This window comes from Limnobaculum xujianqingii (assembly GCF_013394855.1).
Taxonomy (GTDB): domain Bacteria; phylum Pseudomonadota; class Gammaproteobacteria; order Enterobacterales; family Enterobacteriaceae; genus Limnobaculum; species Limnobaculum xujianqingii.
Window position 1 is genome coordinate 1,441,026 of record NZ_JABMLK010000002.1, and the last position, 115,343, is coordinate 1,556,368.

The following is a 115,343-nucleotide window of genomic DNA, read 5'->3' on the forward strand; positions in this document are numbered from 1 at the left end:
TAAAGAGACTAAAGGCAAACGTCGTCTGGTAATCACTCCGATGGATGGCAGCGAGCCATACGAAGAGATGATTCCTAAGTGGCGTCAGCTGAACGTGTTTGAAGGCGAACTGGTAGAACGCGGTGACGTTGTTTCTGATGGTCCTGAGTCTCCACATGACATCCTGCGTCTGCGTGGTGTACATGAAGTGACTCGTTACATCGTTAACGAAGTTCAGGAAGTTTACCGCTTACAGGGCGTTAAGATTAACGATAAACACATCGAAGTTATCGTTCGTCAGATGCTGCGTAAAGGTACTATCGTTCATCCGGGTAACACAGAGTTCCTGGAAGGCGAGCAAGCAGAATACTCTCGCATCAAGATTGCTAACCGCACTCTTGAAGCTGACGGTAAACTGGCTGCAACCTTTGCTCGTGACCTGTTAGGTATCACCAAAGCATCGTTGGCAACAGAGTCCTTCATCTCTGCGGCATCGTTCCAGGAAACAACGCGCGTGCTGACAGAAGCTGCCGTTGCTGGTAAGCGTGATGAGTTACGCGGTCTGAAAGAGAACGTTATCGTTGGTCGCCTGATTCCGGCGGGTACCGGTTATGCTTATCATCAGGATCGTGCGCGTCGCCGTCATGTTGAAGACGTTGCTGCACCTCAGGTTAGCGCAGAAGAAGCAACAGCCAACCTGGCTGAGCTACTGAATGCTGGTCTGGGTAGTGATGACGAATAATCAGCCCAATTAGCTGAGTAAAAAACCGCCCTTTGGGGCGGTTTTTTTATGCCTGATACCTGACGGTTTTTCCCGCCGGCAGTGAGAAAGGACTGAGGCATAACGAATAAAAGTTCTTATACGAAATGCCTCAGTATTACTGATGCAGAGCCGGGGGGAAATCAGTGGCCCTGATAAAGGCGTTAACAACCTTTACCCGGTGACTATATGTAATTTATTTTTCTCCTGTTATCACCGCAGGTTGATGTTGTGCAACATAGCGAAAATAATTTACGGTCATTTTGCTGTTTTCATTAACTTTGCGATCTATATTCCCGAAATATGCCCCAGATACCGATCCCAGTCTTTCCAGACCGGCTGTAACCCTTTCGCTATCAGCGCTTCGGCTACCCGCTGTGGAGAACGATTATCATGGGGTGAAAACTGTTCCAGCTCCGGCTTATTATCAGCATAACCACCGGGCTGAGTTTTTGAACCAGCGCTCACGCTATTAATCGCCAGAGGCACAACATGATCACGAAAGTGCGGTGATTCGCGGGTCGACAGAGAAAGCTCTACTTCCGGAGCAAACAGACGAAAAGCACAAATAAGCTGAACTAACTGAGCATCATCCATAAGCGATGCGGGTTCAGTTCCACCGGCACAAGGGCGAAGACAAGGAAAAGAGATAGAGTAACGACTTTGCCAGTAGCGCTTTTGTAGAAAATTCAGATGTTCAGCCAGATAGTAACTATCAGTACGCCAGTCGGCAGAAAGGCCGATTAACGTACCTAATCCAATTTTGTCTATGCCTGCATCCCCCAGCCTTTCTGGTGTTGCAAGCCGCCAGAAGAAGTCCTGTTTATTACCTCTCAGATGATGGAGTTGATAGGTGGGTCCATGATAGGTTTCCTGATAAACCATTACGGCATCCAGCCCTAACGTTTTTAGTTCAGCATACTCTTCAGTTTTTAGCGGTTGTACTTCCATCATGAGTGAGCTGAATTTTTGCCGAATATCAGGAAGATGATGGCGAAAGTAATCCATACCGACTTTTCCCTGATGCTCTCCGGTAACCAACAACAGATGTTTGTAACCCATGGCATTTAGCGCATGGCATTCCAGTGCAATCTCATCCTCATTTAATGTTTTACGCTTGATGCGATTGCTCATTGAAAAACCACAATAGCTACAGTCATTAGCGCAGAGGTTGGAAAGATACAGAGGGGCATAGAAGCTTACCGTATTGCCAAAACGCTGACGGGTAAGGCTCTGTGCTTCTTGTGCCATCTCTTCCAGATAAGGTAGCGCTGCCGGGGAAATCAGCGCCATAAAATCATTTAGTGTGCGCTGTTGATTGCCGAGTGCCTGTTCAACGTCTCTTGATGTTTTTCCGTACAAACTAAGGGAAATATCATCCCAGCCCAAATTTTGCCAGTGGTGACGAAATTCTGTTTTCATTTCACCTCCACCGCTTTGGACTTGAGAAAGTCGGTTAACGGGCTGGAAGCGGATGCATGACCATTATGGCGTATCGCCCCTAATCCGGCCTGTCTGGCTAAATGGCCAGCCTCAACTGCCAGTTTAAAAGCTTGCGCCATGTTTACCGGATCGTTGGCTACGGCAATGGCGGTATTAACCAATACTGCATCCGCTCCCATTTCCATCGCCTGAGCGGCGTGGCTTGGGCTGCCGATTCCTGCATCCACCACCACCGGAACACCAGACTGTTCAATAATGATTTTTAAAAACTCTTTGGTGACCAAACCTAAATTGGAACCAATGGGTGCACCTAATGGCATCACTGCGGCACAGCCAACATCTTCCAGGCGTTTACACAACACCGGATCGGCACCGCAATAGGGCAGTACAATGAATCCTTGTTTAACCAATTCCTCTGCTGCTTTTAGGGTTTCAATCGGGTCAGGCAGTAGATAGCGCGCGTCAGGGTGAATTTCCAGCTTAAGCCAATTAGTTTCCAGCGCTTCTCTGGCTAACTGAGCCGCAAAAATAGCCTCAGCGGCGGTTTTTGCTCCGGAGGTATTCGGCAACAGCCTGATGCCATGCTGCTGTAGTGGTGCCAAAATAGCATCACTGTTGCTATGAATATCGACCCGTTTCATTGCCATGGTAGCCAGTTCTGAGCCTGAAGCCGCAATAGCCTGCATCATCATATTTGAAGACGAAAACTTTCCGGTACCCACAAACAAACGTGAGGTAAATATTGTCTCTGCAATGGTTAACATATCAACCTCCTGCAATGGCTTGAAAAAGTAAAATCTCGTCGCCATCATGAAGTAAATGGCTATCCCACTGAGTTCGCGGGCATATTTGTTGATTAACGGCTACTGCCATACCCACCGTGGATTTATTTAACTGTTGGAGCAGAACTGACAGAGTAACTGGGGTTTCCACGCTAACCGGTGATTCATTCACCCTAATTTGCATATTGACCTCCACATACCTGACAGCCCGGATCGCGATGCAAGCGTAAAGTAGTCCACTGATGTTGTTTGCCATCAAATAGTTGCAGTTTGCCTTCCAACGCTGAACTTCCTCCAGCCAGCAGTTTTATTGCTTCCAGTGCCTGTAATGAGCCAATTGTTCCAACCATTGGACCAAGTACTCCGGCGGTACGGCAGTTACGTTCGGGTTCTTGTTGTTCAGGATAGAGGCAGGCATAACAGCCATGATCGAACGGGGGTTTGATAACCATTAGCTGCCCGCTAAAACTGACTGCACTGCCGCTGACCAGTGGAATACTATGTTGAATACAGGCGGCATTAACTGCATGACGGGTTGCCATGTTATCGCAGCAGTCCAGTACCAGATCGACCTGGGATAAGATTTGATTCAGATTCTCGCCGGTAAGTCTCCGGGTCAGAACTTGATAACGAATTTGTGGATTCAGCGCCTGTAACTGCTCTTTTGCCAGTTCGGCTTTAGAACGTTCAATATCCTGAGTACGGAACAGTATTTGACGCTGTAAATTAGTCAGATGAACCTTGTCGTCATCCGCCAATAATATGTTGCCTACGCCAGCTGCCGCCAGATAGAGCGATACCGGAGAGCCAAGCCCGCCCAGCCCCACGATCAATACTGTAGATTGTCTGAGTTTGATTTGCCCTTCCGGTCCTATATCCTCCAGCAGTAATTGACGGCTATAGCGCAAAAACTCGCTGTCGTTCAGCATAATTAACGCTCCTCGTGTTCGATTAATCGGAGCAGTTCTGCGGTGGCCTGACGCCAGTCCTGAGCTTTCGTTATTGCACTCACCACGGCGATGCTACCAACTCCGCAAGCCAATACTTCAGGTACCCGGTCGATACTGATACCGCCAATAGCAACGGTAGGATAATCAGGGATAGTGGCCACATGACGTTTTAGTTCAACTAATCCCTGTGGAGCCGAAGGCATGTCTTTGGTTTGGGTTGGAAAAATATGACCCAAGGCAATATAAGAAGGGCGAACAGCAACGGCTAGCGCCAGCTCCTGGTCATCATGGGTAGAAACGCCCAGACGCAGGCCCGCCTGATGAATGGCTCTGAGATCGGCTGTGAGTAAATCTTCTTGGCCAAGATGGACCCCATAAGCCTGATGTTTGACCGCCAGTCGCCAGTAATCATTGATAAACAGGCGTGCATTAAAGCGTTTTCCCAGCTCAATTGCCTGTTGAATAATATCTTCCACTTCGATGTCAGGCTGATCCTTAATACGTAACTGAATGGTGGTGACGCCTGCATTGAGCAAACGTTCAATCCAGCTCAGAGTATCAACTACCGGATAGAGCCCCAGCTTTTTCTCTGTAGGAGGAAATGGGATGTCGGGTAATGCTGAAAGATGGTTTAGAGCGGTATCAGCCATGAGAGTTTTCCTCCGTTATTGCGGTATCTGAGGCGGCAGGGTGATAAAGTTCGCTACCCTGAGCGCGAAAATTTTCTGACATTTCGTTCATTCCACTGGTTTTTACCAACAGCAGATTTTGTTGCGCCTGATCTTTGGCGAAATCCCTCACTTCCTGAGAAATTTTCATTGAACAGAACTTTGGTCCACACATTGAACAGAAGTGGGCAACTTTGCCGGAAGCCTGAGGTAATGTCTCATCGTGATAGGCTCGTGCGGTTTCCGGGTCGAGGGCCAGATTGAACTGATCTTCCCAACGGAATTCAAAGCGGGCTTTTGACATGGCGTTATCACGAATTTGTGCGCCAGGGTGTCCTTTCGCCAGATCGGCAGCATGAGCAGCTATTTTGTAGGTAATCAGTCCTTGCTTTACATCGTCTTTATTTGGCAGGCCAAGATGCTCTTTGGGAGTGACATAACAAAGCATGGCGCAGCCGAACCAACCAATCAGGGCGGCACCAATACCAGAGGTAAAATGGTCGTATCCCGGGGCGATATCGGTGGTCAGCGGGCCTAAGGTATAAAAAGGTGCTTCATGACAGTGTTCCAGCTCAAGGGTCATATTCTGGCGGATCATATGCATAGGAATATGGCCCGGGCCTTCAATCATCACCTGAACATCATACTCCCAGGCAATTTTAGTCAGTTCACCCAGCGTTTTCAGTTCTGCAAACTGGGCTTCATCGTTAGCATCCTGAATCGAGCCGGGGCGCAGGCCATCGCCCAGCGAAAGTGCAACATCATACTGGCTGCATAATTCACAAATTTCGCGAAAGTGTTGATAGAGAAAGTTCTCCTGATGATGGGAAAGGCACCATTTCGCCATGATGGAACCGCCTCGTGAGACAATACCCGTCAGACGATTGGCGGTCATTGGTACGTAACGTAGTAGTACTCCGGCGTGAATAGTGAAGTAATCAACCCCTTGTTCAGCCTGTTCGACCAGCGTATCTTTAAATACTTCCCAACTGAGGTTTTCAGCAACGCCGTTTACTTTTTCCAGCGCCTGATAAATAGGAACAGTGCCGATGGGTACCGGACTATTGCGGATAATCCATTCGCGGGTTTCATGGATATAACGACCGGTGGAGAGGTCCATCACCGTATCCGCTCCCCAGCGAGTAGACCAAACCAGCTTTTCTACTTCTTCTTCAATAGAAGAGGTCAACGCAGAATTACCGATATTGGCATTTACTTTCACCAGAAAGTTTCGGCCGATGATCATCGGTTCTGATTCCGGATGATTGATATTCAGAGGAATAATAGCCCGACCAGCCGCCACCTCATCACGGACAAATTCGGGGGTGATGTTGTCCGGCAATACCGCGCCAAAATTTTGTCCGGGATGCTGCTGCTTTAATACATCGGTACGAATGCCCTCCCGTCCCATATTTTCGCGAATGGCAATAAATTCCATTTCCGGCGTTACCATACCCGCTCTGGCATAGTGCAACTGGGTAACTCGTTTACCGGGTTTCGCTTTGCGAGGGGCGGGAAGGTGAGTGTAACGCAAGTGGTCTAAACCCTCGTCCGCCAGTCTCTTTTGGGTAAAGTGCGAACTAACCTGAGGTAATGGCTCAGTATCACCACGCTGTTCGATCCAGTTTTTTCGCAGCGCCGGTAACCCTTGTCGCACATCCAGCGTTGCCTGAGGGTCGCCATAAGGGCCAGAAGTATCGTAAACCGGAATCGGTTCATTATCCTGATATTCAGGCACCTCTTTGCTACCACCGATCAGCGTTGGCGATAACTGAATTTCACGCATAGGAACACGTAAATCTGTTTGTGAACCTTGCAGATAGATACGTTTTGAGTCGGGAAAGGCATTTCCCTGTAGCTGGTCAATAAATTGCTGCGCCTGAGCGCGTTGGGTTCTTCGGTTAGACATAGCAAACTCCTAATAAAATTAAGGATTGCTTGTCCGGAGTTCGGAGAGGGAGTAACGATAAAGCAGAAAAGGCGTTAAACAGTTTCAGTTTATCTGGAAGAAATTACTCTTGTTCCCTTCGCGGGTATTAGCCCGATCAGGTTCCGCGGATCCCGAATTAACGGTCTCAGCCTGTGTCACCAGGGTGGTACTAGGCACTCCGACAAGATTAATCACCAAAAACGGTGATGCAACACAGTATAAGTAAGCTAACAAAAACCACAAGTTTGTTTTTTGCGCCGGGTTTATACTTTAATGGTGCCAGTGAATGGCACCACGTTTAGTGATTATTTTGATGCAGCAGAAGAGTGATGGCTCAGCCAGCTGTTAGTGGCTTCCTGAATTAGTTTATCTTCCAGGGAGAAGCGTCTTTCCAGCAATTCGCCAACAGTTGAAAGATCTTCATGCAGTTGTAATATGGTGTCTTCGTTGATGCCCTTTTCGACATAATTATCGTAAAACGCCATAATCTTTTGAGTGTTCTCTTCTAATCTCGGGTAGGCTTTTTGGCCAATCAGCAGATTGGGGCTACTGGCACCTTCTTCCTGAATAATGACTTTGTCATAAATATGAAAATGACAAGAGGAGAGGTAGTCCACCAAATGGTGTCCAAAATCGATTAGGGCTTTTTCATCGAGAGGGATATTTTTTTCTTTGTTTGGCTTAATACCAACAAGACGGTAATAAGTAACCAGTAAGTTTTTACGTGATTCTAACCACTGATCAATCAGTTTAATTTTGCCGCCCACGCGCTCGGCTAAGCTTTCAAGTTGGTTTAGCATAGTGTTTCCAGAGTGATGGCTGTTAGTAAAATAGCAAGTTAAAGTAATGTAAATCTATTGTTGTCAGATTTCCAGTAAATTAAGAGGTTGAGCGAAACGGCTATGGAGCAACAACTACAAGGTAATGAATCAGGCTGGTGGTTATTGAGCCACGCCGGGAAGTTATGGCTGCCAAAAGGTGAGGTGCCTTATGGTAGTGCCAACGATTTTGGTTTGTCGGGAGAAAAGGCACATCGAATTGGCGAGTGGCAAAGTGAGTCAGTCTGGCTGGTGTGTAAAGAGCGCTCAAGAGAAATGGCTTCAGTTCGACAATTGCTAAATGAAGATAGAGGTTTGTTTCAGCTGGCAGGCAGAGCTGTTCAGTTAGAGGGGTTCTATCGGGCTCACCAGTTCTGTGGTTACTGCGGTCATCCAATGTATGTCAGCGAGCGCGAGTGGGCCTGTTTATGTGATAACTGTCGTCAACGCTACTATCCTCAAATAGCACCTTGTATTATTGTTGCGATACGCCGTGAAGACCGAATTTTGCTGGCGCAGCATAACCGCCATCGGGGTGGGATCTACACTGCACTGGCGGGTTTTGTCGAGGTAGGTGAAACGCTGGAACAAGCAGTAGCCAGAGAAGTGCAAGAAGAGAGTAATTTGCAGGTGACAAATCTGCGTTATATCTCTTCTCAACCCTGGCCATTTCCACACTCTCTGATGGTGGCTTATTTAGCTGATTATGCGAGTGGAGAGCTGAAAATCGATACTTCAGAATTACTGGATGCCGACTGGTTTCGTTATGACAATCTTCCTCAACTTCCGCCTCCTGGTACAGTAGCGCGTCGATTAATTGAAGATACCATCGCAATATGTCGATCTGAGCATGATTATTAGCATTTTGCCGACCAGTATATTGGGCAGATATAGTAATATGCCCTCTTTATATTGGAAGAGCTTGTTGCATGCTACAATGCGCGCAATACCAGAAGGATAAAAATAATGAATCAATTAAAAAACGATCGCTATCTGCGTGCGTTATTACGCCAACCTGTTGATGTAACTCCTGTCTGGATGATGCGTCAGGCAGGTCGTTATTTGCCTGAATATAAGGCAACCAGAGCAGAGGCCGGTGACTTTATGTCACTGTGTAAAAATGCTGAACTGGCTTGTGAAGTCACGTTACAGCCACTGCGTCGTTATGCGCTGGATGCGGCCATTTTGTTCTCCGATATTTTAACTATTCCTGATGCTATGGGATTGGGGCTTTACTTTGAAGCTGGTGAAGGTCCTCGTTTTGAACGTCCTATTACCTGCAAGGCGGATGTCGATAATCTACCGATTCCCGATCCGGAACAAGAATTAGCCTATGTGATGAACGCGGTGCGTACTATTCGTCGCAATCTGAAGGGCGAGGTTCCTCTCATTGGTTTTTCTGGCAGTCCCTGGACTCTGGCAACCTATATGGTTGAAGGTGGCAGCAGCAAAGCATTTACTAAAATCAAAAAGATGATGTATGCCGATGGACCCGTATTGCACAAGCTACTGGATAAGATTGCCGACAGCGTCATTTTATATCTGAATGCTCAGATTAAAGCGGGTGCTCAGTCAGTAATGATTTTTGATACCTGGGGGGGCGTATTAACCGGGCGCGATTATCTGGAGTTCTCACTGGCTTATATGCACAAAATCGTTGCTGGCTTGATTCGAGAAAATGAAGGCCGCAAAGTACCAGTAACATTGTTTACTAAAGGTGGCGGTCAATGGTTAGAAGCCATGGCGGCTACCGGTTGTGATGCGCTTGGTCTGGACTGGACTACCGATATTGCCGATGCCCGTAAGCGGGTGGGCGATCGCGTGGCGCTACAGGGAAATATGGATCCTTCTATGTTGTATGCTCCTCCAGCCAGAATTGAGCAGGAAGTAGCAACAATTCTTTCCGGATTTGGCCATGGTAACGGCCACGTATTTAATCTGGGCCATGGCATTCATCAGGATGTTCCACCTGAACATGCTGGTGCCTTTGTCGAAGCGGTTCATAAACTGTCTCGCGCCTATCATGATTGATACCGCTTCTTTGCGGGCAGAACAGTCGAAAAAAGCCCGGTTGATTGTTAAAGACGATCGGCTGGGTTTTACTGAGCCTGACTGGATAGCCGGTGCAGACGTTGGTTTTGAACAGGATGGAACTATAACCCGGGCTGCGATAGCTATTTTGAGCTATCCCGGGTTGGAATTGGTGGAATATCAGATTGCCCGAGTGCCAACAAATATTCCCTATATTCCCGGATTACTCTCTTTTCGCGAATGTCCTGCTTTACTGGCCGCATGGCAAAAGCTCACCATTAAGCCTCAGAACCGGGTGATTTGGCCGAACTGACTGATAAGAATGAATTTCTTGGTTGGGTATGGAATAGTAAAGCGCGTTGCAAGCCGCTGTATATTTCTGTTGGGCATCGAATTAGCCCGGATAGTGCACTGGTATGGGTAAAACGTTGTATGCGCGGCTATCGCCTGCCGGAACCAACCCGTTGGGCTGATGCTATAGCTTCAAGGCGTCCTGCGTTTTTACGCTGGTTGGCTGAACATCCAGAAAAAAGTATTGATTAAGCTACGGCTATTATAATTTGGGTATTTTCCCATCATATTGAATATTAATGAGATTTATTAATGCTACGTAACCCGATTCACAAACGTATGGAAAAGCTGACCGGCTGGCAGCACTACACTTTTATGGCCTGCTTATGTGAGCGTATGTATCCAAATTATCAGGCGTTTTGCCACCAGACCGGGTTTGCAGAGCCTCAAGTATATCGCCGTATTCTGGATTTGATTTGGGAAACGCTGGTGGTGAAGGGCGCGAAAGTAAATTTTGATAGCCAACTGGAGAAGCTGGAAGATATCATTCCAGATGCAGAACAATTTGATATGTATGGTGTTTATCCGGCCATTGATGCCTGTGTTGCACTGAGTGAGGTATTACACTCTCATTTAAGTGGTGAAACATTAGAACATGCTATAGCGGTGAGTGAGTTGTCAGTTCGTACGGTAGCGATGCTGGAAATGACGGAAGCTAATCGCGAAATGACCGACGATGAGCTAAAAGCCTTGCCACTCATTGAGCATGAATTTGATGTTCAGTGGGAAATATATCGCTTGCTGGTTGAATGCGAAGAGCGTGATATTGAGCTGATAAAAGGGCTAAGAGCGGACCTGAAAGAGGCCGCAACCAGCAATATTGGTATAAATTTAACACAATAGATGATAAAACGTGATTCAGAGCTTAAATAATAGCATGTTAAGGCTTCACAGCCGCCCTCTATTGGTCTACATTTGTCTTGCCTTTGAAAGGTGGCTATCGAGACGCTCAGGCTAAGGGTTTAGAAATTTTCTTTTCCCGCCCGTATTCGATACATTGCATGCCATAAAACACATTGTAAGGATAATTTATGAACAAGACTCAACTGATTGACGTAATTGCAGACAAGGCTGGTATTACTAAAGCTCAGGCCAAAGCGGCTCTGGAATCAACCTTAGGCGCAATTACTGAGTCTCTGAAAGATGGTGACCCAGTACAACTGGTTGGTTTTGGTACATTTAAAGTGAATCATCGTAATGCCCGTACTGGTCGTAACCCACAGACTGGTAAAGAAATCAAAATTGCTGCAGCTAATGTTCCAGCATTTGTTTCTGGCAAAGCGCTGAAAGAAGCTGTTAAGAAGTAATTAACAGCCACTTAATGAGATAAAAAAAGGGGCGGATTGGCCCCTTTTATTATATTCAGACCATGATAAAACGATTGATTGTTATAAGTAGTCTGATTCTTGTGGGATGCAGTACTTCACCAAAAGATCCTACCCTAAGTGCCTCTGGCTATATTGCCACTGATGGCATGATGAGAATCTGGACTAAAATCAGCGGCGAAGGGCAGCCCATGCGGCTGATGAGTGTATATACGCCTTATACCGGCAGCACTGTCTCCACTTATTATGAATACTCGGCAGGTAAAGTAAGTTTGATCCGCCGTGAAGTTCAAACATCTGATGGCTATCCTAAAGAATTAATGCGTCTGGATAGCGAAGGTAACCCCAGTTTTATGCAGCGCCAACTGGCGGATCGCAATGAGCAACTCTCTGCAGATGATATTCTAAGATTAAAATATGAAGAGCAGCGAATTCTGACAACCAGTGAGTCGCTTGATGCCGGTAAGATTATCTTGCATCAAGGCTATATTAAAAACGGTGAAGTTATTACCTGTGCCGGCGAAGCGGTAAATCCAGTATTTTCATATGAACAGCAGTCATGGATTGAAAAGCGAGTCCGTAACGGCGGCTTTATCAGTCTGGCGTGGTTAGATGCGCCGCGAGGAATACAGTTGTTGCTGGTGGCGAATGAGAATTTTTGTTCGTGGGAGCCGAAGCTGGAGACGTTTTGAGAGTGATGGGGTCTTTTAATCAGCTTTAGAGAATATTCCGGCCGTAATGGCGATGTTGCATATATCATCCCGGCGATCGGCCGGAAGACCATCTGTACTTAGCTTCAGCTTGCGTCGGGCCTAGTCCGCCTAGGGGCGCTCCGGCAGCTAAAGCTGCTACGACCCCAACGGCGGCCTCTCCCTCCGTTTGAAATCTGTTAAATTGAATAGCAAAAGGTCGCCATATGGCGACCTTTTGTGTTACTGACGTAATGAATTACTTCTGGTTTTCGCGTTCGATGGCGCGATAGCCGATATCTTTACGGTAGAGGCAGCCGTCCCATTGGATTTGTGCAGCAATTTCGTAAGCCCGGCGTTGGGCTTCGGCAACGCTGTTTCCTAATGCGGTCGCGCAGAGTACGCGTCCACCTTGGGTTACAACATGACACTCTTTCAAGCTGGTACCCGCATGGAAAACTTTGCCGTCTTCCATTTCTTGTTGTGGCAACCCTGTAATTACATCGTTGGTACGGTAATCACCAGGATAACCGCCAGCGGCCAGAACCACACCCAGCGATGCACGCGGATCCCAATGGGAAGTTTTTTCATTTAGCTTGCCTTCCACACCGGCCAGGCAAAGCTCGATCAGATCGGACTGCATACGTAGCATGATAGGCTGAGTTTCTGGATCGCCGAAACGGCAATTAAACTCGATTACCTTAGGCTGACCAGCATCGTCAATCATTAATCCGGCATACAGGAAACCAGTATAGGTGTTACCTTCCGCCTCCATACCTTTTACCGTAGGCCAGATAACCTGATCCATGATGCGTTGATGGACTTCATCAGTCACTACTGGTGCTGGTGAGTAAGCACCCATCCCACCCGTATTGGGGCCAGTATCACCATCATAAGCACGTTTATGGTCCTGACTGGTTGCCATTGGAACGACATTTTTGCCGTCGACCATCACAATAAAGCTGGCTTCTTCACCAGTGAGAAACTCCTCAACTACGATACGATGGCCTGCGTCACCAAAGGCATTGCCTTCCAGCATATCTTTAGCTGCCTCTTCGGCTTCTTCCAGAGTCATTGCCACAATAACGCCTTTACCAGCCGCCAGACCATCGGCCTTAATCACGATAGGTGCACCTTTGGCGCGAATATAAGCGAGTGCCTGATTGAGGTCGGTAAAGTTCTGGTATTCCGCACTGGGAATATGATTACGTGCCAGAAAATCTTTGGTGAAGGCTTTTGAGCCTTCAAGCTGAGCAGCTGTCTGAGTTGGGCCAAAGATTTTTAGCCCAACTTTGCGAAAAGCATCAACCACGCCTTTAACCAGCGGTGCTTCCGGGCCAACAATAGTTAAACCGATATTTTCTTTTTGGGCGAAATGTACCAGAGCATCAATATCTGTTGCGGCGATTGCCACATTAATCAGATTTGGTTCCAGTTCAGTACCGGCATTGCCGGGAGCAACGAATACCTTATCAGCCAGCGGTGACTGGGCTGCTTTCCATGCTAAAGCATGCTCTCGTCCACCATTACCAATAATTAATATGTTCATCTTTCTGGCTCCGTGTAAATGTCGAAATTCAGTTACTGGTATTAGTGACGGAAATGGCGCATGTCAGTAAAGATCATTGCAATTCCATGTTCATTGGCAGCAGCAATAACCTCGTCATCACGAATAGAACCACCTGGTTGAATAACGCAGGTAATACCTACAGCTGCAGCGGCATCAATACCATCGCGGAACGGGAAGAATGCATCGGAAGCCATAACAGCCTCAGCAACCTGTAAATTTTCATCTTCCGCTTTAATTCCGGCAATTTTCGCTGAATAGACGCGACTCATTTGGCCTGCACCTATACCGATAGTCATATTGTCGCGGGCATAAACAATGGCGTTAGATTTAACAAACTTGGCTACTTTCCAGCAGAACAGCGCATCACGCAGCTCTTTTTCTGTTGGCTGGCGGGTAGTAACGACTTTCAGATCGGCCTGACTAACCATGCCAAGGTCGCGGTCCTGAACCAGTAAGCCACCATTAACACGTTTAAAATCTAATCCGGCAATCCGGGCGTCCCACTGACCGCATTCCAGTACACGAATGTTTTGCTTCGGAGCTAAAACTTCCAGCGCAGCTGCACTTACTGATGGAGCAATAATAACTTCCACAAACTGACGGCTGATAATAGCTTCAGCGGTTTTGGCATCCAGTTCCTGGTTAAAGGCAATGATGCCGCCGAAGGCTGAAGTAGGATCGGTTAAATAGGCGCGCTCATAGGCATGAAGAATATTATCCCCTAACGCAACGCCGCATGGATTAGCATGCTTAACAATGACACAGGCTGGTTGAGTAAACTCTTTAACACACTCTAAAGCAGCATCGGTATCCGCAATATTGTTATAGGAGAGGGCTTTACCCTGAAGTTGTTGAGCAGTAGCAACGGATGCTTCTTTTACTGTTTCTTCAACATAGAATGCGGCTTGTTGATGACTGTTTTCACCATAGCGCATATCTTGCTTTTTAATGTACTGGAGATTGAGCGTGCGAGGGAAGCGGCCAGATGGTTTATCGGTTTCACCATAATATGGAGTAACCAGAGAACCAAAGTAGTTAGCAATCATGCCGTCATAAGCTGCGGTATGTTCAAAAGCACGAATCGCCAGATCAAAACGCGTCTCGTAGCTTAATCCATTATTGGTGTTATCCATTTCACTGATGATATCGCTGTAATCACTACTGTTAACTACGATAGCGACATCTTTATGGTTTTTGGCGGCAGAGCGAACCATGGTTGGGCCGCCAATATCAATGTTTTCTACTGCATCGGCCAGAGAGCAATCTTTACGGGCAACTGTTTGAGCGAAAGGATAGAGATTAACAACTACCATATCAATTGGCTCAATGGCATGTTTTGCCATCACTTCATCATCAATACCTCTGCGCCCCAAAATGCCGCCGTGTACTTTAGGGTGCAAGGTCTTAACTCTGCCATCCATCATTTCGGGAAAGCCGGTGTAGTCAGAAACTTCCGTTACCGCAAGACCCGCTTCTGCCAGCAGTTTTGCTGTTCCCCCGGTGGAGAGCAGTTCAACACCACGCTGTGATAGCGCCTGGGCGAACTCAACAATGCCAGTTTTATCGGAAACGCTGAGAAGGGCGCGACGGATAGGACGATGTGATTGCATAGCTGATAATTTCCTGTTGGCTTTTTCAGAGTGAAAACATAGTAGATATAAAAGGATGAATTCAAGATAACAAAATAGTGAACCGAATGGTGGGATATCACCATCGATTTACACTCAAATTTTTATGGGCGTAATTGTAACGAAAACGATTGCGTCATGCCCGATATATTTTCCCCTTTTTCTGTTTCTGTGGATAACTCTGTGTGCAAGTCGGTATAAAGTGGGGTTTTGCTGTGGAATGCAGCAAACAGAACATTTTTCTCTATTTATCTCTTGCAGGCGACAAGAAACTCCCTATAATGCGCCTCCATCGAACGGAGATGTACAAACTTACATATTCTGGTTCGACTTCTCTTAAGTGAGAAACAAAAAAGAGTGAATGAACTCATTGACTCTGAAACGGATTCGCGTAATATACGCAGCCCGTGCCGCGGGAAGCGCAGCTTTCTGTCGGCCATGCTCTTTAACAATTTATCAGACAATCTGTGTGGGCACTCACAAGACGGTATCTCACGTCATTGCACTTCGGTGTAACGACACAAAAAATACCAAGTCTTAAAGAGTGACCAGACAGTAATTCATTTGAATTATTGAAAGTAATCTTTGAGCATCAAGCTGTTAATTGAAGAGTTTGATCATGGCTCAGATTGAACGCTGGCGGCAGGCCTAACACATGCAAGTCGAACGGTAGCACAGGGGAGCTTGCTCCCCGGGTGACGAGTGGCGGACGGGTGAGTAATGCCTGGGAAACTGCCCGATGGAGGGGGATAACTACTGGAAACGGTAGCTAATACCGCATAATGTCTTCGGACCAAAGTGGGGGACCTTCGGGCCTCACACCATCGGATGTGCCCAGGTGGGATTAGCTTGTAGGTGAGGTAATGGCTCACCTAGGCGACGATCCCTAGCTGGTCTGAGAGGATGACCAGCCACACTGGGACTGAGACACGGCCCAGACTCCTACGGGAGGCAGCAGTGGGGAATATTGCACAATGGGGGAAACCCTGATGCAGCCATGCCGCGTGTGTGAAGAAGGCCTTAGGGTTGTAAAGCACTTTCAGTGGGGAGGAAGGATGTGAAGTTAATAGCTTCATGTATTGACGTTACCCACAGAAGAAGCACCGGCTAACTCCGTGCCAGCAGCCGCGGTAATACGGAGGGTGCAAGCGTTAATCGGAATTACTGGGCGTAAAGCGCACGCAGGCGGTCTGCCAAGTCGGATGTGAAATCCCCGGGCTTAACCTGGGAACTGCATCCGAAACTGGCAGGCTAGAGTCTTGTAGAGGGGGGTAGAATTCCATGTGTAGCGGTGAAATGCGTAGAGATGTGGAGGAATACCGGTGGCGAAGGCGGCCCCCTGGACAAAGACTGACGCTCAGGTGCGAAAGCGTGGGGAGCAAACAGGATTAGATACCCTGGTAGTCCACGCTGTAAACGATGTCGACTTGGAGGTTGTTCCCTTGAGGAGTGGCTTCCGGAGCTAACGCGTTAAGTCGACCGCCTGGGGAGTACGGCCGCAAGGTTAAAACTCAAATGAATTGACGGGGGCCCGCACAAGCGGTGGAGCATGTGGTTTAATTCGATGCAACGCGAAGAACCTTACCTACTCTTGACATCCAGAGAAGTTTGCAGAGATGCGAATGTGCCTTCGGGAACTCTGAGACAGGTGCTGCATGGCTGTCGTCAGCTCGTGTTGTGAAATGTTGGGTTAAGTCCCGCAACGAGCGCAACCCCTATCCTTTGTTGCCAGCGCGTAATGGTGGGAACTCAAAGGAGACTGCCGGTGATAAACCGGAGGAAGGTGGGGATGACGTCAAGTCATCATGGCCCTTACGAGTAGGGCTACACACGTGCTACAATGGCGTATACAAAGAGAAGCTACCTCGCGAGAGCATGCGGACCTCATAAAGTACGTCGTAGTCCGGATTGGAGTCTGCAACTCGACTCCATGAAGTCGGAATCGCTAGTAATCGTAGATCAGAATGCTACGGTGAATACGTTCCCGGGCCTTGTACACACCGCCCGTCACACCATGGGAGTGGGTTGCAAAAGAAGTAGGTAGCTTAACCTTCGGGAGGGCGCTTACCACTTTGTGATTCATGACTGGGGTGAAGTCGTAACAAGGTAACCGTAGGGGAACCTGCGGTTGGATCACCTCCTTACCTGAAAGATACTGATTGAGTGCAGTGTCCACACAGATTGTCTGATGAAATGAAAAGAGAGCAAAGCGTCTGCGAAGCTGACATATCTGTGTCCCCTTCGTCTAGAGGCCTAGGACACCGCCCTTTCACGGCGGTAACAGGGGTTCGAATCCCCTAGGGGACGCCACTTGCTGATGATGGGTGAAAGACATTGTCGATGAATATCTCAAAACTGATTTCGCTGTATTCACAGCCCAGTCATGTTTGAGATATTTGCTCTTTAACAATCCGGAACAAGCTGAAATTTGAATCCTCAGCCAATAGTGAGTAATACACTGACACTAATTGGACTGAGCGAGTCTCTCAATTGTTTACGACTTTAGAATGTTGTCTTTCGAGACACCTTCGGGTTGTGAGGTTAAGTGACTAAGCGTACACGGTGGATGCCTAGGCAGTCAGAGGCGATGAAGGGCGTGCTAATCTGCGATAAGCGTCGGTAAGGTGATATGAACCGTAATAACCGGCGATACCCGAATGGGGAAACCCAGTGCAATTCGTTGCACTATCATACGATGAATACATAGTCGTATGAGGCGAACCGGGGGAACTGAAACATCTAAGTACCCCGAGGAAAAGAAATCAACCGAGATTCCCCCAGTAGCGGCGAGCGAACGGGGAGGAGCCCAGAACCTGAATCAGTTTGTGTGTTAGTGGAAGCGTCTGGAAAGTCGCACGGTACAGGGTGATAGTCCCGTACACCAAAATGCACAGATTGTGAGTTCGATGAGTAAGGCGGGACACGTGACATCCTGTCTGAATATGGGGGGACCATCCTCCAAGGCTAAATACTCCTGACTGACCGATAGTGAACCAGTACCGTGAGGGAAAGGCGAAAAGAACCCCGGCGAGGGGAGTGAAACAGAACCTGAAACCGTGTACGTACAAGCAGTGGGAGCACTCTTTATGGGTGTGACTGCGTACCTTTTGTATAATGGGTCAGCGACTTATATTTTGTAGCAAGGTTAACCGAATAGGGGAGCCGTAGGGAAACCGAGTCTTAACTGGGCGTATAGTTGCAAGGTATAGACCCGAAACCCGGTGATCTAGCCATGGGCAGGTTGAAGGTTGGGTAACACTAACTGGAGGACCGAACCGACTAATGTTGAAAAATTAGCGGATGACCTGTGGCTGGGGGTGAAAGGCCAATCAAACCGGGAGATAGCTGGTTCTCCCCGAAAGCTATTTAGGTAGCGCCTCGTGAACTCATCTTCGGGGGTAGAGCACTGTTTCGACTAGGGGGCCATCCCGGCTTACCAACTCGATGCAAACTCCGAATACCGAAGAATGTTATCACGGGAGACACACGGCGGGTGCTAACGTCCGTCGTGAAGAGGGAAACAACCCAGACCGCCAGCTAAGGTCCCAAAGTCATGGTTAAGTGGGAAACGATGTGGGAAGGCACAGACAGCCAGGATGTTGGCTTAGAAGCAGCCATCATTTAAAGAAAGCGTAATAGCTCACTGGTCGAGTCGGCCTGCGCGGAAGATGTAACGGGGCTAAACCATGCACCGAAGCTGCGGCAGCGATACGAAAGTATTGTTGGGTAGGGGAGCGTTCTGTAAGCCTGCGAAGGTGGACTGTGAGGTCTGCTGGAGGTATCAGAAGTGCGAATGCTGACATAAGTAACGATAAAGCGGGTGAAAAGCCCGCTCGCCGGAAGACCAAGGGTTCCTGTCCAACGTTAATCGGGGCAGGGTGAGTCGACCCCTAAGGCGAGGCCGAAAGGCGTAGTCGATGGGAAACAGGTTAATATTCCTGTACTTGGTGTTACTGCGAAGGGGGGACGAAGAAGGCTAGGCTATCCGGGCGACGGTTGTCCCGGTTTAAGCGTGTAGGTGGGTTGACCAGGTAAATCCGGTTGGCTGTTAACACTGAGGCGTGATGACGAGCCACTACGGTGGTGAAGTAGTTGATGCCCTGCTTCCAGGAAAAGCCTCTAAGCTCCAGGTAACATTAAATCGTACCCCAAACCGACACAGGTGGTCAGGTAGAGAATACTCAGGCGCTTGAGAGAACTCGGGTGAAGGAACTAGGCAAAATGGTGCCGTAACTTCGGGAGAAGGCACGCTGGCATTAGGTGAAGTCCCCTGCGGATGGAGCTGAAGCCAGTCGAAGATACCAGCTGGCTGCAACTGTTTATTAAAAACACAGCACTGTGCAAACACGAAAGTGGACGTATACGGTGTGACGCCTGCCCGGTGCTGGAAGGTTAATTGATGGGGTTAGCGTAAGCGAAGCTCTTGATCGAAGCCCCAGTAAACGGCGGCCGTAACTATAACGGTCCTAAGGTAGCGAAATTCCTTGTCGGGTAAGTTCCGACCTGCACGAATGGCGTAATGATGGCCAGGCTGTCTCCACCCGAGACTCAGTGAAATTGAACTCGCAGTGAAGATGCTGTGTACCCGCGGCAAGACGGAAAGACCCCGTGAACCTTTACTATAGCTTGACACTGAACATTGAGCCTTGATGTGTAGGATAGGTGGGAGGCTTTGAAGCGGTGACGCCAGTCATCGTGGAGCCAACCTTGAAATACCACCCTTTAATGTTTGATGTTCTAACTTTGGCCCGTAATCCGGGTTGAGGACAGTGTCTGGTGGGTAGTTTGACTGGGGCGGTCTCCTCCCAAAGAGTAACGGAGGAGCACGAAGGTTAGCTAATCACGGTCGGACATCGTGAGGTTAGTGCAATGGCATAAGCTAGCTTGACTGCGAGAGTGACGGCTCGAGCAGGTACGAAAGTAGGTCATAGTGATCCGGTGGTTCTGAATGGAAGGGCCATCGCTCAACGGATAAAAGGTACTCCGGGGATAACAGGCTGATACCGCCCAAGAGTTCATATCGACGGCGGTGTTTGGCACCTCGATGTCGGCTCATCACATCCTGGGGCTGAAGTAGGTCCCAAGGGTACGGCTGTTCGCCGTTTAAAGTGGTACGCGAGCTGGGTTTAGAACGTCGTGAGACAGTTCGGTCCCTATCTGCCGTGGGCGCTGGAAGATTGAGAGGGGTTGCTCCTAGTACGAGAGGACCGGAGTGAACGCACCACTGGTGTTCGGGTTGTCATGCCAATGGCATTGCCCGGTAGCTACGTGCGGAAAAGATAACCGCTGAAAGCATCTAAGCGGGAAACTTGCCTCGAGATGAGTCTTCCCTTGGACTTTAAGTCCACTGAAGGAACGTTAAAGACTATGACGTTGATAGGTCGGGTGTGTAAGCGTAGCGATACGTTGAGCTAACCGATACTAATGAACCGTGAGACTTAACCTTACAACACCGAAGGTGTTTTGGGATTGAGAGAGTAAAGAAGTCAGATTTCAGCGAATGTTCAGGATTGGAATGAATGGTTGTGTGCGATAGTGATATTGAATGCAACGGTTCATGAAACAGAATATGCCTGGCGGCGATAGCGCGGTGGTCCCACCTGACCCCATGCCGAACTCAGAAGTGAAACGCCGTAGCGCCGATGGTAGTGTGGGGCTTCCCCATGCGAGAGTAGGGAACTGCCAGGCTTTCATTAAGAAGAACCCTCAGCGAAAGCTGGGGGTTTTTTGCTTTGATGGTGATGCAATTTGCTACTTTAAACAACAAGAAACCCCTCAGTTTTCACTGAGGGGTTTCTTGTTATATTCCGTTATAAAAGTTATTCAGCCACATCTTCTAATCATTCCATAAATTGAAGTTTTTTCATTTCAAGCATTCCATTTGAGTATAACAATTCTGGTTTTTATCCCTAAATTTCCATCCATCTGTAATAAATAGCTTTTTATTTTGAATTCCATTTCCCTGTGATGAATTTTATATAACCAAATATTTTTTATCCTCTCGACATGATAATAAAAAGACGCTATCTTTAGCGGTATAGAAGTCTAAATGTATAAACGTATAAATGGATATTTGAGGATCAAGCAATGCCAATTCGTATACCTGATGAACTACCAGCCGTTAATGTTTTACGTGAGGAGAACGTCTTTGTTATGACGTCTACTCGCGCCAGCCATCAGGATATCCGTCCGCTTAAGATTCTTATCCTTAATCTGATGCCAAAGAAAATTGAAACTGAAAATCAGTTTCTACGTCTGCTATCCAACTCCCCGTTACAATTAGATATTCAGCTGTTGAGAATTGATTGTCATGAGTCGAAAAATACTCCAACAGAGCATCTGAATAATTTCTACTGTAACTTTGAAGATATTCAGGATCAGAACTTTGATGGGTTGATTGTTACCGGTGCGCCACTGGGGCTGGTTGAGTTTAAGGATGTGGCCTACTGGGCTCAGATAGAGAAGATAACCAATTGGGCTAAAGCTCATGTGACGTCGACTCTGTTTGTTTGTTGGGCCGTACAGGCGGCATTGAATATTCTCTATGACATTCCTAAACTGACCATGAGTGAGAAGCTGTCAGGTGTTTATTGGCATAACGTAGTGGCACCACTGGCCCCGTTAGCCCGCGGTTTTGACGATCGTTTCTTAGCTCCACATTCTCGCTATGCCAGTTTTCCGTCAGATATTATTCGTCAGCAAACCGATTTGGAGATTTATGCTGAGTCGGAACAAACCGGAGCTTATCTGTTTGCCAGCAAAGAACGCCGCTTTGCGTTTGCTACCGGTCATCCTGAATATGATGCAGGAACCTTGTCTGCCGAGTATTTTCGCGATCGTGATGCGGGGCTGGATCCTACCGTTCCTGAGAACTATTTCCCTGAAGACAACCCTGACCGGGCACCGGTGGCATCCTGGAGAAGCCATGGTTACCTGTTATTTAATAACTGGTTGAATTACTTTGTCTATCAGAGAACACCATTCGATCTGCGTCAGATGAATCCTACATTGGATTAGTTTTTCATAATCTGTGCATATCAGGCAAATTCAGCCTATAACTATATGATTTAAAATTGATGCCATTAGACTGGCATAGCGCTTTATTAACGAGATAAATGTGATGACCAAGACAGAGCAACTACATCAGCAGCTTACTAAACGAATTCTGGTTCTGGATGGCGGAATGGGAACCATGATCCAAAGCTATAAGCTGGGTGAGGAAGACTATCGTGGTACACGTTTTTCTGACTGGAAAAGCGATCTTAAAGGTAATAATGACTTACTGGTATTAACCAAACCTGACGTGATCTCAGCAATTCATCATGCTTATCTTGAAGCTGGCGCAGATATACTTGAAACCAATACCTTCAATGCGACATCAATTGCGATGGCTGACTACCATATGGAGTCACTATCTGCGGAGATTAACTATGAAGGCGCTCGTTTAGCCAGGTTATGTGCTGATGAGTGGACGACGAAAACACCGGACAAGCCACGTTACGTGGCTGGCATCTTAGGGCCAACCAACCGTACCGCTTCTATATCACCAAATGTGAACGATCCTGCTTTTCGTAATGTTACCTTTGATCAATTAGTTGAAGCTTATAGAGAATCGACCAGAGCGTTAATTCAGGGTGGTGTCGATATCATTATGATAGAGACAATTTTTGATACCCTGAATGCTAAAGCAGCTATTTTTGCAGTTGAAGACATCTTTGAAGAGCTGAATGTTGTGTTGCCTGTAATGATCTCCGGGACTATTACTGATGCTTCCGGTCGTACATTATCAGGTCAGACTACGGAGGCCTTCTACAATTCATTACGTCACGTCAGACCGCTTTCTTTTGGTCTGAACTGTGCTCTGGGGCCGGATGAGTTACGTCAATATGTGGCAGAGCTTTCACGGATCTCTGAATATTTTGTATCAGTTCACCCCAATGCCGGCCTGCCTAATGCATTCGGTGAGTATGATCTTGGCCCTGAAGATATGGCTGTTCAGATTGAGGAATGGGCAAAATCGGGGTTTGTGAATATTGTCGGAGGATGTTGTGGAACCACTCCGGCTCATATTGCGGCCATTAGTAAGGTTCTGGAGACTGTCTCACCCCGCCCACTGCCGGAGATTCCTGTAGCTTGCCGTTTGTCCGGACTGGAGCCACTGGCAATCGATGCGAATACTCTGTTTGTTAACGTGGGTGAGCGTACCAACGTGACTGGTTCAGCCCGTTTCAAACGACTCATTAAAGAAGAAAAATATAACGAAGCATTAGAAGTCGCACTTCAGCAGGTAGAGAGTGGTGCCCAGATTATTGATATCAATATGGATGAGGGCATGTTAGATGCTGAGGCAGCGATGGTGCGCTTCCTCAATTTGATTGCCGGTGAACCAGACATCGCTCGAGTTCCTATTATGATTGACTCCTCTAAGTGGGAAGTTATCGAGAAAGGCCTGAAGTGTATTCAGGGAAAGGGCATTGTTAACTCGATCTCTATGAAAGAAGGGGAAGAGAAGTTTATTCAGCAGGCTCGTCTGGTTCGTCGTTATGGTGCCGCGATGGTAGTGATGGCATTTGATGAAGATGGACAGGCCGATACTCGTGCCCGAAAGATTGAGATATGCCGCCGTGCTTATCGTATTTTGACTGAGGTAGTTGGTTTTCCGGCAGAAGATATTATCTTTGACCCGAACATTTTTGCCGTTGCCACCGGTATTGAAGAACATAATAACTACGCGGTGGATTTTATTCAGGCCTGTGGTGATATTAAGGCAGAGCTGCCACATGCTTTGATTTCTGGTGGTGTTTCTAATGTCTCTTTCTCATTCAGGGGCAATGACCCTGTTCGCGAAGCGATACATGCGGTATTTCTTTATCATGCCATTAAGAACGGCATGGATATGGGGATTGTAAATGCAGGACAGCTGGCTATTTATGATGATTTACCCGCGGAGCTAAAAGATGCGGTAGAAGATGTCATTCTTAACCGCCGTACCGATGGTACAGAACGTTTACTGGCCTTGGCAGAAAAGTATCGTGGTAGTGCCGGAGATGCGGAAGCAGATAAACAACAGGCGGAGTGGCGTGGCTGGCCAGTTACGAAACGACTGGAATATGCACTGGTTAAAGGTATCACCGAGTTTATTGAGATAGATACGGAAGAAGCTCGCCAACAGGTTGATTTACCATTAGAAGTGATAGAAGGGCCGCTAATGGGCGGAATGAACATCGTTGGCGATCTGTTTGGTGAAGGCAAAATGTTTTTACCACAGGTAGTTAAGTCAGCTCGAGTCATGAAGCAAGCTGTAGCCTATCTGGAACCTTACATTGAGGCTAGCAAACAGAAGGGATCTGCCGCCGGTAAAATCTTACTGGCAACGGTGAAAGGGGATGTTCACGACATCGGTAAGAACATTGTTGGTGTGGTATTGCAATGTAATAACTATGAAATTATCGACTTAGGTGTGATGGTTCCAACTGAGAAGATTTTAAAAACTGCCCGGGAAGAGAAGGTAGATATTATTGGTCTGTCTGGTCTGATTACTCCTTCTCTGGATGAGATGGTCAATGTGGCTAAAGAGATGGAACGTCAGGGATTCTCTCTGCCGCTGTTGATTGGTGGAGCAACCACGTCAAAAGCGCATACGGCAGTTAAAATCGAGCAGAACTACAGTGGCCCAACGGTCTATGTGCAAAATGCTTCCCGTAGCGTAGGCGTTTGTTCAGCCCTGCTTTCCGATATGCAACGAGACGGTTTTGTTGAACGTACTCGTAAAGAGTATGAAACCGTCAGAATCCAGCATGCACGCAAAAAACCAAGAACGGCACCGGTTAGCTTACAGGCCGCCAGAGATAATGGTTGGGAATGTGATTGGGATAATTACACCCCTCCGGTGGCTAAACATTTGGGTGTTCGGCAGGTAGAGGCCTCTATTGAAACCTTAAGGAATTATATCGACTGGACACCTTTCTTCATGACATGGTCGCTGGCGGGAAAATATCCACGAATTCTCGAGGATGAGATTGTTGGAGAAGAAGCTAAGCGCTTGTTTAACGATGCCAATGAACTGTTGGATAAACTCTCTCAAAATAACGTATTAACTCCAAAAGGTATCATGGGAATTTTTCCGGCAAACCGGGTCGGTGATGATGTTGAGATTTATGCTGATGAAACTCGCCAGCAGGTTATTAATGTCAGTCATCATCTTCGTCAGCAGACTGAAAAAACAGATTTTCCTAACTATTGCCTGGCCGACTTTGTGGCACCAAAACAGAGTGGAAAAGCGGATTATTTAGGGGCATTTGCAGTAACAGGTGGTCTGGAGGAAGATACTTTAGCGGATGCTTATGAAGCTCAACATGATGATTATAACAAGATCATGATTAAAGCTTTGGCAGACCGTTTAGCCGAAGGATTTGCTGAATATTTGCATGAGCAAGTACGTAAAGAGATCTGGGGATATGCAGAAAGTGAAAACCTGACTAATGAAGAGTTAATCAGGGAAAATTATCAGGGTATTCGCCCTGCACCTGGCTATGCAGCTTGCCCGGAACATACGGAAAAGGCAGCTATCTGGCAATTACTGAATGTTGAAGATAAGATCGGCATGAAACTGACAGAATCTTATGCTATGTGGCCTGGTGCATCGGTATCTGGTTGGTATTTCAGTCATCCGGAAAGTAAGTATTTTGCCGTTGCTCAAATTCAACGCGATCAGGTTGAGGATTATGCAGTACGTAAAAATTTGAGCATAACAGAGGTGGAGCGTTGGTTAGCGCCAAATTTGGGATATGATGCCGACTAGGATCTTCTTGCTTTAAGGAACATCTTAGTTTACATTTTAATCATTATATTAATATATATAATATTGATTGATAAATTGAGATGCCTGATGAGTCAAAATAATTTTCTATCTGATATTTCTGTGATGAGAGCTGCGGCGGGTGACGTTGCGGCTCTTTTGCGTGCGTTAGCAAATGAAGATCGCTTGTTAATACTCTGCCAGCTCAGTCAGGGAGAACTTTCTGTTAGCGAACTGGAGCAATGTCTGGATATCCGCCAGCCAACGTTATCTCAGCAGCTAACGGTACTGAGAACTGAAGAGTTAGTGAGTACTCGCAGGGAGGGGAAGCGGATTTTTTATTCTATTCGTGATGAGAAGGTATTAGCGCTGTTGGATATGCTATATCAACTTTATTGCCCGGCTAGTGGGGCAAAAAAATCATGAGCATTGCCTGGACTGCATTTACTCCATTAACGGCCTTAGCGGGTGGTGCTTTGATTGGTACTGCTGTTGCATTACTTATTGTATTTAACGGAAGAATTGCCGGAATTAGCGGTATTTTAGCGAATGTGATTAAAGCTTCACGCGAAGGATTTGGCTGGCGCAGCGCTTTTCTGCTGGGTATGGTTATTTCATCGCTGGTTTATACATTGTTTCAGCCTTTGCCGGATATTCAAATCGTATCAGAGTGGCCTGCACTGGTTATTGCTGGTCTTCTGGTGGGAATCGGCACTCGTTATGCTTCTGGCTGTACCAGTGGCCATGGTGTTTGTGGATTATCCCGTCTCTCATTTCGTTCCTTGATGGCCACTCTAACCTTTATAGTTACTGGTGTAATAACGGTTTTATTATTAAATCCATTACAGGGAAGCTGAACATTATGAAACTATTTTTTGCCTTTCTCAGCGGCCTGCTTTTGGGTTTAGGAATAATTGTTTCCGGTATGGCTAATCCAGTTAAAGTGCTGTCATTTCTGGATATTACTCGTGATTGGGATCTTTCATTAGCCCTGGTAATGGGAAGCGCAATTGTTGTTGGACTACTGGCTTTCAGTTATATGAAACATCGCCAGCAATCGATTTTAGGCGAGCGTATTCAGTGGCCTGCTTTACGTGTAATAGATAAACGTCTGATTGGCGGCAGCGCTCTGTTTGGTATTGGTTGGGGAATTGCAGGTATTTGTCCAGGGCCCGGACTGGTATTGCTTGGGGCTGGAATAGGAAAAGGTTTGATTTTTACCGCTGCGATGGTTGCAGGCATGTTGATTTTTGATGTGCTGGAGAAAAGAAAGACCGGTTCAATATAAATGATAAAGGCCATATAAAATAATATATGGCCTTTTGCGATGTTATCTTCTGAAAGTATTAATACAATCCTAGCGCCTTCCACCAGACTAAGCCCAACACCAGGAAGATTGCCTGATTGACAATACTAACTACAAAACCAACTCGCCACCAGGTTCCGGTAGGAACATACCCTGCACCAAACAGAATTGGACCACGGGCGTGGGAGTATTGAGTCAGGGAGCAATACAAACTACTGGTAAAGGCCAGCATTAGTGCCATAGGTAGGGCAGGAATATGCAGATTAATACCAACGCCAAGGAAAACAGCATATAACGCAGCTATTTGTGCATTTCCGCTGGCGAAGAAGTAGTGAGTATAAAAATAGGCGGCATTAAGTAGCAACAGAATTAAAATCCAGCTGCTATCTCCCATGGCTGCGCCAATGTGTTCACCAATAAGATTACCAAACCAGGTTGTAAAGCCCAGCTTCTTCAATTGGTTGGCCATCATTAACAACGCGGCAAACCATATCAGAGTATCCCAGGCTCCTTTTTCACTTTTTACATCTTCCCAGGTGAGAACCCCGGTTAATAGTAAGAATGAAAGACCAACAAAAGAAGCTGCTGTCGGATCAACACCTAACTTATCGCCAAAAATCCACAAAATTAGTAATAGCACGACAGTGGCGGTCATAATCCATTCACTGCGGCTCATTTTTCCCATTTTCTCCAGCTCGGTTCTGGCGAGAATTGGTGCATCCGGAGTATGTTTGATTTCAGGTTTGGTCAACCAGTAAACCAATAGTGGGACAATAATCAGCGAAGCCAGACAAGGGACGATTGCTGCGACAAACCAGCTACCCCAGGTTAAGTGCACATCTGCATTAGCGGCTAGTTTCACTGCTAACAGGTTGCCTGTATAGGCGGTCATAAACATAGCTGCAGTTACGTCGTTGACATTACCAATACAGGTAATCAGAAATGTACCGATTTTATTACGTGACTGATCTTCCGGGTTGGAGTTAAAGCTACGGGCCAGCGAATCGGCAATAGGGTAGATAACGCCGCCGCATCGTGCTGTATTGCTTGGCATTGCCGGAGAAAGTATAAGGTCGGCAACAGCTAGCCCATAAGCCAGACCCAGCGTTCTTTTGCCCAACAGGCGGATCATCTGCAATGCAATACGCCTTCTCAGCCCGGTTTTAATAAAACCTCTGGCAATCATAAAGGCGACAACAATTAGCCAGATTAAAGAGCTGTTTAAATCACTTAGCGCGGTGGTAATAGATTCAACTGCGGTAGTTGCGCCTGAAGCATAAGTTAGAGCAAATACAGTAATACCAATCAACCCAACGGCACCAATTGGCAGAACTTTAGCCACAATACAGGCAATGGTTGCCACAATACAGGCAATGGTTGCCACAAAAACAATAGCGGAGTGCCATGCTGGCAGACTTAAACCTTCGGGGGGAGTAATGTGCCAGAGAATAGCGGCACAAATAACGATAATAATCAACGGTAACCAATTTACCGGAGAAGAGGTATTTTCCTTCACAAGCTATCCCTACTCTGTAACAGAGAAGTAAATGTCCAAATGCTGAAATTAAGAAAATAAAAGAAATTGTCAGAAAGACTGATGTATAAATAGAATACTATTTTATTTATTACGTCGCGTAATAATATTTTATTAAATAATTCCAAATTAAATATTTATTATCGTAAGCAATAAAAAAGAGAGGCAGTAGCCTCTCTTTTTTAGAAACGATTATTGATTATTATTTTTTAGCGTTATCTTTAGTTGGTTTGCCTTGCCAATAACCAGCTAACAGGGAACCTGACAGATTGTGCCACACGGAGAACAATGCTCCTGGCAGCGCAGCAACCGCAGAGAAGTATTGCGCGCCTAATGTTGCTGCTAAACCAGAGTTTTGCATACCAACTTCTATGGCTAATGTGCGGCAGGTAGATTCATCAAATCCGCATAGCTTTCCACCCCAATAGCCGCCCAGTAAGCCAATGGCATTATGTAGTATTACTGCGATAGCCACGACGAACCCTACGGAAGCAATATGGCTTTGGCTGTTAGCAACTACTGCACTGATAATAGCCAAAATACAGACCATCGACAGAGCTGGTAAAAATGGCTCTACGCGTTTAACGACATTGGTTAATGTATGGTGGATAAGCAAGCCAGCACCAATAGGAATAATAACAATTTGCAGAATTGAACGAAGCATGCCTAATACATCAACATTAATTGAAGCATCTACATACAAATAGGTTAACAGCGGGGTGGCAAACACACCTACCAGCGTTGATACTGACGAAATGGTAACTGAAAGCGCCACATCACCTCTGGCAAGATAAATCATTACGTTCGATGCTGTTCCACTTGCCACGCTACCAACCAGAATCATACCTGCAGCCAGATCTGCCGGCATGCTAAATACTTTCGCCAGAATCCAGGCTGCCAATGGCATAATCAGATAATGCAGTAAGGTACAGGCAAGAACTGGCATAGGGCGAGTGAAGATACGTTTGAAATCGCTGACTTTAAGAGTTACACCCATGGCAAACATAATCAGCATTAGCAAATAGCTGATATAAGGGGCGATCCCGGTAAAGGTTGTCGGCGTGTAGTAAGCGGTAACAGACAATAACAGAGCCCATAACGGGAATAAGCGAGTAACCTTGGCTAACATGGATGAAAACTTCCTTTTTAATTAACACATGCGGTTGTTAAAGAAATACTGGCATGTTGATATTTTTGTGTTGTGTTGTGTTGTGTTGTGTTGTGTTGTGTTGTGCTGTGTTGTGTTTATAGCAAAAAAATAATATTTAAATAAATAACGAGAATTGGGTGATTAACAAAAGATAATGTGCAACCGAAGTTGCACATTATTGATGAAACGGACTATCACACAAGATTATTCAAACAGGTTATGGTGTAGCGTTTTGACTACATGTTCAGCATCATCACCGGGAACCAGAAGGCACAGGTTATGACTACTGGCACCATAAGAAATCATTCGAATATTAAACGGTTCCAGTACGCCAAAGACTTCTTTTCCTACACCACGGGCTTTTGCCAGCTCGTTACCAATCAGGGCGACCAAGGCCAGATTCTCTTCGACTTCTACCCGACATAGTGCTGATAGCTCAGTTAGTAATGCGCTGCTGAGAAGACTGGTGCCACAGGTAGATGAACCGGCGGTATCTAACGTCAGGGCGATACTGACTTCAGATGTCGTGATTAAATCTACAGAGATATTGTGACTGGCCAGAATATTAAATATTTCAGCCAGAAAGCCGCGAGCGTGCAGCATATTGAGACTGTGCAACGTCAGTAACGTTTGCTTACGGCGCAGTGCCAATGCCCGGAACAGCGGCGGTTGGCTGGTTTTGTTACACACCAGTGTACCGCCGGCACTCACATCTTTACTGGAACCAACAAACACTGGAATATCTCTGCGTACCGCAGGGATCAGGGTTGCAGGATGCAGAATTTTTGCGCCGAAGGTTGCCATCTCTGCTGCTTCTTCAAAGCCAATTTCATCAATGCGTTTAGCATTAGGAACCACTCTGGGATCGGTGGTATAAATGCCGGGAACATCTGTCCAGATATCAACTCGTTTGGCATTTAACGCTTCGCCCAGCAGTGCAGCGGTATAATCACTACCGCCACGTCCTAATGTCGTGGTGCGGCCGCGAGATTCACTGCCGATAAAGCCTTGGGTGATGATCAGCGCATTTTCCAGACGCGGTTGCAGGTGTTGCTTACTTAAAGCGCACAGTGCCTGAACATCAGGCTCCGCTTTGCCAAAGCGATCGTTGGTTTTCATTACGTTACGTACGTCAAACCACTCAGCACTGACGTTTCGGCTTCTAAGCAACTCAACAAACAGCAAGGTAGACATCAGCTCACCGTGGCTAACCAGTTCATCGGTTAACGCAGTGGAGGTTGCCAGACTGGCTGCTTCAGAAAGCGTTGTGATATTTTCCAGCATGCGATCGATTTCTTCACGCACTACCTCTGAGCCGGGCAGGGTGTTAAGAATTTGATATTGGATGTGGCGAATCTGCTCAATCTTTTCTGTACGAAGATCCGGATTGCAGCCTTCAGCCAGGGCAACCAGCAGGTTAGTTACGCCGGCCGAAGCCGATAAGACCACCACTTTTACTTCAGGATTTGATAGTACAACATTGGCAGAGTTATTCATCGCGGCGCTGTCAGCGACGCTGGTACCACCAAACTTAGCAACAACAATATTAGACATAACTCAATAATTCCTCGTGTCAGGTGGAGCTAATCAATAGCCCTTAAATTCATCAGCCTTGGCACAAAGGAAGCGCGGTAAACAGGGAGCAGACGTAGGAGGGAAACACTACGATACACCCAGAAGCGCCCCACCTTGCCAGAGTCTTAGGTGATTGTGCTGAAATAACCTGCACAATAATTCCACGTTAAAGACCCTTATTCCCACAATATGTCTGCGGGTAACATTGGTGACAACCCAAGGGATTCAGCCCTTGTGGTCGACAGCTCTCTTGCCCGGTTTGAGCGCTGCCTCGGCGTCGTATCCCCTGGAGTGTTTTCACTGGATTCCGGATCCTCAAACACTTTACCTGAACGACGCGCCTCTTCTGGCTTGTGTACAGGATACACAAGTAGGCTTTAAGAAATAGCGGGTTATGAGGTCAGTGTCAATGGTGTTTATGTGTTTGTTTTTTATTTCTTTAACAGGGGAGCCGAGGTTTGCGTGGTTTTGCTTTTATACAGAAGGGGAATACATTACAGGAAACTCATTTTTCGATATTAGACGCTAAGTTTTAGTCTATTTTTATAATAATTATTTTTTAACCAATAAATTAACATGATGACAAACTGTGGTGAAAGTGAGCCGATATCAATTCGTTATCGGCTCATCAGAGAGCTGGCCATATTCGACCATGGTTTTATTTTTCGACGACGGTAAAACGTTGACGAATATGCTTACCTTGTTCAATCTCATCCAGCATAGCAATGGCATAGTCCGCATAACTAATGGTGCTTTCTCCGGCACTATTAACCATTAAGCGGTCGTTACCGACATTATAGCTGCCAGTACGTTTGCCATCGGCAACAAACATGGCTGATGGGCTTATATAAGTCCAGTTGATATCATTGGCTTTCTTCAACGCCTGGAACGCTTCTGCCATGTTGCTGGCGGTTGCTTTGTAAGCGTCAGGAAAGTCCGGGGAATCAAGCAGGCGCTGTGTGAGTTGCTCATCAAGATATAAACTGCTGGCACCGCCGACCACTAACAGCCGGGTATTTGGGCTGTCAGAGAGAATTTTTCTCAAATGAACCAGCGAGCTTTGATGCAGGTCTTCATGGCCTGGTGAAGCATTGAATGCATCCACTACCGCGTCAAAAGGTTCTAAATCGGCGGCGGTCAGATCAAAAATATCCTTTTCCAGTACTGCGACTGATTTATCACTTATTTTTCCCGCATTACGAACAATGGCAGTAACCTGATGTTTTCTGCTCAGCGCTTCTGCCATGATTTTTTGTCCGGCTTTACCACTGGCACCAATAATTGCAATTTTCATTATTTATTCTCCTGTCCGATTGGGGAACACACGACCGTGATGAATTAATATTTCTGGCATCGATTGCATGAGTGTCACATGTTCAATAATTTTTTCATTTTCAATATTGCACAGGTAGAAACTTTAATCCCTTTCCATTGTTTTAAAAATAGAGTATTTAATGACAGACTGTTGCAAAAATTGAGCAAATAAATGGATCGATTAACCGCTATGCAGGTGTTTGTTGAATCGGCGGAGCGCGGAAGCCTGACCGCTGCGGCTGAACGACTGGGGTTATCCCGGGCGAAGGCTTCCCGCTATCTGGCTGAACTGGAACGTTGGCTGGGGGTACGTTTGTTACACCGTTCGACCCGTAGCCTTAGTTTGACATCCGCCGGAGAGTTGGCGCTGATTGATTGCCGCCAGATGTTACAAATTCAGGAAAAAATGCTGGCGACTCGCCATGATCACTCTTCAGTGCCCAAAGGGACCTTACGCATTACCTGTAGTCAATCTTTTAGCCAGTCTTATCTGGCTAATCTGATAGCTGAGTACTCTTTACGTTATCCTCAGGTGAGTATTGATATTCAACTACTGGATCGTACGGTGAATCTGGTGGATGAACGTATTGATTTAGCTATCCGTATTACCAATACGCTGGAACAAGGGATAATTGCTCGTCCACTGGCAACTTGCCATTCCGTAACCTGTGCTTCACCGTATTATCTGGATAAAATGGGACGCCCTCAGAGGCCTGAGGATTTATCCCGACATGTTTGTTTGACTCATGCCAAATTTAGTACTCATACCTGGATTTATCGTTCACTGGAAGAGAACAGCGAACTGATTAAAATTCCGGTAAAAGGGCGCATCAGTGCTAATGAGGTTTTGGCCCTGAAAGATGCCGCTACTGCGGGGGTTGGTATTACACTGTTACCTGCCTATTTAGTCAGAAATGAGTTGGCCAGCGGGCAGCTTGAGGCCATTCTGACGGAGTATGAAATAGAGCCAATGACCATTTATGCCATTTATACTTCACGTAACCATATGTCAGCAGCGTTACGCACTTTGTTAAACTTTTTGGATGAACGGTTTAAGTCAGATAGCTTTTGGAAATAATTGCCGATAGTAATAATAGGTATACGATCGGTATTTATGCCTATAATTTAGAGAGTAAATATTTTGCTGAATCCTGTCAGCTATGGTAATAAAAAGTATCTGATTAATGAGAGATGATAATTATCTTAGCTACATTAGCTTTGTGACATTCATTAACTACAGGCTGACAGGGTATAAACACCTAATCTTTGTCTTGATTTCATGTATAAGGGCCCAATGATGAAAAGTATTAATCCGACGGAAACGGCAGCGTGGCAGGCACTTGAAAAACATTTTGATGAGATGAAAAAGGTCACTATTAGTGATCTGTTTGCTCAGGACAAGCAGCGTTTTGAACACTTTTCAGCGACATTTGATAATCAAATGTTGGTTGATTACTCCAAAAACCGTATTACAGATAAAACATTAGAGCTTCTGCGTAATCTGGCAAAAGAGTCCGATCTCTCTGGCGCGATAAAATCGATGTTCAGCGGTGAAAAAATTAACCGGACTGAGGATCGCGCAGTACTGCATGTTGCATTACGCAATCGTTCTAATACGCCAATTCTGGTTGACGGTAAAGATGTGATGCCGGAAGTGAATGCGGTACTGGCTAAAATGAAGTCTTTCTGTACGCGTATCATTAGCGGTGAATGGAAAGGTTTTACCGGTAAAGCGATTACTGATGTAGTGAATATTGGTATTGGTGGTTCAGATTTAGGCCCTTATATGGTGACAGAGGCGTTACGTCCTTATAAAAATCACCTGAATATGCATTTTGTCTCTAACGTTGATGCGACTCATATTGCGGAAACCATTAAAACGTTAAATCCTGAAACTACACTGTTTTTGATTGCTTCTAAAACTTTCACCACTCAAGAGACAATGACGAATGCCCATACGGCTCGTGACTGGTTCCTGAGCGCAGGAAAGCCGACTGATGTGGCTAAGCACTTTGCGGCGCTTTCTACTAATGCTAAAGCGGTAGCTGAGTTTGGTATTGATACTGCCAATATGTTTGAGTTTTGGGACTGGGTAGGTGGCCGCTATTCGCTGTGGTCTGCTATTGGTTTGTCGATTGCCCTTTCTGTTGGCTTTGATAATTTTGAGAAATTACTCGGCGGCGCACATGCTATGGATCGCCATTTTGCTGATATGCCAGTGGAGAAGAATCTGCCGGTAACATTAGCTCTGATTGGCCTATGGTATAACAACTTCTATGGTGCTGAAACAGAGGCTATCCTGCCTTATGACCAATATATGCACCGTTTTGCCGCCTATTTCCAACAGGGAAATATGGAATCTAACGGTAAATATGTTGACCGTAATGGTAACGCGGTTAGCTATCAAACTGGCCCTGTCATTTGGGGAGAGCCGGGTACCAATGGACAGCATGCTTTCTATCAGTTGATTCATCAGGGCACTAAAATGATCCCATGTGATTTTATTGCACCTGCTCAAAGTCATAATCCATTAGGCGATCATCATTCCAAACTGTTGTCTAACTTCTTTGCTCAGACAGAAGCGCTGGCTTTTGGCAAAGGTGCCGAAGAAGTACGTGCTGAGTTTATTAAAGCGGGTCAAAAATCAGAAGATTTTGAACAGATCGTTCCTTTTAAAGTGTTTGAAGGCAACCGCCCAACCAACTCCATTTTACTGAAAGAGATTACTCCTTATAGCCTGGGAGCGCTGATTGCTCTGTATGAACACAAGATTTTCACTCAGGGCGTTATCATGAATATCTTTAGTTTTGATCAGTGGGGTGTTGAACTGGGTAAACAGCTTGCTAACCGTATTCTGCCAGAGTTGGCCGACGGTCAGGCGGTGTCCAGCCACGACTCTTCCACCAATGGATTAATTAACACCTTTAAGCAGTGGCGTTAATTCATCAGAGTAAAATGGGCAGGGGTAACCCTGCCCAATGGTTAAAACAGGGGGGAGCATGCTGGAGAATATTAAACGTGCAACACTGGTAGGGCGTGTACTGCAAACGGTTCTGAATTTTGGTCTGCTGTTGTTGGCGATAATCCTGATAGTGTTTCTTGGTAAAGAGACCTATGCCCTGATTCAGGTGCTATTTGTTAATTCAGCTCAATCATCCAGCTACTTATTGATTGAAGGCATTGTTATCTATTTCCTCTACTTTGAGTTTATTGCCTTGATTATTAAGTATTTCCAGTCAGGCTATCATTTTCCTCTGCGTTACTTTATCTACATTGGTATTACGGCCATCATTCGCTTAATTATTGTTGACCATAAAGATCCAATGGATACCCTCATTTATTCCGGAGCCATTCTGGTTTTAGTCGTGGCGCTGTATTTAGCGAATACCGATCGACTAAAGCGTGAGTAGAAATTCAACAGTTTTATTGACGTAATGTTAAGAAATAGTTCCAGGAATGAAACCTTCACTGTTTGCAGAGCGCTATTTTACGTTACAATGACACCCGGTTCTTATGGCCTGTTAGTTATCAGGCCTTACTATTTTAGGGTGTTACGATGACGAATGAAACGCTATTGATACCAAATTGGAAAACTCGAGATTGGTATTCGGCGCAAAACAATTCGTTAAGTAAACCGGTTGCTGACTGGTTATTGGAAGAGGATTCAATGACCCGTCGTTGTGAACGTTATTGCCATAAAGTGACGGTTCAACCCCTGTTTGAAGGATATGTTTCTGCCGCTTCACTAGGAAAAGAGCAGTCGGAATTACCTGTAGATAAACGCTACTGGGTACGTGAAGTCTTTCTGTTTGGTGATACTATTCCATGGATATGGGCTCGTACTGTGGTTCCGGAAAAGACACTCAGTGGCCCTGAGCAACAGCTAATTAAGCTGGGGGATACTCCACTTGGGCGTTATCTGTTTAGTCAGGCAGCTCTTGAGCGAGATTATATTCAGGTATCTTTGCAGGATAGCTTATGGGGGCGACGTTCCCGTTTGCGCCTGTCGGGTAAACCTCTGCTCTTGACGGAGATTTTTCTACCGTCATCACCGTTATATTAATTGGGGGAAAATGTGACTGAAGGCAAATGGCTGGCTTACTGCCGTTTGATGCGTATCAATAAACCCATCGGGGCCCTGTTGTTACTTTGGCCTACGCTTTGGGCACTCTGGCTTGCAGGGAAGGAAACGCCGAACGTTTATATTCTGCTTATCTTTATCATCGGCGTATTTCTGATGCGAGCGGCTGGATGCGTGATTAATGATTTTGCCGATCGTCATTTTGACGGACATGTTGAACGTACTCGTAATCGTCCGTTACCAAGCGGAGCAGTGACAGAGAAAGAGAGTAAAGTGCTGTTTTTGTCGCTGGTGACCATCTCTTTCTTATTAGTTTTAACGCTCAACCGGTTGACGATTCTACTTTCTGTTGCTGCAGTGATCCTCGCATGGATCTATCCCTTTATGAAACGGTTTACCCATTTACCTCAGGTTATTTTGGGTATGGCATTTGGCTGGTCAATACCGATGGCTTATGCTGCCGTTAGTGATGCATTACCGCTTAGTTGCTGGTTGTTATTATTAGCCAATATATTCTGGACTGTTGCATATGATACGCAATATGCCATGGTTGATCGTAATGATGATTTAAAAATCGGAATTAAATCAACCGCTATTCTTTTTGGTCGCCATGACAAACTGATTATTGGCTTACTACAATTAGGTACGGTACTAATATTATGCCTGATAGGCTATTTAAATAATCTAAGTTCTCTTTTTTACTGGTCTTTATTATTAGCCAGTGCATTATTCGTTTATCAACAAAACCTTATTTATCAAAGAGAAAGAGATAAGTGTTTTCGGGCGTTTATGAATAACAATTGTGTTGGATTTGTTATTTTTCTTGGTTTCTTGATGAGTATCTCCTTATCTTAACTGAAAAAAAATTGATTTAAGATATATATCTACTTATGAAACGCTGTTAGCATTCGAGTCGGTGTTAACAGTGGGTTCAGGGATGAACGATATAATTTAATCAGTACCTGTCTATATTCCCTTCTAAAATTACCCCGTTAGCAGACGGAGAAAATATCGTTTATGTTTTCTTTTTGCTATTTATGCATTTGCAATTCAAATAAGTTGGTTTTTAATTACCAAACGTTGCTCTAATTGTTTGTTTTTTGCAATGAATAGCCTGAAAACTGATAGTTATTAGCCGGGTTTTTTAAGCATTAAACTCGTTGTAACAGTGATATCAACATAAAATGGAAGAGGTTGCTGATGTTAAATTTGAGAACGCCAAAGCGCATCGTTATTCTCGGTGGCGGAACAGCAGGATGGTTTGCCGCACTGACATTACGTCGTATTTTTAGTGCTAATGTGGAAGTTCGGGTTATTGAATCCAGCCAGATTGGCATTGTGGGTGTAGGTGAAGGCGGATTGCTGAATATTTATGACGCTCTGCAACGTAACCAGATCGACATAAAAGAATTTATGGCAGAAACCGATGCTACTTTTAAGTGGGGCTTCAGCTATGAAGGTTGGCGTACGGGTAAAGCTGACGACAAGTTCTACCATCTGTTTACTTCTGCCCGAGGTGAAGGTGCACAATGGGTTGAAGGTGGTTTCCTGCCGTATTACTCTGCATTAATTAATCAGGGCGTACCGCTAGAGTCATGGATTCGCGGTTACCAGTTGATTAAAAATAATGCTTCAATGGAAGAAGCGATTAAGGCTGTAGACGAAGATCGTACTGACCTGGTGACCTCTTTCCACTTTGACAGCTACAAAATTGCCAAGTACATGAAAAAAGTGGCACTGTCTCGTGGTGTGGTACATGAAGATGTGCTGGTTAAAGATTTCGTTCGTAATGAAGAAGGGTTGGTTACTAAACTAATTACTGAGAAAGGTGAAGTTGAGCTCGACTTCCTGATTGACTCCAGCGGCCTGACCCGTCAGGTAATGGCGAAGATGCCTGGTGCTCGTTGGCAGACGTTTAAAGACTATCTGTTGATGGATAGCGCTATTCCATTCTATATGCCTCATCCGAATAAAAACCCAATGCTAATTACTCGTGCAATCACGATGGATGCGGGTTGGATGTGGCAGATTCCCCTGTCTACTCGTGTTGGTGCTGGTTATGTATTCAGTAGCAAACATAAGAGCGAAGCCGATGCCATTGATGAGATTCAGAAGTATCTCGGATTTGAAATTGAACCTCATAAAACCATTCGTTTTGATCCAGGCTGCTATGAGCAAGTGTGGATTAAGAACGTTATGTCTCTGGGCCTCTCTTCCGGCTTCGTTGAGCCGCTGGAAGCAACCTCAATTGGTCAGATGATCGAACAGCTACGTAACTTTGAGCGCGTGCTGGTATCGAGTCAGGGCATCATCTCTGAAAACAGTATTCGTGAATATAACGAAGCGAACCTGGCGTCATGGCACGGAATTCGTGACTTCCTGCGTATGCACTATGACTGTACTCGTAACGACACTCCACTGTGGCAAGAAGTGAATAAATCGCCAATGACAGAGCGTTATGCTGAGTTCAGAAAATGTATTAAAGAACGTACTCCTCATATGATTGACGTAGAAAACTACGCTATCAACGGTTGGGGCGGTATTTTCCATCCGGTTAACTGGATGTCGGTTGCGGTTCCTTTAGGGCTGGTACCGGTAAGTGCAGCAGGTATGGACTTACTGTGGCTGTCTAAAGATAAGCAGCAAAAAGCGCTGGATTTCGTGCAGAGAGTTAAAGAGAAGGGCTGGTAATATTCTCTTTTTAATCATCAATAATAAAAGCCTGCTGGTTAGCAGGCTTTTTTGTGGTTGTTACCCAGAAGTTCAGTAGGTATGAGACCAGCTTTTTCATTGAAGGCTGGTTATTTACCCGTTACTCTGTTGGCGTTTCGCTTTCCGCCGATGTGACAGTAACACTTTCAATCGTCAGTTTTACTTCCGGTGTCATCAGGCGGGTCAGCATGTCATACATAGCCTGCATATTTTCCGGAACTGCATCACCCACATCATTGATATATCCCGCGGTACGCAGTGTTGCTACCAGCGTAGAGAATACTGCTTTATCAAAGAATTCTGGCGCATTGATACCGTGTAAGACGGAGAGACGTTGAGCCAGCAAACGGCTCTCTTTCTCCAGCATTCCACGATTAATACTTGGGTTGTTACGCAGCAATGAAAGCGTAATGGTATAGCGCTGTAATGTTTCCCGAACGCCGGCAGCCAGTAACTGTAGCGTACGAATACGGGAAGGTGTTAATGCCAGTAAACCCTCAGCCTGTTGGCGAATCAGATTCTGACGTTCCAATTCATCAATCAGCGTCTCAATTACCGCGGGTACCTCTTCTTCGCTGTAGTGCATAAACAGTTCTTCACGCAGCAGTGGATAAATCAGTGAAACCTGCTCAATAATCTGCTGACGAGAGATACCATCGTGATGCATCACAATACTGGCAATAAGCGACGGCAGAACCAGCATATGGTGGATGTTATTACGGTAGTAAGTCATCAGAACTGCTTGTTCACGCGCTAATATGATGATCTCACCGGCGTTATCCTTCTCTACCTCAAACTTACTCATTTTCAGCGCATGTTCCAGCATTTGCTCTGGTGTACTGGATGGAACCGTTGCGTCTTTGGCATAAGGTACATTGCGCAGTAGTTGGATATAACAATCAAGTTGTTCAAGCAGTTGCTCACGGGTTAAAGCCCGTTGGCGAGAAGCTAATAACGCGGTACAGCACAGGTTCATGGCGTTAGCTGCTGCTGCGTTATTAATATTAATCATCAAGTTACTGGCAATTTGATTAACGGTCGGCGTTAACCAATTTGGTCTTGGCGTTTCTATCGGATCGATAGATTCTCTCCAGTTTGGTACGTTCTGATTCAGGTAGGTCATTAATGGAATAGGTTCACCAAAGTTCACATAGCCTAACCCTAAATTACGCAATTTACGCATGGTGCGAACTACCTGCCAGAGGTTCTCTTTCTCTTTGGTTGCTCCACGTAGTTCGTTGGCGTAAGTACCCACTTCCATTACGTGTTCATAACCGATATACACTGGCACAACAGTGATTGGGCGATTACCGCCGCGTAACATTGCCTGAATGGTCATAGACAGCGTGCCGGTTTTTGGTTCCAGCAATCGACCGGTACGTGAGCGTCCGCCCTCAACAAAGTATTCAACGGAATAACCACGGCTGAATAATTCACCCAGATATTCACGAAACACGGTAGAGTAGAGCTTGTTGCCTTTAAACGTACGACGAATAAAGAACGCTCCCAGCCGACGGAAAATAGGACCCGCTGGCCAGAAGTTAAGGTTGATACCGGCAGCAATGTGCGGTGGTACTAACCCCTGATGATAAAGCACATAAGAGAGCAGCAGATAGTCCATATGGCTACGGTGGCTTGGCGCATAGACAATACCATGACCATCCTGAGCTAACTGACGCACTCGCTCGGCGTTATGAACATGAATACCCTGATAGAGTCGGTTCCATGTCCAACTGAGTACCCGGTCAGTTACTCGTAGTGTTTCATAGTTAAAGTTGGCTGCAATCTCTTCCATCATATCGACAGCGTTCTGTTTTGCTTTCGTCAGCGATATCTTCTTGGATGCAGCTTCTTCCTCAACCGCTTTTTCAATGGCTTTTGAGGTTAGTAATTTATTAAACAGATCCTGACGCATCGGTAACTTTGGTCCGGTTGCGGCAAGGCGCTGTCTGGCAAAGTGCATGCGGGCAACGCGAGCCAGTTTTTGAGCAATGGTCTTATCGGTGCCGTGCTCATCTGCCATATAGCGTAGTGAAACGGTTTGGGAAAAGCGTACAAAGCTGTCGCGGCCTAACCACATCACGACAAAAAATTTCTGGATACCGTTAAACAGTCGAAGGCGAGGAGCCTCATGGCTCTCATGACCCTCGCGGCCAGGAGAACGGCCAAACATCACCGAGACTGGAACCATCTGGATATCCAGATCGGGGTGATTGCGGTGCAGGTCCAGATAATCGTGGAATAGCTTTATCGACTCTTCTTTAGGGGCGTAATAGCTGAATACTCGCGGTCCTTCATGAATAAAAACATAGCGGGGTAGTAGCTGACCATCAATCTCATAAGGTTCTAATGGATCGGGTAATTCCTGAGCCAGACACTGTGCTCGTAGGGTTAACAGGTCTGCTTTTGAGTTATAGGGCAGGACATATAGTATTGGACGTGTGGTATCCAATCCCAATTCAGCGATGGGGTCAGAAGGAATACACTTGCTACGAACCAGCATTTTTATTGGTATATTCAATAGCTTATAGTAAAGTTTACGCCAACCAGACATAAATGTTTCGAGCCTCATATAGATAACGAGTCGCCAGAATACCAGAACTCGGCGCGATCTGTGATGATGTGATGAATGATAATTGCTAAAATTGAGTAGAATTTTCTTGAGGGATTGTGAATGAACCAGGTGACAGGACTTACTCGTATCATTAAAGCAGCGGGATATTCGTGGGGGGGCCTACGGGCTGCCTGGAAAAATGAAGCTGCTTTTCGTCAGGAAATTGTGCTGCTGGTGGTCGCCATTATTCTGGCCTGCTGGCTGGATGTCTCCATCATTGAACGAATCTTACTGATTGGTTCTGTAGTGTTGATTGTGGCTTTTGAAATTATTAATAGTGCGATTGAAGCCGTCGTTGATCGTATTGGTACCGAACGCCATGAACTCTCAGGGCGGGCGAAGGATATGGGATCTGCTGCGGTACTGATTATGATATTACTGGCGTTGTTTGTCTGGGTTTCCGTACTTTGGAGTCATTTTTCTCGATATATCTCGTAAATATGAAGTATGAAGGTTTTCATCTGGCGAATACCTGTATATACTCACAGCATAACTGTATAAAAAAACAGGGTAAGGGAATCGAGAAATGAAAGCACTAACCGCCAGACAGCAACAAATTTATGACCTGATTCGTGACCATATCAATCAGTCAGGGATGCCGCCGACTCGTGCAGAGATTGCCCAAACCTTAGGGTTTAAGTCACCCAATGCGGCGGAAGAACACTTAAAAGCTTTAGCCCGTAAAGGGGTCATCGAGATTATTAATGGGGCATCCAGAGGGATCCGTCTGCTACTGGAAACGGAAGATGCAGGTCTCCCGTTAATTGGTCGGGTTGCCGCAGGTGAGCCTTTACTGGCTCAGGAACATGTAGAAAGCCACTATCAGATCGACCCGGCGCTGTTTAAGCCACACGCCGACTTTTTACTGCGTGTTAGCGGTATGTCAATGAAAGATATTGGTATTATGGATGGCGATCTGCTTGCTGTGCATAAAACTCAGGATGTACGTAATGGTCAAGTCGTCGTTGCCCGTATTGATGATGAAGTTACGGTTAAGCGTCTGAAAAAACAGGGTAACGTAGTTGAGCTACTTCCTGAAAATGAAGAGTTTTCACCAATAGTGGTTGATTTACGTGAGCAGAGTTTGACCATTGAAGGGCTTGCCGTTGGTGTTATTCGTAACGGCGACTGGATGTAATTAAATTCAAAAATCAGATATCGGCTGATGTGAAAACGAATAACGGATATAGCAGAAAATCAAAAAGCGCCTTAGGGCGCTTTTTTAATGGCAATGACTGAAGAATATTTATCAGGCTTAATAATTTATTACGCACCGGATGGGGCACTTTTTGCTACTAAAATATTATTCATCAATTGGTGCCGGTGCTGCTGGAGCTTATTAATGCTGGAATGACTGGTAAGCAAAATAGTATAAATTTTGTTCTGATAGTTCATAAACACAAAGATACCGGCAACGTCCTGCTCTCCATCTTTGGTGCTGACTTCTAATTGCTCAGTATCAATATCGCCATAGGTTTCTGTACGGCGGGTAATATCAACTGCCTGAAATTTAAAACTATCAGCGATGGAATCCACTTCATCTTTGAGTTGAATGCCTTCATCAAGGGTTTGTGTTGAAATGCGCCCTAGCAAATTAGGGTCATCCAAATTTTTTAGCAGCCAGATAGAGGATAAATCGGTTTCAATAAACTGCCAGCGCTCAGGCAATTGGCCAGGAAGTCCGGTGACTTCACGCCAGTTTTGAGCTGCAATTTGCTGTTCACCGTCAGTCGTCAATGTTATGGGCGTCATTGTTTCTCTGGCTGAAGCACTGACCAGTGTTCCTGCGACAGCAAAAAGCGCCCATATAAACTGCTTCATCTTGTTTTCCCTGGAAAATAACCAACAATATATAGCTATATCATTAAGATGTGTTATGGATAACATAATTATAATTACGCTGCTAATATATACTCTATTTGCAAGGAAAATAAAATAGAAAATATAATTAAGATGAGTGAATAACAAAGTGTGTTATTTATTATTATTAATGTATGTCTTATTCAACGTTGAAAGAATGTTAATATATATTAATTGTTTTTAAAAACATGTTGTTATGTTGATTTGATTTGTGGGTTTTTATGAATTTAGTATGTGAGTATAAAGAATATTTATTCATTTATTCTTATCTGTAAGTGTAGCTTTATATAGCTTGCTCTATTAGCAAGGTAAATCAATCACAGTTATCCTTCAATTTCTTAAAATATATTACTTTTATTCTGCTTTATTCGCACATTGTGAACAAATGCCATGGGTTTCGAGTACGCTATGTTGAATGGTGAAATGGCTTTTCTCTGCCAGTTCTTTAAGTAGTTGATCGATCCCTTCTGCGTGATGCTCAGTGACTAATCCACAGTTATCACAAATGAACAGGGCGGAAGTGTGTAATGGCTCGCCTACATGGTGACAAACGACATAGCTATTGGTGGATTCGATTTTATGAATAAAACCCTGTTCAAGTAAAAAATCGAGGGCGCGATAGACCGTTGGAGGTTTGGCCTGGGGTTCAGAGATACGCAGTAAATCCAATAAGTCATAGGCACTAATGGCATTCTTCTGTTCCGCCATTAAGCGTAACGCCAGACGTCGCTGGGGAGTTAAGCGAACTGCTCGCTGATCGCACAGCTTCTGGGCTTTTGTCAGCATAGACTCAATATTGATTGATTTCATTGTTATCTCTGTTATTCACAATCCTGTTAATGATTCTATCATGCTTAATAAAGAACGCCGAGAGCATATCCCTGACCGGGCAATTAGGGGAAGGCGGTAACGACAATAGCCTTTTCTATGGTAAAATGCCGTTAATTATCCCGCCGAACTTTACGCTGGTATCGCGTTCGTCGATCAAGAAAACTATCTGGTAGCCGTTAATCTTTTTATGAATTCTGATAAATCAACACAATACCCTATGCAGCGCTTTTCCGTTGCTCCTATGCTTGACTGGACCGATCGCCATTGCCGCTATTTTCACCGGTTACTTAGCGGGCAAACTCTGCTGTATACCGAGATGGTCACTACTGGTGCCATTCTGTTTGGTAAGGGCGATTATCTTGCATACAGCCAGCAAGAGCAGCCGGTTGCGTTGCAGTTGGGAGGAAGTGAACCTCAGGCGCTGGCTGAATGCGCTAAACGTGCGGAAGCATTAGGCTATAACGAGATTAATCTGAACGCGGGCTGTCCTTCCGATCGGGTACAAAACGGGCGCTTTGGTGCTTGCCTGATGGCGGAACCTGAGCTGGTGGCAGAATGTGTTAGCGCAATGAAACAGGCGGTTTCCATACCGGTAACGGTAAAAACCCGGATTGGTATTGATGATTCAGATAATTATGAGTTTTTGCAGCGTTTTATCACTATTGTTTCAGAGCAGAGTGGCTGTGATAATTTCACGCTTCATGCGCGTAAGGCCTGGCTATCGGGTTTAAGCCCAAAAGAAAACCGGGAAATACCGCCACTGGATTACTCTCGAGTCTATTTAGTTAAACAAGAGTTTCCTCATCTGACCATAGCCATTAACGGTGGTATTAAAACGTTGGAAGAAGCTAAAGAGCATCTGCAACATGTTGATGGCGTGATGATGGGGCGTGAAGCCTATCAAAACCCGGGCATACTGGCGCAGGTTGATAGTGAAATCTTTGGTATTGAGCGAGAGCTTCCTCAGGCCACAGATGTGGTCGAGGCGATGTATCCCTACATTGAGCAAGAGCTGTCTAAAGGCACTTACCTGGGACATATTACTCGTCATATGTTGGGGCTGTTTCAGGGAATTCCCGGCGCGCGTCAGTTCCGTCGTCATTTAAGTGAGAATGCCCATAAAGCCGGAGCGGATGTTGAAGTATTGCGGCAGGCGCTGGCGATGGTAACCGGAAAATCCAGTTAATCCTGTGAAGAATAGTAAAAAGGCAGCCCTTATCGGGCTGCCTTTTTAGTTTCAATCACCGAACGATTTACTCGTGACCCGCCAGATTTCTTGGCCGGTATGGTGCTTCCAGTATAGCTACTTCTTCATCGCTTAACGTTAATGACAGTGCAGCAACCGCATCGTCCAGATGATGCGGCTTGGATGCCCCAATAATTGGTGAGGTCACCACTTTACGATGTCTCACCCAGGCTAGTGCCACCTGCGCAGGAGGCACTCCACGGGCGGTAGCCACCTGTTCCACTGCGTTAACGATGGCGTCTTCTTCTGCCTGATGGTTATACCAATTATGTGCTGGCGTATCGGTGGTGGCCCGGATAGTTTGATTCTTTCTGGATCCGGTTAATACTCCGCGAGCCAGTGGAGACCAGGGGGTAACGGCAATCCCCATCTCTTCGCAAAGCGGTAACATTTCACGCTCTTCTTCGCGATAAATCAGGTTGTAATGATTCTGCATTGAGACAAATTTTGCCAGCCCATGCTGCTCTTGCAGGGATAACATGCGCATAAACTGCCAGGCGTGCATTGATGATGCGCCGATGTATCTGGCTTTTCCGGAGCGTACTACGGTATCCAGCGCTTCAATGGTTTCTTCAATTGAAGTTTCAGGGTCGAAGCGATGAATGATATACAGATCGAGGTAATCGGTTCCCAGACGCTTCAGTGAGGCATCAATACTTTTCAAAATATGCTTACGGGACAGCCCACGATCGTTAGGGTTATCACTCATTGGATTAAACACTTTGCTGGCGATGACCACGTCGTCACGTGGAACTATTTTCAGCAATGTTTTACCTAAAACCTCTTCGCTGGCACCACGGGAATACATATCTGCAGTGTCAAAAAAGTTGATGCCAAGATCCAGCGCCTTTTTGATAAAAGGACGAGTGCCATTTTCATCCAGTACCCATTCCCGCCATTCCGGGCTGCCATAGGTCATACAGCCCAGACAGATAGGGGAGACTTTAATACCTGTGGAACCAAAGCGGACGTATTTCATTTGGGATCTCCTGTTGTATCAGTAATCGTGTGACTGTTGTTGCAGTAACCATCAATTTTTTTATCAATCACCAGCAGACAGCTTTGTAATTCAGCTAGTCGGTGCCTAACCTGTTGGCGATGTTGCTCCAGTAACTGTCGGCGTAGATCGGCAGTGCTCTCACCTTGAGTTACCAGTTCTGCATACAGTTGCATATCGCGCAAAGGCATTCCTGTGGTCCTCAATTTGCTGAGGAACTCAAGGCGGTCCAGCACTCGTTGGTCGTAATCTCTTTGCCCACTGCTATCCCGATAAACTACCGGCAACAAGCCGATGCGTTCGTAATAGCGAAGCGTATGGGGAGATAAGCCAGTCTTTTTTGCCAGTGTGCCAATTTTCATATAACACGCCTTTTGCGGGTGAGTGGGATAACCTTAAAGGTTAGAGTGCACTCTAAGTCAAGCGGAATCATTTTTTTGTGAGCTATTTTTCGAAAGGAAAAATGAGAAGAGGGGTACGGCATATTTTTGCACCGTACCCGGATACAACTTAGTAAATACTTACAACGACATGCATATTATTATCCAGACAGCGCTGGTAAAAATTTATCAGTTCCGTTAATGCCTGTTCTAATTCAGCATACAGTGAATCTTTGGGCTCTGAAGTCCAGATGTCAGGATAGATCTCAGCCTCACTTAATTGCTGAGGATCAAAGCGGGATTTCAAGCCGACCAAATCGAGTTGTTTCAGCGCGGCAATGACTGGGGGGAGTTCGTTATTTCCGATGGCGGCAATAAAGTTCTCTTCATCCAGGATATGAATACCAACTATGGCATCGCTTAACGGGTCATCTTCCAGAGGTTCACTGGCGGAGCTGCCGGTCAGTATGAAATGCAGACCATCCCACATTTTTCCGATATCCAGCGTGTCGTTGTGCTCTTCCAGCTCTTCCAGTTCATCAACCAGATCGACTTCATCGAGATCTATCAGGTGGTTCAGACCATCTTCATCAATGGCCATATAGCAGGCTTGTATTCCCATTATGGATATCCGTTCGTTAGTCAGTATGATTGTGCCTTGTTATTTTTGAACTATCAGGGTATCAGCAGGCTGGAGCCTGAAGTTAGCCGACTTTCTAATGCCTGATGAGCCCGTACAGCATCTTTAAGCGGGAACTGTTGCGTTGATGCGACATCCACATTGATAGCGCCGCTGGCAATCATAGAAAACAGTTCGTTGGCTGCATGTTGTAATAGTTGCTTGGTAGTAATGTAGTTACCCAGTGATGGTCGGGTAACATACAGTCCGCCTTTTTGATTAAGAATGCCTAAATCCACGCCGGTAACCGGACCTGAAGCATTACCAAAACTCACCATCAACCCATGTGGGCGCAAGCAGTCCAGTGAAGCAAGCCAGGTTGATTTACCCACTGAGTCATAGACAACGTTCACTTTCTCACTGTTGGTCAGTTCTGATACGCGTTTGGCAATATCCTCTTCCTGATAGTTAATGGTGGCCCAGGCTCCATCTTGCTTAGCCTGGGCTGCTTTTTCGGCAGAACCAACAGTACCAATCAGTTTAACGCCCAGCGCTTTTGCCCACTGACAGGCAATTTTACCTACGCCTCCGGCAGCGGCGTGGAACAAAATGGTTTCTCCTGGTTTTACCTGATAGGTCATATGCAGTAAGTAATAAACTGTTAGCCCTTTAAGGAAGGACGCTGCCGCCTGTTCAAATGAGATAGCATCCGGGAGTTTAGCCACTTTATCTGCTGCTACGCAGTGGTAGTCGCTATAAGCGCCTAATGGTGATTGGGCATAAACAACCCGATCGCCAACGTTAATATGCGTGACCCCAGCCCCTACTTTTTCTACGATGCCTGCCGCTTCTGTACCTAGTCCTGATGGCAGTGAAGGTGTTGGATAAAGGCCGCTACGAACATAGGTATCAATATAGTTAATACCGACAGCCTTGTTGGCGACTAATACTTCATTGTCGGCCGGTTGTCTGGGAGTAAAATCGACATATTTCAGTACTTCCGGGCCACCATTTGCAGCAAATTCAATACGTTTAGCCATAATATAAACTCCGGGATAATGAATGATTTTTAATCAACACAGATTAAATTCATCATAGCAGCCATGTTGATCGTTGGGTAGGCTGCCATCATCGCGTATACTGCTTAGCTGTTATCTTTTAATCGTAACCGGATCGCTAATTATCCCATGTCTGGCAAAACACCTTTTAATAAGCAGAACGCCCGTAACGAACGGCCTGTCGACCGTCAAATGGAAGGGCTGAAAATGCCGCCTCATTCCCTTGAGGCTGAACAATCCGTATTGGGCGGCCTGATGCTGGACAATGAGCGTTGGGATAATGTGTCTGAGCGGGTAACGGCTAATGATTTTTATAGTCGTCCTCACCGTACTGTATTTGGTGAAATGCAGCGCCTGCTTGAGCTGGGCAAACCAATCGATCTGATTACGCTATCTGAATCTTTGGAACAAAAAGGGGTGCTCGATCAGGTGGGGGGATTTGCCTATCTGGCGGAGCTGTCAAAAAACACCCCTAGTGCGGCTAATATTGGTGCTTATGCGGACATCGTTCGCGAACGCGCAGTAGTCCGTGAGATGATCTCGGTAGCCAATGAAATTGCCGATGCTGGTTATGACCCTCAGGGGCGCAACAGTGAAGAGCTGCTGGACCTGGCAGAATCACGGGTTTTCCAGATTGCAGAAAGCCGTACTAACAAAGATGAAGGGCCAAAGAGTATTGACCAGATTCTGGAAGATACGGTTTCTCGTATAGAACAATTGTATCAACGCCCTCATGACGGCGTGACTGGCGTTTCTACCGGCTTTAATGATTTAGATAAGAAAACCGCCGGATTACAGCGGTCAGATTTAATTATTGTCGCCGCGCGTCCTTCAATGGGTAAAACTACGTTTGCCATGAACCTGTGTGAAAACGCCGCCATGATGCAGGAGAAACCGGTACTTATCTTTAGTCTGGAGATGCCCTGCGAACAGATCATGATGCGTATGCTGGCTTCACTCTCGCGCGTCGATCAAACCAAAATTCGTACTGGCCAGTTAGATGATGAAGACTGGGCCAGAATTTCCAGCACCATGGGTATTTTGCTGGAAAAACGCAATATGTATATTGATGACTCTTCAGGCCTGACGCCAACGGAAGTTCGCTCCCGTGCCCGGCGTATTTTCCGCGAACATGGCGGGCTTAGCATGATTATGATCGACTACCTGCAGCTGATGCGCGTACCTGCTTTGTCCGACAACCGTACTCTGGAAATTGCTGAAATCTCCCGCTCGCTGAAAGCGCTGGCAAAAGAGCTACAGGTACCGGTAGTGGCGCTGTCTCAGCTTAACCGTAGTCTGGAACAGCGGGCAGATAAACGCCCGGTTAACTCCGACTTACGTGAATCTGGTTCTATCGAGCAGGATGCGGACGTTATTATGTTTATCTATCGTGATGAAGTGTATAACGAGAACAGTGAAGAGAAAGGGATTGCACAGATTATTCTTGGTAAACAACGTAACGGTCCTATCGGTTCTGTTCGCTTAACGTTCCAGGGGCAATGGTCACGATTCGATAACTACGCAGGTCCGCAATTTGATGATGAATAACCGGTTTTGGCGTTCAGCCTAAAATTTTAATACCGGTTTATTCCCAAATGATTTCACAGTCACTTCACAAAAGTAGAATAATAATAAAAGCCTTATCCGTGGAAAATGTTCGGGCTGTAGTTTAAGCAGCCGTTTCCACTCTGTAATAGTGTATTAACTAAGGATTTAAAATGATCTCGGCAACAGCGGTAATTGACCGCGGCGCATTGAAACATAATCTACAACGTATTCGCCAAATAGCTCCTGAAAGTCGCATTATTGCCGTGGTAAAAGCCAATGCCTATGGGCATGGTCTGTTAGATGTCGCCCATACTTTGCCTGATTCTGATTGCTTTGGCGTTGCCCGCATTGAAGAAGCGCTGATGCTGCGCTCCGGTGGCGTGATTAAGCCAATTTTACTGCTGGAAGGTTTTTTCTGTGCTGAAGACTTACCAATGCTGGCGGTCAATAATATCGAAACGGTAGTACATAATATTGAGCAGTTAGAAGCTCTGGAACAGATCGAACTCGATCGCCCGGTACGCGTATGGATGAAAGTGGACACTGGTATGCATCGACTTGGCGTGCGTCCTGAGCAGGCAGATGCATTCTATAAGCGTTTAAGCGCCTGCGAGAATGTGGTGCAACCGGTTAATATTATGAGTCATTTTAGCCGTTCTGATGAACCTGAGGTTGATACCACTCGTAAGCAAATTGATTGCTTTGATGCTTTTGTACATAACAAGCCAGGTTTGAAAAGTCTGGCGGCTTCAGGCGGTATCTTACTGTGGTCTGAAGCGCATCGTGACTGGATTCGCCCGGGTATTATTATGTATGGTGTTTCTCCTCTGGCGGATACCTTCGCGGATAAGTTTGGGCTAAAACCAGCCATGACGCTGAAAGCCAGTCTGATTGCGGTACGTGAGCATAAAGCGGGTGAGCCGGTAGGTTATGGTGGTGCCTGGGTCAGCGAACGGGATACTCGTTTAGGCGTGATTGCCATTGGTTATGGCGACGGATATCCTCGCGATGCACCAAATGGTACACCAGTATTGATTAATGGCCGGCGCGTGCCTTTAGTTGGGCATGTTTCTATGGATATGGTGACCGTAGATTTAGGGCCAGATGCCACAGATAAAGTCGGTGATGAAGCTACTATCTGGGGGCCGGAATTACCAGTAGAAACGATTGCAAAATACACTGGTATTATTCCTTACGAGTTGATTACCAAGCTGACCGCTCGTGTAGCAACCCGCTATATTGATTAAACAACGATTCCGGCACCCAGCTATAGCAAGGTGCCGGATTTTTCTTATTAACGCCGATTAATCCTCATCATCTTCCAGCTTTTGCCGCCGACTCGGGTGGTACTCACGATTCATTTTTGCTACAGCAATAGTCGCTACGGTATTTCCAATAATGTTGGTGACCGCCAGTGCCATCGACATAAAGCGATAAACCCCAAACATTACGGCAACGCCTTCTAATGGTAATAATCCGGTAGTGGTTATGGTGGCTGCGAAAACCACGAATGCTCCACCAGAAACGGTTGCGGCGCCCTTGGAGGTTAATAGCATAATCAACAGAATACCGAACAGCTGCTCAATGCTAAGTGGAATACCATAAGCATTTGCCAGAAATATAACCCCCATCGACATATAGATTGAGGTTCCATCCAGATTGAAGGCATAGCCGGTAGGTAAAACCAATCCTACCGTTTGGCGTGACGCGCCATACTTGGGTAATTTTTCCAGCAGGCGAGGTAGTACACTCTCAGAGGATGCAGTACCGAAAGTGATATAGAGTTCTTCTTTAATAAATTTAATAATATCAAATAGATTAAGTTTAAAGATCAGACAAACAGCACCTAATACAATCACCACAAACAGGATCAGCGTCAGATAAAAAGCTAATACCAGATAGGTTAGCTTAATCAACATATCCACACCGTTACTGCCTACCGCATAAGCAATAGCCCCAAAGGTACCGATAGGTGCCAATAGCATAATAACGTGGATAAATTTAAAGAAGGCTTTAGCAATGAAGTTGAGCGCATTCTCTACCACCACGCGCTCTTTCTCTTTCAGTAACAGAATACCAAAGCCAAACATCAACGCCAGTACCAGAACCTGTAATAAATTATTAGAGGAGAAAGCCCCCATAAAGCTATCGGGGAATATTTCGAGGAAAAACTGAGCGAAAGATTTTGGCGCTGCATGAGAGGCCTGAATCAGACTGGTAGCCTGTGAGTTAACGTGACTTTCGGTTAATACCGTACCGCTACCAACGCTGAGTAGTTCTCCCATTCCAAAGCCAAACAGGATGGCAATGGTCGAGACAATTTCAAAATAGATAATAGCGCTCAGGCCAACCCGCCCGACCTGCTTAATATCGCCAGCGGCACCGATTCCCAGCGCTACCGTTAAAAAGATTAATGGTGCGACGGCACTTTTAATCAGTCGTAAAAATATATCACCCAGCAGCTTCAGGCTGGTGGCAAACTCTGGCCAGATAAATCCTACCAAAATCCCCAGGATCATACTGACTGCAATCTGGAACCCCAGACCTTTCCAGAAGGCCTTTTTAACAGGTTCAGCGAGTAAAGATTTATCGTGCTCCAATGTATGCGAGTGATTTGTCATAGTGCTTGCCTTAATTTTGATTTACCTGAATTTTTTATAAGAATGTGCAAAACGAGAAGAACCCTATCTGACCAGACGAGAACTGGAGTAAGAAACATGAAGGTTGTTTAGACTTTCGTTTTTGCTGAGTCGTACATCAAGATTGATTCTTGTGGTTTAAAGACTTGCAGGGTAACCGCATGAGGTTCCGTTATTCTGTTATAAAGTGTGGTGCTATTTTAGCAAAGAAGTGTATGTGCATTTTATGATCCGACTAACATAATCGTCATACAAAAGTTAAAAAGCATTTTTAATCATGTGTTATTAGATCATTTCTGGTATGCACTAAATATAAATTATTTTGATTGCTATTATATCGACTGTTTTGTCAGGTTTTATACAAAATGTCTTGTTATAGAAGGATTTCTACTTTTTTGCATTTGTAATTAATATACAAAAATCACTTGTTTTTTATATATTTTTATTTGATCTGAATAACGAATAAACAGCATAAAGGAAGACAATACTATTTTTATTGGTAATATCCATAAATATGATTAATTAACAGCATAAAAGTAATTAACATGATAAAAACAGGCGTGGTAAACAAATATGGATATGCAAGATTGTATTGAATATTGTTTAACCAAAACAGGCAGTATTCATGATTATCAACCACTGTGGGAAGCCGATCGGGTTAAGGTTGCTGGTAAAATATTCGCGATAGTGGGTGATTTAAACGGCAGACCGAGCATCACGCTTAAGTGTCCTCCGGCGCTGGCTGAACGTTTACGGGATGAGCATCAGGAGATTATACCCGGTTATCACTTGAATAAAGCGCTGTGGAATACGCTGTTTCTCAATGGGAAGCTGGAAGAGGCGCTGGTAAAAAACATGATTGATATTTCTTATCAGGAAGTGAGCGCTTTACTACCAGCCTATGTAAAGAAGGCAATGGCCGCAGGAGAGAATCCGCAAGCAATAAAATAAGCAACCGGTTTTAATCCGTAGTATCTGGTTTATTTACCGGTTTAGTTAAACTAAGGGTTATTAGCCGGTGTTTTTAGTAAATAATTGTTTATTTATTGCAAGGACATATAAGAAATAATCTCGACATAATAACGAGATATGACGATTAATAGCATCATAGCTATTATATAATTAGCAATACATCAGGTGCACTTTAGGTTGAATAAGCATAAAATAGCGCACTGCTCGTGCGAGCATTTTTATGTAACAGCTTAACACCTATTGCTACCCATCAATTATTACCGGAATGTAGTTCCATGAATGCTAGAAGCAGGCATAATCAGCCTCTCAGGGATGTTCTTCTATGCAGTGTACTGATCTTATGGATAAGTGCCCTCGCTTTGTATATCTCTGGTTATTTGGTATTGGGTGTTATTTCATCAACGTTATCTATACTGTTTTTCTTTTGCTATTTAACTAATATAAGGACGAAATTATTATCTATGTTTGGGAAAAAAACATCTAAATATGAGGTGACAGGCACTCAATCACAATCGTTGACCAGTAACGTTTCAAGTACGGTTTCAGGTAGTGAGTCAAAAGTCTACTCAGATAGTATTGATGTGCGCAATCGTTGCACAATTATTGCCAGAAATGCCTCATTTGTTGGTGACATTGAAGACAGTGGCGATATCCAGATCTATGGCAAAATTGTCGGTAATATCAATATTACTGAAGGCTCTATCCGTATCATGAATACCGGATATGTAAAAGGCCAACTGAACGCCCCTGAAATCATTATTGATGGTCAGGTTCACGGTAGCTGCTACGCTGAGAATATCGATATTCTTGAACACGGTATGTTACGTGGCACCAGCTGCTGTGAAAATATTTCCATTAAACGCGGTGGTGTGTTTGTTGGTCAGTCTGAAGAGTGGACGCCAAAAGAAGTTCCATTAACTCGTGTTACTAAAGATGTGATTGAAGAATTAGAAGTTCAGAATGAGTTAATTATCACATCAGATGATGATTCAAACGATAAGTTATAATAATTCATATATTGGGTGGGGTGTGGACATCCTGGTCCGGATAAAGTGATTTACAGATGTTGTTTTTCTTCGGTAACTGGCAAATAGTAGCTGAATAACGATGAAGATTAGAGCGGGTTGGTGATATCAGATCATCAACCCGTTTTTAATTATTTACCAGCGGCCTGAAGCTCCACCTCCGCCGGAACGGCCTCCACCACCGCTGAATCCACCGCCGCCGCCAAAACCACCGCCTCGACCTCCTCCAAATCCGCCCCCACCACGACCGCCGCCGCTGAGTAAGGCATTCATTATCATTGGAGCAACCAGAGTACCAATAGCGCCCAGACCAAATGATAAAAGCAGATCCAGCCAGACCACGACATGATTAACCAGCAGTTGAAATAACAGCACACCAATGGTTAGCGTCAGGCCGGTAAAAAACATCTTCTTTAATAGTGTAAGTTTGCGAAACAGGCTGGATAACATAACCAGAGCGGCTAACCACAGGACAGAACTCCCTTCATCAATAGGTGCAGCGTCAGGTTGTGAATGAGCCTGTTGAGAAGAAGCTTCGTTTTTGTGTTCAGGATTTAGCTGATAGATGATGGCTCCTACAGCCAGTTCTATTCCCCGGTTATAGTCGTTCTGCTTGAAACTTGGAATAATAAGACGATTAATAATCTGGCTGGACTGAAGGTCAGTCAGATCGCCTTCCAGACCATAGCCGACTTCAATTCGCACGGTACGGTCTGATTTAGCGACCAGAAGCAGTATGCCATCATCGACATTTTTCTTACCCAGTTTCCACTGCTCAAAAACGCGGATGGCGAATTGTTCAATAGTTTCATCACCGGTGGTGTCAACAATCAGTACTGCAAGCTGATGCCCGGTGGTTTTTTCCAGGTTAGCTGCTTGCTGGGTCAGGGTACGGACGCTGTCTGCAGACAGCGTAGCAGTCAGGTCTGTTACCTGTTGCTGTAATGGCGGCACAGCAACAGGTGCCGCATTTGCTAACAGTGATAGAAAAAACAGTCCAAACAGTACCAGACGGCGCATAGCTATCTCCGGTCACTGCCTGAAGGTGAGAAGTCAACGCTTGGGGCCGTTGATATTTGCTCACTGTTTTCTGGCAGGAAATTTTGCTTGGTTTTATACCCTAAGAGCTTGGCAGTAATCAGCCCGGGGAATCGGCGGATCTCCAGGTTATAATCCTGAACTGCTTTGATATAACGCTGACGAGCCACGGCGATTCTATTCTCAGTGCCTTCCAACTGAGTCATCAGGTTAGTGAACATTTCATTGGCTTTCAGGTCTGGATAACTTTCTCTGATGACCAACAGGCGGGATAATGCGCTACCCAATTGAGCCTGTGATTGTTGAAAAGCGCGCATGGCCTCTTCGCTATCCGGTGCCGCCATGTTTTGTTCTGTAGAACCAATTCTTGAGCGAGCGTCAGAAACTTGCTTAAACACATCAGCTTCGTGAGCAGCATAGCCTTTAGCGGTAGAAACCAGATTCGGAATCAGGTCAGCACGGCGCTGATATTGGTTTAAAACTTCAGACCAGCTTGCGGTGACATTTTCATCCTGAGTTTGGATTTCGTTGTAATTACATCCGGTCAACATAAGGGCCAGCAATGACATGGCCAGCCAACGAAAATGAGAAGAGAACGACATAAATATTTATTCCTTGAATACCAAAAATAGCGCCCCTGTGGAGGCAGGCAATATACGACGATTATAAATCAGTTTGAACAGTATTCTGCTATTAATGGTGACAGGAAACCGACATATTCAAACCAAACAGGCTGAAGAAAAGTGGTAAAAAAGGGGAAGCTTAAATAAGCTTCCCCTTTTTTGTGGAGAGATTAATCTTTTTCCAAAATTGGTTTCAGGAAGCGGGCAGTATGCGATTCGGCGCACTCGGCTACGGTTTCTGGCGTACCGGAAACCAGAATTTGACCGCCGCCACTTCCTCCTTCCGGACCCAAATCAACGATCCAGTCAGCGGTTTTAATCACGTCCAGATTATGCTCAATAACTACAATCGTATTACCCTGATCTCGTAGCTGATGAAGCACTGTTAGCAGCTGTTCAATGTCGGCGAAATGCAAACCGGTGGTGGGTTCATCCAAAATATACAGAGTTTGACCGGTTCCACGCTTGGAAAGCTCTTTTGCCAGTTTCACTCGTTGAGCCTCACCGCCGGACAGTGTAGTGGCGGACTGACCTAAACGAATATAGGAAAGGCCAACATCCATCAGTGTTTGTAGCTTACGTGACAGAGCAGGCACCACGTCAAAGAATTCTCTGGCATCTTCAACCGTCATTTCCAGCACTTCGTTGATGTTTTTGCCCTTATATTTTACTTCCAGGGTTTCGCGGTTATAACGTTTGCCTTTGCACTGGTCGCAAGGAACATACACATCTGGCAGGAAGTGCATTTCAACTTTGATTACGCCATCACCCTGACAGGCTTCGCAGCGGCCACCGCGAACGTTAAAGCTGAAACGGCCAGGATTATAGCCACGTGCGCGAGACTCTGGCACACCAGCAAACAGCTCACGGATTGGCGTGAAAATACCAGTATAGGTGGCCGGGTTGGAGCGAGGCGTACGTCCGATAGGGCTTTGGTCAATATCAATAACCTTATCGAAGTGCTCCAGACCGGTAATCTCTTTGTAAGGTGCGACTTCATCACCGGTGGCTCCATTAAGCTGGCGCTGAGCAACCGGGTATAGCGTATCGTTAATCAGCGTAGATTTTCCTGAGCCCGAAACACCGGTAATACAGGTAAACAGGCCCACAGGAACGGTTAACGTAACGTTTTTCAGGTTATTTCCGGTTGCGCCAATCACTTTCAGTACTTTGTTGGCATCTGCCGCTACACGCTGTTTAGGGATCTCAATTTTGCGTTTACCCGACAGGAACTGGCCGGTCAGCGATTCAGGAACCTTCATGATGTCTTCCATGGTGCCTTCAGCGACCACGTTACCACCATGAACGCCCGCTCCCGGGCCGATATCAATGACGTGGTCTGCTTCACGAATGGCGTCTTCATCATGTTCAACCACAATCACGGTATTGCCCAGATTCCGTAGATGAATCAGCGTATCGAGCAGACGTTGGTTATCGCGCTGGTGTAAACCGATAGAAGGTTCATCCAGCACATACATTACCCCAACCAAACCGGCACCAATTTGACTGGCAAGACGGATACGTTGAGCCTCACCACCAGACAGCGTTTCTGCCGAACGGGAAAGCGAAAGGTAGTTCAGACCGACGTTGACCAAAAAGCTCAGACGTTCCCCGATTTCTTTCAGAATTTTTTCAGCGATTTGTGCCCGTTGACCCTGTAATGACAGGGCGCCAAAGAATTTCATCGCATCGCCAATGCTGAGCTCTGAAATTTCCGGTAGCGTAGTGTTCTCTACGAATACGTGGCGCGCTTCCTCTTTCAGACGGGTACCGCCACAAGAAGTACAGGAACGATTGCTGATAAACTTCGCCAGCTCTTCACGCACAGCGGTGGATTCCGTCTCTTTATAACGGCGTTCCATATTATTCAGCACACCTTCAAACGGATGCTTACGTACCGTGGTATCACCACGATCGTTAACGTATTTGAACTCAATATTCTCTTTGCCCGAGCCGTTAAGTATTACTTTCCGGACGTTTTCCGGCAGGCTGTTAAACGGTGCTTCCACATCAAATTTGTAGTGCTCAGACAGCGAGCGAATCATTTGGAAATAGTAAAAGCTGCGGCGATCCCAACCGCGAATGGCACCGCCAGCCAGTGATAGCTCATCGTTTTGTACTACACGTTCCGGGTCAAAATATTGCTGAACGCCCAAACCATCACAGGTCGGACAGGCACCGGCCGGGTTGTTAAATGAGAACAGACGTGGCTCCAGCTCACGCATGCTGTAACCACATATCGGGCAGGCAAAGTTAGCGGAGAACACCATCTCTTCGGCTTTGCTGTCGTCCATATCTGCCACTACAGCGCTGCCGCCAGAGAGGGCTAATGCGGTTTCAAATGATTCTGCCAGACGTTGCGCCATATCATCACGCACTTTAAAACGGTCGACTACCACTTCAATGGTGTGCTTTTTCTGCAGCTCGAGTTTTGGAGGATCGGAAAGATCGCAAACCTCACCGTCAATTCGTGCGCGGATATAGCCTTGAGACGCCAGATTCTCCAGCGTTTTGATATGTTCGCCTTTACGATCTTTGATCACCGGCGCCAGTAGCATCAGACGAGTGCCTTCCGGCAATGTCAGTACGTTGTCCACCATCTGACTAACCGTTTGGGCAGCCAGCGTAATATTGTGGGTAGGGCAACGTGGTTCACCTACGCGGGCAAACAGCAGGCGCAGGTAATCGTGAATTTCAGTGATGGTGCCCACGGTAGAGCGCGGGTTATGAGACGTTGATTTCTGTTCAATAGAAATCGCCGGGGAAAGACCTTCAATATGGTCTACATCCGGTTTTTCCATCAGCGACAGGAACTGACGGGCATAGGCGGATAAGGATTCGACATAGCGGCGCTGCCCTTCAGCGTATAGGGTATCAAACGCTAGTGATGACTTACCTGAACCGGACAGCCCGGTAACAACAATAAGCTTGTTGCGCGGCATGACCAGATTGATGTTTTTTAAGTTATGGGTGCGGGCGCCCCGGACTTCTATCTTATCCATTTCAACAAGCCTTACAGTGTTAACTCTGACGCGGAACTGCGAATTATCGCACAAAATAAACTGAATGGATATACAGTGTTATGATGTGATTTAGAACAAAAAGCGATCTAATGGTAAGGCAACAAATTAGCACTAATAATTTCAATTAATTGGCCGCTTCTTATTCATATGTATCGGAAAGTTACTGAGAGATGGGATGATAAAAGCGGATATAAATCGTTTGCCTGACATTTGATGGGTTATACATATCTTGACGTTTTTTCTCTTATACTCGGACAAGGTTCGCCTCACTGCGTGACATCAACATATTGTGGAGAGAAATGATGAACAACTGGTTACAACAAATTCAATCGATACTCGGACAAAAAAGTAACGGAGAAAAACCTGAGTCCGGAGGATTAAACGATTTATTAATGCCGGGCGTATTAGGTGGCCTGGCTGGTTTGCTGTTAACCAATAAATCCTCTCGCAAAATGGTAGGAAGTGCTGGCAAAAACGCCCTGGTGATTGGCGGCGGTGCCGCATTAGGTGCGGTGCTTTGGAATAAATATAAACAGCGAGTTAAAGAGACTCAGCAACAGGATGAATCCTCAAGTTCTCAGCCAACGCCAGTAGACCAACGGGCTCGTCGTCTGGTACAGGCGTTAGTTTTTGCTGCTAAAAGTGATGGTCATATTGATGAGCAGGAACAACAGGCGATTAATAATCAGATTCACCAGCTAGGTATTGGTGAACAAGCTGAACAGTGGGTACAACAGGCCATTGAACAGCCACTGGACCCACAAACCTTAGCCTATGGCATCAAAAATGAAGAAGAAGCATTGGAGGTCTATCTGCTAAGTTGTGCGGTAATTGATATTGACCACTTTATGGAACGCAGTTATTTAGATGAACTGGCCAGAGCGCTAAAAATTCCTGATGACGTTAAACAGGGGATTGCTCAGGAGTTGCACGGCAACCCGAATGCCTGATGTTACCACGGCAGGTAAGCCATTGACTGGGAAACGTTATGCAATGGCGGATGTAATTTCATTGTTGTTGTAATAAAGTTTGTGTACTCAATTCCATTTTTTAACGCTTGTGTCCTTCGCCTGTTGCCATGCTACAATCGAGGGATCAGAATTGTATACCTTTACTCATCAGGAGAATCGACATGGCCAGCAGAGGCATCAATAAAGTAATTCTAGTCGGAAATCTGGGTCAGGACCCGGAAATTCGTTATATGCCTAATGGTGGTGCGGTGGCGAATATTACCATTGCGACTTCTGAGAGCTGGCGTGATAAGCAAACCGGTGAGCAAAAAGAAAAAACCGAATGGCACCGTGTGGTGATTTTCGGCAAATTAGCGGAAATTGCAGGTGAGTACCTGCGTAAAGGTTCACAGGTTTATATCGAAGGTTCTCTGCAAACGCGTAAGTGGCAAGACCAGAGCGGTCAGGATCGCTACACCACCGAAGTTGTGGTTAACATTGGCGGCGTAATGCAAATGTTGGGTGGTCGTCAGGGTGGCGGTGAAGGTCAGTCAGCTCAGGGTAGCTGGGGTCAACCACAGCAGCCACAGGCACAGGCATCTCGCCCGGCTCAACAACAAAGTGCACCAATGCAGCAAAATGAACCACCAATGGATTTTGATGACGATATTCCGTTCTGATAAAATCGATTCAGCAAAACAATTCCCAAAGCCCTGTCTCTGACAGGGCTTTTCATTATCTCAGAACTCACTATTATAGAGGATGATTTACCCTATTTTTATTATTACGCTCAATGGATATTGAATGGTACCGCCTTCTTTTTTGTCGAGAATGAATCAGCTAAACCCACTGTTGGTGATTGTGCCACCACTGTTTCTGCTGTTTTTATTGCCTTTCCTGCATGTTTCCGCGTTGGTCACTATTCTGGTTGCCATTGGTTTTCTGATACTGATCCTGGCTGTTTTGCATAAGAAAAAGCGTAATGTTGCGGTACTGATTTTCGTTAGCTTATCGATTATCTGGATTTGGCAGGCTCATTTTACCTGGCAGGGATACTTCTGGATTAATGCGCGTGAGCTGGGGTCACTGGCCCATAAGATTTCCAGCTATGGGAAGATTCGTTCCCTGGGGTTGGGAAATGATGGCAGCTATCAGGATGGCGATCGTATTGTTCATTATGATTCCTATCGTTTTTTGAATGACGTTAGAGTAACTCACTATCCTGATGCTCATAACCCTACTGCCAGCCAGCCGGAATGGTTTATTGATGCTTACTGCCAACAGCATGAGATTTCATTAAAACTGTATTATGAACTGCGTGGCGAGCTGCAAAATCTCAGAATTAGTGGTTTTAGCCTGATGGATAACGGAGATATCTCCTTTATTTTATGGCAAAAAGGCGGCGTGCCCTGGACGATAAATCTGGTTTATATTAAAGATGGCACCCATCCACTGGATGGGGATACATTAGAAAAGCTGAATGCTCACTGGTATATTGCTACCTATTCGTAATTTATTCATCATGATAGTTAATTATCATGAGTATCCCGGCTTTAGCCATTCACACCATCAGGAGCAAGCGTATGGAACGACACGAGTATTATATGAATATCGCCATTGCCGTACGTAAAAAGGCTAACTGCCTTGGGCGTAAAGTTGGGGGCGTGATGGTTAAAGATAACCGAATCATCTCCACTGGTTATAACGGGACGCCGGAAGGAATAAAGAACTGTACCGATGGCGGCTGTATTCGCTGCCGTGACCGCGCCGCCTATAAAGCCAGCGTTGGTTACGATGTTTGTATTTGTGTTCACGCTGAACAAAACGCCATTATTTCCGCAGCGCGTTTTGGCAACCCGGTTGAAGGCTCGGTAGTTTATTCCACATTACGCCCTTGCTTTGACTGTACTAAGTCTATGCTACAGGCCAAAGTTCAGGCGATTTACTACCTTCACGACTGGAAACATCCGATTGGGGAATTGCAGGAACAATATGAACTGCTGCAATCACAATTTCCGGGTGGAGTACATCAGGTTGCCATGGAAGATCCCGAAGCCGACTGGGCTAATGGCGTAACGCTGTCAGGTTCTTGATTGATTTCCCAGGTTCTTCATCGGTTTGGTGGTTTAGCCGTTATACTTAGAATGGCTCATCGGAGGGAGAGGGTGCCGTTGGGGTCGACTTGGCGTAAGCCAACGAAGTGCCCGTAGGCAGCCTAGGCCCGACGCGCTCTGTAGCTAAGTACAGATTGTTTTCCGACCGTGTCCGATGTCAATTTAGGTCTATTGTATTTACGGTCGGAATATCCACTGGTGCTGATTTATTAGGTTTGCTAACGGGTTTAAAAGACAATATTGTCAGACTTATACCTAAAACTCCCCCGTCACATTATCCCAACGCATTAAATCCGGTATCTTGTTATCCCGATAATAAGCAACAAAAATGTCTGTTACTTCCTCTACGTCACTAGTGGTATAATGGTAATGGGAAAACTCTTCACCAAAGACTAACCGGGTTTCAACCATATAGTCGCCATCGGTTAATGCAGCCTGAAGATAGATCGAATTCTCCAGCGGCGTTTGTGGTTCCAGAACGATAAAACTGCCGACATCATCATCGATGCTGGCCACGGATTTACTCAGTATTTGCACGCTAACTTCCGGCAACACCTCACCATCCACCATCAGTTCAAAATTCATTGGCTATCAGTCTCTGTTTATTAACAATCGTGAGTAAGTGCGCTTATTGTAATGTGTTGCTTCGGGGATTCACAGAACATAACCAGATTTCAGCCATAACCAATAAGGCTGAAATCTGATGCGTCCTATTTTCGTTCGACTTCAACAATAGAGACTTTTGGCTTAGCTTTCCCCAAAGGAATATGTACCCGCTGTGCCAAAATAACGCCGATGAGTGAAATAGTGCCGCCAACAAGGTGGTAACTGTGTAATGGTTCACGCAGAAAAATAATGGCAATGATAGCGGTTATCACGGGTGTCAGGTTCATAAACAGTGCCGCTTTGCTGGCTCCCAGCTTCATAACTCCCTGAATCCAGACAAAAGGTGCAATCACCGATGCAGGAATACCGGCGTACAGCACCAATGGAATGTTATTCGCGTTCAGTGAAATATCATCAGTCATCAGAAAATCTGGTAGTAACAACATCATGCCAAAGAAGGATTGGATATAGACCGACTGCCAGTTCGACAGTGGAATTGACCAGAGCTTAGTTAACACCCCATACAGCGCGTAGGCCGTGGCGGCGGTTAGCATCATAAGTTCGCCTTTACCAACTCCCATAGATAGCAGACCCGCAGGATTTCCCCCGCTAATCAGCCATACCAAACCGCAAAAAGAGAGCAGGCCACCAATAACCACTCCCAGCGTTGGAGGAGTTTTCAGTATAAGAATGCTTAAGAGTACCGTCAGCAATGGGATCAGCGAGACAAAGATACCAATAGTCAACGCGCTAATGGTATAGGCCGCGTAGTAAGCCAGACTTTGATACAGCGCCATTCCCAGAAAACCAAGAATTAGCAGTTTCCACCAATAGGGATAGATGCTTTTTCTGCGGCGAATGACGCCCGGCAGAATAAAGGGGGTCATGATAAGTAAGGCCAATGCCCAGCGGTAAAATGAAATTGCCGCAGGCTCAATAGCGCCAGCCGATAGCTTATTGACGATGGCATTAATTGCCCAAATTAGAACGGCAAGCAGGGGAAACAGGTAAGCCATACGGTACATCACTCACAAACAAATATTATCAGGTTGCAGAGTGTACATCTGTCCTGTTTGATAGATATACTTCAAATCAGACAATTCATCACGTCTTTCAGACAATCCTGGTTAAACCCGGTGGAGAGCTATGCCCGGAGAACAGCGTTTTGCATCTACAGAATCGCATCCTGACAGTATTCTGTTTTTTCGTAGTGAAGAGGTGAATGCTAATACCGAGTTTCTCGCTCACTCTCACGAGTGGGGGCAAGTCATTTGCGTAAAGTCAGGGGTATTTGCCCTGAATATTGGCGGACAGCGTTTTTTAGCACCTTGTGGTTTTGCTATCTGGATCCCTGCGGGTATGGAACATTCCAGCTATAACCGCAGGCCAACCCGATTTCGCTCCATTAATATTACGGCCCGTTTTTGTGGTGAAATGCCGGAGCAACCCTGCGTATTGAATATGGGAACCATATGCAGTGCGATTGTAGAATCCTGCTTTGAACGCAATATTATGGTGCCGCTAAATCATGCGGACCGTCGCCTTTGTCGGGTTCTGGTGGATCAACTATCGGTAGCTCCAGTACAACATACCTGGTTACCCGGCAGCGATGATAAATACCTGGCGCCTGTCCTTCAGGCTCTGGAAGCTAATCCATCAGATAATACTTCTCTGGCCCAGTGGGCAAAACGAGTCTATACCACCGAACGTACGTTGGCTCGCCGTTGTAATCAGGAGTTGGGAATGTCATTTAGTGAGTGGCGACAGCGGTTACGTTTTCTGTATGGCATTTCCCTGCTGGAACAGGGAAAAACCGTACAGGATGTGGCGTTGGAAGTAGGTTACAGTTCTGCATCGGCGTTTATTGCTATGTTTCAGCATAATGCCGGAACTACGCCAGAACGCTATCGGCGTGGATAATTACACTAAGGTTTGAAAAGTTCTCCATTCATCCCACAATAACCAAAAAGCAGTCAATGCCAGTGAACCAGCCATCACACCGTTAAACAACCGTAATCGCCAGCCAATTTGCAGCGTTTCCCGCAGTTTGTCACCCATTAGCGCCCATACATAAACACAGGGAAAGCCAACAACGGTAAATGCAGCAGAAAGCAGCAAAGCACTCATGGTGATATCCATTTCCCGCGAGCTAAACAGAATGGCGGCATTGACCAGCATTAACCAGGCTTTTGGGTTAACCCATTGGAACAACATTGCACCTACCATCGACATGGGATGGGCGTGTGCTTTCCCTTCCGGGCTTCCTGCCAGCCAGATCTTCCAGGATAACCACAGCAGGTAGGTACAACCAAAGATCGCCAACGGCAGGCGGATGGATGAAATGTTATTCAAAATTACGCTGAAAGAGAGAGTAATACAAAGACATAACACGCCACAGCCGAGGCTAATACCCACTAAATGCGGCATAGTACGGCGCAGGCCGAAGTTAACACCCGATGTTGCCAGCATCAGATTATTTGGGCCTGGGGTAATACTCATTACAACGATATAACTGATTAAGGCGAAATCTATCATGGCTGTCTCTGTACTAATTATCACAGGTGGTCACGATATAATAGGGGGGACGAATTAAAGGTAACAGATACAGAAAACTGATATTTTAATGGATACAGTTGTGATAGCGTATGGAATTCTTCATGCTTTTTTCCGGAGATCATTAATGCCAGATAATCATGATTTATCGTTATATCTGCAGGTTGCTGATGGTGTTGTTGAATCAATTCGTCGTGGCGTTTTACAGGCAGGAGACAGGTTACCTTCAGTTCGGCATGCGGCACGTAATCGTAATGTAAGTATCAATACGGTGCTGGCAGCCTATCGTAATCTGGAAGATCTCGGTGTTATTGAAGCTCGTCCGCAATCTGGTTATTACGTCAGAGCGCGGTTGCCGGAAGTTAATAAAGTGGTGATGCCGGTGACCCCAGTCTCTTCCCCTAAGTTGGAAGTGCTGGATTTGATCGATATGGTTTTTGCCGCGCAGCAGAATCCTAAATTTACTGATATCTCTTTAGCCTGTCCGGTTGGTGAGGAGTTTTATCCGGCAAAGAAACTGTCCCGTATTTTAAATCAATTGTTACGTTCCCGACCCAATATGATTGGCACTTATAGCCTGCCTCCAGGCAGCTTGAGGCTGCGGCAGCAGATCGCCCGCAGAACGCCTTTGCTGGGAATGTCGCTTAGCGCTGATGATATTATTTTGACCCATGGTTGTCTGGAAGCACTGCAGTTGGCTCTGCGCGCGGTTACTAAACCGGGGGACTGTGTCGGGCTGGAGTCACCAACCTATTTCTATATGATTTCTATGGTGGCGATGTTGGGATTGAACGCGGTAGAGATTCCAACTGACTCACAGCATGGCATTTCGGTTGATGCCGTTGAAGCATTATTGAAAGAGAAAAAAATTGACGCCTTGATGCTGATGCCCAGCGTACAAAACCCACTGGGTTGCAGTATGCCAATAGAGTCCAGACAACGTTTAGCGAAACTGGTTAATCAATATCAGGTTCCCATGATTGAAGACGGGCTTTACTCGGAATTACAGTTTTCTGGCGACCTGTTGCCTGCGGTAAAAGCTTTTGATAAAGATGGCTGGGTGATTTTTTGTACCAGTTTTACTAAGACTTTGGCTGCGGACTTTCGTATTGGCTGGATGTCGGGTGGGCGTTATGCAGAAAAACTGCGCCGGTTAAAAGCGCTTTCATCCATGTCTGAACCAACAGTTCTGGCGGAAACGCTGGGGCAGTTTCTGACCACTGGTGGATACGATCACCATTTACGCGGGCTGAGAAAACGCTATGCTTTTCAGATGCAGGAAGCTCGGGGATTAATCGCCCGCTATTTTCCTCAGGGAACCAGAGCAACTCAGCCTTCCGGAGGCTTTGTATTATGGGTGGAACTTCCGTTGAATGTTGATGGAGTAAAGTTGTTTCATGCTGCGCTGGCAGAACATATCAGCCTGACACCAGGAATGCTGTTTTCACCTAATGGGCGCTACGCGAATGCGTTTCGTCTATCCTATTGTTACACCTTCAATGAGCATTATATTGCAGCTATTAAACGAGTGGGGGAGCTAGCCTGTGAAATGGCGCTCAGTTACCCTGAATCGGAAGAGGTCAGGGCATAAAGCGATATCCGACTCCAATTTCAGTCAGCAGGTGTTTGGGGCGAGCGGGATCCTGCTCCAGCTTTTGTCGCAGGTGCCCCATATAGATACGTAAATAATGACCATGTTCAACACTATTAGGCCCCCAAACACTATTGAGCAACTGGCGCTGGGTTAATACTTTGCCGGTATTTGCTAATAGCTCCGCCAACAGCCGGAATTCGATTGGCGTCAGATGAATGACTTCCCCTGCTTTTAGTACCTGACGATTGACTAAATCAACGCTGATATCTGAAAAGTTGATAACAGGCTCATCTTTACCGTTGTTGGAGCGATGTCGTAATGCCACTCGCACTCGGGCCATTAATTCACTGATACCAAAAGGCTTCACCAGATAGTCGTCGGCACCTGCGTCCAGCGCTTGCACTTTATCCTCTTCAGCGATACGGGCAGAAAGTACGATGATTGGCACCGAACTCCATTGACGCAGGTCGATAATAAAGTCCAAACCGTTACCATCGGGCAGCCCCAGATCCAGAATAATCAGGTCTGGTTTACGGGTGGCGGCCTCCATCAACCCACGTTGTAGCGTTTCACTTTCGTAAACCCGGCAGTTTTCATTTTCCAGTGCGGCCCGGACAAAACGCCTTATCTCTTTTTCATCTTCTACAATAAGAATCGATAGTGAGGGTTGAGTCATGATTCTTCCATACTGGTTATAATTTCGGGTTGTGGTTCCAAAGGTAAAGTGAAATAGAACCAGGCTCCACCATCAGGAGCATTTTCTGCACTGATACTACCACCGTGAAAATGAATAATAGCCTGACAAATAGCCAGACCAAGTCCAATGCCGTGGATGGCCGACTCTTTGTTGCCTCGGGAAAATTTATCAAATATTGCCTGTTCCTGCCCGTGAATAATGCCGGTACCGTTATCTCGTACAATCACTTCAATAGCCTGCTGTTCTGGTTGAACAGTCGCGCTAATATTAATAGTGGCCTGTGGACCTGCGTACTTCACCGCATTTTCCAGAAGATTGAGAAAAACGCGTTCAAGCAGAGATGAATCGCAATTAATCAGCGGTAGATCTAATGGGATATGAATAATGACGTGATTTTTTTCCAGTATCCCTTCCAGGGTATGCAGAGCGCTGCCAACGATTTCCTCCAGCGATTGCCACTCTTTTTTTAGTGTAAAACCTCCGGACTGAATGCGAGCCATATCCAGTAAGTTATTGACCAACTGGGCCGTACTCAAAATATACTGACGAATCTTTTCGGCCTGCTGATAGTGAGGGAGATGATTTCTTTTCAGGTCGGATGCCAGCATATCGGTTTGCCCCAGTAATACCGTTAATGGGGTTCGCAGGTCGTGGGATAATGCCGCCAGCAGAGAATTACGTAGCTGCTCCCGTTCTGAACTTAGTTTTGCCTCCTCGGCAGTTTGAATCAAGTATAGCCGTTCAAGAGCATTAGAGATGAGAACGCTATAGGTTTGCAGCAGTCGCTGCTGTTCCGGCACCATAAGTTGTCTCAGGCTGGTGGGTTCAATGGCTAAAACTCCCAGCGTTCTATTTTGGCTGATCAATGGCTGTAATTGATAAGGAACACTGGGTAAGGTATCGGTGCCAGAGCCTGCAGGCTGGCGTTTATCAAAACACCAGTGAGCGATGGATTCATCAATCACCATCGATAACTGATGGTCTGATTTCACTTGCTGTAATGTGTTATTCCGGTCTGGTAGTAATAATCGGCTTTTGGCGTTAAAACTGCTGTTAATAAAGCGCTCGCTACTGTTAGCAATATCCTCAATAGTTAGTGCCTGACTAAGGACTTTTGACATTTCATACAGATGCCGGGCGCGTTGTTCGCGTAGCCTGGCAACTTTTGCCTGATAGCGCACACCGGAAGTCAGGTTACCGATAACCAGCCCAACACTTAACATGACGCAAAAAGTAACGACATATTGAGCATCGGTGACTGACAGTGACCAGCGGGGCTGAACAAAAAACAGATCGAAGCTGGCAACGTTAATTATTGTGGCAAAAACAGATGGCCAGCGACCATAAAACAGGGCGATGATAACTACGCCGAGCAAATAGATCATGACTATATTCGCCAGATCGAACATAGGCAGCTGCCATTGAGCCAGCAAAGTAATCAAAGAGCAGAGTAAAATAGCAATGGCACAGCCACACAGTTCCAACCGCCATTTCTCGGTAATCGGGCGGCTATCATTCTCTTTAGCAGGTGATGGATTAGGCGTATCTTCTACAGCAATAATCACCAGATCGAGGTCTGGCCCTAATTTCCCCAAGCGATCGGCAAAGCTACCTCGCAATTTCCAACGCTGTTCACTGCGGCGACCGATTAGAATTTTTCCCAGATTGTGTTCCCGGGCGTAGCGCAAAATAGCTTGTTCCTCGTTGGGATCGGAGAGGGTTGCCGTTTCTGCCCCCAGCTCTTGTGCCAGCTTGAGAGACATCAGAATCGCACGCCGTTGGCGTTTAGGCATTTTATGCAGTCGTGGAGTTTCAACATATACTGCATGCCAAATGCAGCCCCGCTTGGCCGCCAGTCGGGCAGCTGCTCTGACTAATTTATCACTACCGGAATGACGGCCGATACACAGCAAAATGGCGTCTCGGGTATGCCACACTCGCTCCTTTTCACCGGATTTTCGGTAGGCTTGCATCTGCTCATCTACCCGATCGGCGGTTCGGCGTAGTGCCAACTCTCGCAGGGCAATCAGATTCCCTTTGCGAAAGAAGTGTTCAATTGCCCGTTCAGCCTGCCCGGGCAGATATACCTTACCCTCATTCAGGCGCTGACGAAGATCGTCCGGTGGAATATCCACCAGAATAACGTCAGTAGCACCATCAAACATATGGTCGGGCACGGTTTCCCGTACCCGAATACCGGTAATACTACCGACGACATCGTTCAGGCTTTCCAGATGCTGAACATTGATCGTAGTGAAAACATCAATGCCGGCATTCAATAGCTCTTCTACATCCTGCCAGCGTTTAGGATGGCGCGATCCGGAGGCGTTAGTGTGAGCCAGTTCATCAATCAGTATCACTGCCGGATGACGAGCAAGGGCAGCATCAAGATCGAATTCTCTGTTTTGGTGGCTACGTAGCTGAATTCGTTTTAATGGCAGTGTTTCCAGTCCATCCAGCAGAGCGGCTGTTTCATCACGCCCGTGAGTTTCAATAATTCCGGCTACTACATCCAACCCCTGAGCTTTCAGGCGTTGCGCTTCCTGCAACATGGCATAGGTTTTTCCTACCCCGGCACAGGCACCAAAAAATATTTTCAACTTGCCCCGGCTCTCGTCATACACCTGTGCAAGCAATTGGTCCGGATCGGGCCGCTGAATTTCATTATCTGACATAACGATGTTTATTGCCCCACCTGAGTTGCGTTATCCAGAGCTAAATTTAGCTCAAGCACATTGACTACGGGTTCACCGAGAATACTCAGCGGTGTTTGTGTATGCAATTTAATTAATTGTCTAATCTGCTCTGGTGTTAAATGGCGGGCAGATGCGATCCTCTGTACCTGAAATTCGGCACTCTGTGGCGTAATATGTGGATCTAACCCACTGGCAGATGCCAGAACCAGCTCGGCCGGAACTGGGGTAACCGCTTCAGGATTTGACTGGCGTAATCGTTGAATATCGGTATCAATACGCTGTTTTAACAATGGGTTACTGCCAGCCAGGTTACTGCCTTCGGATGCGAGCGGATTATAGGGTTCGGAGCTGGTGGCCGATGGTCGACCACTGAAGTAACCCGCCTGACTGAAAGTTTGCCCAATCAGGGCTGAGCCTACGACTTTGTTCTGTACCGTTATTAACGAGCCATTAGACTGTTGAGGGAAGAATAAATGAGCCAGTCCGGTTACCGCCAGAGGATAAATTAGTCCGGTAATCAGCGTGATAAATAACAAAAGCACGATAGAAGGACGTAAATAATTCATATACAGATATCCTGTTTAAGGTGTTATGCCAGACCAATCAGAGTTAGCAACATATCGAGCAGTTTGATACCAACAAATGGCACCAACAAACCACCCAATCCATAGATAAATAAATTGCGACGCAACAATGCCGGAGCAGTCATTGACTTATAGCTCACGCCTTTTAGTGCCAGCGGGATCAGGAAAATGATAATCAGAGCATTAAAGATAACGGCAGAAAGAATAGCCGAGGCTGGCGTACTTAAATGCATAATATTCAGCATATTAAGCTGAGGATAGGTTGCTGCAAATGCGGCTGGAATAATGGCGAAATATTTGGCAACGTCATTGGATATACTGAAAGTAGTTAGTGCGCCTCGGGTCATTAACATCTGTTTGCCAATGTGTACCACTTCAATCAGTTTGGTAGGGTTTGAGTCCAGATCCACCATGTTTCCTGCCTCTTTAGCCGCCTGAGTACCTGAATTCATGGCAACGGCGACATCAGCCTGAGCCAGTGCCGGGGCATCATTGGTACCATCGCCGGTCATGGCGACCAGTCGGCCTTCGGCCTGGTATTGACGAATTAGGGCTAACTTAGCTTCTGGCGTTGCTTCCGACAGAAAATCATCTACGCCGGCTTCTGCGGCAATAGCACCAGCAGTCAGATGATTGTCGCCGGTAATCATCACGGTTTTTATACCCATTAAGCGTAACTGAGCGAAACGCTCTTTGATGCCGCCTTTAACAATATCTTTCAGGGCGACGACGCCCAAAACAGCAAGGTTATCAGCCACGACTAACGGCGTTCCACCAGTACGAGCGACTCGTTCTACCAGTTCGTTAACCTCTGCCGGAAACGCCACCTGATTAGACTGCATATAGTTACGAATCGCATCAACGGCACCTTTGCGTATTTTTCTATCCTGAATATTAACGCCGCTCATCCGGGTTTGTGCTGAGAAAGGAATAAAGGAGGCATTCAGATTGTTGATATCCCGTTCACGCAGATTAAAGCGCTGTTTTGCCAGTATTACTATGCTGCGTCCCTCTGGTGTTTCATCGGCCAATGAGGCGAGTTGGGCTGCATCCGCCAGCGCTTTTTCACTGACTCCGTGGACTGGTAAAAATTCCGATGCCTGACGGTTTCCTAAGGTGATGGTCCCGGTTTTATCCAGCAATAAAACATCGACATCACCCGCGGCCTCCACGGCACGACCGCTGGTGGCGATAACATTGGCCTCCAACATTCTGCTCATACCGGCAACACCAATGGCAGACAGCAAACCGCCAATGGTGGTAGGGATCAGACAAACTAACAGCGCTATCAGGGTAATTACGCCAACCGCAGTTCCTGAATGGCTACTTTCAACGCTGAAGATAGAGAATGGCAGAATAGTGACTGTTGCTACCAGAAACACAATGGTTAAGGCAATGAGTAAAATACTCAGCGCCACTTCATTTGGCGTTTTACGACGTTTAGCGCCTTCAACCATGGCGATCATTCTATCCAGAAAGGTTTCCCCCTGATTAACAGTGCTACGAATGATTAACCAGTCAGACAGAAGGTGAGTACCTCCTGTAACGGATGAGAAGTCACCACCAGCTTCACGAATAACTGGAGCTGATTCACCAGTGATAGCACTTTCATCAACGGAAGCTCCTCCCTCAACGATTTCACCGTCGCAGGGAATGATTTCCCCGGCTTTAACCAGTACGATATCGCCTTTTTGCAGCTGTTCCGATGTGACTTGCTCAGAAGATGCGTCCGGATGAGGTTCTGATAATCTGGTGGCCCAACTGGTTTTCTTAACGCCCTTCAGGCTTTCGGCCTGAGCTTTACTGCGACCTTCTGCCAGTGCTTCAGCTAAATTGGCAAACAAAACGGTAAACCATAGCCATAGGGCAATACTGCCGGTAAACAGCGCATTACCGTTAACGGCATCAGCCATAATCGCCAGCCAGATAGCCGTGGCCATCAGGCTTCCCAAATAGACTACAAACATCACCGGATTATGCCATTGAACACGGGGGTCCAGTTTTTTTACCGCTTCTTTCAACGATTGCTGTACCAGTTTGGCCGCAAATAATGTGTTGTGTTGACGAGTCATAATGATTTCTCTTTGGTTTATCTGCGGAGTTAAAACTGAAGGTATTCAGCAATTGGCCCCAGCGCCAGCGCAGGAACAAAGGTTAAGGCTCCCACCAGTAAAATGGTGCCAATTAACAGACAGATAAATACGGGGCCGTGAGTGGGTAATGTTCCGCTACTGGCTGGCTGTTGTTTCTTCTCTGCCAACGATCCTGCGATAGCTAATACCGGCACAATGACACCAAAACGGCCGACCAGCATCACCAGTGCAAGTAGCAGGTTATAGAATGGGGTATTGACGCTAAGTCCGGCAAAAGCGCTACCGTTATTGTTGGCTGCAGAGGAAAGGGCATACAGGATTTCGGTAAAACCATGAGCACCAGGATTAAGAATAGCGGTTTTACCTGCATCAACGCTCACTGCCAGAGCTGTTCCCACCAGCACCAGAGTTGGTGTAACCAGTATTGCTAAAGCGGTCATTTTTATTTCAGAACTTTCGATCTTTTTGCCTAAATACTCGGGGCTACGGCCAATCATTAATCCGGAGACAAATACTGTCAGCAAAACAAACAGCAACATACCGTAAAGACCTGAACCCACGCCGCCAAAGATGACTTCGCCAATTTGCATCAGCCAGAGTGGAACCATTCCTCCAAGGGCAGTGAAAGAATCATGCATGGCGTTCACCGCTCCACATGAAGCTGCGGTGGTGACCACCGCGTATAGTACAGAGGCGACTAAGCCAAAGCGGCTCTCTTTACCTTCCATGTTGATGTCACTGCTTAATCTTGAAACTGCCAGGTAATCGGGGCCGTTCAGCTCGGCATAAAAAACTGCGATAACCGCTACGATAAAGATCAGCGACATACACCATAAAAGTGCATTACTTTGGCGGGTATCACCAACGGCACGACCAAAAGCCATACACAGAGCACAAGGGATTAGGAATATCGCCAGCATCTGAGCCATGTTGCTGAGGGCCGTTGGGTTTTCAAATGGATGAGCTGAATTAGCGCCAAAGAATCCACCGCCATTAGTTCCCAGTAATTTTATTGCTTCCTGTGAAGCAACTGGCCCCCATTGGCAAAACTTGCGGTACTCCTTCCAATGTTGTCAGATGAAGGTAAGGGCTGACATTTTGGATGACCCCCTGACTGACAAAAAATAGTGCCAGCAGCAAAGAAAGCGGTAACAGAAGATAAATAACGATTCGTGTCAAATCGACCCAGGCATTACCGACCGTTGGGGATAATTTACGGCTAAAAGCGCGAATAAAGACCAAGGCAACAGCAATACCGGTAGCTGCGGATAAAAAGTTTTGTACCGTTAAGCCAACCATTTGGCTGAAATAGCTGAGAGTGTTTTCGCCGCTATAGGCTTGCCAGTTAGTATTAGTGATAAAACTAGCGGCGGTATTCAGTGCAAGATGCCATGACAGGTTCGGCATCTTCTCCGGGTTGAGGGGAAGCCATGCCTGAGTCATCAATAAGACAAACAGCAAGATAAGACCGCAGAGATTAAATACCAGAATGGCCAGGGCATACTGGTATTTAGTCATCTCTTTAGGCTTAACGGTACCGCAGCGCCACAGTTTCTTTTCTATCTGCATGATATGGTGAGGCAATTCGCCATCAATGAGTCGAACCAGTAAACGGCTTAAAGGTAGTGACAGAATGATTAATATGGTTAGAAATGCGGCGATAGTAAGTAGCAGAGTGATGGTCATTAGAAATCCTCCGCATGAAACAGTGCATAAATGAGGTAGCCGAGTAGTGCAATAACAATTAACACTCCGACAATCAGACTTAGGCTCATGATAATTTCCTGAATGGAATCTTTATGGGTAGTACGAGAAGGGTAGCTGCCGGAGTGCAAAGATTTTGATAAAAGACATTTGAAAAGCGTAAAAATAATATAAAAATTTAGGAATAACGATGGGTGAGCAACATACAGAATGTTGTCTGGAGGTGGCGAGTAGCCAATTCCTCCTTTCAGGGGATTTCCCCGAGGCTATTAATTGCTATAGTAGCTGAATTCTCGCAATAGAATTCAGAGCCGGGATAACCGGGCCAAATGCTAAGCAGTTATTCATTTATCTCTTTTGGGCTAATTTCATTTTTAATTTAAGGTTTTATTCATGCTAAGACGCATTTCCTGGATTTTAGGCGCATTATCTCTGCTGGTACCCTTTGCCTTGTACCTGTGGCAGTGGTCGCAGCATCAAAAATTACTGGCATCAGGTCTGGCTGGGGATGAGCTGGGTTGGACTTTAAGCGTAGTATTGGTTGATGTGTTTGTTGCCGGTTTTATTGCGTTTATCGCTTTACTGGTGAATGCCATTTCGCTATATCGTTTGCCGGAAGGCAAGGAGTTTAATCCGGTCGTCAGAATTATTGAATTGGTGCTTTTAGGTCTTCCTCTATTAGCCTGTCTGTTCTTTTTGGGTGTGTCGATGATGCACTAACTTTGGGCTAAACATTCAGCATATTTTATTAGTCCGCTTATTGTTGTTTTGTTACTGAATAACACAACAATAAGCGGTTTTTGTTTCTTCAAGTTACCTCCCGCGTAAAAATCTCTCAAAATTTGATAATAAAAGTTGAAATGGGGGTATATAAGCTCAGATAATCGTTTGCCTTAATTATTTATACTGATTTTTACTCCTTTTGAGGACATCACCAATGTCGAATGTTAACGATCGGGACATGAGTTCTTCCGATCAGAAAGGTTCTCTTGACCGTTATTTTAAGATTTCTGCTCGGGGCAGTAGCGTCCGTCAGGAAATTTTGGCTGGCCTGACAACTTTTCTGGCGATGGTTTACTCCATCGTAGTGGTTCCGAGTCTGTTAGGACAAGCGGGTTTTCCGGTTGAAACCGTGTTTGTTGCCACTTGTCTGGTTGCGGGGCTGGGCTCTTTAGCTATGGGCCTGTGGGCTAACTTACCTATGGCGGTAGGTTGTGCTATCTCTCTTACCGCATTTACTGCGTTTAGTCTGGTATTAGGGCAAGGGCTTTCTATTCCTGTGGTGCTGGGCGCCGTGTTCCTGATGGGGGTACTGTTTACCCTGATCTCTGCTACCGGCATTCGTGCATGGATTCTGCGTAATATTCCTATCGGAATTGCGCATGGTACCGGTATTGGTATCGGGCTGTTCCTGCTGATGATTGCCACCAGCGGTATTGGTGCCGTAGTGAAAAACCCTGGCGCGGGTTTACCGGTACAGTTTGGTGATTTCACCTCATTTCCTGTGATGATTGCCTTTATTGGTCTGGCAGTGATTATTGGTTTAGAACGCCTGAAAGTACCGGGTGGTATTCTGCTGGTGATTGTGGCCATCTCTGCATTGGGTCTGATCTTCGATCCGGCGGTAACCTATAAAGGTATGAGTTCAATGCCATCACTGGTGGCAAAAGATGGTACCTCACTGATTTTCAGTCTGGATATTATGGGCGCTCTGCAACTGGCAGTTCTGCCGAGTATTCTGGCGCTGGTAATGACGGCAGTGTTTGATGCGACCGGTACTATCCGTGCGGTTGCCGGACAGGCTAACCTGTTGGACAAAGATGGTCAGATCATCAACGGCGGTCGTGCACTGACAACGGACTCCGTCAGCAGTATGTTATCTGGTCTGGTGGGGGCGTCTCCTGCTGCCGTTTATATTGAGTCTGCTGCAGGTACCGCTGCGGGTGGACGTACGGGATTAACTGCTCTGGTGGTTGGCGTACTGTTCCTGCTGCTGCTGTTCTTCTCCCCATTAGCCGGTCTGGTTCCGGGTTATGCCACGGCACCTGCGTTAATGTATGTTGGTTTACTGATGCTGAGTAACGTTGCTCGTTTGGATTTTGACGACTTCGTTGATGCGATGGCTGGGTTGATTTGTGCGGTATTTATCGTATTAACCAGCAACATCGTAACCGGTATCATGCTGGGCTTCGCTTCTCTGGTAATTGGCCGTGTCTGCTCAGGTGAGTGGAGAAAGCTGAATATTAGTATTGTGCTGATTGCTGCGGCGCTAGTGACTTTTTACGTTGGTGGTTGGGCTATTTAACGCTATTTTCTGACTGGCTTTGCTGTTTTATCATGTTTGGGGTAAATCAGTGAAGCCTAATTAATCGACATCAATGAATATTCAGACCATAGGAATGATGTGCTCAAATATTCACTAAGTGTGGTTAGCAAATACATTGTACTCAGCTCTGGAGTGCGTCGGGCCTACCTTTCCTAGGGGCCGTTACAAAACACCTCCGGTGTTTTGCCCTTCGGGCCAGCGCTAGCGCTGTTCAAACAGGCTTTGCCTGTTTGTCGTTGGCTTACGCCAAGCCGACCCCAACGGACAACGCTTGCGTTGCCCCGAAGGGCAGGCGTTAGCCTGTAAAGCTCTCCCTCCGATTGGTTATTTTAAAACACATACTGATTTTAAATTCCTTCTCTTTTTTCTGTTTTCTCTCTTTATTTCTGCTGTACTTACCTGATATACGAGTTGCATTGTAAAAGGCACATTTTACTTTTAGCTATAAAAGGTATGGTGCTATTTTATTACTACCGCTTTTTTAATAGGTGGCAGGGGTGTTTTGTCCGGTAGTTATGAGGGATGTATGGAAATATTTTTTACGATTCTGATTTTAATTTTGGTAGTTTCTCTTTCGGGGGTGGTTACCCGAATGTTACCTTTCCAGATCCCTCTTCCTTTGATGCAAATAGCCTGTGGTGCGCTATTGGCCTGGCCAACTTTTGGCTTGCACGTCAATTTTGACCCTGAGCTGTTTTTGGTTCTGTTTATTCCTCCTTTGCTGTTTGCCGACGGTTGGCGTACTCCGTTGCGCGAGTTTTTGCATCACGGTCGTGAAATTTTAGGATTAGCGTTAGTGCTGGTGGTGTTAACGGTAGTCGGCGTTGGTTATTTGATTCATCTGATTATTCCAAGTATTCCGCTGGTAGCAGCGTTTGCGCTGGCCGCTGTATTGTCGCCGACGGATGCAGTAGCGTTAGGCGGCATAGTAGGCGAAGGTAAGATCCCTAAATCCATCATGGGGGTTCTGGAAGGGGAAGCATTAATGAACGATGCTTCCGGTCTGGTTTCTCTTAAACTGGCAGTTGCTGTCGCCATGGGAGTCATGGAGTTTACGGTTTATGGTGCAACAGTGGACTTTTTCATTGTTGCTGTTGGCGGTGTGTTATCGGGTATTGCCATTACCTGGCTATACAGTAAATCTTTACGTCTGCTTAGCCGTTGGAGTAGTGATGACCCGGCAACGCAAATTGTATTGATGTTATTGCTGCCTTTTGCTTCTTATCTGGTGGCGGAACACCTTGGCTTCTCGGGAATTTTGGCATCGGTAGCGGCGGGCATGACTATCAGCCAGTCCGGTGTTATTCGTAACGCACCTTTGACTATGCGGTTAAGAGGTAATAGCGTTTGGGCGATGTTGGAGTTTGTGTTTAACGGCATGGTGTTCATCATGTTGGGGCTGCAACTGCCGGATATCCTTTCTGCTTCAATACTGCAGGCGGAAAGCGACCCTAATGTTGAAGTCTGGCACCTGTTTATGGATATCGTCTGGATCTATTTTGCGCTGATGATTATGCGCTTCCTGTGGATCTGGTTGATGAAAGTTTACAGTAAGCGCTTCCTCAAAAAGCATCCTCTACTATTTGCTACCTATGGCGCACGTGAAATCTTTATTGCTACTTTCGCCGGGGTTCGTGGCGCTATTACGTTAGCAGGTGTGCTCTCAATACCGTTGCTGTTAACCAGCGGCCTTCCTTTCCCTGCTCGTTATCAATTAGTGTTTTTAGCCACGGGAGTCATTCTGTTTTCTCTGGTGATGGGGGTGATTCTTTTGCCTCTGCTGCTTAGAGGGTTAGTGGTTACCGACAAGGCTACGCTGGAGGAAGAGGTGCGAGTGGCCTGGGCATCTATGGCGGAAGTTGGGATAGTGAGTCTGGAGAAACTACGCGACCGCATTGAAGCCAGTAGTGAAGAGAACGTTGATCCACATATGCTAACCGAGGTCAGTTCAAGAGTTATTGGTACTTTACGCAAGCGGATTTATACCAATGATGAACGTGCCCGGGCGTTGGAAGATGAGCAACTGGAACGACGTTTTCGTTTAACGGCACTAAGAGCTGAACGCGGTGAGCTTTACCACCTGCGGGCAACTCGCAAAATCAGCAACGAGACGCTACAGAAGGTGCTGTATGACCTGGATCTGCTGGAGACGTTGTTGGTGGATAAGGTGCATTGATATAGTTACCAGAGCGTGAATATGACGTCAGGCGTTTTTTAGATGATAAAGTCAGCTAGTTCAGTTTAGCCCTTTAAAATAGTCAATCGTTGGGAGGGACGGGCGTGGGGGTCGACTTGGCGTTAGCCAACGAAGTGCCCGTAGCCCGGCCAGGCCCAACGCGCTCCATAGCTAAGTACAGACGGTCTTCCGGTCGAGCACAAAGTGAATATGAACACTTCAGATTTTACGACCGGAATATCCATTGGTGCCGATTGATTAGGTTTCGTCTGTTATGCGGTTTTCATTACTGCCTGAATTATTTCAGACCTTCGAGCAGTTTCACTGTGGCATCCACATCTATCTCATCTTCCGAGAAGATTAAGGTTGTTCCCTGAAAGGTGGTGATTGCCAGCTTCTTCAGCGTACGCATTTCGCCAGGCTTAGTAGCTGATTTCGGTCTGATACTATTCATCAGTATACCTACAGACATCACCACATTGTCTTTATCAATATGGGGATCGGCTGATACTTCTTCGCTGTAAACCAGATAAGATCTGATCGATGTAAGTTTAAGGCGCTCGCCCGCGATATAGATGTATTTGCTTTCCGGGATGACTTTTACAGAATGAGCTGACAAACCGTTGTTATTAGTCGTGGGTTCGAAAGTTACCGCCGCATCTTTCTTAATCAGATCAGGATTGGCGACTTTAATCACATGAAAATAACGGTTATCACCGTTTTCATCTTTGATAAATCCAAAACCTTTATCTTCAAACCACGTTGTGATTGTTCCATTCATCGCCATTACCGCCTACTTAATCGTTTATTCACTCAGTTTTTGCAACGCGCAGTGTAAAGCACAATTGCGGCGTAGACTACGTCTTTGGTTTAAGTCTGGCTGATAAATTTCAAGGATGCGAGGTGAATGACCAGATTCGCCAGTCGGTTTAAAATTGGTTATCATCCGCTCTCACACTCCATCCGGGTAGCCTGATGTCTAAGATTATTGATACCTTTATTGCTCCGCGGTGCCATGACAAGATAGAGATCCTCTATCAGGACGATCACCTGGTGCTTATCAATAAACCCGCAGAGCTGCTCAGCCTGTCAGGAAAAAATCCGCAAAATATCGATTCGGTGCACCATCGGCTGGTACAGCTATTCCCCGGTTGCACTCTGGTCCACCGCCTTGATTTTGGTACTTCAGGGCTGATGGTGGTTGCTCTTAATAAGGCTATAAATGCCTCTCTCTGCCAACAGTTCAGCCAGCGTACAGTAACCAAAGTATACAGTGCGCTGCTTTGTGGACATCTGGATAATAACCAAGGAGTGATAGATGCTGCGATTGCCAAAGACCCAGCCTTGTTCCCACTGATGTCCATTTGCGCAATCCACGGCAAGCCAGCTCGTTCCCGCTATCGGGTCGCTGAACGCTTTTATCATGAGTTGGAAAATGGGTCGTTACTGCCATTGACGCGAGTAGAGCTAACTCCGGAGACCGGACGTACTCATCAACTCCGTATCCATTGTCAGCAGTTGGGTCATCCGATTTTAGGTTGCGATCTGTATGGCGGCCGCATACAGCCAGGTACCGAATGGACATCACGGCTGATGCTGCACGCCAGTGAGCTGCATTTTGTTCATCCCGTCAGCAAAGAGTGGGTCAAAGCTCATAATTCCAGCCCGTTCTGAAAGTAAAGTCCGACGTTTGTTGATGTTAAGTCAAATGACGGTATTAAAATGAAAATTTTGCCAGATAGCTTTCAATAAAAAAGGCGCTTACCCAAACAGGGTAAGCGCCTTCTTAAATCAGTTAACTGACTAGTATCAGTTCATACCGTATTTTTTCAGTTTCTTGCGCAGAGTACCACGGTTGATACCCATCATGGTTGCAGCGCGGGTCTGGTTACCGCGAGTGTACTGCATGACCATATCCAACAGAGGTTGTTCAACTTCGGCCAGTACCAGTTCATAAAGATCGTTAACGTCTTGACCGTTAAGCTGAGCAAAGTAGTTCTTTAATGCCTGTTTAACCGAATCACGCAGAGGTTTTTGAGTGACCTGGTCTTGTGAATTTACGGTAGCGACGGTTAGTACGTCAGAATTTACGCGTTGTTCGAACATAGTTCTGTTAGCTCTTCTATCTGTTTAAGCAAAATTTCAAAATATGCCCCCAGTGCATCCAGTTGCTCATTGGCATTCTCGATTGCATTGAAGGTGCGCCGAAACTGGTCATTTGGGGCATGTTCCTGCAAGTACCAGGATACGTGCTTACGTGCGATGCGGAGTCCTTTGCCTTGACCGTAAAAGTCGTGCAGTTCTCTCACATGCGAGGTTAACAAGCGTTCCACTTCGCCGAGTGGCATTGGTGGTAACAGCTCCCCAGTGTCCAGATAATGCTGGATTTCCCGGAAGATCCAAGGTCTTCCCTGAGCCGCTCGTCCTATCATCAGAGCATCGGCTCCGGTATAGTCCAAAACAGTTCTGGCTTTATGCGGGTCAGTGATATCCCCGTTAGCAATAACCGGAATATCTACGTTCTGCTTAACCGATCGAATGCTGTCATATTCAGCCTCACCGTTGAATAAACAACGACGAGTACGTCCATGTATGGTAATGGCCTGAATACCACTGCGTTCTGCCAGTTGGGCAATTTCAACACAGTTGCGGTTTTCCGGATCCCAGCCGGTACGAATCTTTAATGTGACCGGAACGTCAACGGCGTTCACTACAGCACTAAGAATCTTTCCAACCAACTCCGGATACTGCAACAGTGCAGATCCTGCCAGCTTGCGGTTAACTTTTTTGGCCGGACAGCCCATATTGATATCAATAAGCTGTGCTCCGTTTTCCACATTAATGCGCGCCGCTGCCGCCATATCTTCCGGATCGCATCCGGCGATTTGAACGGCCCGAATACCGAGCTCATCAAGGTGTACCATGCGCAATCTCGACTTATCGGTACGCCAGACTTCCGGGTTGGAAGAGAGCATTTCCGAAACTGTCATTCCAGCTCCCATCGCATAACACATCGTTCTGAAAGGGCGATCTGTTATTCCCGCCATTGGAGCGGCGATTAAACGATTTGTTAGCTGAAGGTTACCAATGCGCATCGACAACGAAGACCATATATGTCTGCAAGGGCGCGTATATTACGCATTTTTTGAACCAGATGAAAGGACAAACTTTGAACAATTGACGACTAAAATCAAAGAAATTAAAGCCCCACAGTGATTCATGATTTATTCATCATATTTAACAATGAGTTATTATAAGGTTTGATTTTTTCATGGTTTAGAAAAATTCCGCACTATTGGTTAATTCTCTAACACTTTATAAGGCGATTAACCGAGGATTCAGCTATACCAGTAGGCATTTGTGGGTAAGGGCAGTATAAAAAAATAAAAGCAAAAAGGGCCATCTGTAACCAGACAACCCTTTGCTTTTACTCAGCTTTAAACTAAATCATTAATCGCTGGTTTTTACGCCGGTGATACGACACCACTCTTCCTTTTCTGCCACCGGATCGAGCTGAAACATCGTCTGATAGGCCTGAGCCACGCCTTCAGCCTGAGTGGCCAGCACACCAGATAGCCCTAAGTGTCCACCCGTTACAGGCAACTGACTGATAATAGGTGCCAGCTCTCTTAACGGGCCAGCAAGGATGTTAGCAACCACTACATCGGCCTGCAGGTTCTGAGGCTGATCCTTGGACAGATAAAGAGATAAACGCTCTGAGACGCCATTACGTTGAGCATTATCACGACTGGCCAGAATAGCCTGTGGGTCGATATCAATACCGATAGCTTTTGCTGCCCCTAACTTAATGGCCGCGATGGCTAAAATACCGGAGCCACAGCCAAAATCGATTACCGTTTTTCCTGTTAAATCCAAACCATCGAGCCATTGCAGACAAAGTGCCGTAGTAGGATGAGTGCCGGTACCAAAGGCTAATCCCGGATCGAGCATAACGTTCACGGCATTTGCATCAGGCACTTCACGCCAGCTTGGGCAAATCCACAGGCGCTCGCCAAAGCGCATTGGGTGGAAGTTATCCATCCATTCCCGTTCCCAGTCTTTATCTTCTAGTTGCTCGATTTTATGTACAAAATTATTGCCCAGTAGAGGGTTGTACTCCAGCATGGTAACTACTTGTTTCATATCTGTTTCTGCATCATACAGGCCGATAACGTCGGTATCGCCCCACAGGCGGGTTTCTCCCGGTAAAGGTTCAAAAACCGGCACGTCATGGGTATCCTGAAAAGTGACAGAAACTGCACCGCTCTCAACCAATGCATCGCCAATCTCTTCCGCTTTATTACCAGTGGTATTTAATTTTAACTGTATCCAGGGCATAGCAATTCTCTTTAAGGGATAAGCGGGTTATCCCGGTTGTGTAATGTTTATTTTGCCGGTATTACCGGTGCACTTATCGCGCGTTCACCCAGTTTATTACCTATCAGGAAAGTAATAATGCCTATGCTCAAAGCCGGAACGATAGGGTGAAGGTCAAAAATTTGTATGTTCAGGGTTGCTAACACCGCGTAACTCACAGCTCCACAAATCATTGAACACAGCGCTCCCTGAGCATTAGCTCGTTCCCAATATAAACCTAATACTAATGGCCACAGGAACACGGCTTCTAATCCACCAAAGGCTAACAGATTCCACCAGATGATCATTTCTGGTGGACGCCAGGCCGCCAGAATCAACAGCAGCCCCAGAATAAAGGTTACACTGCTTGATATACGCGCCAGACGACGTTCATTGCGTGCTTGTTCTGGCTTCAGGCTAAGGTAGAGATCTTTGATTAGCGTAGCCGATGACTGAAGCAGCTGAGCATTAATGGTGGACATAATCGCTGCCAGTGGTGCTGCCAGAAAAATACCGGCGGCCATTGGCGGCAGAACTTTAATCATCAGCGTCGGGATCACCTGATCGGGAATGGTTAAATCAGGCATAATCGCCCGTCCTAAAGCACCAGCCAGATGCATACTGAACATCAGGATCGCAACAATAATGGTACCGATGATAATGCCGCGATGTACCGCTTTGCTGTCTTTATAGGCAATACAGCGTACCGCCGTGTGTGGTAAACCAATGACACCAAAACACACCAGTATCCAGAAGGAAGCCATAAATGGCAGAGACAGAAAGTCATCGGCTCCGGTGGGTGATAACAGCTTAGGATCGATTTGCTGTAGTTTATCTACGGCGGTACCTAATCCTCCAGCGGCATAAATCACGGCAACCAGCAGCAAAATAGCGCCAATTAACATCACCATTCCCTGCAGGGCATCATTCAGGACGCTGGCGCGGAAGCCACCAAAAGCAGTATATAGTGCAATGGTGACGCCAAATATTAGTAAACCGATGTCGTAAGGTACTCCAGCAGCTGTTTCCAACAGGCGTGCGCCACCGATAAACTGTACCGTCATTGCGCCAATAAAAGCCAACAGTAAACTGATACTGGCGAACCAGACCAGAGTTTTGCTTTGGTAGCGAGCATACAGTACGTCGTTCAGGGTTACCGCGTTGTAACGTCGGGCCAAAATGGCAAATTTTTTGCCCAATACGCCAAGTGACAGCCAGACCGCAGGCAACTGAATCATCGCTAACAGTACCCAACCCAACCCATATTTATACGCAGCGCCTGGGCCGCCGATAAATGAACTGGCACTGATATAGGTAGCTGTCAGGGTCATTGCCAGAATAAAGCCGCCCATTGAACGATCGCCAAGGAAATAATCGTTCAGAAAATTTCCTTTTTGCCGCTTGGTATAGGCGTAAATCGACAACCCAAATACCAGCACCAGATAGGCAACTAATGGCAGGACGATATCAAGTTGCATCGTTATTATCCTCCAGCGAAATATCCCGGAAGACAAAGCGCACCATAAACCAGCATAAGAGAATAAAAACCAGAGGAACCAGCAAACAGGCCATTTCAAACCAGTGAGGCAATCCGGTTATTCCCTGTTGAGAGTCGGGTAAATAGGCCGCCAGCGTCCAGGCTATCAGGTAGGCTATGGTTAGCCACACTGCCCAGCGCGCTTCTTTATGAGCCTGAAGAAAACGAGGATCCAATCTGTACTCCATCACGTTAAACAGTCAGAGGTTATGGGCCAAAGGATAGAATTGTACGGAAACGGATACGTTTGCCTAGGACTTTTTTGTGTTACCGCCAGGTTGTGGCGCGATTCACTTCATTCATTATCTTTTATTACTCATTAACCAGTATGAAGGCGTTTGATTACTTTGGGACAGACTGCCTTCATACCGGGACAGGGCTAGTTGACGATTTGGTTAACTTTTTGCTCCCGGAACACTTTCATCAATATAACCTTTTGAATTTGATATGAGACCAACAGGAAACATAGAAAACCGAAAATCACCAACCCCGTCATTGCGATTTCAGGTGAAGTGAAGTGGCCAAATTGAGTAATCAGGTATGTTGATATCAGATAAATAACGTAGCTCAGAAGTATAACTAACAACACGTAAATAGTCGTGGCAGTGATAATTTTACGGATATTAATTCTATTCTGAGGTGTTTTTAAATTTTGATAGCAAGCCGCTGCCGAGACAAGGGTATTTAGAAAAATACATGACATCATGATGAGTGTTATTGACATCAGGAGACTGTTATTTTCATTATTAAATTTCATGAATGTCGACAGAGTAACGGTCATCAGTCTGCATAAAATTGCGGATGTAAGAATGGTATAAACAAATGAAGTTGCGATATGGTAGTAGCGGCTATCTGATTCTATATTATTGGCTTTAGCGGATGGCCCGATAAATATTTTCAGTATAAAGAAGACCGCAGAATAGAACGCTATCAAATAGACAGAGTATCTCAGTTTTATCAATAGGCTTTCTTCATTTAAATCAGATAGATGACTTATTGCGGGTAACTCTTCGAACAGTTTTAAAATATATCGATAGGATATACTGACAAGGTTTATTTCAACCAGAAAGAAGATAATAGTTGCAATCCAGATAATCCATTTGGCCGCGTAGTTTTTGCCTTCATTCAAACTTACAAACAAAACAAGAATGATGGTTGAGGTGAAAATAAATGTCAAAAATGAATAGAGAATTAATACGCTAAGTACCGGGCTATATTGTATCTGCTCAAGATAGGGAATATTGATATAGCAAAAATAGACAAATTTAAAAAAGATAATAACCAATGGAACAGCAAATTGTGAAGACCTATCCATACTAATTCCCTGTTATAAAAAAGGCCGATAATTATCGGCCTTTTCGGATGAGTCGCTTCAGGAAAATTACTTCTCCTGAATACCCAGCATTTTTTCCAGATAGTGAATGTTGGTTCCGCCTTTCTCGAACCCTTTATCATTCATAATCCGCAGTTGCAGGCTAACGTTGGTTTTGATGCCATCGATGATCAGTTCAGCCAGCGCATTCTTCATGCGGGAAATAGCTACTTCACGGGTTTCACCGTAAGCAATCAATTTACCAATCATGGAGTCATAGTATGGCGGTACGCTATAACCGGCATAGATATGAGATTCCCAGCGAATACCGAAACCGCCTGGTGCATGAAAACGGGTAATCTTGCCCGGAGAAGGCAGGAAGTTATCCGGATCTTCTGCGTTGATACGGCATTCGATAGCATGACCATGTACCTGAATATCTTTCTGCTTGATAGACAGTTTTTGGCCATCAGCTACACGCAGTTGTTCTTTAATCAGGTCAACGCCGGTAATCATTTCGGTAACCGGGTGCTCTACCTGAATACGGGTGTTCATTTCGATGAAATAGAACTCGCCGTTTTCATACAGGAACTCAAAGGTACCTGCACCACGGTAGCCGATTTCCACACAGGCTTTAGTACAACGTTCACCGATGCTACGACGCAGCTCTTCAGTGATGCCTGGTGCTGGCGCTTCTTCAACCACTTTCTGGTGGCGACGTTGCATAGAGCAGTCACGTTCTGCCAGATACACCGCATGGCCCTGGCCATCTGCCATAATCTGAATTTCGATATGGCGTGGGTTCTCCAGGAATTTTTCCATGTACACCATGTCGTTGTTGAAAGCTGCTTTAGCTTCCGCACGGGTCATGATAATGGATTCTTCCAGATCTTTATCGCTACGTACTACACGCATACCGCGACCGCCGCCGCCGCCAGATGCCTTGATAATGACCGGATAACCGATGCGCTTAGCCATCTCACGGTTTCTGGTCATATCATCATCCAGTGGGCCATCAGAACCAGGAACACAAGGAACCCCAGCTTTCTTCATGGCATGGATAGCGGAAACTTTATCACCCATCATACGAATGGTATCGGCTTTAGGGCCGATAAAGATAAAGCCAGAGCGTTCTACCTGCTCGGCAAAGTCTGCATTTTCAGACAGAAAACCATATCCCGGGTGAATTGCGTCGGCTCCGGTAATTTCGGCAGCGGCAATTAACGCAGGGATATTCAGATAACTTTTGACTGACTGAGCAGGGCCGATACAAACGGTCTCATCTGCCAGCAATACGTGTTTTAAATCGCGATCGGCGCTGGAGTGAACGGCAACCGTTTTAATGCCCAGTTCTTTACAGGCACGCAAAATACGCAGGGCAATTTCGCCCCGGTTCGCGATAACAACTTTTTCGATTTTGTCCATTTTTTTAGACATAGCTCGCCTCGTTATTCAATGATGACAAGCGGCTCGTCAAATTCTACCGGCTGCCCGCTTTCTAACAGGATCGCTTTTACCACGCCTGATTTATCAGCTTCAATTTGGTTCATCATTTTCATAGCTTCAACGATACATAAGGTATCGCCAACAGAAACGGTTTGACCCACTTCAATAAACGCTTTTGCGTCCGGGCTCGGTGTACGGTAGAAAGTACCTACCATCGGTGAGCGAACGATATGACCACTGATAGCTGCTGGTGCCGCTGCTTCAGCTGGTGCAGAAGCGACAGGAGCAGGTTGAGCAACTGGTGCCTGAGGCAGAGCATATTGCTGCATTGGCATAGCATAACTACCAGCGACGGGGCCGCGGCTGATACGTACTGACTCTTCGCCTTCAGAGATTTCCAGCTCATTGATGCCAGACTCTTCAACCAGTTCAATCAGTTTTTTAATTTTACGAATATCCATAGGTGTGATTCCGTATTCTCTTGTTACGTGGAATAAAAAATTATTGCAAACGGCGCAGGGCTGCTTGCAGAGCAAAGTCATAACTGTCAGCACCGAGGCCACAAATCACACCTACTGCAATATCTGAAAGATATGAGTGGTGTCTGAATGGCTCACGAGCATGGACGTTAGACAGGTGGATTTCAATAAATGGAATATTGACGGCCAGCAGCGCATCCCGAATTGCTACGCTGGTATGGGTGAACGCTGCCGGATTAATCAGAATAAAGTCTACTGAGCCACGAGCTTTATGAATCGCATCAATAATCTCGTACTCGGCATTTGATTGCAGATGAGAAAACGCCACGCCTGAGCGCAAGGTTTCATTTTCTAGTTTGGTTACGATGTCAGTCAGGGTCGTATGTCCATATTTATCAGGTTCACGCGTCCCTAATAGATTCAGATTAGGGCCATTTAACAGCAAAATGTGCGCTTTCTTCGTCATTGTGCTGACATCTCCGGCAATCAAACAATAATCGGTAAAAATAACTCGATGTCAGCCAATTGTCACTATTCTTCTTGTGAAATTGTATGAACGGATCAAATTAAAGTGCGCCATTATAACTATTTCGCCGAAATTAGCAGCTGTTTACTGGTCTTATCAGCGAAGATAGTTTAGGCCATATCGGGCAAAGCCTTGGCAGAGAAGCCTTCTCTGCTCAAAACTATTTGCCTCTTTGGTACTTTTCCCACCACTTTCTGAGCTTTTTAAAGCTATATGCCAACAATAATAGCGAGATTACGGCATAGATTGCCAGCTCCAGAGACAGTACTTTGGTGGATAACAGAGCATGTATTGGCGCCAGTATCGCTATCACATAGATAAAGTTATGGATAGTTTGCCAGTTAGAGCCTAATTTTCGCTGGAAGTTCTGTGTTGAAGTCAGAGCCATTATCAATAATATTAGCCAACTGATAATACCCAGAATAAGGTAGTTACGTTTAATCAGTTCTTGCAGCAGCAAAGAGATATCTAAACCCAGCTCTAAAACGCTGTAACAAATCAGATGTAAAGTTGCCCAGGCAAAACACCATAATCCAAGCAGTCGTCGACAGCGCGTCAGTATAGGTTGATGCAGCATTTTAGCCAGCGGAGTTACCAGCAAGGTTGCCAGTAATAATTTGAGTGCCATTCTGCCAGTGTAATGTTGAATATCTTTGGCCGCATCAGCACTCAGCCATCCCTGATTAATCGAGAGTATCAGCCATAACAGAGGAATAAATGCCAGCAGATGCAATATCAGCTTGAGCCATTTAATATTCACTGGCGTTATTTTCACTAAAAATGACTCCGTAAGTCTAATCCCTGATAAAGCGAAGCGACCTGATCGCCATATCCGTTGAACAAGAGTGTAGGCTGGCGCTTTACATCCAGCAAACCGCTGCTGCCAATAATCCGTTCTGTTGCCTGAGACCAGCGGGGATGATCCACCTGAGGATTTACGTTGGCATAAAAGCCGTATTCATCCGGTGCGCTTAAATTCCAGGTGGTTGGCGGCTGTTGTTCGACCAGTTTGATTTCAACAATCGACTTAATACTTTTGAAACCATACTTCCAGGGAACAATTAATCGGATGGGAGCGCCATTCTGGTTCGGTAGTGCTTTACCGTAAACCCCGACGGTTAATAGCGTTAGCGGATGCATTGCTTCATCCATACGCAGACCTTCAACATAGGGGTAATCCAGTCCACCACCAATATAGCGGCTGTTTTGTCCCGGCATATTTTCCGGATCGTAGAGGGTTTGAAAGGCAACATAGCGCGCTTTACTGGTCGGTTCTGCCAGCTTTAGCAGTTTGTTTAGTTCAAAGCCGAGCCATGGGATCACCATTGACCAGGCCTCCACACAACGCAGACGATAAATGCGCTCTTCCAGTGGAAAACGTTTAAAGATCTCATCCATATCCAGCGTTACCGGTTTTGCCACCTCACCGCTGATGCGAATCTTCCAGCCTTCAGTTTTTAACGTTCCTGCGTTGGCCGCTGGATCGGCCTTATCCAGGCCAAATTCGTAAAAATTATTGTATCCGATGACTTTTTCTTCTGGTGTCAAAGGCAGATTGGGGTGGTAGTTGGCAGAAGGGGTAAATGCCAGCGCTTTACCGGTTGATGCTTTGGGTTTGTCTCCACCGGTCAACCATGAGAGTAGCTCCGCCTGAGCATGTAGAGGGAGTGTTAATGCTGCCGCACTGATGCCCAGTGCCTGCAGAATTTTACGACGTTGATAAAACAGCTGTTCTGGTGTGGCAGCGTTTTCAGTTAAGCGTGTTTTTCTGACCATGATAGATGCTCTGTTAACAGAAAAGATTACGAATGATTAGACAAATCATTGTCCCGATTGTCCTGTTTTGCCAGAAATTGAGTGGAGAATATTCTTATTATAGAGAGGAGAAGGAGTTGATTTACCCCACGCTGGAACACGTGGGGTAACTTGAGCAAAAGAATCAGGCGATATTCACCAGTACCCGACCGGTAACTTTTCCTGACAGCAAATTCTCTGCCGTTGCAGGTACATCTTTCAGTGTGATTTCGCTGGTGGCTAACTGATAGAAGTTTTCTGGTAATAAGTTTGCCAGACGTTTCCATGCCTCAATTCGACGTTCTGTCGATATCATGACTGAATCCACTCCCTGCAAACGTACATTACGCAGAATAAATGGCATAACGGTGGTTGGCAGTTGGTATCCACCCGCCAGGCCACAGGCAGCCACGGTACCGTTATAATTCATTTGTGCGATAACTTTAGCCAGCAGTTCTCCGCCAGCAACGTCGACTGCACCTGCCCAGCGCTGTTTTTCCAGTGGTTTAGCTGCTTCGCTAAAACTCTCTCTTTCCAGTACATATTTTGCACCAAGCGATAACAAATATTCCGCATTGTGTTGACGTCCGCTAACGGCGGAAACCTGATAGCCCAGTTTATGCAGTAATGCAACGGCTGTACTTCCCACGCCACCGCTGGCACCAGTAACCAGTACCTCACCACTTTCAGGTAAAACACCACCTTCTTCTAATGCCATTACACACAACATAGCAGTCAGGCCCGCGGTACCAATGATCATGGCTTTGCGTTGATTCAGCCCTTCAGGCATAGAAACCAACCAGTCTCCGTTAACACGAGCTCGTTCTGCTAAGCCGCCCCAATGAGTTTCACCTACGCCCCAGCCTGTAAGGATGACATTTTGACCAGGAGAAAAACGTGGATCATCGCTACTATGAACGGTACCGGCGAAATCAATGCCAGGTACCATAGGAAAATTACGAATAATTTTTCCTTTGCCGGTAATGGCCAGCGCATCTTTATAGTTGATGCTGGACCAATTGATATCAACGGTGACATTGCCTTCAGGCAACTGTTCGGAGGTGATATCTTTTACTGATGCCAGTGTTTGTCCATCTTGTTGTTCAAGAACCAGAGCTTTAATCATTGTTTTTACTCTTATCCGAAAGTTAAAAGGAGGAGAATGAAATAACCATCACTTCATTCAGAGCAACTTAGCTATTATTGCCGTTATTATTCTCTTTTGTTGCACTTGGGGCAATCGGTAAGGTGCTCGCATTTTCGTTATGATAGCCGAAATAAAACAAAGTCGTTATCGGGTATATTGTTTCATGTACAGAAAATGACTATCACTTCTGTAGATAAAAGAGTGTTTAAATCTTATTAAAATATGACGTTAAGTCCCGAGTTTTGATAAAGTCTGCTAGAATGTCGGTGAGTTACGTTGCGATGCAGAGCATTTGTTCTGTGCATTTTGTATTGCTTTTCAGCAAATTAGAATAATTTACTATGGGAATGAGATTTACCGCCAGATTATCTATTTTTATTTCTTTATTAGTTTTTCTTACTATGATTTTGGCACTGATGACCAGTATGTTAAGTGTCTATTTTGTGGGTGAGGAGAAGATGGAGAAGCATTGGTATGCGCTTGCCACTACAGTGGATCAGGCGTTGATTTATCAGTCCCCAAGCGCTTATGACCGCTGGCTTCCGGTCGTGATGTATGCCACCGGCGTACGCCATCTGACAATTAAAGACGAAAAAGATAAAACCATTTATACCCATAGCAGTGATAATCGTCCCGGTTTCTGGGAAAAGTTTCACACCCTTAGCGAGACCGATCTGGAATTACCTCAACATCCCGGTTATCGCCTGCAAATCCTCTATGTTAATCCGATTCTCAGCACACTCTTTTCATTACCCATTCTGTTAGCCATTATTGCGGTCATTGTTTTTATTGGTTTGATCATGTTTTGGTGGATTCACTGGCTTAAACAACAATTTAAAGGGTTGCTGTTACTGGAAGAGCGTTCCCAACGTATTTTAGCCGGTGAGAGAGACGGTGCCGAAATTTCGGATGAAAAAGAATGGCCGGTTAATACCAGTGCTGCTATTAACCGATTGCTGTCTGAGCTGAGTAATATGAGTAATGAGCGGGTCAGAGTAGATAAACTGATTCGATCGTTCGCCGCTCAGGATGCACAAACCGGACTGAATAACCGTCTGTTTTTTGATAACCAACTGGCAACCCAGCTTGAAGAGCCTAATGCCCATGGCGTGGTAATGATGATTCGCTTGCCTGAGCTGGAGTTAATGGCGAGTGAACACGGCAAAGATGTGATTGACGATTTGCTGTATACGTTGGTGAATATGTTATCGACTTTTATAATGCGCCATCCGGCAGCATTATTAGCCCGCTATTTCGATAATGATTTTAGCGTAATGTTACCCCACCGTTCACTAAAAGAAGCCGATGCTATTGCCGCCCAGTTGGTGAATGCAGTAGATATGCTGCCGGTATCATCGGGTATTGAAAAAGAGTCTCTGATCCATATAGGTATTTGTCTTTATCATATGGGGCAAACGCCAGAACAGATTATGGATAATGCCGAGCAGGCTGCCCGCACTGCCGTATTACAAGGCAGCAATGGTTGGTTTATCTATGACAGTCAAGTGACCAGCGCCGCCAGAGGCAGCGTTCGTTGGCGCACGCTGCTGGAACAGATGCTGGATAAAGGTGGGCCAGATATTTATTACAAACCGGCAGTAACGGTAAAAGGTGAGTTGAACCATCGTGAGATGTTATTGCGTATTCATGATGGCAGTGATGAACTACAACCCGCAGAGTTTATGCCGTTGATTCAACAGTTTGGTTTAACAGAGCGCTTTGACCGCTTAGTGCTGAGTAAAACCTTGCCTTTGCTCGATCGCTGGCCTAATGACACTATCGCGGTATCGGTAACCGTCGACTCCCTGCTTAAACACTCTTTTCAGGTGTGGCTACGGGATAATCTGTTGGAAAAAGAAAAATCGTATCGAAAACGAATTATATTTGAACTTGCAGAGGCAGATGTTTGTCAATATAGCGATCGCTTGCGTCCGGTGATTCGATTACTGCATCTGTTAGGGTGTCGTTTGGGAATTGTTCAGGCGGGATTAACGGTAGTCAGCACCATTTATATTAAGACCATGCCTATTGAAGTGATCAAACTTCACCCGGGTTTGGTGCGTAATATCGATCGACGTCCGGAGAATCAGCTATTTGTCGATAGTCTTATCAGCGCCTGTGAAGGAACAAATGTGGTGGTGATGGCTGCGAGTGTGAGAACACATCTCGAATGGGAAACTCTGCGTTCCCATGGAATTGGTGGTGGTCAGGGTGAGTTTTTTGCCTCGCCGGTGTTGATTCCAACCCCTAAAGAGAAAAATAGTGGTAAAAATCGTCATTATTAACTCTGAAATATTGATGGTTTTCACGTAGAATAGCGTTCCCTACTTATTGGTTTCTGTTTGCCTGTATTAACAATACGTGTAAATCATTAAATCGAGTGGAAAAGTTTATGTGGCGTGTGTTTGGTTGAGGTTAAGCCAAACATGCGTATTGAGCTCACGTTGGATGCGTTCATTAAATGAACGCTTTTTTGTGCCTTGTAGCCGTCCTCCGTGGTTGGTAAAGTAGGCGGATTAATATACCGCCTCAGCTTTCAGGATTACTTTCTAGAATGTTTAAGAAATTTCGTGGCATGTTTTCTAATGACCTGTCCATTGACCTTGGTACCGCAAATACCCTGATCTATGTAAAAGGACAAGGAATCGTATTGAATGAACCTTCTGTGGTTGCCATTCGTCAGGATCGAGTAGGCTCGCAAAAGAGCGTTGCTGCTGTAGGCCATGAGGCTAAGCAGATGTTAGGTCGTACTCCTGGATATATTTCTGCTATCCGTCCAATGAAAGACGGTGTAATTGCAGACTTCTTCGTAACCGAGAAGATGCTACAGCACTTTATTCGTCAGGTTCACAGCAACAGCATTTTGCGCCCAAGTCCGCGCGTGTTGGTGTGTGTGCCAGTAGGCGCAACTCAGGTTGAACGTCGTGCAATTCGTGAATCAGCACAAGGGGCTGGTGCCCGTGAAGTATTCCTGATTGAAGAGCCAATGGCTGCTGCTATCGGTGCTGGCCTGCCAGTATCTGAAGCGACAGGCTCCATGGTAGTGGATATCGGTGGTGGTACTACAGAAGTTGCCGTTATTTCCCTGAATGGTGTGGTTTACTCTTCTTCTGTACGGATCGGCGGTGACCGTTTTGATGAAGCTATCATCAACTATGTGCGTCGTAACTATGGCTCACTGATCGGTGAAGCTACTGCTGAACGTATTAAACATGAAATTGGATCGGCTTATCCCGGTGATGAAGTCCGTGAAATCGAAGTCCGTGGTCGTAATCTGGCAGAAGGTGTGCCGCGCGGATTTACACTAAATTCCAATGAAATCCTTGAAGCCCTGCAGGAACCTCTGGCAGGTATCGTTAGCGCAGTGATGGTGGCATTAGAACAATGCCCTCCGGAACTGGCTTCTGATATTTCTGAACGTGGAATGGTTCTGACTGGCGGTGGCGCTCTGTTACGTAATTTAGATCGCTTGCTGATGGAAGAGACTGGTATCCCTGTCGTTGTGGGCGATGATCCTCTAACTTGCGTTGCCCGTGGTGGTGGTAAAGCGTTAGAAATGATCGATATGCACGGCGGTGATTTATTCAGCGAGGACTAATTTCATTTTTGTTCTCTTTCTCTGACAGTGATGGTTCTGTGAAAGGCAGCAGGTTACAGGGTTCATTATGATAATACCTGTCCGGTTCTGTCTTTTAGAACATCACTGTAGTGTAAGCACAGATAGAAATTAAGTTGTCCCTGCCAGAAGGGGTCGCACCCCTTCTTGTCGACAAGGATAATGCAATTTATGAAGCCTATTTTTAGCAGGGGGCCATCCCTGCAGTTACGTCTTTTTCTGGCCGTTATCTTTGCTATCGTCCTGATTGTCGTCGATAGTCGGTTGAGTGTTTTTTCAAAAGTACGTAGTTATCTGGACACCGCCGTTAGCCCATTCTTTTTTGTGGCAAATGGACCTCGTGACATTTTGGATGGTGTTTCTGATTCCTTTACTTCCCGTGAAGATCTGCAGAAAGAAAATGAACTGCTACGTAATGAACTGTTGTTGAGAAATAGCGACATTCAGCTATTGGGACAGCTCCGTCAGGAAAATAACCGATTACGTGAGTTACTGGGTTCACCGTTGCGTGGCGATGAACATAAAATGATTACTCAGGTGCTTTCAACGGAGTCAGATCCTTATAGTTACCAGGTAGTTATTGATAAAGGCTTTCAGGACGGCGTATATGAAGGCCAACCGGTTATTAACGATAAAGGCGTCGTTGGGCAAGTAGTTGCTGTTGCCCGTAACACCAGCCGTGTTCTCTTAATTTGCGATACTTCCCACTCTTTACCTATTCAGGTTCTGCGCAATGATATTCGTGTTATTGCGGTAGGGACTGGCTGCACGGAAGATTTACAGCTGGAATATTTACCGCGGGATACTGATATTCGCGTAGGAGACGTTTTGGTAACGTCGAGCCTCGGTGGGCGTTTCCCTGAAGGTTATCCGGTAGCCGTAGTCTCTTCCGTTACTATTGATGACCAACGAGCGAATACAGTGATTCAGGCGCACCCGACCGTAGCGTTACAACGTTTGCGCTATTTGCTGTTGCTGTGGCCAAACGATCGCGACGGGCTTCAGCCTCTGCCTTCGGAAGAAGTAAGACGTATAGCGAAAGAGCGCTTGCGCCAGATGATGCCTCAGGTTCTGCCTCCGGAAACAACACCACCGGTACCGCCAGCCAATTCTACGCCATCATCAGCGGTACCCGGCGCGGCAACTCAATCGCCAACACCATTAAGGCAACCAGCGTCAGCACCAGGATCATCGAGGCAGCAACCAACAGCTACGCCAGCTAACCGGGGTCAGTGATGAGCAGTTATAATAGCTCTGGTCGCCTGATTGTTTGGATTTCCTTTTTACTGGCCATGGTATTGCAAACCATGCCGTGGCCAGAGGAATTACATCAGTTTCGTCCTTCATGGGTGATGTTAATCTTAGTGTATTGGGTCATGGCTTTACCGCACCGAATTAACGTTGGAACGGCTTTTATTCTTGGTTTGGTCTGGGATTTAACGCTGGGTGCCACGCTGGGGGTCAGAGGGTTAGCACTGGGCATCATTGCCTATGTGGTGGCTTTTCGCAGCCAGCTATTGCGTAATATGGCTCTGTGGCAACAGGCGCTGATTGTGGTGTTGCTCTCTTTAGTGATGAGTGTGATTGTCTTTTGGGCTGAATTTCTGGTGCACAATGTGACATTTCGTCCGGAGATTTTGTGGAACAGTGCAATTAATGGTGTGTTATGGCCATGGCTATTTTTATTAATGCGTAAAGTGCGTCGACGCTTTGCTGTCCGATGAGATTTTATATGCAGCCCATTTATCTGGCTTCTGCCTCTCCCCGCCGTCGTGAACTGTTAACCTTATTACAGATCCCCTTTGAACGTTTAAATACTGAAGTTGAAGAGCGTCAACTGCAAGGGGAGAAGCCGTTAGACTACGTTTGTCGTCTGGCAAAAAGCAAAGCACTGGCTGGAGTTCTGGTGGCTGAAAAGGATTATCCGGTTTTAGGCGCTGACACCATTGTCGTGTTGGACGATCGGGTTCTGGAAAAGCCAAAAGATACTGAAGACGCAGCCCGTATGCTACACATGCTATCGGACTGTCAACATTTAGTGATTACCGCGATTGCTTTTGCTAATCAACAGGATGTGATGTGTTATTCTGTTAGTACTGAAGTTATTTTTCGTCAGCTAAGTGAGCAGGATATTATCGCTTATATTGCCAGCGGCGAACCGATGGACAAAGCTGGTGCTTATGGTATTCAGGGTTTCGGTGGCACTTTTGTCAGGGAAATTCATGGTAGTTATCATGCCGTGGTCGGTTTACCTTTGGTTGAAACCCGCGAGCTTCTGGATGCCTTTTTGGCAGCACAGGCTGGGCGTATAAAATAAGGAATAATAATGACGGCGGAACTGTTAGTTAACGTCACCCCTTCTGAAACGCGCGTTGCTTTTATCGATGGCGGTATCCTGCAGGAAATTCACATCGACCGGGAATCTAAACGCGGTATCGTAGGCAATATTTATAAAGGTCGTGTCAGCCGGGTTCTGCCGGGAATGCAGGCCGCTTTTATTGATATTGGTCTGGATAAAGCTGCTTTTCTTCATGCATCAGATATTATGCCGCACACTGAGTGCATTGCTGATAATGAACAAAAGCAGTTTCATGTACGTGATATTACCGAGTTGGTCCGTCAGGGGCAGGACCTGGTGGTTCAGGTGGTGAAAGATCCACTGGGTACCAAGGGTGCGCGTTTAACGACGGATATTACGTTACCTTCCCGTTATCTGGTATTTATGCCTGGTGCTGCTCACGTAGGCGTTTCTCAGCGTATTGATAGCGAAGAAGAGCGCGAACGCTTAAAGCAAATAGTGGCGGAATACTGCGATGAAATGGGCGGTTTTATTATTCGCACCGCAGCAGAAGGTGTGGGTGATGAGGAACTGGCACAGGATGCTGCTTTTCTTAAGCGCCTGTGGAGTAAAGTCATAGAGCGCAAGAGCCGGGGCGGTACTAAAAATATGCTGTACGGTGAGCTGGCGCTAACCCAGCGCGTATTGCGAGATTTTGTTGGTGAATCGCTGGATCGTATTCGGGTGGATTCCCGCCTGACTTATGATTCTCTGGTGGAGTTTACCGCAGAATTTATGCCACAAATGACTTCTAAGCTGGAGCGTTATACCGGAAAACAGCCTATTTTTGATCTGTATGATGTTGAAAATGAAATTCAGCGGGCATTGGATCGAAAAGTCGAGTTAAAGTCAGGTGGCTATCTGATTATTGACCAAACAGAAGCCATGACCACTATTGATATCAACACCGGTGCTTTTGTTGGTCATCGTAATCTGGATGAAACCATTTTTAATACCAATATTGAGGCCACTCAGGCAATTGCCCGTCAGCTACGATTGCGCAATTTAGGTGGTATTATCATTATTGATTTTATTGATATGACCAGTGAGGACCATCGCCGTCGGGTGTTGAATTCCCTTGAACAGGCATTGTCAAAAGATCGGGTTAAAACCAGTGTAAATGAGTTTTCTGCTTTAGGGTTGGTTGAAATGACCCGAAAGCGTACCCGTGAAAGTCTGGAACATGTCTTGTGTGGTGAGTGTCCAAGCTGCCGCGGTCGTGGTCGGGTGAAAACCGTGGAAACCGTCTGTTATGAAATCCTGCGGGAAATCGTACGGGTACACCACGCTTACGATGCGGATCGCTTTCTGGTTTATGCTTCTCCTGCGGTTGGAGATGCGCTGAAGAGCGAGGAGTCGTACTCTTTGGCAGAAGTAGAGCTCTTCGTTGGAAAACAGGTTAAAATTCAGATAGAACCACTTTATAACAGGGAACAGTTTGATGTGGTGATGATGTAGTGAGCAGATGAGACATTAAACCCGCGTAGTAGCCAGAGGAGGAAGGATGAGGCGAACGAGCCGCATGCTGTTTAAAATAGTGATACTGCTATTAGTGCTGCTTACGCTGGTTGTCGGTGGTTTGCGCTTTGCCTTGCCCCGAATTAATGAATATCGCCAACCCATTCTGGACACCGTTAATCGATTTACCGGCATTCCTGCTCAAGTGGAGCAGATGGAAGGTAAATGGGAAATGTTCGGCCCCACATTTGATCTACGTAATATTTCATTAGAAACATCTGCCGGAAAGATTGATATCTCCCGAGTCACCATCGCTCTTGATGTTTGGGAATCCCTGCTGCATTTTCGTTTTCAATTCAGAGACCTGACCTTTTATCAGGTGAAAGGCGATCTTGACTATATGGTGGGCCAGTCGGAAGAGAGTCAGGGATCTTCTGATTTAACCACGCTGGAAAACATCTTTTTAAACCAGTTTGACCACTTTATTTTACGCGATAGCAAACTCTCCTTCCTGGCCTTATCTGGCGATCGGGTGACCGTTGAACTCCCTCGATTAACCTGGTTGAACGGCCGAAATCGCCACCGTGCAGAAGGCCAGGTTCATGTTTCGACAGAAAATGGGCCGCACGGTTTACTGGAGGTTCGTCTCGATCTCAGAGATGAAGAGGGTTTGTTAGATAGCGGTACTGTTTATCTTCAGGCCAATGACGTTAATATGCTGCCGTGGCTTAGCCACTGGTTTAAATCAAATTCCGGGTTTGATAATGCTCAATTCAGTCTGGCTTCCTGGCTTTATATTAAGAAAGGGGTAATTGACGGCGGAGACGTGTTGCTGAGTCAGGGAAGAGCTAACTGGCATAATGATGAAAATATGCACCAGTTAGACGTTAACCAGCTATCAGTTCATATGAGTCGGCAGGAGAAAGGTTGGCGTTTAGATGTACCATCGCTCAACCTGAGAACCGATGGTGTCGTCTGGCCTGCCGGTAGGGTTAGCCTGTTCTGGCAGCCTGAAGGTATCGCTTCTAACGGAGACAAGTGGGAGGAGATGCTGCGCATTCGGGCGGAGAATCTGAGCCTTGACCATATTAACCCACTATTGCCTATTTTTAGTTTCCTGACGCCTGATGCGCTGGATATCTGGTTTAAGATGGACCCTCATGGCAATTTGCCGCTTCTGGCGTTGGATATTCCATTAAAACAGCCGGAAAACATCCATTTTCAGGCTCAGTGGCAGGAAGCCAGCTGGAAGCCCTGGGAGTTAATTCCGGGCAGCAATCACACCCAGGGAACTATCGCAGGAAGTATTAGCGAAGGAACCATGAGCGTTGCGCTAAATAACAGCACATTGCCATACAGCAGTGTATTTCGGGCGCCTCTGGAAGTCAGTAAGGCTAATGCCACGCTAAACTGGTTGAATAATCAGAATGAATTCCGGTTATGGAGCGACCATATTGACGTTCAGGCTAAATCTTTATGGGTCAATGGTGGATTTGATTACACTCAACCTGAAGGAAGCGATCCCTGGTTAAGTATTCTGGCGGGTATTCGGGTATATGATGCCGGTGACGCCTGGCGTTATTTCCCTGAACCGCTGATGGGCAAAGATTTAACTGATTATCTCTCCTCTGCCATTATTGCCGGTAAGTCAGATAACGCTACGCTGATTTTTTCAGGCAACCCGATTAAGTTTCCTTACCCGGAAAAAGACGGCCTGTTTGAAGTTTATGCACCATTAACCGAAACCACCTTCAAGTTTCAGCCTGACTGGAAACCTCTGACAGATATGACCATCGACCTGGATTTTATCAATGCAGGACTATGGATGAATGCACCAACTGCGAAGCTGGGAAAGGTAAATGGCCGCAACATTGAAGCCATTATTGCTGACTACGCCAAACATCAGTTAGCCATTACCGCCGACGTGGATGGTGAAGGTGTTGATGTTCGTGACTATATGAATGGCTCGCCGTTGAAGTCATCTGTAGGTTCGGCTTTGGAGCAGGTTGAAGTTCAAGGTAATGTTAGCGGGCGCTTACAGTTGGATATTCCTCTTGATGGCAAAGATGCTATCGCGAAAGGGGACATCACCCTGAAAAATAATAGCCTGCATATTAAACCGATTGATTCCACGATGGAAAACGTCAGTGGTACTTTCAGTTTTGATAATGGTGACCTGATTAGTAAACCACTAACTGCCCAGTGGTTTAATCAACCGGTAGGTTTGAATTTCTCCACTAAACAAAATGCCAGGGATTACGGTGTTAAAGTTGGTATAACCGGCAACTGGTCAGTGGCTAAACTGCCATGGCTGCCAAAAGAAATTGCTTCCGAAGTCGCGGGTAATGCAGGTTGGAAGAGTGATGTGAATATCACGTTACCCCCCAAAGGCAGTGCTAAATATGATGTGCTGTTTACCGGTGATCTGAAAGGTGTGAGCAGCCGCTTACCTGCACCGCTAAATAAGTCATCAGGATCGGCGTTGCCGGTAAAACTGAAGGCCAGTGGCGATCTGAAAGGCTTTAACATGGATGGGACCATTGCAGGTAATCAGGCCATCAACAGTCAGTGGGTATTCACTAAAGATCAAACCCGGTTAACGCGCCTTGCCTGGCAGATGAATAGTCAAAAAATACCAGCACTCTCTTCTGATGAACGTCTCGATATGCAACTACCTGCATTGAACGGTGAAAAGTTAATGGCAGTTCTTGGGTCGCTGAGTGCGGCTGATACCAGTGGCAAAACAGGAAAATTCGCAATGCCACCACGCTGGATTTTCCGTTCGCCGCAGGTTGAACTGGCCGGGCAGTTCTGGCGTGATGTTGCTGTTGATGTGGATAATCGTTCTGCCAATACACAAGTGGGGATCAAAGGTAAAGAGATCGATGCCCGACTTAGTATTAACAATAACCAGCCGTGGCGAGCGGATATTGACTACCTGTATTTCAATCCTAAAAAAGAGAGCCTGTTAGGTAGCACTACCGATAGCAAAGGCAAAGTGGGTAAGTCATCACTCTCTTCCATTAATTTTGGTCGTTTGCCGTCCCTGGCGATTCGCTGTAAAGAGTGTTGGGGAATGGGCCAACGCCTGGGCATTGTCGAAGCCGATGTGCGATTCCGTCCCGAAAGCTTAAGTCTGAATAATGGCGTTATTGACACCGGTAATACTCGGTTAACGTTCAGCGGTGACTGGTTGCGTTCAGCAGCAGGTTCCGCCACCCGGGTTGATGGCAAACTATCCGGGCAGCAAATCGATCGCAGCATGGATTACTTTGGTGTTTATACGCCGCTTAAAGATGCACCGTTTGATGTGAATTTTAGTCTGGCGTGGCAGGGGGAGCCCTGGTCACCTCAGGTAGATACCCTGGATGGTCAGGTGGTTACCAAATTGGGCAAAGGAATGGTCGATAATGCCGGCGGCGGTCATGCCGGGCAAATATTGCGGCTGTTAAGTTTTAACGCGCTAATACGTAAACTACAGTTTGATTTTAGCGATACGTTTGGCAATGGTTTTTACTTTGATACTATCAGTGGAAGCCTTAAGCTGGCAAAAGGCGTTGCAACTACCAATGATACTTTGATCGATGGCTTATCTGCAGACATTGCTGTTGATGGCTCCATTGATTTAGCTAAACAACGCCTCAATCTTAATGCTGTAGTCGCACCTGAAATTTCGGCTACGGTGGGAGTGGCAACTGCGTTTGTAGTAAACCCTATTGCAGGGGCAGCAGTATTTACGGTGAGTCAGGTTCTTGCACCGTTATGGAACAAGATTTCACTGATTCGTTATAAAATTGACGGTAGTTTCGAAAATCCAAATGTGAACGAAGTATTGCGTCAACCGAAGGGAGAAGGCGATTAATGAGAAGTGCTAACGTAGCTCTGTTACAACTCTGTAGTGGGGATAATGTGCGTGCCAATCTGGCGCAAATTGAGCAACAAATTAAGCAGTTGAAGCCCCATGTGAAGTTGGTTATGACGCCGGAGAATGCGTTACTGTTTGCTGATACTCAAACCTATTATAAATATTCCGAAACAGAAGGAACCGGACCACTTCAGGATGCTATCAGGGAGATGGCAATACGCTATGGCGTATGGATTTTAGTAGGTTCAATGCCGCTTATCAGTCGTGAAGATCCGGACCGTTTAACCGCCAGTAGTCTGTTGTTTGATGATAAGGGTGAAATTAAAGCCCGCTATGACAAAATGCATATGTTTGATGCTGACGTTGCCGACGGACACAACCATTACCGTGAGTCAGATGCTTATGCCTATGGCCAACATTTAACGGTAGTTGATACACCAGTTGGTCGACTGGGTATGACCATTTGTTATGATTTACGTTTTCCGGGCCTGTATCAGGCACTAAGAGAGCAAGGTGCTGAGTTGATTTCTATCCCGGCAGCCTTTACCCGTGTAACGGGAGAAGCTCACTGGGAAATCCTGCTGCGCGCACGCGCCATTGAAAACCAGTGCTGGATTTTGGCTCCGGCTCAGGTTGGACGCCATGGCTCAACTCGTCGTACCTGGGGCCATACCATGGCTATCGACCCATGGGGAAGCGTAGTTGGCATTAATGCGGATGCGGTTGAAGGCATCAAAGTACATGTAGATACTTCCGGCATGCAAAAACTGCGTGAGCAAATGCCGGTCGTCAAACACAACAGATTTCAGCCGGTGCTGAAAAATCCATTAAATAAGAGTGAATAACCATTATGAATCTGACGCTGGTCAGTGAGCAGCTATTGGCTGCGAATAAATTAAGCCATCAGGATCTGTTTAATGTTCTGGGGCAATTGTCTGAGCGGCGTCTGGATTATGCCGACCTCTATTTTCAGTCCAGCTACCATGAATCCTGGGTAATAGAAGACGGTATTATTAAAGATGGTTCCTACAATATCGATCAGGGCGTAGGTGTTAGGGCGATCAGCGGTGAAAAGACCGGTTTTGCTTATGCGGATCAGATTACGTTAAATGCCCTGACTCAAAGCGCCCATGCGGCGCGTTCCATTGTCAGCGACAAAGGAAACGGTAAAAGCCATGTACTGGGGGCGGTGCCTTACTCCTCACTCTATCCGGCCATTGATCCGCTGCAAAGTCTGACTCGTGAAGCCAAAATCGAATTACTGCATCAGGTAGACAAAGTTGCCAGAGCGGCAGACAAGCGGGTACAGGAAGTGAATGCCAGTCTGAGTGGCGTGTATGAAATGGTACTGGTTGCCGCAACGGATGGTACTTTGGCTGCGGATATCCGGCCTTTAGTCCGCCTGTCGGTGAGTGTGCTGGTGGAAGAGAACGGTAAGCGTGAGCGCGGTTCCAGCGGTGGCGGTGGCCGTGTTGGTTATGAATATTTCCTTGAACAGACCGAAATGGGTGTTCGTGCGGAAGTGTTTGCTCAGGAAGCGGTAAGAATGGCGCTGGTTAACCTTTCTGCTATTGCTGCTCCTGCGGGTGCTATGCCTGTGGTTCTGGGTGCCGGCTGGCCTGGAGTATTGTTGCATGAAGCGGTTGGTCATGGTCTTGAGGGCGATTTTAACCGTAAAGGCTCATCAGTATTCAGCGGTCGCATGGGAGAACTGGTAGCTTCAGAACTCTGCACCGTGGTTGATGACGGTACTATGATGGGACGTCGGGGTTCTCTGTCCATTGATGATGAAGGGGTTCCGGGACAGTATAACGTACTGATTGAAAACGGCATTCTGAAAGGCTATATGCAAGATAAGCTAAATGCCCGACTGATGGGGCTAGCTCCAACGGGTAACGGACGCCGTGAATCTTATGCCAGTTTGCCAATGCCACGTATGACCAATACCTACATGCTGGCGGGGAAATCCAGCCGGGAAGAGATTATTGCCAGCGTAGAATATGGCCTGTATGCCCCTAATTTTGGTGGCGGTCAGGTGGATATCACTTCAGGTAAATTTGTGTTCTCTACCTCTGAAGCCTATTTGATCGAGAATGGTCGAATTGGTAAAGCGGTTAAAGGGGCAACGCTGATTGGCTCTGGTATTGAGGCAATGCAGCAGATCTCTATGGTAGGCAACGACCTGGCTCTGGATAAAGGAGTTGGTGTGTGTGGTAAAGAAGGGCAAAGCGTGCCGGTCGGTGTTGGACAGCCAACCCTGAAACTGGACAATTTAACCGTAGGCGGAACCGCCTAATCTCCTCAAAAATAAGTCGGGTAACGATTTGTTAGTTACCCGATGTTAACTTATGCCGCTAATCAGGGATGTCTGCCTCCTGAATTCGACAGCTTTCATGTCATCTTTCTACGGAGTATTAAAATGAGTATTTCCTACTATCAGTTAGCTACGCAAAGTACCATTCGTGTGCTGAATAATCTTGATCATCTGATTGATATGGCAATAGTGTTCTGTGCCGAGCGCAAAATTGATGAGTCTGTGTTGTTCAACGACCGTTTAGCGCCGGATATGTTTCCTCTGTCGCGTCAGGTTCAGTTGGTAAGCGATATGACCAAAGGTTGCGCCGCTCGTTTAGCGGGTATCGAACCACCAAGCTATGCCGATACCGAAACGTCATTTGAGCAGTTGAAAGAACGCATCAGAAAAACGGTCGACTTCATTGCCACGCTAAAAGAGAGCAATTTTACTGATTGTGAGAAGCGTGATATCAAACTGCCATGGTATGAAGATGCACTTCCGGCTGAAGTCTTCTTATTGCAGCATGCTTTGCCGAATATCTACTTCCATATCGCTACGGCATATAACATTTTACGCCACAATGGTGTGCCGGTAGGTAAACGAGATTATCTCGGCAAGATCTGATGCTTTATTTTTGGCCTTAAAATAGTCAATTGTCGGGAGGGGCTCCCGTGGGGGTCGACTTGGCGTAAGCCAACGAAGCGCCCGTAGGGAGACCAGGCCCGACATGCACTGAAGCCAAGTACAGGCGGTTTTCCGGTCGAGCACAAAGCTTGTATAAGCGTTTTAGATTCTACGACCGGAATATTCATTGGTGCCGATTTATCTGGTTTTTCAGCAGTCTGATTTATTTCCTCACTTCACATTCCCTTCACTCGCTTCACACACAGCCAGATTATATTGCTCACTATTCTAACCTCAGTGAGATTTCGGCCATGTCAGCAATAGATACTTACTCTTTATCACCGGTAATTGGCTATGCGCGCCCTTGGTATATACAGGGATGGATGCGTACGTTACCTTTGCCGCTGCTGGAGTTTTGGAGCTTTGGCGTAAAAGAGTCAATAAGCTGTATTTTCGCCGTTTCATTTTTTATCACACTGGCATTATCTAAATTTCTTCCGCTGGGCGGATTACCGCGCTATGACTTTGTACTGATTGTTGCGCTGATGGTTCAGTTTGCGTTGGTATACAGTGGACTGGAAACCAAAAAGGAGCTGATTGCCATCTCATTGTTCCACCTGCTGGGACTGGTATTGGAGATATTTAAAACGGCTCCGGGAATTGGTTCATGGAGCTATCCGGAATTTGCTTATAGCAAAGTATTTGGTGTACCCCTGTATAGTGGTTTTATGTATGCAGCAGTAGGTAGCTATATATTGCAGGCATGGCGCCAGTTAGCGGTGCGTCTGACAGGATATCCATCTCATCTGGTGGTGATAATTCTGGCTGCCGCCATCTATCTCAATTTCTTTACCCACCATTTTATTGGTGACTATCGCTGGCCACTTACCTTGATTCTGATTGCGGTATTTTGGCATACCAAAGTACATTTTAAACCGATGGCACGTGAGTTCTGGATACCATTACCGTTGGCTTTCTTGTTGATTGGGTTCTTTATTTGGATTGCGGAGAATATTGTTACGCTGCTTGGCGGCTGGCAATATCCTAATCAGACAACCTCCTGGCAGATAGTCCATTTAGGCAAAATTAGCTCATGGGGATTACTGGTGGTAATTAGTTTTGTTATTGTGGCGGAGTTAAAATTCCTCAATAAATGTAAAGAAAGCGAAAATAAGCTGACTAATTAATCGCGATCGAATATTTTTATCTCATGTATTTTTTGGATACACACTGTGACATCTTATTCTGTGAGAGTGTGAAATAATGCATGTTGGTAAAAAGGCTAATATAAGCTAAATATTAATATAGAGTGAGTTATCGTAATTCGTAACTGAGAGAGCATGAAGAGAAATACCATAGGGATACTGATATTTTGTGCATTACTGATTATTGTTGGCGTTGCTTTCAATAAATTTAATAGTACAAAGCACTCTTCAATAGAGCCTCGCTCAGCGGAGAACTCATCACAACCAATTGATCGTAATAAAGGTAAGCCATCACCTGCGGATATATCGACTCAGGAAATTGATAAGCTTACCCGGCAAGACGTTGTAGCGTCATATGTTCGTCAGAATAAGCGTTTGCCGGATTATTACATCACTAAGAGTAAGGCCCGTTCGCAAGGCTGGGATGCTCGCGATGGTAATCTTTGTTCTGTTCTACCGGGTAAGGCTATCGGTGGTGACCGCTTCTCTAATCGGGAAGGAGGGCTGCCTGAAGCATCCGGACGAGTCTGGTACGAGGCGGATCTTAATTACCGCTGCGGACATCGGGGAGCAGACAGATTACTGTATTCAAATGATGGTCTGATATATGTCTCACGCGACCATTATAAACGATTCATGGAGGTAAAAAGCTGATGAGAAGCGTTGTTTTCGATTTTGCTGATATTCGTTCAATGCCGGACTTTTATTTACAGTTCGCAGATATATTCTTGTTACCAGACTGGTTTGGTAATAATTTAGATGCATTATGGGATGCATTAACCGTAGGTATTCGTTTACCGGTTCAAATCGTGTTTACCCATTTTGATCGTCAGTCGATGGATTTTGTTTCGCTGTATAATCTGTTTGAAGAAGCGGAGCAAGAGCTTGATGGTTTATTAAGCTTTAATAGTCTGGAAGATAAAGCCTGATTCAGTTTCTGTTTTGGGCGTCCTGACTAAAAATATCCTTAGTAATACCTAATTTTTTCATTTTGCTATACAACGTATTACTGTTTATTTTAAGTATTTCTGCTGCGCCGCCTTCACCGGATATTTTTCCGTTGGTTTGCTTTAGTGTTTCAATAATATGCCTTTTTACGATTTCGTTAAGAGGTAAAATAGGCTGTCTGATATCCGGATAGTTTTTGTCATATTCTCCGGGTTTGATATCCAATATATTGGTTGCGGAAGAGATAATTGCTTTTTCCAAACGGGCAATCAATTCCGAAATATTCCCTGGCCAGTCATAGTTTAATAGTAATTGTTGAAAGCGAGTGGAGAGCAGTGGTAACTTGTGCTGACGGCTTTTCCCCAGCTTTAATAAGTAGTGTGTTACCAGTTCAGGAATATCTTCGCGGCGTTGTCTCAATGGAAGCAAAGTAACGCTCAGGCAGAACAGATTATAATAGCGAATACACCTTAATAAATTACCGGGATCGGTATGTACCGGTTTCAGTTGAGTTTGAGTAATTAAAATACGCGTACTATTACTCTTCTCTTTATAAATCTGGATGTTTTTAATTAGCTGACTGCATATTACTTCTGGCAGACATTCTATATTTTCTATCAGTAACGTTCCTCCGTCAGCATATTCAAACAGGGTGTTATCTTTCAGCATGGCTTCAGTTAGCGTTATCACCTTAGTGTTTTGATCGGGTGTGGTAATAAATAGCGTCAGGGTTTCTGAATATAATGCTGCTAACAGTGACTGAGGACTTGCTGATTGTTGGTGCAGGTGGTGCGCCAGCATCGATTTACCGCTGCCTTTCTCACCATAAATCATTATGGCTTGCTGGCTTTTAGCGATAGATGGAAGCCGGCTAAACAGCGCTGCCATCGGGCTATTTTGAGCAGAGATAAATCCGTCAGGCAATTTTCCCCGATTGCCTGATGAGGGCAGGTGGGCATACTGTGTGTGTGGATTTTGTTCATTGATCAATTTCAACTGTGATAGTGCACGTGATGCTAACAGAGAAAACGATCCGCGCAGTGATTCCACCAGTTCAGCGTGTTCAGGTTGAAACGCATTACTCTTATAGCTAAAAAAGACCACGGCACCCAATCGAATATCATCCACCTTCAGGCGCATTACGATGGCTGACTTCACTTTACGAAAGTGATGCTTAATCACGTAGTCAGTCAGCGGATCGTCAGCCAGTCGATTAAGAATAGTGGTGGTGAAGTTATCGCTAACAATAAATCGCGACAGAACATGAATCGGGATGGAGAGTACATTCAGCTTTATTCGACTGCGGTTGCGGGTAGCGAGGGCTAAAAACTGAATGCTTTGGATATCATCACGGTAGTAATTAAGAAAAATGCCATCAATAGGAAACGTCTCCGGCGCAGCCTGAATACAGGCGGAGATCGCTTTCTCGAGTTGAAGAGTACTGCACAAGGCTTCATGCATGGTGGCCGTTCCTTAATAAGCTATCGCGATAATTTCGACTGAAATTTAGTCGCCTGTAGATAATGTAGGCCCATATAACCCATGCTTCTCTGATTTAACTCAAAGAGAAGAGCAAATGTTTCCAAATGTTTCAAGTGATTGTGAATGGCAGGTAACTCAATTATTACAATGAGTTAAATAAGGGTAGTTTTGAGTTGATTATTAAATAATTGAATTCGGACTGCTGACAATCCTAATAAATCTACATCAATGGATATTCCGTCCGTAAATATAATGCACTTAAATTTACGCCGAGTGCGGACGGTAAACCATCTGTACTTAACTACAGAGTGCGTTGGGCCTGGCCGGGTTAGGGGCGCTTCGTTGGCTTACGCCAAGTCGACCCCAACACCCGTCCCTCCCAACGATTGACTATCTTAAAGTGCAAAACCGAACTATCAGGCTTTATCGTTAATCCTCATTCCCCGAGATTAACTGGGGGAATTGATATGATGACTTTCTGCTAGTCGTTACCATTCTTATCCTTATGCCGGTGATAACCATCCAACATCCCTTTCAGCAAGGCGGTCAGGCTGTCGCCTGTAGTACACAGATAGAGATGAACCAACAGGAACAATAACGACACAGCGGCCAGCAGATAGTGGGTATAGGCCACTAACTGTTTGCCCGGAAGGCCAAATATTAATTCAGGGGTGTTTTCCGGATACAGCATCAACAGACCCGTGGCGATAAGTAATGGCACTATCAGGTACATTACGCCAACATAGCCTAATTGTTGCAGAGGATTAAATTTACTCTGCGCTGAAGGGTGCTCCGGATGGACTTCTCCACGGAATATGCCAAACAGATAATAGCGAGTCTGGCGCAGCAGACGCCCCAACAGACCGTTAAGTTTCACTACATAGTGATGACCATTACCCAGCAGGTTCACCCCAATAAACAGCAGCCAGACGGCACACAGCGTAAGGCCAATGATATTGTGCAGATCGGCCCAGGTTGCCAGTTCACCTTGACTAAAGTGCATTGCAACACCTGATATCAATAGCAGAATAAAGCAGAGTGCATTCAGCCAGTGCCATATCCGAACCGGTAAGGTATACAGATAGGTTTTATGCCATTGACCACCAGATTGTGTTTTGCTGATGACCAGACGTAATAAACCGTGTAGCGCAAGAATAAGCAGCAGGGCAGTCGCCAGCCACATAATAGCGCGGTCCAGTCGTACATCACCGTTGGCACCAATCAGGTAGCTGTTTTTAAACAATGAGCCGTTAACCCATTGAACCTCTTGCTGTGCCGGAATTCCACCCAACGAGTTTAGTTTATTCTGCAGAGATTTATCATCAAACAGCCCCTGATTCAGCAGGCTACCAGCGATGTTTTGCTCTGTTGGTGCAAAATGGCGACGTTGAACCAGAATAGATTCATCACTGTGGCATTGATTACAACTAACACTCTCTTTTGCCGGCACAATATTGTGCAATGTCAGATCGTTGCTGCCGGCGTGGCAGTCAATGCAGCGTAATGAGCCCAGATGCAAAGCGGCATTCGGAATAGACGCGTGAGTCAAATCCTGCTCTGTTACTTTTTTGCCGCCAGAAAGCGCCTGATATTCTACCGCTCGGGTGTGGCAGTCAGTACACAAAGCATTAGAGGAGGCAACCTGTTGCACGGTAGGTTTGGTTATCACACTGCATTGCATGGTATGTGCATCATGGCAGGATTCACAACTGAACTTATTCTTTCCATCCTTATCAATTTTGCTGATGTGAACACTGTTTTTCCATGCATTGGTGATTTTGTGCTGTACCAGCCCGTGACAACTTTCACAGCTGTTAGTGGCTACAGTGGTTTGCGTATGAGGAAGCGCCTCAAATCCGGCGTTGCCTTGCTCGCTCTGATGACAGGCAACACAAGGTACCGTGGCGTGAACGCTCTCCTGATAGGCTTCTTCTGCAATAAACAGTTTTGCCCCTGCATTATCAGAAGTTACCGCATGGATATCACTGTCACTATGACAACTCAGACACTGGCTATTGTTGACTTCAGCTGCCAGAGCTCCATGGCTCAGAGTGAGCAACCACAGCAGGCTCAGTGAACGGAGCAGGTGCCCCAGCCATTTCCCCATTGATATTGTTTTCATAACATCCTCATCAGGGTTTCATATTCGGGTATTTGAATAAATGGCAGCTGTTGCAATAGACCTGTGATGGCTTGTGTTCGCTATGGCAGGTGCTACAGGGAACATCTTTACCGTAGTGAATCGAGTTATGCGGATTAGGTTCCGGATGACCCTCTTTTGACTTCGGTTCCGTCATGGCGGCAATTTGATCGAGGCTGCCGTGGCAGGTCAGGCAATTACTGTCGTTAGCGGGTGTGGTTGGTGTTTTGGCTCCGTGACAAAGCTGGCAACTGGCATCACGACCTGTTGCCGCCAGCGGCTGATGATAGGGCTTAATCGTGATGTCACTTAGCTTCTGCTGAAATGCTTTGGCATCATCAGCCGTTGGTTTATCGTTTTGCGCCCAGACCGAAAGGCTAAACAGCGCAACGAAGATGACGGCGATACGTTGATAGATAGACATAAATTTCTCCCGTCCCTCAGGCGTTGTCTGAATCTGAAGTGCTAAACAATGGATTGGCGGTTTGAGTGGCAACATGAGCACCGGCAATACGGCCCAGTACTAATCCATCAGCAACAGCGCAACTGCCTAACCGACTGGCTCCATGAGGACCACCAGTCACTTCGCCTGCGGCGTAGAGCCCTTGAATAGGATTACCCGTAAGTGAATTTAATACCTGGGCATTTGGGTTAATCTGTACTCCACCCATGGTGTAATGCACTTTGGGCCAGACGCGGACGGCAAAATAGGGGCCTTCGGCCAGTGAAATTGCCCGGCTAACATCTTTTCCTAAGCGATCGCCACTACCGTTAGCGACGGCGGTATTGTACTCATCCACCTCTTTTTGCAGATTCTCATAAGGGAGAGCGAAGTGGTCCGCCAGCTGTTTCAGGGTGTCAAACTGCCAGGCAACCTGATATTTCAATGCAGCAGGCAAACTTTGGGCATTTTTTGCCCCTTCCTTATTGGTGAAGCAGATGGGATAGACGGGTTTTCCTTGCTCATCGCGCTGAACAAGGATGGCATCTTCACGAGCTTTACGGTCAGCCAGCTCGTTGGTAAAACGTTTACCGGTACGCGCATCTACCATAATTCCCATGGGATAACCGGCAATGGTATTGAACTGAGAAACGTTACCGAAGCCTTTCTCATCCGGAGACGACCAGGGGCCCAACTGAATCAGATCGAGCTGTACCGGCGTTGCACCAATTTTTAGCATTGCCAGAATGCCTTCTGCGGTTGCTCCCTGATGGTTGGTGGTGTCTAAGTCGCTAACCAGTTGAGGGTCCTGAATCATACGAAAACGCAGATCGTTGCTGAAGCCTCCGCTGCACATGATTACTCCATAGCGAGCACCATAGTTTTTTACTAACCCGGAGTTCTCATCGGGGAAGTAGTAGTTCTCTTTTACTTCAAGGCCAACCACAGTTTGCTGATTATCCTGAATAAAGGACTCAAACTTACAGCGGGACTTAAAGATAACCCCCAGCTTTTGTGCCGACTGACGCATTGGCATAATAATTCCGGCACCGGAGCTTTCAACGGTTTGCAAAGTGCGGGGAACAGAATGTCCCCCAAAGTGTTGAACAAAGGGTTTATAGCGCACACCGTGCTTGAGGGTGAACTCATAGGCTTCCTGAGTGCCGTTAACCAGTACGTGCAAAATATCCCGATGGTTCAATCCACGGCCAGCTTTCAGCATGTCCTGATACATCAGTTCTGGTGAGTCCTGAATACCGGCCTCTTTTTGCTGTGGGGAACCGGCGACGGCAAAAGCGCCGCCGTTGATGGTTGAGTTACCGCCAAATACCGCCATTTTCTCTATAACCAAAACGCTCAGGCCGTGGCTTTTTGCTTCCAGCGCGGCAGCAAGTCCGGCAAAGCCGCTGCCAACCACAATCACATCATAGATTTGATGAAAACGCGTTCTGCCACCGGTGACCGTCTCTGGCACATTGATCGTTACCGGTGCTGCCTGAGTGGGTGCCATAGTCAGAGACATAACGCCTCCCGTTGCCAGCAAAGCTCCTTTCGTCAGAAAGCTGCGCCGGGTTGGGTTATTAATGCTGTCTGGCGGTAACGTTTTTTTGCTGTTACTCATAATAATTCCCTTTCAACCTCTATTTCTGGCTGTGATAACTGGCAACAATATCGGCACCGTTTTTAATGTCATCGCTGTAAATACGGTCCTGATCGACAAAAGGAACCACTTTGCGATAAGCCTGATACAGCGCTTCGGTTTGTTTACCCATGGCGATTTTCGGCATGATCTCTTTACGTAAATCGATAGCCTGAGTGGAGTGCAGTAGCTCCAGACCGTAAATCACATTCATGTTGTCGACAATGCGCTGTAAGCGCTGAGAGGCGTAAAGATTATTGGTAAAGGTATCTTCAATGGTGCCAGCCATTACTTGACCGTCGAGAGAAACCGGATTGGCTAAATCAACAATCTGGGAGTGCAACGCCACCTGCGGTTTTTGGATAGCACCAAATGCATGGCCAGGATTATCTTTCGCCGTCAGGAAACGACTTAGACCGGTGAAATGATCATCGGATAAGTGCAGCGTGCGCTGTACGCTGTTATGGGAAAGATGGCCTAATGACAGCGAGAGTTTCTGCACTGCTAAAGCCAGCGGTAATGGCTCAAAGTTGGCGCTGGGGTAGATGGCGCCTTTAACGTCTTTGCCTTGTACATAGTATTGCTTAACCTGACTGTTGTCGGCGTACTCTTGTGTAGCATCCAGAATCACGGCAGGGTTATCGTCGGAGCTGTTCATTTGAACCGAGAGCATCTGTTGGGCATTAACCAAATCGCGTTTTGCTTCATTTAAGGCAAACACCGTAGTGCGGAA

General features: G+C 46.1%; 96 protein-coding genes, 1 tRNA gene, 3 rRNA genes, 2 pseudogenes and 2 riboswitches (2 of these 104 cut by a window edge). Of the genes and pseudogenes, 52 read left to right on the plus strand and 50 right to left on the minus strand.

Going from position 1 to position 115,343, the window contains the following annotated elements:
• On the plus strand, positions 1-721 hold the end of the coding sequence (gene rpoC / locus GOL65_RS20660; protein ID WP_140921485.1) for a DNA-directed RNA polymerase subunit beta'. The gene continues 3,497 nt to the left of window position 1, outside the view; only the last 721 of its 4,218 coding nucleotides appear in the window; its start codon lies beyond the left edge, outside the window; it ends in the stop codon at positions 719-721.
• Positions 722-1,027: 306 nt separating this feature from the next.
• On the opposite strand, the gene thiH is transcribed toward rpoC, so the two are convergent.
• From thiH to rsd, 7 genes are all read right to left on the minus strand, one after another.
• The gene (gene thiH / locus GOL65_RS20665; protein WP_140921484.1) at positions 1,028-2,161 is read right to left on the minus strand and encodes a 2-iminoacetate synthase ThiH; all 1,134 of its coding nucleotides are present in this window, start codon (positions 2,159-2,161) and stop codon (positions 1,028-1,030) included.
• Complete coding sequence (locus GOL65_RS20670; RefSeq protein WP_140921483.1) at positions 2,158-2,946, minus strand: thiazole synthase; 789 nt, start codon at positions 2,944-2,946, stop codon at positions 2,158-2,160. Before GOL65_RS20670 ends, thiH begins: the two co-directional genes overlap by 4 nt.
• 1 nt (position 2,947) lies before the next feature.
• A complete protein-coding gene (gene thiS / locus GOL65_RS20675; RefSeq protein WP_140921482.1) occupies positions 2,948-3,148 on the minus strand; it encodes a sulfur carrier protein ThiS in 201 nt (66 codons plus the stop codon).
• The gene (locus tag GOL65_RS20680) at positions 3,138-3,893 is read right to left on the minus strand and encodes a HesA/MoeB/ThiF family protein (protein ID WP_140921481.1); all 756 of its coding nucleotides are present in this window, start codon (positions 3,891-3,893) and stop codon (positions 3,138-3,140) included. The genes thiS and GOL65_RS20680 overlap by 11 nt, the downstream gene beginning before the upstream one ends.
• Before the next feature lie 2 nt (positions 3,894-3,895).
• Positions 3,896-4,564 (minus strand): thiamine phosphate synthase, encoded by a 669-nt coding sequence (thiE, locus tag GOL65_RS20685; protein WP_140921480.1) that lies wholly within the window; start codon positions 4,562-4,564, stop codon positions 3,896-3,898.
• On the minus strand, positions 4,557-6,491 hold the full coding sequence (thiC, locus tag GOL65_RS20690) for a phosphomethylpyrimidine synthase ThiC (protein WP_140921479.1): 1,935 nt from the start codon (positions 6,489-6,491) through the stop codon (positions 4,557-4,559). Before thiC ends, thiE begins: the two co-directional genes overlap by 8 nt.
• A 96-nt stretch (positions 6,492-6,587) precedes the next feature.
• Positions 6,588-6,703: riboswitch (TPP riboswitch) on the minus strand.
• A gap of 114 nt (positions 6,704-6,817) precedes the next feature.
• Positions 6,818-7,312 (minus strand): sigma D regulator, encoded by a 495-nt coding sequence (gene rsd / locus GOL65_RS20695; protein WP_140921478.1) that lies wholly within the window; start codon positions 7,310-7,312, stop codon positions 6,818-6,820.
• 102 nt (positions 7,313-7,414) lie between these two features.
• On the opposite strand from rsd, the gene nudC reads away from it, so the two are divergent.
• The 6 genes and pseudogenes from nudC (at position 7,415) to GOL65_RS20725 (ending at position 11,729) form a co-directional block, all read left to right on the plus strand.
• A complete protein-coding gene (gene nudC / locus GOL65_RS20700; protein WP_140921477.1) occupies positions 7,415-8,191 on the plus strand; it encodes an NAD(+) diphosphatase in 777 nt (258 codons plus the stop codon).
• Between the two features lie 105 nt (positions 8,192-8,296).
• On the plus strand, positions 8,297-9,361 hold the full coding sequence (gene hemE, locus GOL65_RS20705; RefSeq protein ID WP_140921476.1) for a uroporphyrinogen decarboxylase: 1,065 nt from the start codon (positions 8,297-8,299) through the stop codon (positions 9,359-9,361).
• Positions 9,354-9,904: pseudogene (locus GOL65_RS20710) on the plus strand (endonuclease V). The gene hemE and the pseudogene GOL65_RS20710 overlap by 8 nt, the downstream one beginning before the upstream one ends.
• A 60-nt stretch (positions 9,905-9,964) precedes the next feature.
• Entirely contained in the window at positions 9,965-10,555 is a 591-nt protein-coding gene (locus GOL65_RS20715; protein WP_140921475.1) for a YjaG family protein, read from the plus strand.
• Positions 10,556-10,743: 188 nt separating this feature from the next.
• Positions 10,744-11,019: a nucleoid-associated protein HU-alpha gene (hupA, locus tag GOL65_RS20720; protein WP_130593042.1), complete on the plus strand. Its 276-nt coding sequence runs from the start codon at positions 10,744-10,746 to the stop codon at positions 11,017-11,019.
• Between the two features lie 74 nt (positions 11,020-11,093).
• Positions 11,094-11,729, plus strand: coding sequence for a DUF1481 domain-containing protein (locus tag GOL65_RS20725; RefSeq protein ID WP_179038520.1), 636 nt, complete (start codon positions 11,094-11,096; stop codon positions 11,727-11,729).
• A gap of 256 nt (positions 11,730-11,985) precedes the next feature.
• Here GOL65_RS20725 and purD read toward each other — a convergent pair whose 3' ends face one another.
• Positions 11,986-13,275 (minus strand): phosphoribosylamine--glycine ligase, encoded by a 1,290-nt coding sequence (gene purD / locus GOL65_RS20730; protein ID WP_140921473.1) that lies wholly within the window; start codon positions 13,273-13,275, stop codon positions 11,986-11,988.
• A 41-nt stretch (positions 13,276-13,316) separates the two neighbouring features.
• Positions 13,317-14,906, minus strand: a complete 1,590-nt coding sequence (gene purH, locus GOL65_RS20735) for a bifunctional phosphoribosylaminoimidazolecarboxamide formyltransferase/IMP cyclohydrolase (RefSeq protein WP_140921472.1) — start codon at positions 14,904-14,906, stop codon at positions 13,317-13,319.
• 619 nt (positions 14,907-15,525) lie between these two features.
• Between purH and GOL65_RS20740 the strand changes: the two genes are divergently transcribed.
• The 9 genes from GOL65_RS20740 (at position 15,526) to GOL65_RS20780 (ending at position 27,010) form a co-directional block, all read left to right on the plus strand.
• Positions 15,526-17,068: ribosomal RNA gene (locus GOL65_RS20740) — 16S ribosomal RNA — on the plus strand.
• Positions 17,069-17,158: 90 nt separating this feature from the next.
• Positions 17,159-17,234, plus strand: a tRNA-Glu gene (locus GOL65_RS20745).
• Positions 17,235-17,463: 229 nt separating this feature from the next.
• A 23S ribosomal RNA gene (locus GOL65_RS20750) occupies positions 17,464-20,370 on the plus strand.
• A gap of 126 nt (positions 20,371-20,496) precedes the next feature.
• Positions 20,497-20,612 (plus strand): 5S ribosomal RNA (gene rrf / locus GOL65_RS20755).
• The 16S, 23S and 5S rRNA genes sit together here with 1 tRNA gene alongside, the layout of an rRNA operon.
• A gap of 399 nt (positions 20,613-21,011) precedes the next feature.
• On the plus strand, positions 21,012-21,941 hold the full coding sequence (gene metA / locus GOL65_RS20760) for a homoserine O-acetyltransferase MetA (protein WP_140920260.1): 930 nt from the start codon (positions 21,012-21,014) through the stop codon (positions 21,939-21,941).
• A 103-nt stretch (positions 21,942-22,044) separates the two neighbouring features.
• Entirely contained in the window at positions 22,045-25,725 is a 3,681-nt protein-coding gene (gene metH, locus GOL65_RS20765) for a methionine synthase (RefSeq protein WP_140920259.1), read from the plus strand.
• Positions 25,726-25,848: 123 nt separating this feature from the next.
• The gene (locus tag GOL65_RS20770; RefSeq protein ID WP_140920278.1) at positions 25,849-26,148 is read left to right on the plus strand and encodes a metalloregulator ArsR/SmtB family transcription factor; all 300 of its coding nucleotides are present in this window, start codon (positions 25,849-25,851) and stop codon (positions 26,146-26,148) included.
• Positions 26,145-26,579 carry a YeeE/YedE family protein gene (locus GOL65_RS20775; protein WP_140920258.1) on the plus strand — a complete coding sequence of 145 codons (435 nt, stop codon included), beginning with the start codon at positions 26,145-26,147 and terminating at the stop codon, positions 26,577-26,579. The genes GOL65_RS20770 and GOL65_RS20775 overlap by 4 nt, the downstream gene beginning before the upstream one ends.
• A gap of 5 nt (positions 26,580-26,584) precedes the next feature.
• A complete protein-coding gene (locus tag GOL65_RS20780) occupies positions 26,585-27,010 on the plus strand; it encodes a DUF6691 family protein (RefSeq protein ID WP_140920257.1) in 426 nt (141 codons plus the stop codon).
• Between the two features lie 58 nt (positions 27,011-27,068).
• On the opposite strand, the gene GOL65_RS20785 is transcribed toward GOL65_RS20780, so the two are convergent.
• From GOL65_RS20785 to GOL65_RS20800, 4 genes are all read right to left on the minus strand, one after another.
• Positions 27,069-28,544 (minus strand): DASS family sodium-coupled anion symporter, encoded by a 1,476-nt coding sequence (locus GOL65_RS20785; protein WP_179038521.1) that lies wholly within the window; start codon positions 28,542-28,544, stop codon positions 27,069-27,071.
• A 220-nt stretch (positions 28,545-28,764) separates the two neighbouring features.
• Positions 28,765-29,691 (minus strand): ketopantoate/pantoate/pantothenate transporter PanS, encoded by a 927-nt coding sequence (gene panS, locus GOL65_RS20790; protein WP_140920255.1) that lies wholly within the window; start codon positions 29,689-29,691, stop codon positions 28,765-28,767.
• A 225-nt stretch (positions 29,692-29,916) separates the two neighbouring features.
• Complete coding sequence (gene lysC, locus GOL65_RS20795; protein ID WP_140920254.1) at positions 29,917-31,266, minus strand: lysine-sensitive aspartokinase 3; 1,350 nt, start codon at positions 31,264-31,266, stop codon at positions 29,917-29,919.
• Positions 31,267-31,381: 115 nt separating this feature from the next.
• Positions 31,382-31,641, minus strand: a riboswitch (Lysine riboswitch).
• Positions 31,642-31,945: 304 nt separating this feature from the next.
• Positions 31,946-32,581, minus strand: coding sequence for an NAD(P)-dependent oxidoreductase (locus GOL65_RS20800; protein WP_140920252.1), 636 nt, complete (start codon positions 32,579-32,581; stop codon positions 31,946-31,948).
• Between the two features lie 192 nt (positions 32,582-32,773).
• Here GOL65_RS20800 and GOL65_RS20805 point away from each other — a divergent pair, with 192 nt between their 5' ends.
• The 6 genes from GOL65_RS20805 to GOL65_RS20830 all read left to right on the plus strand — a co-directional run bounded on the left by GOL65_RS20805 (position 32,774) and on the right by GOL65_RS20830 (position 39,373).
• A complete protein-coding gene (locus GOL65_RS20805; protein WP_140920251.1) occupies positions 32,774-33,679 on the plus strand; it encodes a LysR family transcriptional regulator in 906 nt (301 codons plus the stop codon).
• A gap of 219 nt (positions 33,680-33,898) precedes the next feature.
• The gene (pgi, locus tag GOL65_RS20810) at positions 33,899-35,542 is read left to right on the plus strand and encodes a glucose-6-phosphate isomerase (protein ID WP_140920277.1); all 1,644 of its coding nucleotides are present in this window, start codon (positions 33,899-33,901) and stop codon (positions 35,540-35,542) included.
• A 58-nt stretch (positions 35,543-35,600) separates the two neighbouring features.
• Positions 35,601-36,011, plus strand: coding sequence for a phosphate-starvation-inducible protein PsiE (gene psiE / locus GOL65_RS20815; protein WP_140920250.1), 411 nt, complete (start codon positions 35,601-35,603; stop codon positions 36,009-36,011).
• Between the two features lie 146 nt (positions 36,012-36,157).
• Positions 36,158-36,664 (plus strand): chorismate lyase, encoded by a 507-nt coding sequence (ubiC, locus tag GOL65_RS20820; protein ID WP_140920249.1) that lies wholly within the window; start codon positions 36,158-36,160, stop codon positions 36,662-36,664.
• Positions 36,665-36,676: 12 nt separating this feature from the next.
• Entirely contained in the window at positions 36,677-37,537 is an 861-nt protein-coding gene (gene ubiA / locus GOL65_RS20825; RefSeq protein WP_407657522.1) for a 4-hydroxybenzoate octaprenyltransferase, read from the plus strand.
• A 345-nt stretch (positions 37,538-37,882) separates the two neighbouring features.
• The gene (locus GOL65_RS20830; RefSeq protein WP_140920247.1) at positions 37,883-39,373 is read left to right on the plus strand and encodes a tryptophan 7-halogenase; all 1,491 of its coding nucleotides are present in this window, start codon (positions 37,883-37,885) and stop codon (positions 39,371-39,373) included.
• A gap of 121 nt (positions 39,374-39,494) precedes the next feature.
• Here the strand turns inward: GOL65_RS20830 and plsB are convergent, their stop codons facing one another.
• Positions 39,495-41,948, minus strand: a complete 2,454-nt coding sequence (plsB, locus tag GOL65_RS20835; RefSeq protein ID WP_140920246.1) for a glycerol-3-phosphate 1-O-acyltransferase PlsB — start codon at positions 41,946-41,948, stop codon at positions 39,495-39,497.
• Positions 41,949-42,068: 120 nt separating this feature from the next.
• Between plsB and GOL65_RS20840 the strand changes: the two genes are divergently transcribed.
• Complete coding sequence (locus tag GOL65_RS20840) at positions 42,069-42,446, plus strand: diacylglycerol kinase (RefSeq protein WP_140920245.1); 378 nt, start codon at positions 42,069-42,071, stop codon at positions 42,444-42,446.
• Between the two features lie 88 nt (positions 42,447-42,534).
• On the plus strand, positions 42,535-43,146 hold the full coding sequence (gene lexA / locus GOL65_RS20845; protein WP_130592814.1) for a transcriptional repressor LexA: 612 nt from the start codon (positions 42,535-42,537) through the stop codon (positions 43,144-43,146).
• A gap of 128 nt (positions 43,147-43,274) precedes the next feature.
• Here the strand turns inward: lexA and GOL65_RS20850 are convergent, their stop codons facing one another.
• Entirely contained in the window at positions 43,275-43,829 is a 555-nt protein-coding gene (locus GOL65_RS20850; protein ID WP_140920244.1) for a hypothetical protein, read from the minus strand.
• Positions 43,830-44,222: 393 nt separating this feature from the next.
• On the minus strand, positions 44,223-44,678 hold the full coding sequence (gene zur / locus GOL65_RS20855; RefSeq protein ID WP_140920243.1) for a zinc uptake transcriptional repressor Zur: 456 nt from the start codon (positions 44,676-44,678) through the stop codon (positions 44,223-44,225).
• Positions 44,679-44,886: 208 nt separating this feature from the next.
• On the opposite strand from zur, the gene dusA reads away from it, so the two are divergent.
• Positions 44,887-45,885: a tRNA dihydrouridine(20/20a) synthase DusA gene (gene dusA, locus GOL65_RS20860; protein ID WP_140920242.1), complete on the plus strand. Its 999-nt coding sequence runs from the start codon at positions 44,887-44,889 to the stop codon at positions 45,883-45,885.
• Between the two features lie 67 nt (positions 45,886-45,952).
• On the opposite strand, the gene GOL65_RS20865 is transcribed toward dusA, so the two are convergent.
• The 4 genes from GOL65_RS20865 to GOL65_RS20880 form a co-directional block, all read right to left on the minus strand.
• Positions 45,953-46,924 (minus strand): aldo/keto reductase, encoded by a 972-nt coding sequence (locus GOL65_RS20865; protein WP_140920241.1) that lies wholly within the window; start codon positions 46,922-46,924, stop codon positions 45,953-45,955.
• Positions 46,921-47,304, minus strand: coding sequence for a MerR family transcriptional regulator (locus tag GOL65_RS20870; RefSeq protein ID WP_140920240.1), 384 nt, complete (start codon positions 47,302-47,304; stop codon positions 46,921-46,923). The genes GOL65_RS20865 and GOL65_RS20870 overlap by 4 nt, the downstream gene beginning before the upstream one ends.
• A 148-nt stretch (positions 47,305-47,452) precedes the next feature.
• A complete protein-coding gene (locus GOL65_RS20875; RefSeq protein ID WP_140920239.1) occupies positions 47,453-47,944 on the minus strand; it encodes a YfbM family protein in 492 nt (163 codons plus the stop codon).
• A 53-nt stretch (positions 47,945-47,997) separates the two neighbouring features.
• Positions 47,998-48,981: a quinone oxidoreductase gene (locus GOL65_RS20880; protein WP_179038522.1), complete on the minus strand. Its 984-nt coding sequence runs from the start codon at positions 48,979-48,981 to the stop codon at positions 47,998-48,000.
• Between the two features lie 147 nt (positions 48,982-49,128).
• On the opposite strand from GOL65_RS20880, the gene dnaB reads away from it, so the two are divergent.
• Together dnaB and alr are read left to right on the plus strand one after the other, a co-directional pair.
• Positions 49,129-50,547, plus strand: a complete 1,419-nt coding sequence (gene dnaB, locus GOL65_RS20885; RefSeq protein ID WP_130592801.1) for a replicative DNA helicase — start codon at positions 49,129-49,131, stop codon at positions 50,545-50,547.
• Between the two features lie 170 nt (positions 50,548-50,717).
• Positions 50,718-51,794 (plus strand): alanine racemase, encoded by a 1,077-nt coding sequence (gene alr, locus GOL65_RS20890; protein WP_140920237.1) that lies wholly within the window; start codon positions 50,718-50,720, stop codon positions 51,792-51,794.
• Between the two features lie 57 nt (positions 51,795-51,851).
• On the opposite strand, the gene GOL65_RS20895 is transcribed toward alr, so the two are convergent.
• Complete coding sequence (locus GOL65_RS20895; RefSeq protein WP_140920236.1) at positions 51,852-53,168, minus strand: cation:dicarboxylate symporter family transporter; 1,317 nt, start codon at positions 53,166-53,168, stop codon at positions 51,852-51,854.
• 591 nt (positions 53,169-53,759) lie between these two features.
• Here GOL65_RS20895 and GOL65_RS20900 point away from each other — a divergent pair.
• Both GOL65_RS20900 and GOL65_RS20905 read left to right on the plus strand, forming a co-directional pair.
• The gene (locus GOL65_RS20900; RefSeq protein ID WP_140920235.1) at positions 53,760-54,137 is read left to right on the plus strand and encodes an MmcQ/YjbR family DNA-binding protein; all 378 of its coding nucleotides are present in this window, start codon (positions 53,760-53,762) and stop codon (positions 54,135-54,137) included.
• Between the two features lie 482 nt (positions 54,138-54,619).
• The gene (locus GOL65_RS20905) at positions 54,620-55,165 is read left to right on the plus strand and encodes a bactofilin family protein (RefSeq protein ID WP_140920234.1); all 546 of its coding nucleotides are present in this window, start codon (positions 54,620-54,622) and stop codon (positions 55,163-55,165) included.
• 153 nt (positions 55,166-55,318) lie between these two features.
• Here the strand turns inward: GOL65_RS20905 and GOL65_RS20910 are convergent, their stop codons facing one another.
• The 3 genes from GOL65_RS20910 to uvrA form a co-directional block, all read right to left on the minus strand.
• Positions 55,319-56,203 carry a TPM domain-containing protein gene (locus GOL65_RS20910; protein ID WP_140920233.1) on the minus strand — a complete coding sequence of 295 codons (885 nt, stop codon included), beginning with the start codon at positions 56,201-56,203 and terminating at the stop codon, positions 55,319-55,321.
• A gap of 2 nt (positions 56,204-56,205) precedes the next feature.
• Entirely contained in the window at positions 56,206-56,823 is a 618-nt protein-coding gene (locus tag GOL65_RS20915; RefSeq protein ID WP_140920232.1) for a LemA family protein, read from the minus strand.
• Between the two features lie 191 nt (positions 56,824-57,014).
• Positions 57,015-59,846 (minus strand): excinuclease ABC subunit UvrA, encoded by a 2,832-nt coding sequence (uvrA, locus tag GOL65_RS20920; protein ID WP_140920231.1) that lies wholly within the window; start codon positions 59,844-59,846, stop codon positions 57,015-57,017.
• A 320-nt stretch (positions 59,847-60,166) separates the two neighbouring features.
• Here uvrA and GOL65_RS20925 point away from each other — a divergent pair, with 320 nt between their 5' ends.
• From GOL65_RS20925 to GOL65_RS20940, 4 genes are all read left to right on the plus strand, one after another.
• On the plus strand, positions 60,167-60,817 hold the full coding sequence (locus tag GOL65_RS20925) for a tellurite resistance TerB family protein (protein WP_140920230.1): 651 nt from the start codon (positions 60,167-60,169) through the stop codon (positions 60,815-60,817).
• Positions 60,818-60,999: 182 nt separating this feature from the next.
• On the plus strand, positions 61,000-61,497 hold the full coding sequence (locus tag GOL65_RS20930) for a single-stranded DNA-binding protein (RefSeq protein ID WP_140920229.1): 498 nt from the start codon (positions 61,000-61,002) through the stop codon (positions 61,495-61,497).
• A 124-nt stretch (positions 61,498-61,621) separates the two neighbouring features.
• On the plus strand, positions 61,622-62,329 hold the full coding sequence (locus tag GOL65_RS20935) for a hypothetical protein (RefSeq protein ID WP_140920228.1): 708 nt from the start codon (positions 61,622-61,624) through the stop codon (positions 62,327-62,329).
• A gap of 71 nt (positions 62,330-62,400) precedes the next feature.
• Positions 62,401-62,910, plus strand: coding sequence for a deoxycytidylate deaminase (locus GOL65_RS20940; protein WP_140920227.1), 510 nt, complete (start codon positions 62,401-62,403; stop codon positions 62,908-62,910).
• Positions 62,911-63,186: 276 nt separating this feature from the next.
• Here GOL65_RS20940 and GOL65_RS20945 read toward each other — a convergent pair whose 3' ends face one another.
• Positions 63,187-63,516 carry a hypothetical protein gene (locus tag GOL65_RS20945; protein WP_140920226.1) on the minus strand — a complete coding sequence of 110 codons (330 nt, stop codon included), beginning with the start codon at positions 63,514-63,516 and terminating at the stop codon, positions 63,187-63,189.
• 125 nt (positions 63,517-63,641) lie between these two features.
• Positions 63,642-64,553 (minus strand): DMT family transporter, encoded by a 912-nt coding sequence (locus GOL65_RS20950; RefSeq protein WP_140920225.1) that lies wholly within the window; start codon positions 64,551-64,553, stop codon positions 63,642-63,644.
• 130 nt (positions 64,554-64,683) lie between these two features.
• Between GOL65_RS20950 and GOL65_RS20955 the strand changes: the two genes are divergently transcribed.
• Positions 64,684-65,457, plus strand: a complete 774-nt coding sequence (locus GOL65_RS20955; protein ID WP_140920224.1) for an AraC family transcriptional regulator — start codon at positions 64,684-64,686, stop codon at positions 65,455-65,457.
• On the opposite strand, the gene GOL65_RS20960 is transcribed toward GOL65_RS20955, so the two are convergent.
• Positions 65,458-66,072, minus strand: coding sequence for a LysE family translocator (locus GOL65_RS20960; protein ID WP_140920223.1), 615 nt, complete (start codon positions 66,070-66,072; stop codon positions 65,458-65,460).
• Positions 66,073-66,217: 145 nt separating this feature from the next.
• Between GOL65_RS20960 and GOL65_RS20965 the strand changes: the two genes are divergently transcribed.
• The gene (locus GOL65_RS20965; RefSeq protein ID WP_140920222.1) at positions 66,218-67,681 is read left to right on the plus strand and encodes an aminotransferase-like domain-containing protein; all 1,464 of its coding nucleotides are present in this window, start codon (positions 66,218-66,220) and stop codon (positions 67,679-67,681) included.
• Here GOL65_RS20965 and kdpE read toward each other — a convergent pair.
• The 6 genes and pseudogenes from kdpE to kdpF form a co-directional block, all read right to left on the minus strand.
• Entirely contained in the window at positions 67,671-68,360 is a 690-nt protein-coding gene (gene kdpE, locus GOL65_RS20970) for a two-component system response regulator KdpE (RefSeq protein ID WP_140920221.1), read from the minus strand. The two genes, GOL65_RS20965 and kdpE, sit on opposite strands and share 11 nt — an antisense overlap.
• On the minus strand, positions 68,357-71,056 hold the full coding sequence (kdpD, locus tag GOL65_RS20975) for a two-component system sensor histidine kinase KdpD (protein WP_140920220.1): 2,700 nt from the start codon (positions 71,054-71,056) through the stop codon (positions 68,357-68,359). The genes kdpE and kdpD overlap by 4 nt, the downstream gene beginning before the upstream one ends.
• An 8-nt stretch (positions 71,057-71,064) precedes the next feature.
• A complete protein-coding gene (kdpC, locus tag GOL65_RS20980; protein ID WP_140920219.1) occupies positions 71,065-71,643 on the minus strand; it encodes a potassium-transporting ATPase subunit KdpC in 579 nt (192 codons plus the stop codon).
• A gap of 23 nt (positions 71,644-71,666) precedes the next feature.
• Positions 71,667-73,733: a potassium-transporting ATPase subunit KdpB gene (kdpB, locus tag GOL65_RS20985; protein WP_179038523.1), complete on the minus strand. Its 2,067-nt coding sequence runs from the start codon at positions 73,731-73,733 to the stop codon at positions 71,667-71,669.
• Between the two features lie 29 nt (positions 73,734-73,762).
• Positions 73,763-75,440: pseudogene (gene kdpA / locus GOL65_RS20990) on the minus strand (potassium-transporting ATPase subunit KdpA).
• A complete protein-coding gene (gene kdpF, locus GOL65_RS20995; RefSeq protein ID WP_140920217.1) occupies positions 75,440-75,529 on the minus strand; it encodes a K(+)-transporting ATPase subunit F in 90 nt (29 codons plus the stop codon). The pseudogene kdpA and the gene kdpF overlap by 1 nt, the downstream one beginning before the upstream one ends.
• 322 nt (positions 75,530-75,851) lie before the next feature.
• Between kdpF and GOL65_RS21000 the strand changes: the two genes are divergently transcribed.
• From GOL65_RS21000 to GOL65_RS21010, 3 genes are all read left to right on the plus strand, one after another.
• Positions 75,852-76,178, plus strand: a complete 327-nt coding sequence (locus tag GOL65_RS21000) for a 1,4-dihydroxy-2-naphthoate prenyltransferase (RefSeq protein WP_140920216.1) — start codon at positions 75,852-75,854, stop codon at positions 76,176-76,178.
• 241 nt (positions 76,179-76,419) lie between these two features.
• Positions 76,420-77,763, plus strand: coding sequence for an NCS2 family permease (locus GOL65_RS21005; protein ID WP_140920276.1), 1,344 nt, complete (start codon positions 76,420-76,422; stop codon positions 77,761-77,763).
• Between the two features lie 547 nt (positions 77,764-78,310).
• Entirely contained in the window at positions 78,311-79,960 is a 1,650-nt protein-coding gene (locus tag GOL65_RS21010; protein ID WP_140920215.1) for a Na+/H+ antiporter, read from the plus strand.
• 298 nt (positions 79,961-80,258) lie between these two features.
• Here the strand turns inward: GOL65_RS21010 and GOL65_RS21015 are convergent, their stop codons facing one another.
• Positions 80,259-80,747 carry a cold-shock protein gene (locus GOL65_RS21015; RefSeq protein ID WP_140920214.1) on the minus strand — a complete coding sequence of 163 codons (489 nt, stop codon included), beginning with the start codon at positions 80,745-80,747 and terminating at the stop codon, positions 80,259-80,261.
• Positions 80,748-80,935: 188 nt separating this feature from the next.
• On the opposite strand from GOL65_RS21015, the gene GOL65_RS21020 reads away from it, so the two are divergent.
• Complete coding sequence (locus GOL65_RS21020) at positions 80,936-81,634, plus strand: RluA family pseudouridine synthase (protein ID WP_140920213.1); 699 nt, start codon at positions 80,936-80,938, stop codon at positions 81,632-81,634.
• 135 nt (positions 81,635-81,769) lie between these two features.
• Here the strand turns inward: GOL65_RS21020 and fis are convergent, their stop codons facing one another.
• The 11 genes from fis to acuI form a co-directional block, all read right to left on the minus strand.
• Entirely contained in the window at positions 81,770-82,066 is a 297-nt protein-coding gene (fis, locus tag GOL65_RS21025; RefSeq protein ID WP_029096993.1) for a DNA-binding transcriptional regulator Fis, read from the minus strand.
• Positions 82,048-83,055 (minus strand): tRNA dihydrouridine synthase DusB, encoded by a 1,008-nt coding sequence (gene dusB / locus GOL65_RS21030; protein ID WP_140920212.1) that lies wholly within the window; start codon positions 83,053-83,055, stop codon positions 82,048-82,050. The genes fis and dusB overlap by 19 nt, the downstream gene beginning before the upstream one ends.
• Before the next feature lie 355 nt (positions 83,056-83,410).
• Complete coding sequence (gene prmA, locus GOL65_RS21035) at positions 83,411-84,298, minus strand: 50S ribosomal protein L11 methyltransferase (protein ID WP_140920211.1); 888 nt, start codon at positions 84,296-84,298, stop codon at positions 83,411-83,413.
• 47 nt (positions 84,299-84,345) lie between these two features.
• Positions 84,346-85,794, minus strand: a complete 1,449-nt coding sequence (gene panF / locus GOL65_RS21040; protein WP_140920210.1) for a sodium/pantothenate symporter — start codon at positions 85,792-85,794, stop codon at positions 84,346-84,348.
• Positions 85,784-86,029 (minus strand): YhdT family protein, encoded by a 246-nt coding sequence (locus GOL65_RS21045; protein WP_140920209.1) that lies wholly within the window; start codon positions 86,027-86,029, stop codon positions 85,784-85,786. The genes panF and GOL65_RS21045 overlap by 11 nt, the downstream gene beginning before the upstream one ends.
• 1,205 nt (positions 86,030-87,234) lie before the next feature.
• On the minus strand, positions 87,235-88,590 hold the full coding sequence (gene accC, locus GOL65_RS21050; protein ID WP_140920275.1) for an acetyl-CoA carboxylase biotin carboxylase subunit: 1,356 nt from the start codon (positions 88,588-88,590) through the stop codon (positions 87,235-87,237).
• Positions 88,591-88,613: 23 nt separating this feature from the next.
• Positions 88,614-89,072: an acetyl-CoA carboxylase biotin carboxyl carrier protein gene (gene accB / locus GOL65_RS21055; protein WP_140920208.1), complete on the minus strand. Its 459-nt coding sequence runs from the start codon at positions 89,070-89,072 to the stop codon at positions 88,614-88,616.
• A 40-nt stretch (positions 89,073-89,112) separates the two neighbouring features.
• Positions 89,113-89,556, minus strand: coding sequence for a type II 3-dehydroquinate dehydratase (aroQ, locus tag GOL65_RS21060; protein ID WP_140920207.1), 444 nt, complete (start codon positions 89,554-89,556; stop codon positions 89,113-89,115).
• A gap of 220 nt (positions 89,557-89,776) precedes the next feature.
• Complete coding sequence (gene msrQ, locus GOL65_RS21065; protein ID WP_140920206.1) at positions 89,777-90,391, minus strand: protein-methionine-sulfoxide reductase heme-binding subunit MsrQ; 615 nt, start codon at positions 90,389-90,391, stop codon at positions 89,777-89,779.
• Positions 90,391-91,392: a protein-methionine-sulfoxide reductase catalytic subunit MsrP gene (gene msrP / locus GOL65_RS21070; RefSeq protein ID WP_140920205.1), complete on the minus strand. Its 1,002-nt coding sequence runs from the start codon at positions 91,390-91,392 to the stop codon at positions 90,391-90,393. Before msrP ends, msrQ begins: the two co-directional genes overlap by 1 nt.
• Before the next feature lie 163 nt (positions 91,393-91,555).
• Positions 91,556-92,533 (minus strand): acrylyl-CoA reductase (NADPH), encoded by a 978-nt coding sequence (acuI, locus tag GOL65_RS21075; RefSeq protein ID WP_140920274.1) that lies wholly within the window; start codon positions 92,531-92,533, stop codon positions 91,556-91,558.
• 371 nt (positions 92,534-92,904) lie between these two features.
• On the opposite strand from acuI, the gene csrD reads away from it, so the two are divergent.
• The 13 genes from csrD to GOL65_RS21140 all read left to right on the plus strand — a co-directional run bounded on the left by csrD (position 92,905) and on the right by GOL65_RS21140 (position 108,888).
• On the plus strand, positions 92,905-94,842 hold the full coding sequence (csrD, locus tag GOL65_RS21080; protein ID WP_140920273.1) for an RNase E specificity factor CsrD: 1,938 nt from the start codon (positions 92,905-92,907) through the stop codon (positions 94,840-94,842).
• A 269-nt stretch (positions 94,843-95,111) separates the two neighbouring features.
• The gene (mreB, locus tag GOL65_RS21085) at positions 95,112-96,155 is read left to right on the plus strand and encodes a rod shape-determining protein MreB (RefSeq protein ID WP_108900499.1); all 1,044 of its coding nucleotides are present in this window, start codon (positions 95,112-95,114) and stop codon (positions 96,153-96,155) included.
• 189 nt (positions 96,156-96,344) lie between these two features.
• Positions 96,345-97,409, plus strand: coding sequence for a rod shape-determining protein MreC (mreC, locus tag GOL65_RS21090; protein ID WP_140920204.1), 1,065 nt, complete (start codon positions 96,345-96,347; stop codon positions 97,407-97,409).
• Positions 97,409-97,897 (plus strand): rod shape-determining protein MreD, encoded by a 489-nt coding sequence (mreD, locus tag GOL65_RS21095; protein ID WP_140920203.1) that lies wholly within the window; start codon positions 97,409-97,411, stop codon positions 97,895-97,897. The genes mreC and mreD overlap by 1 nt, the downstream gene beginning before the upstream one ends.
• 8 nt (positions 97,898-97,905) lie before the next feature.
• Positions 97,906-98,490: a Maf family protein gene (locus GOL65_RS21100; RefSeq protein WP_140920202.1), complete on the plus strand. Its 585-nt coding sequence runs from the start codon at positions 97,906-97,908 to the stop codon at positions 98,488-98,490.
• 9 nt (positions 98,491-98,499) lie between these two features.
• Positions 98,500-99,969: a ribonuclease G gene (gene rng / locus GOL65_RS21105; RefSeq protein WP_140920201.1), complete on the plus strand. Its 1,470-nt coding sequence runs from the start codon at positions 98,500-98,502 to the stop codon at positions 99,967-99,969.
• A gap of 46 nt (positions 99,970-100,015) precedes the next feature.
• On the plus strand, positions 100,016-103,831 hold the full coding sequence (gene yhdP / locus GOL65_RS21110; protein WP_140920200.1) for an AsmA2 domain-containing protein YhdP: 3,816 nt from the start codon (positions 100,016-100,018) through the stop codon (positions 103,829-103,831).
• A complete protein-coding gene (gene nit1, locus GOL65_RS21115; RefSeq protein WP_140920199.1) occupies positions 103,831-104,679 on the plus strand; it encodes a deaminated glutathione amidase in 849 nt (282 codons plus the stop codon). Before yhdP ends, nit1 begins: the two co-directional genes overlap by 1 nt.
• A gap of 5 nt (positions 104,680-104,684) precedes the next feature.
• On the plus strand, positions 104,685-106,130 hold the full coding sequence (gene tldD / locus GOL65_RS21120) for a metalloprotease TldD (RefSeq protein WP_140920198.1): 1,446 nt from the start codon (positions 104,685-104,687) through the stop codon (positions 106,128-106,130).
• A gap of 123 nt (positions 106,131-106,253) precedes the next feature.
• Positions 106,254-106,754 carry a DUF1993 domain-containing protein gene (locus tag GOL65_RS21125; protein ID WP_140920197.1) on the plus strand — a complete coding sequence of 167 codons (501 nt, stop codon included), beginning with the start codon at positions 106,254-106,256 and terminating at the stop codon, positions 106,752-106,754.
• A 311-nt stretch (positions 106,755-107,065) separates the two neighbouring features.
• Positions 107,066-107,941, plus strand: a complete 876-nt coding sequence (locus GOL65_RS21130; protein ID WP_218652063.1) for a DUF817 domain-containing protein — start codon at positions 107,066-107,068, stop codon at positions 107,939-107,941.
• A 153-nt stretch (positions 107,942-108,094) separates the two neighbouring features.
• The gene (locus GOL65_RS21135) at positions 108,095-108,613 is read left to right on the plus strand and encodes a ribonuclease domain-containing protein (protein ID WP_140920196.1); all 519 of its coding nucleotides are present in this window, start codon (positions 108,095-108,097) and stop codon (positions 108,611-108,613) included.
• The gene (locus GOL65_RS21140; protein ID WP_140920195.1) at positions 108,613-108,888 is read left to right on the plus strand and encodes a barstar family protein; all 276 of its coding nucleotides are present in this window, start codon (positions 108,613-108,615) and stop codon (positions 108,886-108,888) included. The genes GOL65_RS21135 and GOL65_RS21140 overlap by 1 nt, the downstream gene beginning before the upstream one ends.
• Position 108,889: 1 nt before the next feature.
• On the opposite strand, the gene GOL65_RS21145 is transcribed toward GOL65_RS21140, so the two are convergent.
• The 5 genes from GOL65_RS21145 to GOL65_RS21165 all read right to left on the minus strand — a co-directional run.
• Positions 108,890-110,368 carry a sigma-54-dependent Fis family transcriptional regulator gene (locus GOL65_RS21145; protein WP_140920194.1) on the minus strand — a complete coding sequence of 493 codons (1,479 nt, stop codon included), beginning with the start codon at positions 110,366-110,368 and terminating at the stop codon, positions 108,890-108,892.
• A gap of 502 nt (positions 110,369-110,870) precedes the next feature.
• Entirely contained in the window at positions 110,871-112,511 is a 1,641-nt protein-coding gene (phsC, locus tag GOL65_RS21150) for a thiosulfate reductase cytochrome B subunit (RefSeq protein ID WP_140920193.1), read from the minus strand.
• A gap of 10 nt (positions 112,512-112,521) precedes the next feature.
• Positions 112,522-112,953: a cytochrome c3 family protein gene (locus GOL65_RS21155; RefSeq protein WP_140920192.1), complete on the minus strand. Its 432-nt coding sequence runs from the start codon at positions 112,951-112,953 to the stop codon at positions 112,522-112,524.
• 16 nt (positions 112,954-112,969) lie between these two features.
• Positions 112,970-114,592: a flavocytochrome c gene (locus tag GOL65_RS21160; RefSeq protein WP_140920191.1), complete on the minus strand. Its 1,623-nt coding sequence runs from the start codon at positions 114,590-114,592 to the stop codon at positions 112,970-112,972.
• Between the two features lie 19 nt (positions 114,593-114,611).
• A protein-coding gene (locus tag GOL65_RS21165) for an HAL/PAL/TAL family ammonia-lyase (protein WP_228723174.1) crosses the window boundary here: on the minus strand, positions 114,612-115,343 show its 3' end. 945 nt of this gene lie beyond the right edge of the window; 732 of the gene's 1,677 nt are visible here — the last part of the coding sequence; its start codon lies beyond the right edge, outside the window — the gene reads right to left on this strand; the stop codon is at positions 114,612-114,614.

What these genes read in the sequence shown, in the direction of transcription:
- GOL65_RS20925 (WP_140920230.1), top strand. Translation starts at nt 60,167, where the DNA reads ATGATGAACAACTGGTTACAACAAATTCAATCGATACTCGGACAAAAA.
- dusB (WP_140920212.1), bottom strand. Translation starts at nt 83,055, where the DNA reads ATGCGCATTGGTAACCTTCAGCTAACAAATCGTTTAATCGCCGCTCCA.
- GOL65_RS20850 (WP_140920244.1), bottom strand. Translation starts at nt 43,829, where the DNA reads ATGAAGCAGTTTATATGGGCGCTTTTTGCTGTCGCAGGAACACTGGTC.
- purH (WP_140921472.1), bottom strand. Translation starts at nt 14,906, where the DNA reads ATGCAATCACATCGTCCTATCCGTCGCGCCCTTCTCAGCGTTTCCGAT.
- GOL65_RS21015 (WP_140920214.1), bottom strand. Translation starts at nt 80,747, where the DNA reads ATGGCGATGAATGGAACAATCACAACGTGGTTTGAAGATAAAGGTTTT.
- GOL65_RS20770 (WP_140920278.1), top strand. Translation starts at nt 25,849, where the DNA reads ATGAGAGCTGCGGCGGGTGACGTTGCGGCTCTTTTGCGTGCGTTAGCA.
- plsB (WP_140920246.1), bottom strand. Translation starts at nt 41,948, where the DNA reads ATGTCTGGTTGGCGTAAACTTTACTATAAGCTATTGAATATACCAATA.
- GOL65_RS20875 (WP_140920239.1), bottom strand. Translation starts at nt 47,944, where the DNA reads ATGGGAATACAAGCCTGCTATATGGCCATTGATGAAGATGGTCTGAAC.
- GOL65_RS20680 (WP_140921481.1), bottom strand. Translation starts at nt 3,893, where the DNA reads ATGCTGAACGACAGCGAGTTTTTGCGCTATAGCCGTCAATTACTGCTG.
- GOL65_RS20935 (WP_140920228.1), top strand. Translation starts at nt 61,622, where the DNA reads ATGGTACCGCCTTCTTTTTTGTCGAGAATGAATCAGCTAAACCCACTG.
- rsd (WP_140921478.1), bottom strand. Translation starts at nt 7,312, where the DNA reads ATGCTAAACCAACTTGAAAGCTTAGCCGAGCGCGTGGGCGGCAAAATT.
- kdpD (WP_140920220.1), bottom strand. Translation starts at nt 71,056, where the DNA reads ATGTCAGATAATGAAATTCAGCGGCCCGATCCGGACCAATTGCTTGCA.
- rng (WP_140920201.1), top strand. Translation starts at nt 98,500, where the DNA reads ATGACGGCGGAACTGTTAGTTAACGTCACCCCTTCTGAAACGCGCGTT.
- GOL65_RS20915 (WP_140920232.1), bottom strand. Translation starts at nt 56,823, where the DNA reads ATGTCGTTCTCTTCTCATTTTCGTTGGCTGGCCATGTCATTGCTGGCC.
- GOL65_RS20930 (WP_140920229.1), top strand. Translation starts at nt 61,000, where the DNA reads ATGGCCAGCAGAGGCATCAATAAAGTAATTCTAGTCGGAAATCTGGGT.
- thiH (WP_140921484.1), bottom strand. Translation starts at nt 2,161, where the DNA reads ATGAAAACAGAATTTCGTCACCACTGGCAAAATTTGGGCTGGGATGAT.
- dnaB (WP_130592801.1), top strand. Translation starts at nt 49,129, where the DNA reads ATGTCTGGCAAAACACCTTTTAATAAGCAGAACGCCCGTAACGAACGG.
- GOL65_RS20940 (WP_140920227.1), top strand. Translation starts at nt 62,401, where the DNA reads ATGGAACGACACGAGTATTATATGAATATCGCCATTGCCGTACGTAAA.
- pgi (WP_140920277.1), top strand. Translation starts at nt 33,899, where the DNA reads ATGAAAAGTATTAATCCGACGGAAACGGCAGCGTGGCAGGCACTTGAA.
- GOL65_RS20865 (WP_140920241.1), bottom strand. Translation starts at nt 46,924, where the DNA reads ATGAAATACGTCCGCTTTGGTTCCACAGGTATTAAAGTCTCCCCTATC.
- hupA (WP_130593042.1), top strand. Translation starts at nt 10,744, where the DNA reads ATGAACAAGACTCAACTGATTGACGTAATTGCAGACAAGGCTGGTATT.
- GOL65_RS21140 (WP_140920195.1), top strand. Translation starts at nt 108,613, where the DNA reads ATGAGAAGCGTTGTTTTCGATTTTGCTGATATTCGTTCAATGCCGGAC.
- GOL65_RS20805 (WP_140920251.1), top strand. Translation starts at nt 32,774, where the DNA reads ATGGATCGATTAACCGCTATGCAGGTGTTTGTTGAATCGGCGGAGCGC.
- GOL65_RS20830 (WP_140920247.1), top strand. Translation starts at nt 37,883, where the DNA reads ATGTTAAATTTGAGAACGCCAAAGCGCATCGTTATTCTCGGTGGCGGA.
- GOL65_RS20840 (WP_140920245.1), top strand. Translation starts at nt 42,069, where the DNA reads ATGAACCAGGTGACAGGACTTACTCGTATCATTAAAGCAGCGGGATAT.
- GOL65_RS20945 (WP_140920226.1), bottom strand. Translation starts at nt 63,516, where the DNA reads ATGAATTTTGAACTGATGGTGGATGGTGAGGTGTTGCCGGAAGTTAGC.
- GOL65_RS20905 (WP_140920234.1), top strand. Translation starts at nt 54,620, where the DNA reads ATGTTTGGGAAAAAAACATCTAAATATGAGGTGACAGGCACTCAATCA.
- kdpB (WP_179038523.1), bottom strand. Translation starts at nt 73,733, where the DNA reads ATGACTCGTCAACACAACACATTATTTGCGGCCAAACTGGTACAGCAA.
- GOL65_RS20870 (WP_140920240.1), bottom strand. Translation starts at nt 47,304, where the DNA reads ATGAAAATTGGCACACTGGCAAAAAAGACTGGCTTATCTCCCCATACG.
- aroQ (WP_140920207.1), bottom strand. Translation starts at nt 89,556, where the DNA reads ATGACGAAGAAAGCGCACATTTTGCTGTTAAATGGCCCTAATCTGAAT.
- lexA (WP_130592814.1), top strand. Translation starts at nt 42,535, where the DNA reads ATGAAAGCACTAACCGCCAGACAGCAACAAATTTATGACCTGATTCGT.
- kdpF (WP_140920217.1), bottom strand. Translation starts at nt 75,529, where the DNA reads ATGAGCCTAAGTCTGATTGTCGGAGTGTTAATTGTTATTGCACTACTC.
- purD (WP_140921473.1), bottom strand. Translation starts at nt 13,275, where the DNA reads ATGAACATATTAATTATTGGTAATGGTGGACGAGAGCATGCTTTAGCA.
- prmA (WP_140920211.1), bottom strand. Translation starts at nt 84,298, where the DNA reads ATGCCCTGGATACAGTTAAAATTAAATACCACTGGTAATAAAGCGGAA.
- GOL65_RS20950 (WP_140920225.1), bottom strand. Translation starts at nt 64,553, where the DNA reads ATGGCTTACCTGTTTCCCCTGCTTGCCGTTCTAATTTGGGCAATTAAT.
- GOL65_RS21160 (WP_140920191.1), bottom strand. Translation starts at nt 114,592, where the DNA reads ATGAGTAACAGCAAAAAAACGTTACCGCCAGACAGCATTAATAACCCA.
- GOL65_RS20900 (WP_140920235.1), top strand. Translation starts at nt 53,760, where the DNA reads ATGGATATGCAAGATTGTATTGAATATTGTTTAACCAAAACAGGCAGT.
- dusA (WP_140920242.1), top strand. Translation starts at nt 44,887, where the DNA reads ATGAATTCTGATAAATCAACACAATACCCTATGCAGCGCTTTTCCGTT.
- GOL65_RS20715 (WP_140921475.1), top strand. Translation starts at nt 9,965, where the DNA reads ATGCTACGTAACCCGATTCACAAACGTATGGAAAAGCTGACCGGCTGG.
- GOL65_RS20955 (WP_140920224.1), top strand. Translation starts at nt 64,684, where the DNA reads ATGCCCGGAGAACAGCGTTTTGCATCTACAGAATCGCATCCTGACAGT.
- GOL65_RS20880 (WP_179038522.1), bottom strand. Translation starts at nt 48,981, where the DNA reads ATGGCTAAACGTATTGAATTTGCTGCAAATGGTGGCCCGGAAGTACTG.
- thiC (WP_140921479.1), bottom strand. Translation starts at nt 6,491, where the DNA reads ATGTCTAACCGAAGAACCCAACGCGCTCAGGCGCAGCAATTTATTGAC.
- GOL65_RS21125 (WP_140920197.1), top strand. Translation starts at nt 106,254, where the DNA reads ATGAGTATTTCCTACTATCAGTTAGCTACGCAAAGTACCATTCGTGTG.
- GOL65_RS20780 (WP_140920257.1), top strand. Translation starts at nt 26,585, where the DNA reads ATGAAACTATTTTTTGCCTTTCTCAGCGGCCTGCTTTTGGGTTTAGGA.
- kdpE (WP_140920221.1), bottom strand. Translation starts at nt 68,360, where the DNA reads ATGACTCAACCCTCACTATCGATTCTTATTGTAGAAGATGAAAAAGAG.
- GOL65_RS21100 (WP_140920202.1), top strand. Translation starts at nt 97,906, where the DNA reads ATGCAGCCCATTTATCTGGCTTCTGCCTCTCCCCGCCGTCGTGAACTG.
- GOL65_RS20960 (WP_140920223.1), bottom strand. Translation starts at nt 66,072, where the DNA reads ATGATAGATTTCGCCTTAATCAGTTATATCGTTGTAATGAGTATTACC.
- yhdP (WP_140920200.1), top strand. Translation starts at nt 100,016, where the DNA reads ATGAGGCGAACGAGCCGCATGCTGTTTAAAATAGTGATACTGCTATTA.
- mreB (WP_108900499.1), top strand. Translation starts at nt 95,112, where the DNA reads ATGTTTAAGAAATTTCGTGGCATGTTTTCTAATGACCTGTCCATTGAC.
- GOL65_RS21145 (WP_140920194.1), bottom strand. Translation starts at nt 110,368, where the DNA reads ATGCATGAAGCCTTGTGCAGTACTCTTCAACTCGAGAAAGCGATCTCC.
- GOL65_RS20775 (WP_140920258.1), top strand. Translation starts at nt 26,145, where the DNA reads ATGAGCATTGCCTGGACTGCATTTACTCCATTAACGGCCTTAGCGGGT.
- GOL65_RS21135 (WP_140920196.1), top strand. Translation starts at nt 108,095, where the DNA reads ATGAAGAGAAATACCATAGGGATACTGATATTTTGTGCATTACTGATT.
- csrD (WP_140920273.1), top strand. Translation starts at nt 92,905, where the DNA reads ATGAGATTTACCGCCAGATTATCTATTTTTATTTCTTTATTAGTTTTT.
- accC (WP_140920275.1), bottom strand. Translation starts at nt 88,590, where the DNA reads ATGGACAAAATCGAAAAAGTTGTTATCGCGAACCGGGGCGAAATTGCC.
- GOL65_RS21000 (WP_140920216.1), top strand. Translation starts at nt 75,852, where the DNA reads ATGCTAAGACGCATTTCCTGGATTTTAGGCGCATTATCTCTGCTGGTA.
- thiS (WP_140921482.1), bottom strand. Translation starts at nt 3,148, where the DNA reads ATGCAAATTAGGGTGAATGAATCACCGGTTAGCGTGGAAACCCCAGTT.
- ubiC (WP_140920249.1), top strand. Translation starts at nt 36,158, where the DNA reads ATGACGAATGAAACGCTATTGATACCAAATTGGAAAACTCGAGATTGG.
- kdpC (WP_140920219.1), bottom strand. Translation starts at nt 71,643, where the DNA reads ATGAATTATTTACGTCCTTCTATCGTGCTTTTGTTATTTATCACGCTG.
- GOL65_RS20895 (WP_140920236.1), bottom strand. Translation starts at nt 53,168, where the DNA reads ATGACAAATCACTCGCATACATTGGAGCACGATAAATCTTTACTCGCT.
- hemE (WP_140921476.1), top strand. Translation starts at nt 8,297, where the DNA reads ATGAATCAATTAAAAAACGATCGCTATCTGCGTGCGTTATTACGCCAA.
- metH (WP_140920259.1), top strand. Translation starts at nt 22,045, where the DNA reads ATGACCAAGACAGAGCAACTACATCAGCAGCTTACTAAACGAATTCTG.
- fis (WP_029096993.1), bottom strand. Translation starts at nt 82,066, where the DNA reads ATGTTCGAACAACGCGTAAATTCTGACGTACTAACCGTCGCTACCGTA.
- GOL65_RS21130 (WP_218652063.1), top strand. Translation starts at nt 107,066, where the DNA reads ATGTCAGCAATAGATACTTACTCTTTATCACCGGTAATTGGCTATGCG.
- GOL65_RS21005 (WP_140920276.1), top strand. Translation starts at nt 76,420, where the DNA reads ATGAGTTCTTCCGATCAGAAAGGTTCTCTTGACCGTTATTTTAAGATT.
- lysC (WP_140920254.1), bottom strand. Translation starts at nt 31,266, where the DNA reads ATGTCTAATATTGTTGTTGCTAAGTTTGGTGGTACCAGCGTCGCTGAC.
- uvrA (WP_140920231.1), bottom strand. Translation starts at nt 59,846, where the DNA reads ATGGATAAGATAGAAGTCCGGGGCGCCCGCACCCATAACTTAAAAAAC.
- GOL65_RS20670 (WP_140921483.1), bottom strand. Translation starts at nt 2,946, where the DNA reads ATGTTAACCATTGCAGAGACAATATTTACCTCACGTTTGTTTGTGGGT.
- GOL65_RS21020 (WP_140920213.1), top strand. Translation starts at nt 80,936, where the DNA reads ATGTCTAAGATTATTGATACCTTTATTGCTCCGCGGTGCCATGACAAG.
- GOL65_RS20910 (WP_140920233.1), bottom strand. Translation starts at nt 56,203, where the DNA reads ATGCGCCGTCTGGTACTGTTTGGACTGTTTTTTCTATCACTGTTAGCA.
- phsC (WP_140920193.1), bottom strand. Translation starts at nt 112,511, where the DNA reads ATGAAAACAATATCAATGGGGAAATGGCTGGGGCACCTGCTCCGTTCA.
- GOL65_RS21155 (WP_140920192.1), bottom strand. Translation starts at nt 112,953, where the DNA reads ATGTCTATCTATCAACGTATCGCCGTCATCTTCGTTGCGCTGTTTAGC.
- panF (WP_140920210.1), bottom strand. Translation starts at nt 85,794, where the DNA reads ATGCAACTTGATATCGTCCTGCCATTAGTTGCCTATCTGGTGCTGGTA.
- GOL65_RS20800 (WP_140920252.1), bottom strand. Translation starts at nt 32,581, where the DNA reads ATGAAAATTGCAATTATTGGTGCCAGTGGTAAAGCCGGACAAAAAATC.
- nudC (WP_140921477.1), top strand. Translation starts at nt 7,415, where the DNA reads ATGGAGCAACAACTACAAGGTAATGAATCAGGCTGGTGGTTATTGAGC.
- GOL65_RS21010 (WP_140920215.1), top strand. Translation starts at nt 78,311, where the DNA reads ATGGAAATATTTTTTACGATTCTGATTTTAATTTTGGTAGTTTCTCTT.
- zur (WP_140920243.1), bottom strand. Translation starts at nt 44,678, where the DNA reads ATGAAATCAATCAATATTGAGTCTATGCTGACAAAAGCCCAGAAGCTG.
- metA (WP_140920260.1), top strand. Translation starts at nt 21,012, where the DNA reads ATGCCAATTCGTATACCTGATGAACTACCAGCCGTTAATGTTTTACGT.
- panS (WP_140920255.1), bottom strand. Translation starts at nt 29,691, where the DNA reads ATGTTAGCCAAGGTTACTCGCTTATTCCCGTTATGGGCTCTGTTATTG.
- accB (WP_140920208.1), bottom strand. Translation starts at nt 89,072, where the DNA reads ATGGATATTCGTAAAATTAAAAAACTGATTGAACTGGTTGAAGAGTCT.
- psiE (WP_140920250.1), top strand. Translation starts at nt 35,601, where the DNA reads ATGCTGGAGAATATTAAACGTGCAACACTGGTAGGGCGTGTACTGCAA.
- alr (WP_140920237.1), top strand. Translation starts at nt 50,718, where the DNA reads ATGATCTCGGCAACAGCGGTAATTGACCGCGGCGCATTGAAACATAAT.
- GOL65_RS20965 (WP_140920222.1), top strand. Translation starts at nt 66,218, where the DNA reads ATGCCAGATAATCATGATTTATCGTTATATCTGCAGGTTGCTGATGGT.
- nit1 (WP_140920199.1), top strand. Translation starts at nt 103,831, where the DNA reads ATGAGAAGTGCTAACGTAGCTCTGTTACAACTCTGTAGTGGGGATAAT.
- tldD (WP_140920198.1), top strand. Translation starts at nt 104,685, where the DNA reads ATGAATCTGACGCTGGTCAGTGAGCAGCTATTGGCTGCGAATAAATTA.
- mreD (WP_140920203.1), top strand. Translation starts at nt 97,409, where the DNA reads ATGAGCAGTTATAATAGCTCTGGTCGCCTGATTGTTTGGATTTCCTTT.
- thiE (WP_140921480.1), bottom strand. Translation starts at nt 4,564, where the DNA reads ATGGCTGATACCGCTCTAAACCATCTTTCAGCATTACCCGACATCCCA.
- mreC (WP_140920204.1), top strand. Translation starts at nt 96,345, where the DNA reads ATGAAGCCTATTTTTAGCAGGGGGCCATCCCTGCAGTTACGTCTTTTT.
- msrP (WP_140920205.1), bottom strand. Translation starts at nt 91,392, where the DNA reads ATGGTCAGAAAAACACGCTTAACTGAAAACGCTGCCACACCAGAACAG.